Here is a 98,840-nt window from a genome sequence, read left to right as displayed (position 1 = left end):
AAGAGCAAGAGGCGACTCCAGTGATTCCCAGCAAGAAAAACCGTCGAGTACAGCGAAAATGGGACAAAGCAATCTACAAAGAACGGCATTTAGTGGAGTGCTTTTTCAACAAAACCAAGCACTACCGTCGCCTAGCGACTCGCTTTGATAAATTGACATGCACCTTCAAGGCTTTTTTGACGTTGGCCTCGATTATGATCTGGCTTGCTTAGGTTTGAATACACGCAAATATTAGGAAACGGCAGCGGCACATTAGTAACTTATCTGGCTTGCTTAGGTTTGAATACACGCCCTAGTAAAATCAAGCTTTTTAAAATCACAATGTGATTATTTTACTACAGCCACAAGGGTTTCGCAATTTTTTCCCAACCGTAGGCCGCTTCTTTCCAAATGTAAACAAAAACGGCTGTATCCCTTGTGGTTCTAAGAACTTCCCTATCTCATTCTATTTAAGAGGTTGGGAAAAAATATAGACCTTTGGTCTATGTCGAGATCCCTTACCTAAGAGTATAATGTAAAATGCGTCAGAAAAAATTGCCCTTATTGGTTGAATGAAACACTTGGTGTATTTAAATTTATAATTCTAGTTTTAAAACTACTGAAAACTAGACTATAACCATAACATCCGATGTTCCTTTTCTTTTTGTTCGGAAATATTCTTACTAATGGCTGTGAGCTACTTCTTTCTGAATAGCCAATTAGTACTTGAACCCAACACCAAACTTACCAAAAAAGAAGCAAACACCGATTTTAAAATAATAGGCAATATTGATTGATTTGGAATATCCACGATGTTTACTAAAAAGCCTACAAATATAATTATAAAAATGACAATGTAATCTATTTTTCTGAAGTTCTTTATATTAATCATCCTTTCAGAATTTGAGATTTAAAAAGTATATTAGAACCCAAATGACGCAAATGTCAAAAACCTCCTAACCATTTTAAGTGGCTTAGGAGGTTTTTGCTTTTCCAATAATAAATATAAATAGGAATGGAGTTCATGGAAGAATGAAGCTAAACAATTCGGATCAGTGAGTCATCGAAAATACCATTTTTAGCAGGATCTTTTTCCCGCCCTAAAATGCTATTTTGAATGGATTTGTACCTTTTTTTCTGGTGCTTAACTGCATGACTACGTTGGGATTCGAACAGGGCAACACATTTTTTAAAACTCGTATCGTTTTTTAAACTGTGGGCATACTCCATTGCTCTTAGGACGGCATCAATTGCAAGACCAGATTTGCCCTCCTTGAATCTATAAAGGGCGAGCTGATAAAGGAATTCAACGTAATAGTTCAAATTGTGGGGTTCTCTATAGAAACCCCCCAGTTCTCCGACTCTTTCTGCAAAGTCCTTCAAGATAGGATTGATGTCGTAATTATGCATAATTGCCGATTCTAGAATCGTGATCATGCCTGGAATTACCTCTTCAGCCGAATGTTCATGTAAAAACTGAATATATTCCGGTAGCACGCTCTCTTTGCCTTGTAGCAAGTCTAGGGTGTATGTATTCGCTTTGGCTAACATACAGAAGTGCTCAACTATATCCTGTGATTCAAGATCGCCCACATCCTTTACCCAACCAAGTTCAGCGTACTGTTCAACACAGTCTCTTGAGATTTCATACTTACCCAGTTTTTGATACGCTAACCCCTTCATCAGTTGGTTAAACCCTAAATAATATACAAGCGGTCGTTTCATATGTATGGTTCTAGGCTGTCCACCTTCTGTGCGTTGTAACTGCTGCTGGTCATATACATTATGGGCTTGAGTATGCAGTTGGTCTGCAATTTTAATCATTTGTTCCCATTCCTCAAGCGAAAAAGCCATTTTTAGCATTCCGACAATTGAATCAACGTCTGTTATTTCATCAAAGTCAAACTCTTTCACATGCAATTCCTCCTTGGTTACATTTTAATCCAATTTCACATGTGTTCTTCCTAAATATCAATCAAAATTTCCGGATTTTTGTCGATCATTAACGTTTTTAAGTGGATTATAAAAAAAGAGTATAATTGGGGCTGGCGATTATCGTGTAGTGTTCAAAAGGGGATGCTTTTTTAATATATCTCATGTTGTGGTTAAAGTTACTGGCTCGAAAACTGGCGCCAGTGGCAGACATATTTCAATACATCTCATGTTGTGGTCAAAGACAAGTACCCTACGCTGGCTGAACAGGTTGACGCGGATTTCAATACATCTCATGTTGTGGTCAAAGGCGAGGCATTGGGCGCCGCTGTTGTGTGGGATGGTAATTTCAATACATCTCATGTTGTGGTCAAAGTTGTCGTTTGCGTTGTCTTTACCCGTGGCCGTGTCCAATTTGAATACATCTCATGTTGTGGTCAAAGGATACGGGCGGTGGAGGAAAAACAACGCCTACACCGATTTCAATACATCTCATGTTGTGGTCAAAGCTGTTGTATCCTTGCCCCCTAGGTTACTAATAAATTATTTCAATACATCTCATGTTGTGGTCAAAGAAGAATGCCGGGAGAGAGTAAATTACGCGGAACCAAATTTCAATACATCTCATGTTGTGGTCAAAGTGCCACACTGGTTCAGTAGGGAATACAAATATTTCTATTTCAATACATCTCATGTTGTGGTCAAAGTATTCCCTTTTTAATGTTTTAACTATTATGTTATTAATTTCAATACATCTCATGTTGTGGTCAAAGATTGATAGGCGCGCATTAAGCCGATCACACCCTCTATTTCAATACATCTCATGTTGTGGTCAAAGGAAGATTTTGAGCTCGATCTTTCCCGATCCGGATGCATTTCAATACATCTCATGTTGTGGTCAAAGGCTAGTAGTATCAACCTTTTCAGTTTTAACAATGTGCTTATTTTACTACAGCCACAAGGGTTTCGCAATTTTTCCCCAACTGTAAGTCGTTATCCTACAATTGTAGAGAAAAACGTCTAAATCCCTTGTGGCTCTAAGTAATTCCCTGTATCATGTCATTTAGAGGTTGGGAAAAGAGTTCTTCCTTGGCCCCCATCTTCTCAAATTTTAAGCAACTTCAAAGACTACGATTTTTTATTTTAATATTGGAATCCGTCCTTAAAATAGACCTTTAGTCTGTATTGTTATGGATTTCTTGGAGGTATAATAATAAATGTATTTTCTAGGTCAATTTCAATGACATTAACACTTAGTGTATTTAAATTTGCAATTCTTTATTTAATCTAAAAAGTTTGACTAGAACCTTAACATTCGATGTCTTTCTAACCTCCGTTCGAAAACTTGTATATAAGCTTCCTTTTGGAAATACTTATTTCATTGCCTCTCTGATATTTTCATTGCAATTCTTAATTTATTGAGTATACCTGGAAATCCCGTCCAAACCGCTATATAATAAGTTCACGTAACAATACCACTTATGAACTGATCCCCATAACTCAGGAGGTGCCACACACCTATGAACACACACATACTTCTAATTGAAGACGATACATCCATCGCCAAAATGCTGCACAAAGCGCTAACCAAGGAAGGTTACACATTAACCACCGTCTATGACGGCGAAGAAGGGCTTCTTGCCTTTGAACGTAATACCTACGATCTAGTTCTCGTGGATCTGATGATGTCCAAGGTTGATGGTATGGAGGTAATACGCCGAATCCGTTCCAATAGCGCCGTGCCGATCCTGATTATGTCATCCAAGGACAGCGCTGTGGATAAAGCGCTTGGACTGGGCTTCGGGGCAGACGATTATGTGGCCAAACCTTTTTCGACGCTAGAATTGATGGCACGTATACAGTCCGCGATCCGCAGAGCCACTACCTATGCACGCCAGCAACAGCAGGAAGAACAGCCGAAAGCAAAAGTCCTGACCTACGAAAGTCTGCACATTGATTTCGAACATTTTATGGTTCGTAAAGGCGAGGTTCGGGTTCATCTAACAGCCAAAGAATTTGATATTCTGAAGCTATTTGTTACCCATCCGAACCGTGTATTTACCAAAGCGCAATTATACGGGTTTATCTGGAAAGAGGATTATATGGGTGACGAAAACGTGATTAACGTCCATATTCGCCGCTTACGTGAGAAAATCGAAGAAGACCCCTCCCACCCCATTCATATCAAGACCTTATGGGGTGTCGGCTACAAATGGGAGAACGGGTGATATGAACATCGGGAGCTTTTCTGAATGGACAATTTACACAGTACGCTGAGCTTTTGGACCTCTTGGACTATCTGTTCAGAGCCACGTTTATTATTTGGGCCTCTGTCCTGCTGTGCCGCTTTATTGTGGGCGAATTTAAGTCCAAGTCGATTAACATCTTGTTCATGTACCCGATTGACCGCAAAAAGCTGATGGTCGCCAAACCCGGAAATCTTATGTACTTAGCTCCATTGCGCTTGTGCAGATCGGCTTTGCCGTGTTGGGAATGCTCGTAGCATGCAGCCATCCGCCGCATCAAGTATACGGATATTACCTCGTAACATGTAATTTTGCAAAATGCTTTCAAAAAATAAATGAAAACTTTGTTCGAGGTACACATATTTTTCACTGGACTTCATTCTAAAACAGGTATATCCTATAGGAGAAATTAAAAAACGGAATAAGGATCTTCGGGGTAGGGTGTGATTCCCAACCGGCGGTATGGCTCATGGAGCTAAGCCCGCGACTCTGTATCTGGCAACAAGATACGGACTGATTTGGTGAGATGCCAAAGCCGACGGTAAAGTCCGGATGGAAGAAGATCGAAGTATGAACATGCCGCAAAGTGGATGAATGCTGCGTTATTGGTTTTACAGCAACTTCATTTAACTTGCATAAAGCGGCAAGTTTATTTGATCAACCCCCGTCTTGCATGGCCTAACGCCATGGACGGGGGTTTTTGTGCCACCGGTCCTGTATTCGCAAGGAGCTAATTGAGTATGAGTCAATCATCAACTGTACTAACATCCAAAGGTTTTGAGCGTAGCTCCCACATGAAAAGTGGTTTTTGGCTAGTCGCGATTGGAGCAGCCTTGTGGGGCGCGGACCCGCTGTTTCGCATTATTTTGCTCAAATCATTTACTTCAACACAAATTGTGCTGATGGAGCATGTGCTGCTCTTTATCGCCCTTGCCCCAGTGCTGTGGAAGCATCGCGAGGAGCTTAAAGCGGTACGGCTTCGTCAGATTTTGGCTATCTTGTTCGTCTCGTGGGGCGGCTCGGCTCTGGCCAGCGTGATCTTCACGATGGCACTCAGCAACGGTGATCTTAACGCTGTGCTGCTGCTCCAGAAGCTTCAACCGTTGGTCGCTATTATTCTGGCCCGCGTTATATTGAAGGAAATGCTGCCGCGTAATTTTGGAATATTAATGATCGTGGCTTTGTTCGGAACGTATCTTCTTACCTTCGGCTGGTCGCTCCCTTTCGGACATGTTCATGATTTCGTCCACGTCGGCAGTCTGCTTGCACTAGGAGCAGCGATCCTGTGGGGCGGTTCGACAGTGATGGGAAGCTACTTGCTTCGTTCGATGAAATATGAGACTGTGACCTCCCTGCGCTTCATGATGGCTCTCCCTCTGCTGATTGTTCTCACCTCTGTGGAGCATGCACCTTGGAATATGCCTGCTGGCACATGGGCGGGCGCAGCTGTGATTATTAATCTGTTGTTGCAGGCGCTGCTTCCGGGTCTTCTCAGCCTGCTGCTGTATTACAAGGGCTTGAGCACGACCAAAGCGTCTTATGCCACGATGGCAGAATTAAGCTTTCCCATGGTCGGTGTCGTGATTAACTGGATCGCTTTTCAGCAGATTGTTACGGTATCGCAATTGACTGGCTTTATGCTGATCTGGATTACACTCTTTATGATTTCTCGACAGCAAAAAAATGAATAGTACCTGTTCAGCCTAAATAAGCCTTCGTCCGTATACAAATACGGGCAAAGGCTTTTATGATGTCAGGCGGTTCAATGATATCTCAATACCGGGTTCAGATACTCATCTGTCCGGTCAACTGGCGGCGTCTCTCTCCTTCCGGGTCATGCTGCACCGAGATGTCTTGATGAAAAATGGTCGTAGCCCGTGTTTCCCTGTTGTATACCGGCCACTCCCCTTTCGGCAGCACAGGCTTTCCGTCACGTGCAAAAGCAACCCATGCCTGCTGCATATCGTGAGCCAGCGTCCGCATAGGCGGATGAACGTCCAATCCGAGCTTGCCCAGCAGCTCCAGATTATCAAAAACAAACGCAATTTCCGCGCAGTGAACTGCTTTTCCGAATACAGGATGCCCCGGCAGCGTCCAGTCAAAACGGTACATCCACACCGGGGCATGCACCGTTTGTGCAACTGCTAGAGCCAGGGCAGGCCGCCAGAAAAACAGATCCGTTAGCATCTGCGCTTGTCCCTCAATCGTAACAGGAAAAGGTTCCGTCAGCTCACCAACATCTGACATGCCCGTCATCATTTCCAATGCCTGACTCGCCGTCGACTTGTTCATCAGATGGGATTCCTTGCGAATAAAGTAAGCACCCTCATGCAAATTTGTTCCGATCAGAACAGATACCTGCTTTGCTGATCCTTTGGCAATCGCAGATAAAGGTACGTCAGGCAAGGTCACACCGTCCACGACGGGTTGATAGAGCATCGCCAGTCCCGGGCCGATCATTTCGTGCGTCTTAGCCATGGCAAGCATGAGCGCCTCCGTCGGTAGCGTAAACAATCGCTCCGGATGCAGGGGATCCACCCCCAGCTGCTGGAGATACGCAGCCGTGACTTGCTCAGCCTGTGAAGTTGGTAACACCTGCGATGCACCGCTCTGCAAAATAGCACGCCGGAACAGGCCCTCAGCGGCTGGCATGGCCAACAACGCGGCAATGCTCATGGCTCCCGCCGATTCCCCGAACACCGTCACCTCGTTCGGGTTACCTCCAAATGCGGCGATATGGTCCCTGACCCATTCCAGCGCAGCAATCTGATCCAGCAGCCCCGCATTAGAGGTCAGTCCGTCTCCCTGTGGAGTCAGATGCAAAAAGCCCAGCGGCCCGAGCCGATAATTGAGCGTAACGACGACAACATTCCCATTTTCCGCCATCCGTGCCCCGTCACATAATGGAATAATTCCCGATCCTGTTACAAAAGCTCCGCCGTGAATCCACACCATCACTGGACGTCCCTCCGTAGGTGCCTTCGAAGCAGGCGTCCAGACGTTCAGGTACAAGCAGTCCTCCGACTGCTCAGGCGGTTCCATCAGATTCCCGGTCATACTCTCAGCAGATGGCATAGGTTGCGGACAGATCGGCCCAAAGCTCGTCGCATCCCGAACTTCTTCCCAAGGCTTCAAAGGCTGAGGCGCGTGAAAACGCAGTTCTCCCACAGGAGGCTGTGCATATGGAATTCCTTTCCATACATGATATCCATTCACCATTTCACCACGAAGCTGACCCAGGCGGGTATGTACTGTAATACTCTCCATAATGAAGCCTCCTTTAACCTGTATGTTCAATGTTCAATATTCAACACAACGCTATATCAATCATTTCATATCTCTATTATACCCTTTGCGCAGGGCCAAACCAAAAATTGAGCAAAGCCAATCCAAATTCACAAAACCAAACACAAAAAACGCCGGGAACGCTTTTTGCACTCCGGCATTTTTATGAGAACAAAAGATGATAAGCGATTAATCACGAACCTCTTCTTTGGGGATCAGCTTGTATATTTCTTCGCTTTCCATCGAATCAATCAGTCGGTCCAGCCACTTGTAGTAGGCCACAGCCTGCTTCATTTTTAAACGATCCTGCTGGAGAACAGCCTTAAATTCCTCATATTCCCCGCCCTTCTCCAGCAATCTGTCCAGTTCCTCAATGGCCTTGCGCAGCACCAGCAAATTCGTTTCAACCGCTTTTCTCCATTTAATAGCAAAGAAGTCCGTGAACGTTTGATGCCAGTCATACTCGACTTCATACAAGTCCTTGCGCGAGCCTTTGCTCCACACCTTGTTGACCATTTTCAGATCCAACAGCGTTCGGACACCGGTACTCATGCTCGTTTTGCTCATTTCCATTTCACGGCCCATTTCGTCCAGCGTCATCGGTTTATCCGCAAAAAAAAGCAAACCGTACAAATGCCCCGCAGATAGGGTGATTCCATACAAATCCATATTTTTACCTATAGCTTCTATGACACGTTTGCGAATTTTTTGCAGCGAAGCCTGCTGCTCATCACCTAACTGGTACAAGCTCATGCTTGCAACCTCCTAATTTTAGAGCATTTTGCCTAAGATCCTATGAACGACTTTTACCCGTAACCGATTGGCTTTGACGCAACGCATGAAATCTTTCAATTAAAAACGAAATGTTTCAAAAGCAAAGCTTCTGTCTATACAACAGCATGGGTCGCTCAAAATCACAATTCACAAAATTGCTAATAATAGTTAAATTTTAAAATTATGGATATACATAAATCTTTTGCTTATGGTTATATTTCATTGTCTATTTTAAAAAAAAGAGCTATCGGTTGTAAAGTTCCAGATGTTTGAGCATTCTAGAGAACAAAGGAGTATATAGAAGGAAACTTTGTACAGTTTTTTCTGTACGTACTTTATGAACAGTTTTTTTGTTTGAAAAGCAAGCAATGCTTCTGTTACAATTAATTTTGTCATTAACCGTTCAGGATGTTCAAAATCATGATTTTTATACTCGATCCTTAATGCAAACGGGGTTAATACCAAGCAAAGTATAGAAAGAAGAGGTGTATGTATGACGATTTTGGAAGTCAAAAATGTCAGCAAACTCTTTGGTCCTCACGCAGAGCAAGGTGTTCCACTCCTGGAGCAAGGTTGGGGCAAGGAAAGGCTGGCCAAAGAAAAACAAATTACCGTTGGTGTCAACAAGGCCAACATGGAAATTAAGCAAGGTGAAATTTTCGTAATTATGGGCCTTTCGGGCAGTGGCAAGTCCACTTTAGTGCGAATGCTAAATCGCTTGATTGAGCCTACCTCCGGTGAAATTCTGGTCCACGGCAAGGATCTCCGTAAGATGAACAAAGAACAACTCCGTGAAGTTCGCCGTAAAACCATCAGCATGGTTTTTCAAAAATTCGCCCTGTTCCCACATCGGACTGTATTGGAAAATGTAGAATACGGCCTTGAAATTCAAAAGGTAGAGAAAACGAAACGCCAGGAAAAAGCACAGCAAGCGCTGGAACTGGTCGGTCTTAAAAACTGGGGCGATAAAATGCCCGATGAACTGAGTGGCGGTATGCAGCAGCGTGTCGGTTTGGCACGGGCGCTGGCTAATGACCCTGAAGTGCTCTTGATGGATGAAGCATTCAGCGCACTGGACCCTCTCATTCGCCGTGACATGCAGGATGAGCTGCTGGAGCTTCAAGATAAAATGAAGAAAACGATTGTGTTTATCACCCATGATCTAGATGAAGCGCTGCGGATCGGTGACCGGATTGCATTGATGCGGGACGGATCGGTCGTGCAGATCGGTACACCGGAAGAAATTATGATCCAACCGGCTAACTCTTATGTAGCCCGCTTCGTCGAGGATGTAGATCTGTCCAAGGTACTGACGGCTGCTCATGTCATGCTTCGTCCAGAAACGATCACAATGGATCGTGGTCCGCGTGTTGCTCTGGAATTGATGCGGGAACGCGGGATTTCCAATCTGTTCGTCATTGACCGTACCAAGAAACTATTGGGCGTTATCAATGCCGAGGATGCTGTCCATGCACTGCGCAATAATTTGAAGATTGAAGATATTCTTATGACGGACGGACCGCAAGTTGCTGCGGAAACGGTCATTAATGACTTGTTCGAAATTACAAGTTCGTCCAAGGTCCCTCTGGCCGTAGTCGATAACAAACAGAAGTTGCTGGGTGTTATCGTCCGTGGAGCTTTGCTGGGCGCACTTGGCGGAGATGTAACCACCACGAAGGAGGTGAATGCCCTTGATTCCGAAACTGCCAATCGCTGAGTGGATTCAAATCATCGTAGACTGGATGGGTATTCATCTGGCTGGATTGTTTAATGTTATTTCTTCTGTTATTGAAGCTGTTGTAGGCTTTTTCTCTGGGCTGTTCATGCTTCCGCACCCTCTGGTGTTCATTGTGATCATCGGGATTATCGCGTTTATGATCGGTCGGGTTCAGCTTACGCTGTTTACCGTCATCGGCTTCCTGCTGATTGACAATCTGGGCTATTGGAGCGAAACGATGAATACGCTCGGACTGGTAATCACGTCCGCACTCGTATCCATTGTCATCGGGATTCCAATCGGGATCTGGTGTGCATACAGCAAAACGGCGTCACGCATCATTACGCCTTTGCTTGATTTCATGCAGACGATGCCCGCGTTCGTGTACTTGCTCCCTGCGGTTACCTTTTTCAGCCTTGGTGTTGTACCGGGCGTTATCGCATCTGTTATCTTCGCAATCCCGCCAACCATTCGCATGACGAATTTGGGGATTATGCAAGTGTCGAGTGAATTGGTCGAAGCCTCTGACGCATTCGGTTCAACCTCGGCGCAAAAGTTGTTCAAAGTACAGCTTCCTCTGGCTATGCCAACCTTGATGGCTGGTATGAACCAGACGATTATGCTGTCACTGTCTATGGTTGTTATTGCTTCCATGATCGGTGCGGAAGGTATCGGTGCCGTTGTATACCGTGCCGTGACACAGCTGCAAATTGGTAAAGGTTTTGAAGCCGGATTGGCTGTCGTTGTTCTGGCTATCGTGCTTGACCGTTTCACGCAAAACCTGTTCAAACCAGCAAAAAGAGGCAAAAACCGCGTATCCACCAAGCAAAAGGTATGGATTACCTCTGCGGTTACGGCTGTCATTTTGATCGCTGGCGCATCGCAATATTTTGTTGGATCAAATCATTCTGCATCTGGCAAAGGAAACGCTGCTGCCAACCCGGTTGGCGAAGAAGTCGGTTACAAAATTATTGGAATTGATGCCGGGGCAGGGATTATGAAATCAACTGCCAAGGCGTTAAAGGACTACAATTTGTCCGACTGGAAGTTGGTAGAAGGTTCCGGTGCAGCGATGACTGCAACACTGGACAAGGCCATAAAAGCGAAAAAACCGATCATTATTACAGGTTGGACTCCTCACTGGATGTTCAACAAGTATGATCTCAAATATTTGGAAGACCCTAAAAAATCCTATGGTGAGGCCGAGGGTATTCATACGATTGCCCGTAAAGGACTGCAACAGGATGCTCCTGTCGCTTACGAATTCCTGAAACGCTTTAAATGGACTCCGGAGGATATGGGTGAAATGATGGTTGCCATTCAAGGTGGAACCAGTCCTGAGCAAGCTGCCAAGGATTGGGCTGAGAAGCATGCCAATAAGGTGCAGGAATGGACCCAGGGACTGCAACCTGTCCATGGTGACACCTTCAAGCTGAGTTATGTGGCTTGGGATTCTGAAATTGCTAGCACGAATTTGCTGAAATATATTTTAGAAAACAAACTGGGTTACAAAGTAACCGCGTTGCAAGTTGAAGCAGGTCCAATGTGGACGGGTGTTGCCAGCGGTGATGTGGATGCCTCACCAGCTGCATGGCTGCCATTGACTCATGCGGACTACTGGGCTAAATACAAGGATAAGCTTGATGATCTGGGCGCTAATATGACGGGTGTCAAAACGGGCTTGGTCGTTCCAGCTTATATGAATGTCAAATCGATTGCTGATTTACAGGATAACGGAGTCGCTTCGGCTCCAGCTTCTGCCACTACTGGGATTTCGGCAAGGAGGTCAGCTACCGAATTGTCGGTGTCTCCCCCGGCGACGGGTTGATGAAGCTGACCGCAGCCAATATGATATAGCACTTAAAACCAAAAGGCAGATCAGGAATAAAAACCTGATCTGCCTTTTTAATATACATACATATTAGGATTACTCTTAATCTTTTTAGCCTTTAAGCGTAACTCCCTCTTGAGCAGGCACATCGGTATGCTGGTCTGCTGTCTGACGTTGTCTAAAGAATAGCGGATAGATGGCAAAGGACACCAGCAGACTCACACAGCCAATAACGCCCAGCGCAATCGTATCCTTGAAGACGTACGTGATATCCAGCCCTTTGAGGGTGATATTCCGTACAGCATCCAGAAAATACGTCAGTGGCAATATTCCGGCAAGCCCCCGCAAGAAGCCTGGCATCGCATCCAGCGGCCACGTATAGCCTGACAGCATAAAGGAAGGAACGGCAATCAACATGAGGGTTTGGGTCGCATCCACTCTTGTCTTGGAAAAGAGACTGAACAGGAACCCTAAACTGCACAAGGCAAAGTTAAAGGCCAGCGACACCAGAATCAGCGGCAGCACCTGCCCCCTGAACGGAATATCAAAGCATAGGGCGCTAATACTGAATACAGTCAGCACATTGAAAGCTCCCGCCACATAATACGGTGTCAGCTTGGCAATTGCGAGTCGCCAAGGGGTATTTTTCCATGCGGCGAATCTCCCCCAAGTCCCTGCTTCCTTATCCCGCGTACAAGACAAAGCAATACCAAGCAGCAAACACTGCTGGAGAGCCGCAGAAATGACCCCTAGCGGCATGAACAGCTTGTAATCATATACCGGGTTGAACAGCACTCTGGACCGGAACGGGATGGTACTCAGCGTTGAGGCGGCCTGATCGGCGTTCATTCCCTTTTGCTTCATGGAATTGACCGAAACCCCGGCGCTTACGCTGCTAATGACTTGATTTGCGATCCGACTGGCGCTGTTGGAATACATCATGTTACTGCCGTCAATCAGGGTCAGCACGGGCGGATTCTCCCCATGCTTAAGCCGGGTGGTAAAATTGTCGGGAATGACGATGCCGACCTTGGCTTCCCCGGTTTCCACCTGACGAACCACATCCTCCTGATTGGTGGCCTGCCGTGTAACGGCAAACGAATCTGTCGCATCGAACGCCTGAATGATCTGGCGACTAAGCTGCGAATTGTCTCCGTCATACACCGTGACAGGCATCTCGGTAATCCGCTCATGAGAATACAGGAAGCCGAACAAGATAGTATACACAATCGGCGTAATCAGCAGAATAGCCATAAAGCGTCGATCCCGAAAGATGCTCAGCCATTCCTCACGAAACACATCGCGAATACGAAATCTTTCCTGTTGATCCTGCATATTACTGCGCCCCTTTGCCTGTAAGCAGAACCGTGGAGCCTGTCGGAACCGAAGTCGCAAGATCCGGCAAAGCTACTTTAACGCCAAAGGAACGGACATCCTTATCACCGGAGCTTTGGCTCGGTTTTTGAATGGCAAAGTCGGCAGCCGATTCCAATAAAATCACTTTACCCTTCAGCTCCTTACCATCCGACAGCAATTTAATTTGGACGGTATCCCCTGCTTGAAGACCATTCAAAGACGTTTCAGGCACATAGAATTTAGCCCAACGCTGTGTCGAAGTTTCAATGGTATAAACCGGGAAGCCTGCGCCGGCCATTTCGCCCAAGCTGAGCGATTTGGATTTTACAATGCCGTCCTCGGATGCGCGCAGCGTAGTGTAGCTCAAGTAGGTCTGAGCTTCCTGAAGGACAGCTTCCGCCTGGGCTACCTGTGCATTGGCACCTGCAACCGCCGACTGAGCCTGCTCCACCGTGGATTGCGCCGCCTTCACAGCGGATTGCGCCTGTTCTACCGAAGCCTGTGCAGCTTTGACATCCTCCTGCTGCAAAGTAACCTTGCCTGCTCCTGCCTGTGCTTCCTTTACCGCAGCCAATGCCTGACGGTATTGCGCTTCAGCCGCCGTAATTTCTTCCTTGCGGCTTCCCTCGCGTATCATATTCAGCTGTTGAGATGCTGAATTGTACTTGGCTTCCGCCTGTTGATGCTCCAGCGTCGCTTGATCCAATGACGCCTGCGTTGCCGCCCCGGCTTCTTGGAGCTTTTTGGCACGCTCCAGATTTTTAGCGCTCAAATCCAGCGTTTCCTTGGCTGCCTTCACAGTTACTTGCATTTGCTCAAGCTCCTGCGGTCTTGCACCGCTCTTGAGGGCATCCAGCTTGGCTTTAGCCGCAGCCGCAGCCGCTTGTGCCTGTTCAATCTGACTGGAGGAAGCCTGTGCAGTCACCCCGACTGCTGTGGTGCCCTGGCTCTTTTTGGCCTGAGCTGCACTCACGGTAGCCTGTGCCTGCCCCACTCCCGCTTGAGCCTGCAATACGCCAGCCTTCGCTTTGGACACATTACTCTGGGCTGCCAGCAATGCCGCCTGTGCCTGTTTCACCTTGTCTTCCATCTCACGGCTTTCTAGATGGGCTAACACCTGCCCTTTTTTCACCTTGTCGCCCTCATTCACGAGCATCTGATCAATACGTCCCGCTAACTTAAAGCTGGCATTGAGCGTATCCGATTCTACGTAAGCGGTGGGAATGGAAGAGGACTGATCCGCAGATAAGCTGCTGCCTCCCCATGGGAAAGCGGTCAAGGCATAAATCCCTACAGCGATTAAAACAATAAGTACGGCGTAAATCGTATATTTTTTACCTTTCATGTCTCATCACTCCATCTGTCTATTAATGATGCATACCCAGCGCGTTACATACAAATACTTCAATACTTTCGCGAACCTCCTGCAGATTCATCGTTTCGCCCCAAACCATCGACCGCATCGGAGCAAAAATGTAAATACCAAATAAGCAATTTGCCGTCGTTTTTGCATCCAGCTTACTCGAAATTTTCCCGTAAAACTTACCGGAATCGATCTCCGCCTCCATAAAATCAAAATAGTCAGCCAGTACCTGCCTGATATTAAAATGCTGCTCCTGCGAAACCCATCCCTTGCTAACCAGCAAACGGCAGAAATCCGGCTCTCTTCCAATAAACTCAATATGCACTTGAATCAGCTTGAGAATCCTCGATTCTACCTGATCCTTTGGAACCGGAGCCATGGCTTCACGGATATCCTGAACAAAACGCTCCATCCCCATCTTCAGAATGTAAATGTACAATTCTTGCTTGTTTTTAAAATTGTAATACAGGGTTCCTTTGGCTATGCCACATACCTTGGCGATTTCCTCCATATTAGTTTCATTAAAGCCTCGTTCGGAAAAAGCTTTGAGTGCGCCGTTAAAAATAATTTCCTTCGTCTGGTTTTTCATACTTCCTCCTTCTTTTGAACTGACCGTCCAGTACAAAAATTATATGTTTATTATAAGCTCCTTTTTAGGTATCCAGCAATAGAAAATGTACAAAATAAACAATTTTAGACAGTTCGTCTAAACGGACGTTCTAAAAACAGGAGAACGCGGACATACAAAAAAGCAGACCGAACCAGTTGGAGGTCACTTATTGGGTCCGTTATTTTATAAAACCGGCTGAAAATGAGGGTACGCATTACAATTTACCAGCCGCTATCGTTCCTATGCCTACAGAGACGTCATTCTGCCGCTGGTGCTTTACAATCTGCTGGTGGTGACACTGCTGAGCTAACGCTCAATCCATTCAGTCACAAAACAAGGAATGGTATGCGCTCCTTCTTGGCAAGCTAATGTAAGAAAACGTCAGAACGGAGAAGAAGCCTGATGAAATATAACCGATTACTGTCTGCAAGTATCGCTGTTTCCTTGTTCTGTGCCAGCTTGTGCTCCACACCCTATACAAATACTGCACAGGCCGCATCATACGCCTCCCCTGCTCCTACAAAGGGACGAACCTATTATGAAGAACGAGGGGACATTGTATGGGAGGTTCCTACCCATCGCAAGGTGATTGCCCTCACGTTCGACGACGGACCGGATGAAAGCAAAACGCCCGCCATTCTGGATTTGCTCAAGCAATATGACGCCAAGGCGACCTTTTTTGTCGTTGGTAGCCGCGTAGAAAAACTCCCTGACATTGTGAAGCGGGAACGAAGAGAAGGCCATGAGGTAGGCAACCATACCTTCCATCATCCATCCTTTCAGCATATTTCCCGTAACAAAGCTCTTTCCGAGATGGACCAAGGCCAAGCGAGTATCGTTCAAGCTACCGGTTCAGGAACCCATCTTTTTCGTCCGCCCGGTGGTTCATACACCGACACACTCGTGAAGATATCCAAAGAAAAAGGACAGAAAATGATTTTATGGTCCTGGCATCAGGACACCCTGGATTGGCGAAAACCCGGTGTACACCGGATCGTTAACAAGGTGCTTCGCAATGCCCGCAACGGCGACATCGTCCTCATGCACGATTATGTATATAAAAGCACACAAACCGTTGAAGCCTTAAAAATCATTTTGCCTGAGCTGAAAAAAAGAGGCTTTACCTTCGTCACCGTATCCGAATTGCTTGCCAATCGCGAGACACCCGAAGGACTGATTGAGGTCAATAAGTAATAAACCAATCCTTTCCTTTGAGTCATCGGCTACATAAAAACTTCTTCGTAAGGAAATTATATTTGTGAATTACCAACTACCTAAAGGAGGCAATAACATGAAAAAAGCAATATTGACTGTAGCGTCCCTTGCTGTACTTCTGTCAGCAGGATCAATGGTATCTGCGTCTGCACCTGCAACGGAAAAGCACGAGCATAAAATGCACCAGCATAAAATGCACCAGCATAAGGTTCGTGCGAAACATGAACACAAAATGCACGCCAAGAAAAAACATGAGAAAACTCACAAACTACATGCACGTGAAGCTGCTCCTGCCAAAATCATTGGAGGAAAAAGCATTCATGCGAAAAGCCTGAAAGCAAAGGCTAATAAATTACCAAAAACCGGATTTGGTGGCGCAAGCGAGCAAATGAATTAGGGAGGTTAAAAAGAGAGGGGTAGCTTATATAAACCCTCTCTCTTTCTTCATATGAACAATACATGGAGCATTCGTGTCATGGTGCTATTGATTTTACTGGGTAGTACGAGCTGTTCTTCTTCGGCTGAACATCATCGTAACTCCACCCACGCCCCGGCTAAACCTGAAGTTCAACAAATTAAAACGACGAAGCCCTTACAGGTTAAAAATAAACCTTTTCCAGGGATCGTTCCACATAAAATAGATATTCCTGCGGTTCGTATTCATTCGATTATAGAACCGGTAACCTACTTAGAAAATGGGCAAATGGGCGTTCCAGGCAACACGGATCGAGTAGGTTATTTAGCTACCGGTACATTGCCAGGGGCGGCAGGTAATGCAATTATGGACGGTCATGTTGATACATACACCGGCCCAGCTGTTTTTTATCCTCTTAAAAAACTGAAAAAGGGGGATTTCGTGTATGTGACCGGCGATAACGGCTGTAAGATTCAGTATGTTGTCGAGTCCGTAAAATTTTACTTAACCTCCGAAGCACCGATTCAGACGATTTTTGGCCCTACGGAAGAGCATCGTTTGAACTTGATTACCTGCGCAGGACGCTACAGCCGAAGCAAGAAAGAGCATGAGGGAAGACTGGTAGTTTTCACAAAATTAGCGCACATGAATTCAGCCTGTGAGAAACTTACCGTTCAGGAGAAGGACAATTCCAAAAACAATTCAACCACTTTCAAGGAGAATGAATAAATGTGCTTAGGATCGTAAAATTGCAACTGCTGTGCATGATCTTAATATTAATTCCCGCTTACAGCTTCTCTTTATTTCGTGCACAAGCCGAGCCAGCTAAACAGGATAACGTTACCCCCTTTCTTCAAGAACTGTTTGATGACCGTACCCGGTTTTTAATGGATCAGGACAAAACGCATATCGAGGACCATTACTTGTTAAAAGATAAACGAAGCAGCCAGTATGCGTATCTTCATGAACTGAACAGGGCCAAATATATTCATGAATGGGCCAAGCTTCGAAAAATAAAATTCGTGAATGCGGAAAGTTCCATTCGGATAGCCCGTGCCGAAGTGTTGGGTGATACGGCAAAGGTGTCACTTGTCCAGTCCTTGAAACTGAGTTATGAATATATCGATAGCTATCCCGGTCAGCATGATTTTGGAATTGGAACACGTCATGGCATCACACTGAGAAAAAAAGATAGCCGTTGGTACGTGGAACGTGAATGGTATTCAGATCCTCTGGAGGAAAATTCAAAAAAGATTGAAAAGTCCGATGTAAGCTTTATTCCCCATAAAGATCCGGTGCCATCAGAGAAGGTTATCCACAAATACAACAGAAATGGCGCCGTTGAATATGCTAACAAGTATGCAGGAATAACATGGGGAGCAGGAAATCGTCAGCGATATAATCAAAAATACCTGGACTATAACTCCAAAGGCGGCGACTGTACCAACTTCTCCTCCCAAGTTATCGGGGACAAGGAGGAAGGCGGAGGGCTGCCTATGAAATCTGGGTGGCATTACTTGTATGGCAACGGTGGAAGCCAAGCCTGGGTTCAGACGGACGCTTTTAAAAATTTTCTGATACGCTCCGGCTATGGAAGGATTATAGGACAAGGAAGCTTCTCCCATATTGTTCACTCGGTCAATGAACGGCAGCAGCACCTAAATAGACCACAGTTGCTACCCGGTGATTTGATTGCTTACGTATTAAAAGGAGATGTAGACCATTTTTCCGTTGTTGTCGGGTTTGATCAGGGTGGCTACCCTTTAGTCAATTCCCATACGGCAGACCGTTTCAGGGTGCCCTTTGACTTGGGATGGGATAAAAACACCAAGTACTTGTTGATTCACATACAAGATTAAGCATCTTGAACGTAACACTTGTTCATATCCCAGCGGTTGCTGTCATAGGAATACAATGGACAGCTTCTAATGGGGTGAAAAATGATTTGAAATTACCTCTTATATTAAAACAAACCATGGTGAGAGCTAATGCGATGATCGTCGTGAAAGCCATCGGTTTGGTCGGAAAAGTATTTATGACACGGCTTGTTGGAGCTGAAGGAATGGGCCTCTACCAGCTAGCCTACTCCTTCTATAGCTTAATATTGATGATGATTTCCGGGGGATTGCCGACAGCATTGGGTATGTTTACAGCCAAGCATACGGCAAGAGGCTGGCGGTTGTTCAAAATTTTTTCAGTGTTCATGATCCTCACAGGATTGGCCTGCAGTGTCTTAACCTTTTGGTTTTCAACACCGATCGCTAATTTGCTCGGCTATCCGCAGCTCGATTTTGTAATTCGCTGCCTCTCCCCAGCTATACTGGCCGTTCCCTTGTTAAGTCTGCTGCGCGGATATTTGCAAGGGCTTGAAAGGTACACCGCGATTGCCCTTTCGGAAATCGTAGAGCAAACCGCCCGGATTGGTACTTTAATGTTGCTGGTGCCATTATTTATCCAATCCGGCATCGAGTTTGCTGTAGGCGGAGCGGTACTGGGAACTTTTACAGGCGCGTTGTTATCCTTTGCTGTGCTTACTGCTTTTTTTATGTATAACCGTCCCTCTGACATTTTATCCCCCCCATCAAGTCGAGCAGATTTACCTTTAGTGGTACAAGCTTCCTTTGCTATTGCGCTTACTCGCTTGCTCATCCCTGCGTCCGATTTTATGGATGCGATCATCATCCCCCAACGATTACAGGTTGCCGGGGTTTCTTCCAAAGAAGCAGCGGAGATGTTCGGTATTGTCACTGGCATCGCCCTTGTCGTCGCTTATATGCCCACTTTGATTACAGGTGCATTAACACACACCCTCACTATGAAAATAACCGCGGATTGGCAAAAAAAGGAGTATAACTCATTCTACAAAAAAAGCCATACCGCCATTCAGGTAGCATGGGTTTGGGGATTAGCCTCAGGTTTTTTCATTTTTGAATATGCCTCAGAAATCTCCCTATTTGTTTTTGGTATACAAAAGGCCGAAATCCCCATTAAATCGTTGGCTATGTTACCGTTACTCGTCGGATTGCGGGAAATCACAACTAGCGTCTTATGGGCACAAAATCGGAAGAAAACTCCCTTTATCGGCCTTTGTGCAGGTGTACTTGCCAATTTCATTATTCTTTACTCCATAGTTGCCATTCCCGAGTTCGGGTATACCGGCATGTCCCTGGGAATCATAACGCTGGAACTGATCGCAACAGGCTGGAATTTCAAAACTCTGCAACTCCTCCAACGAGCCAAATCCCGTACAGTCATTGTGCTGTTGGTGGACATTTTCGTTTTTGAAGCCATTCTTATCGTGGGTACACTGTGTTCCAAGGCGTTATCTTCATTGGGCTGGCCGGAGACGGTTCATATAATTGTAGAGGTACTGCAATACGGCTTCTGGTGTGCTTTGTATTTGAAAGTGCGATTAAAAGGCATTTTCGAAGAGTAGAAAAGGCTGCTCAAGTACAATCTGGTCATACATCTGTCAAATCATACAGCTATATATAACTGTAATTGCTCTACTACATTTTGATGATGATTGACCGGTTTTTAATTCTCCAGTCAATCGATTAACTATAAAAAGTGATGTTCTAGCAATACCAAAATTTTCACTAATCTTGCAACCAATTCTCCTGGAAATCTTTTATTTCCCTATCCACTAGTGGAAATAAATAAGTTCCGTAATCATATTCATCCTGTTCCTTGATAGCTTCTTTAAAAATGACCATTAGACGACCTCCATCCTTTTTTGTGAAAAAACAAAAAAAAGGAACCCTGTCATTATAGAGTTCCTTTTGAATAATTCATTTGAGAAATTTTGGACAGTCGGAGTCTGCCAAAATTAACGATGTACTTACATTATCAAGTGCAAACATCATTTTGGCCAAACGCTGGACCAACGCGGCTTGGCTAACAGTCAAGCACTGATTTTGAGATTGGCCTATATTTTAATAGAGTTTTTTACTCAATTTTCACTATTATGGGTAGCCCATAATATAGCCTTTTCAATATAATTATTCCAAAATTCAAACGTATGATTCCCTTTTGTTTCTCTATAAGTGACATTCACTTTTTTGGAAACTAAAAAATCATGAAATTTTTGGTTTACATCTAACAAGAAGTCCTCAGTTCCACATGCCATATATATTTCGGGTATTTCCACTTTAGTCTTTATCAATTCAAGGACGAGTGCCTCCGGATCTCGATCACTACCCATAAGCAAATTTAAGTCACCAAAAACTCTTCTATAATATTTATAATCTGTCACTTCATCTTTATAGTCGGTAGGTATTCCCGCTATTCTGTAAGTTATGATTGCGGAGGACAAGGCAATTATACGACTGAAATTACCAGCATACTTTAATCCGTTGCGAATGGCTCCATATCCGCCCATTGATAATCCACCAATAAAGGTATCCTCTCTCTTAGTGGATAAAGGAAACATTTTTCGCGTAAACATCACCAATTCATTTCCAATATATTCACCAAATAATTCACCTTTATCGTTGTCATCCAAATAAAAACTGTTTTCACCTGACGGCATAAACACAGCTATATTATATTTATGAGATAGTTCCCGAATTCTTGAAAAACTAAGCCAATCCAGATAATTACCAGAATACCCATGTAAAAGATAAAGAGATTTAAATGGGCGCTCCTCAGTATTTCCATGCCCAAACATGTCAGTGCGGTCTAGCGGTAAGAGTGCATTAAATGTAACTTCCCTTTTTAAAGCCTTTGAGTAAAAATTAACTTGTGATATGGCCAATTGATTCACTCCTAATGTCTAATTTTTTTAATGAAGTTGAGGTTTATAAATAAAGGAACGGTTCTTTCGCATCAATAAAAGTGACAGGAATGTTTTTGACCAAAGGCTTCAACCATTCTGCCATATATTTCATGCCAGATTCCTCACTACGCTCATGGCCAATCACAATCATTCCCTTATTCATTCCGAGCATTGTTGCATCATTGACATAAGCACACAATGTCCATTCTGTAATTTCACCACAAACCATAACATCCAAGTTGTGATTTCTCATTAACTCCATTGGCATTTGTTCTCTGCCTAAACCTAAGCTTCCTCCACCCACTAGTATCCCGACCTTTGAACATTTCATTTCGGGATTCCCAACAATTTGAATAACATCCATTGATAGTTTCTGTTTAAAAAATACAGCAAGTTCGGCCAAAGTAACTTCATTAATTTTGTATATGAAAGGTTGGTTCTCCTCCTGCAAATTATGTTCCCAGCCAATTTCTTTCAGAAGGCCATCATAAATTCTATCCGTTTTCGCCAAATGCATATAATCATGGAACCGCCAAATTGCAATATTGTTTTCTTCGATTAACTTTTTCTTTGCAATATATAACAGGTCATCCTCGAGCCAATCCGTCTCGTCCCTTCCCGTATAAAAAGTGGGTTCATGTGTAATGATCATATTTGCCCCGTCTTCAATAGCACGCTTAATAACGTCGATCGTTGCCATAAACGTTGTGGCAATTCCTTGGACCTCAGTATTAGGATTCCCGAATATTAACTGATCACCTGTTTTTTCAAGTCTCATATCGCCACATGAGTCTGAGAGAATGGCCTCAATAACTTCTTGTACATTCATTATTATTCCTACTTTCATTAACATGACTGTCTTTTTAATAAATATAAGGGTGATACATTCCTTATTAAAGCTGGAATGTATCACTAATACTATTCATTTGATATATTATTTCTTGGATTTTTTAATAGAAAGTCAGGCTGATTTATGATTATTTTCACCTTGTGCTTCTAAACCAAGATTCTTAGGAAGAATGAACGATGCTAACATCCCTACGAACAATATTAATGCCATAACATACATAGCTCCTGCTTGCGAACCTGAGATTGAAATAAAAATTCCAGCAAGATAAGGACCAGCAAATCCACCAAATGCTGAAGTAAATCCTGTTAGCCCCCTAGCTGCACCTTCAACTTCTTTGGAGAAAATAAGAGTAGGTATTGTATGAAAACTAGGCATAAAAGCCTGTATAAAAAAGGCAGCTACACACATTAAAACGATGTACAAAGCGGCATTTGTACTATTAGAAAAAAGGCCCAAAATAGCTAGAGCAATAGCAAACAACAGTAACGGTATCCCCGTGCTAAGGCGGCGCTGCTTTATTTTCGCTGTTAATTTAGACCATACTGCCAATCCTATAATAGCAGCAACCGATGGAAGTGCGCTTAATAAGCCTACATTACCAATACCTGCATGCGTAACAGACTGAATAGCTGTTGGCATCCAAGTAAAAAATCCTATCTGACCGAATACCGCACAAAAGCCAATGATACTCAAAGCCCAGCTATACTTATTCCTTAATAGATAACCTAAAATAGGCAGAAGCTTATCCCCACTTACATTATTGCCCCCATCTTTCATTAAAGCACTCTGTTCCTTTTGAATGGTTGTAGTAATATATTCTTTTTCTTCTTTGCTTAACCATCTAGCTTGTTCTGGTCTGTCATACATTACAGCAAACCATATTCCTCCAATTATTAAACTAATAACACCTAAAATCATGAACATCATTTGCCAATTAAACATTGCTATCAGAAATCCACCGATTGGTCCAGTAAGTGTTGCTGCAATGCCGGAGGCAGTAAACACAACGGCTATAGCTCGACTTCTTTCACCATCCTTTTCTGGAAACCAATAGGGTAAAAGAGTCATGATGCCTGGTACAATAGCTCCCTCCGCAACACCAAGTAAAAATCTGAGTACTACAAGTTCCCAACCGTTTGTAACAAACCCTTGTAGAATAGTTATTACGCTCCAGCATATCGTTAAAAAGCCAAGAAATTTTTTGAGTTTTCCTTTTTGAGCAATGTGTCCACCGGAGATCTGTAAAATCATACCTCCAATACCCGCGACTCCACCCGCAAGCCCAGCAACGCTTGCAGCAAAACCTAAATCCTTCATCATTCCCCCAGGTAGGGCAATGCTTAGGAGTGAGCTACTTATAAATGAAAAAAAGCACATTAGAAATAATACAGGTAAAAAGTAAAGCCATCTTAACTTTGGTATTTTTTTTGTTTCAGACATTATAAACCCCCCTGTAATTCATACATCCTTAAATTCTTAATGATTTAATTTTATCTTCATCGAAAATAAATAATATTTTTAGTGCCCTTCCAAATTATTAATTGAAAGCGGTTTATAAAACTTTTATAATATTATGGCTGTCTCATAATTTGACAGCCGGTTACCTAAATACTTACAGTTGTATCTTGTATCTTTGATACAATTTCCTCTTAGACTGCATGATTATTAGGTGTGAATATTTATTAATCATTATCTATTTAACTTGTTATACATAATATTGAGTATCTTTACCATCTTGATCAATATAATTGATAACAGGCCTGTTCGTTTTAAAATCGATATAAAGTGTACAACACTTCTTGTCCTTTTGCCAGGAAAGATGAATTTCATCTTTGTTGGATTCTAATACCTTGAACTCCCCATTAAAGGCATCATAATCGTTTCTAAATCGAATAAGCTTTAATAATCTTTTGACTACTTCTTTTTCTAGAGATTTTTCAATCTCCATAAGACTATAGTTGTGACGGTTGATTTCTCTACCTTCTCCTGTTTCTCTAACTCTTTCATAGTCATTTTCCCCTGCTAATAGTCCTACATAATACACCTGAGGTATCCCTGGAGTAAAGAATTGAATCGCTCTCGCTGAAATATAGGCATCATCATCATTATTGAGTACGGAGTAGTATGAGCATCTGATTTGATGGACATCAAATCCATCCTCCGACTTATGCTCGTCTGACAAAATTAGACTTAGGTTTGAACCTCTTTGGAGGCAAACATCTACCAATTTTCTAGCTTCTATTGTATCAATAATATCATCTAAGTCTGGTTTTACTGGTATACCGTCATGGCAGTCCAGCATTGTAAACTGATTATGTGGTCGATTTTTAAGATAATCAATAAGGGCTATACTAGATTTATTGATTAAAGTATCCAAAATTCGATAAGGTAAAATAAAATCGTAGATCCAACATCCATGCTCGGACAGCTTATTTTGGATAGTGTAATGTGAATGAACTTCTGGTAATATTTCGATATCTAATGACTTAGCTAGTTCTAAGACCCAATCAAGGAACTCATAGATTTCAGGTTCTACAAAAAAACAACTTGTTCCCAATTTTTTAATAACATATCCAACCGCATCCAGACGAACAATCTTCACATTATTTTCTCTAAAGTTTAAAAAGAAGTCCGTAATTAGCTGTTTTACCCTTTTTGACTTAACATCTAAATCAATTTGTTCTGAAGGATCCGTCTTTCCAAATGTTGTCCATACCTTTTCTTCCTCACCAGTTTCCGCAATTGTAAAAGTAGAATATGGTAGGGCACGTCGTAGGAACATTTTATTAATGTCATCCTGAACAGGATTTCCATCTTCCCAAACCTTATCTAATGTAATAAACAAATCTGCATATTCAGATTCTCTTCCTTTTTTTAGAAAATCCTGAAAATATTCAGATTGTCTAGATATATGATTAACCATCAAATCTACTAAAACATCAAAGTTTTCGCCAATAGCTTTAATATCCTTCCAAGTCCCAAAGGCCGGTTCAATTTCTAAATAGGATAATGGAGCAAATCCACGGTCTCCTGAAGAGGGAAACGGTGGGAGGATATGCACTCCTCCTTTAAAAATATCCGTAAAATAATTTAGAAGTACTTGATTAAGAGTATTTAAATCACCTCCCAAAGAATCGGGGTAGGTAATTAACTGTACCTGATTTTTCACTGCCATTTGCGACACCTCCTATAATCCATACATATTTTTTATGACTTCAAGCTTTGGTAATGCTACGATTGCACCGGTATATTTTAACTTATAGGCACTTACAGCAAACCCTAACGTAAACGCTTCCCTAAGCGTATAGCCTTTCACAACAGCTGCATAAAATCCGGACCAGAAAGCATCCCCTGCTCCTGTCGTATCAATTACGTCTGTAGCTAATGTATTTAACTTAATGGTTTCTTTTCCATTTGAGACAATTGCCCCGTCTTTACCTAAGGTCATAATGACAAGCTTTGCCCCAAATTTTAAAAACTTCTCAACCTGATTTTCATGAGTGTCTTTCCCGAACAATCTTTCTGCGTCATCCTCTGAAGGTTTAACGATGTCGACCTTTTTGAACATCGATTTTACGTACTCAACACCATCTTCTCCTTTATGCCAAATCATCGGATGATAGTTTGGGTCAAAACATACTAAAGCGTTTTTCTCTCTCGCACGCTCTATAACTTTTTCAATCGTATGACGAACTGGCTTCATAGAGATTGGCCAACAGGAAAAATGAACAATCTTAGAATTATCCACAGCTTCTTCAAGCTCAGGAGTGTAAGCTAAATAATAGTCCGCTCCGCGATAAAAAATTGGAGTTGGCGTAGATTTGCTTTTCGAAACAACAACCATACTGGTAGAATAGTCTACTTGTTGAACACATTTAGTATCAATACCAGCTAATTGTAACTGGTTAGTTAAAAATACGCCCATCCCATCTTTTCCTAAAGCTGAGGCTACGAGAGAATGAATCCCTAATCTACTAACATTAACAGCAATATTAGAAGGAGATCCACCGAAAAATTTCTGATAGGTGTTACATTTAAAATGATCATCATAATCAGTTGATATCATATCGATAAGAATTTCCCCGACTGTTAAGATGTCATTCCTTTTATTTTGAAAATTGATTTTATCATCCAGCTTATACATGTAGTTCCTCCAGATTTATTTAACTTTTATTACTTTTAATCTAGAGCCCACTTATCCAGCGTCCCGCCATTTTAATCCAATTAGAAACTTCAGGTTGGATGGTCCTTTCATTATCTAAAGCCATAGTTTCCTCAGTTCCAAGGGACAACCCATGCACCCCATTCGGGTAAATATGCATTTCCAAACTCACTTTATTCTTCAAAAGTGCATTAGCAAATAAAAAACTATTCTCGACAGGAACAGGCTCGTCTGTATACGTGTGCCACAAGAATGTTGGTGGAGTATCGGAAGAAACATATTTTTCTAATGACACTTGATGTAATTGCTCATTATAGTTATCACCTAACAAAGCTTTAAATGAACCCTCGTGTGCAAACGTACCAGATGTAATAACCGGGTAACTTAGTAAAATCCCGTTAGGTTTTATCATTTCATTTGGGATTTCTAGGGTTTTTGATAAAAAACCACTTTTCCAAAAAACCCCTAAACTAGCTGCCAAGTGGCCACCAGCTGAAAAACCAATCACAATGATTTTATTTTTGTCAACATGCCATTCCTCTGCTTTCTTCCTAGTAAGAGCAACTGCCATAGATAGTTCTAATAATGCTGTTGGATAAGTAGCAGGGCGAACACTGTACCTTAATACACATGAATGAAAACCCATTGCATTCATTTTGATCGCTATAGGTTCCGCCTCCCGATCAGAAGTAAACTCATATCCACCACCTGGACATATAATGACCAGAGGGCGTTTTCGAGTATTATCTATTTCTGGAGAATTATCTAAAATATACGTATATAACTTAGACTTTGAATGTTGTGTACATATATCAATAATTTCATGTATCAAATTCGGCTCCTCCTCTAATTAACCATTTAATGCTCTGCTAAGTGCTTCAATGTACCCGTTTTTTGCATGCTGGCTGATTTCTGCATCTGGGGCGATATGCTCAAAAGCATGAAAACATCCAGGATATAATTGAAATTCTACATCCACTCCTGCTTGAGCTAAACGTGCAACATAATCAATTGTTTCATCGCGGAAAGGATCTAGTTGACCTACACATGTATAGGTCGGTGGTAGTCCTTCCAAATTCTTTGCGCGGGTTGGTGCTGCGTATGGGGAGATTTCACCATGAGCAGAATCCCCTAGATACATTTCCCAAGCCGATATGTTATTTGACCTGAACCAAACCGCATGACTATCGGTAATTTCGTAGCTGGATGGTGTAATATTTCGATCATCAATCATTGGATATAATGGCATTTGAAAACATATAACTGGGCCCTTTCTATCGCGTGTCATTAATGCCAATGCAGCAGTTAATCCTCCACCTGCACTTCCTCCACCGATTGCAACCCTCATTAGATCAACATTCAATTCATTTGTTGCGCTCGTCATCCATACCAATGTAGCATAGCAGTCTTCAATAGCTGCGGGATACGGATGCTCAGGGGCTAATCGGTAATCTGGTGAAACCACAATACAATTGACTGCTTGAACAATACTCTCACAAAGGCTGTCTTCACCATTAGGATGACCTAACACATATCCTCCTCCATGGCTCCAAAGAACAGCAGGTAATTCTTCTTTACTTCTCTGAACTGGTTCATAAATTTTAATCAACATTTCTTGTCCATCGCCACCAGGGATAAAACGTTCAGTAATTCTAACGTGTTCCGAATTCGCATTAGACGGAATGGGAATTTGTCTTGTTTTAGCCAAATCTTTTGGAAGTTGAATAATTGGTACTGTTTTTAAATTTTCTCTTAATTCCGCTTTCACTCTATTTAAAAACTCCATAATATAAACATCCTTTCACTGAAATACCAACAACCATAAAGCGTTTTCATATTTCATAATATATAGATGTAAACCGTTTTGTATGTCAAGCGGTTATCATAAATCTTTCTTTTATCCTGATATCAAGAAAACGTATACTATGAAAATATGATAACCGCTTGACACTCAATATGTCAAGCGGTTATCATACGGGATTTTTTAAAATAAAAGAAAATTAATATTGCTCTTTTAGGTAGGGAATAACAAAAAAAGCCACTGTTAATTTTTAATCTGTAGCTTTTTTAAAAATGTAGTGTATTTACTTAAAAAACTGATTCCTTAATCACAGGAGGAGGAATTTTAGGTTACAAAAACATTTGTCGTTGAAGCACTCTCGACAAGTATGATATCTAGAGGCTTACATAAATGAGAAGAAATTTCCTCATTTTTAATTTTCTTATCCAGAATTATAACTGCCCTTTCCGCCATTTTTGGTATAGACTGTTTTATAGTAGTTAATTGTGGAAGTAAGTTTCTAACTGCTTCTGTTCCATCAAAACCAACTATTTTCAGCTCTTCCGGCACATTTTTCCCTATTGTTAAAGCTTTATTATATATGTTAGCAGCAATAATATCGTCACTTGCAAAAATACCATCCATATCAGGATTTTCATGAAAAACTTGCGAAATGACTTTATGATTTTCTTTAGCATTAAAAGTTTTATTGGTTTCATAGATAATTGACTTAAGACCGTAAGCTTCCATTATATCCTTGTATGCAGAGGTTCGTAAATGTGTAGGAGTATCTAGTCTGCTCGGCCCACTAATATGAATAATCTTTTTACAACCTCTTTTAATCAAATGTTCCGTTGCCAATTTACCACCTAGATAATTGTCAGATGAAACAATTGGCGCTGAATTTGAAATGTATTGATCTACAGCAACAATAGGTAAGTTTGTTAAAACTTGTTCAAAAACCCCCCTATTATGACTTCCAACAATAATTCCATCTACTTGATTTCGTTGGAGCATGTCTAAATACTTTTTTTCTTTATCCATATTATTTAAGCTATTACATAGAAATACTTTATAGCCCAATTCTTCGCATTTAATTTCAATATTATAAATTAACTCAGCAAAAAAGGGATTACTTACTGTAGGAAAAATTAATCCAATAACATTACTTTGTTTTGTAAATAATGACCTAGCCACTTCATTAGGGAAATAATTAATCTTTTCCATTGCATTATGAACACGTTTTCGAGTTTCTTCACTAATATAACCACGGTTATTCAACACTCTAGAAACAGTGGTTGGTGAAACACCGGCATGTTTAGCAACATCTTCTAATTTGGGTTTCGTTTTCATTTTCATACTTTCACCTCTTTATTTAGTAAACAAGACACATACATTGACTAATCTTCTATATTGTTCTCAGGTTTATGTTAACCGATTGACATAAATAAAGTCAAACTTTGTAATCGATACAAAAGGGAATAATTTCAATGTAAAAAGAGACCTACTTGACTCTCTGCGTAAAATAAAAGTACCATCAACGACCCTACGCAGAGGAGAACAAGACACGTCTCATATGTATACGTTATCACAACAACACCTTTGGAACAATCTTTTTGAACAGTGGAAGCTACCGCTTTATTTTACCAAGCCGGTTCTCCATCATATTCAACAAGTTGTGGATGGGATGCTCTCTTCTGGATTTACGGGTACCTTAACCGATATCCATCGTGAATGCTTACTTAATCAAGACTCTAGATCCTTGAGCCATTTCTTGTCTCACGGACGCTGGAATGCACAGTTTCTCCAGCAAATCTTCGTCGTGTAGCCTTACAGCAGATTCAGCGGAAGGCTTAGCTCCGCCGCTTATCGAGTATATCGCTATGAAGGAAAGCTCAATCTCTTAGAAAACGCCGTCGTACTCCTATGCTGGAAAGAAGGTGATGATTTTGACCCCAATTGAGTGAAGGCTTTTCTAAGCACGCACATTTCATTGACGAGCGAGACGATCCTCACCTACTACAGTAAGCGATGGGTCATAGAAACGTACTTTCGAACCGCCAAAGTCCACCTAGCGAGGGATCGCTATCAAGTTTGATCCACTTAAGCGATTGACCGTTATCTGACCCTGCTGTTGTTTGCTTCGATGTGTTGTATTTATAAGGGCCATGGGAGCTTAGGGCATTTAAAAACTGTCCTCGTGAAAGAATCGTATGTGTTATTCACACATGGGCTGATCTCAAATCCCATAAAGCCAATTAATTCCCCAACTTCTTCATCAATCAGTACACTTTTTTGCGTTAATAAAAAAAGGCCTCGCACAAGTTCATTGAACTCGTGAGAAGCCTTTTTTTCTATTGCAATGTTAACATTTGGTTAACAAAATGTGGTCAAACCGGGCTTCTTTTCATAGAAACCCTTGATGCATAAGAGTTTTCTCACCCTTATTACATCATGCCGCCCATTCCACCCATGCCGCCCATATCAGGCATTGCTGCCTTTTCTGGTTCTGGCTTGTCAGCGATAACCGCTTCGGTAGTCAGGAACATAGCTGCTACGGAAGCCGCGTTTTGCAATGCATAACGAGTTACTTTTGCAGGGTCCACGATACCAGCGTCGATCATGTTTACCCAGTCGCCAGTAGCTGCGTTAAAGCCTACGCCAACTTCTTCGCGTTTCAGACGCTCAACGATTACAGAGCCTTCTTCACCAGCGTTAGCAGCAATCGTGCGGATTGGAGCTTCCAGAGCGCGCAATACGATGTTCACGCCTGTTTGCTCGTCGCCTTGCAGTTCAACGGCTGCAACTGCTTTGTATACGTTCAGGAGCGCTACACCACCACCGGATACGATACCTTCTTCAACCGCAGCGCGGGTTGCGTTCAGGGCATCTTCGATGCGCAGTTTGCGTTCTTTCAATTCTGTTTCAGTAGCCGCACCGACTTTGATAACTGCTACGCCGCCGGACAATTTAGCCAGACGCTCTTGCAGTTTCTCTTTGTCGAACTCGGAAGTCGTTTCTTCCAGTTGCGTACGGATTTGGCTAACACGAGCGTCGATGTCGGCTTTGTTTCCAGCGCCGTCAACCACAATCGTATTTTCCTTCGTGATACGCACTTGACGTGCTGTACCCAGTTGATCTACGGAAGCAGTTTTCAGGTCCAGACCCAGTTCTTCCGTAATTACTTGACCGCCTGTCAGGGCAGCGATATCTTGCAGCATTGCTTTGCGACGGTCACCAAAGCCTGGAGCTTTAACAGCCACAGCGTTGAATGTACCACGCAGTTTGTTGACAACGAGCATAGCCAGCGCTTCGCCTTCGATGTCTTCAGCGATCAGCACGAGCGGCTTACCTTGCTGTACGATTTTCTCAAGCAAAGGCAAAATTTCTTGTGTGTTCGTGATTTTTTTGTCTGTGATCAGGATATACGGATTGTCCAGCACAGCTTCCATTTTGTCCGTATCTGTAATCATGTACGGGGAAATGTAGCCACGGTCAAACTGCATACCTTCAACCACTTCCAGCTCAGTTGCAAAACCGCGGGATTCTTCAACCGTGATCACACCGTCTTTACCCACTTTTTCCATAGCTTCAGCGATCAGTTCGCCTACTTCGTCGTCAGCAGCGGAAATACCAGCTACTTGTGCAATGGATTGTTTGCTTTCGATTGGTTTGGAGATCGCTTGCAGTTCAGCAACAGCTGCTTTAACCGCTTTGTCGATCCCTTTACGGATACCGATCGGGCTTGCACCAGCAGTTACGTTTTTCAAACCTTCTGTGATGAGGGCTTGAGCCAAAACAGTAGCGGTTGTCGTACCGTCACCAGCTACATCGTTGGTTTTCGTTGCTACTTCTTTAACCAGTTGAGCGCCCATGTTTTCGAACGCGTCTTCCAATTCGATTTCTTTTGCAATCGTTACACCGTCATTGGTGATGAGCGGGCTACCGAATTTTTTCTCCAATACAACGTTACGGCCTTTCGGTCCGAGTGTTACTTTAACAGCGTTAGCCAATGCATCTACCCCACGAAGCATGGAGCGACGAGCGTCTTCACTAAATTTAATGTCTTTTGCCATTTGCGATAAACCTCCCATGGATTATGAATGATTTGTTCGATTCCTATATTCAGGTCTTGTCCGGATTCCGGTTAACCAATGATCGCGTGGATATCGCTTTCTTTCATAATCAAATATTCTTTACCTTCATATTTGATTTCCGTTCCAGCGTATTTAGAGAAAATTACACGGTCGCCTTCTTTTACTTCCAGAGGAATGCGGGCACCGTCTTTCAATGCGCCTGCGCCAACCGCGATAATTTTGCCTTCTTGCGGCTTTTCCTTAGCAGAGTCAGGAAGTACGATTCCGAAGGAAGTCGTTTGCTCTTGCTCAATTGCTTCCACCAATACGCGTTCACCCAAAGGTTTGATCATGAAAAAATAGCCTCCTTATTAAGATGTTTTAGTCCGTTATACGGTTGTTATGTTGTATGTATTAGCACTCGACACTTGTCAGTGCTAACAACCAACTTTATGATACTCAACTTGAGATTGAATTTCAAGTCCCTAATGTATTTTTTATGGGAATTTTTATAGACAGCCCTTCTCGATTATATCCATCTGTCTTCAAAATAACCGTTTCCTCAAGGCTAATGGTTATTTTGAAGGCAGAAAAATTCGGGTTCTACCTGTTACTGCTCTGGTGCTACACGCAGTCGTGCCTCACGTTCCTCATCTGCACGCAGTTGCCTGCGGTACACCACTGCTGACATGTACACACTCACTTCATACAGCACCAATAACGGGATCGCCACCAGAAAGTCGGATATAAAATCCGGGGGAGTTATGACGACAGCGACAAAAACAAGCAAAAAATAAGAAATTTTCCGCCATTTGCGAAGCCTCATCGGAGTAAGTACCCGAATACCCGTCAGGAACATGATGAGCAGCGGCAGTTCAAACAACAGAGCCACAGGCAGCACAATATTAAACATAAAGGTAAAGTATTGAGCGATACCATACGTTTCATGCAATCCCATGCTTTTGGTGACAGAAGACGTAAATTGAATCGCCATCGGGAAAACAATAAAATAAGCAAAAGCTGCACCGATCACGAACAGCAGCAGCACATAGGGCACATACCGCAAAGTCGCATTCCGTTCTTGCGGCCGCAAGCCAGGGCTAACAAACTCCCACAGCTGATAGCATGCAAACGGTAGCGCAACCGCAATCCCGATCAGCATGGCGATCTTCATGTAGATGCCTATTCCGTCCCAGAAGGAAAATGCATTCAACTGAAAAGCCTGCGCCGAACCAGAGCGAATAAGCCAGTCATAGACGGGTCCTGCGGCGAACAAACCACCGACCAGCGCCAGAACAAATACAATCAGCACATAAATGATTCTACGACGTAGCTCGCCCAGGTGCTCTATTAGCGGCATTTCATGCTCTGATTGGGTCATATCGCTCCTCCTTTCCGGGTCGGACGCAGTTGCGCCTCCTAAAAAATAAAGCCCTTCCCTGGAGGAGAGGCTCTTCTTGAAATTGTAAAAGCATCAAAATAAAACCAACCTAAGACAACCGTTTATCCTCCGGCTGGGGTTGCACTTCTGAAGCCGTCGTCTGGGATGCTTTGACCGTGCTATCCTTGCTGTCTTTGCGTTCAGTCCGTTCGTCTTCAGACAAAATGTCACGTGCTCCGTTTTTAAACTCACGGAATGTACGACCCACAGCGCGACCCAGCTCAGGCAGCTTGTTCGGGCCGAATAGCAGTAGCGCCAGAATGATTAACAAAATATAACCTGGTGCTCCAATATTAGGCATGTGTGGTAACCCTCCTTATGTTGACGGACAAAATTACAAACAAGAACCAGCATCCGGTGCACAGGCGCAAAAACAATCATGGAGACCATGCTTGTCCGTTGTATGTTTCTTGTGTGATTTGCCTGCATACATTCATGTAATTTCTTACGGATATCATACCACACTCAGCATGCTGCCTTCTACCGGAACTGACCTGTCACCATGAGAAGCGCCTCTGGCAACTGATCCATAATAGCCGCCAAATTTTCGTGCACGCCCTTGGGCGTTCCCGGCAAATTCACGATCAGCGTACGCCCCCGTATCCCTACGATTCCACGAAAAAGCATGGCCGCCGGATTTTTCTGCATCACAATCATACGCATCGCTTCCGCCATGCCGGGCACTTCCCGTTCCACGACCCGCCGAGTCGCCTCGGGTGTCACATCACGGATTGCCAGCTCGGTTCCGCCCGTCGTCAGTACCAGGTCTGCATGAAAATAATCGGTCATTTCGATTAAAGCCGCAATAATTTCATCCGGTTCATCGGGAACGATCCGGTACTCCACAATCTCTCCGCCCAGCTCTTCTTCGATGAGTTCCCGGATGACCTGCGCGCTTGTATCCTCCCGCTCTCCCCTCGCCCCTTTATCACTGGCTGTCAGGATCGCCGTTTTCCACACCATAAGATCACCCTTCTCCTATCATGAAAGAATACTTTCTCTTCAGAAAATCAGAAACAGCCACGCTGCATCCTTCGTCACATCACAGTACCCTCTCGGCGACATGTATGTCTATGTCTATGTCAAGGTTCCCGGTGGTCTTCCCTTTGGAAATCCCCATGCTTGCCACCTGTTTTCGATTGCAGCATGGTAGGGCCGATGATCATATCTTTTTGCAGCGCCTTGCACATATCATACACGGTTAACGCTGCGGCTGAAGCCGCTGTCAAAGCTTCCATTTCCACACCTGTCTTACCCTCGGTCTTCACTTCCGCTTCAATATGGAGCACATCATGTCCATTATCGGAAAACGTAATATTCACGCCCGTCAGGGCCAGCGGATGGCACATCGGAATCCAGTCCGACGTTTTTTTCGCGCCTTGAATCCCGGCGACCTGGGCCACAGCAAGAACATCTCCCTTGCCGATTCTACCCTCTTTCACAGCCGTGAGCGTAGCAGGATTCATCGTAATCCGCGACACGGCGACTGCTGTACGAACCGTGGACACTTTGCCCGAAATATCCACCATACGAGCTCGTCCCTGTTCGTTAAAATGAGTAAAGGAATCCACGACTCCCTCACAGCTCCTTTCACATGCCAAACTTCGCTTCATTCATCGTTTGTTTTTTTTGATTTTTCAATATCGCAATGTATGGGACCTTCCGGGGTAAAAAGCACATCCACCCTCAAATCTCCCGGGGTCATAGGTACCTGCTCCTGCAATTGTCCCGGTAGTAACAGCGAAACATAAAGCGGACCTGCATAACCTTTGGCACGCTTCTCCGCTTCTATCTGTACGGTGAAACGATCATAGTAACCTCCGCCGTAGCCGATTCTGCCCCCATGACGGTCAAAGGCCAATCCCGGCACGACAACCCAGTCGATTTCCGACCACATTTCAGGCGTCCATTGATCGGAGGTGGGCGCAGGCTCAGGAATGTCCCAAATTCCAGGCACGATATCGCCGTGCTGACCCATCTGCCTCAGCTCCATGGTCCGGGTTACCGGGTCCACTCTCGGAGCCAGCACACGGTCACCGCGTGACCAGCAATGCTCAATAAAGGGAGTCGTCGAAATCTCGCTGCCAAAAGAAAGATAGCTAAATACCGTCAGCCTATCCCTGTTTTTGTCTATTCTAAGCTGCTCCCATGCCTCAATTGCATGCCGACAGGCCACAGCAGATGCCTCCTGCCGCGCCAGCGGGTCCATAGAGTCCCGCGCCTCCCGTTGCTGCAAGCGCAGCGCGTTCTTCACATTATAGACATCCAAAGAATATCCATCCTCCCGCACAATCGTCGATAATGCTTTAAACCGTTACGATTTGTACAATTGTCAGTAAGTCTTGTACCTTGCAAGTTTTTTTCATTTTTTTTCAGTTCTCGTTTAAGTTTATCATTGTTTATACAAATTGACTACACGCGGCTCAAGGGTTTAGAGGGTGATAGCAGTGCATTAGTGGGTATTTTCATGTAAACTGGAAGGAAGACACCCTGCGGAGGAAGCAGGGAAAACTGTGCATAATGTAATGGAGGAACGATACGCGATGCTATTGCAAGTAACCGGAATTACGAAATCCTATGGAATTGAGCCCGTTCTGGACGGGATTAACCTTCAAATATTGGAACGTGAACGCATTGGACTGGTAGGTGTGAATGGCGCGGGCAAATCGACATTGCTCAAAATCATCGCTGGTGAAATATCATATGACAGTGGACAAATTTTCAAAGCGAAGGAGGCCAGCATTGGTTATTTGGCGCAAAACAGCGGCTTGAACTCCGACCGATCCATCTGGGCAGAAATGATGCTCGTATTTACTCCGCTGATCGAAGCAGAGCGGGAACTACGGCAGATGGAGCAGGAAATCGCCGACCCCGCCAATGCACAGAACGAGAAGCGCTATGCAGATCTTCTGGAAAGATATGCAAGAAGGTCGGACTGGTTCAAGGATCACGGCGGCTATGAAATGGAAACCCGTATTCGCAGCGTGCTTCATGGTATGGGTTTTGGCTCATTTGCACCGGAGACGCCTGTATCCACACTGAGCGGTGGACAGAAAACACGTCTCGCGCTGGCCCGCATCCTGCTGCTTGCCCCGGATGTACTCATGCTGGATGAGCCTACCAACTATCTGGACATTCAAACACTGACCTGGCTGGAAGATTATTTGCGAGGCTATTCCGGATCGCTGCTGGTCGTATCCCATGACCGTTATTTTCTCGATAGACTGGTGACGACTATTATCGAAATCGAGCGTCATCGTTCGACCCGATATACAGGTAACTACAGTCGCTATATGGAGCTGAAAGCTGCCGAGTACGAAACCAATCTCAAACACTATGAGAAGCAGCAAGAGGAAATTGCCCGTCTGGAGGCATTCGTGCAACGCAATATCGTGCGAGCTTCCACGACCAAACGTGCCCAGAGCCGCCGAAAGCAGCTGGATAAAATGGAGCGAATGGATCGGCCAATGGGAGATCTGAAAAAAGCCCATTTTTCGTTTGAAACGGCTTATATGTCGGGGAAGGAAGTGCTGGAAGTGCGTGACCTCTCCGTGGCCTACGAAGGTAAAAAAACGCTATTTCAGCATGCATCCTTTGATTTAAAACGTGGCGATACCGTTGCGCTGATTGGTCCGAACGGAATCGGCAAATCGACGCTGCTCAAATGCCTGACGGGAACGTTAAAGCCTGCTGCCGGGTCGATTCACTGGGGCACGAAAATCAAAATCGGCTTGTATGACCAAGAACAAATGAACCTGAACCAGGCCAATACGGTGCTGGAGGAGCTATGGAGCGAGTACCCCCATATGGAGGAGACACGAATTCGCACAGTACTGGGTAACTTCCTGTTCAGTGGTGACGATGTACTGAAAAAGGTAGCTACTTTAAGCGGCGGTGAAAAAGCTCGCGTCTCTCTCTCCAAGCTGATGCTGCGCGAAGCCAATGTACTAATTCTCGATGAGCCTACCAACCATCTCGACCTGCTCAGTAGAGAAGTGCTAGAGGCTGCCCTAATCGACTATGATGGCACGCTGCTGTTCATCTCCCATGACCGTTATTTCCTTAACAAAATGGCGGAACGTGTCATTGAGCTTCATCCTGAAGGCATAGAACGTTTCCTGGGGAATTATGATGACTATGTAGACAAAAAGCAGGAGCTGGCTGAAATTGCGCAAGAAGCTCTGGAGTCCGGTCAGGCAACGCGCAGCAAAGCATCATCTGTATCCGCAACGGACGAGACAACACCCAAAACAGGGGCAGCAGCCTATGCGGCAGACAAACAAGCCAAGAGTGAGGAACGCAGTCGCCTGCGCAAGCTAGAGACACTGGAAAATCAAATCAAAGAGCTGGAAGAACAAATTACGGGGCTGGAGGAGCAAATGACTCTGCCAGAAATTTATCAGGATTACACGGCCCTTCAGGATATTCAGGCACAGCTTGACGCACGCAAGCAGAAATTGGCAGCAACCTACGCGTCATGGGAGGAACTGTTAGAAGAATAAGGCATTCTTCAAAATTATGGCCTTAAAAATTTCACATTAGCCCTATCCGTCTTTTTATACACAAGGATATCCACATAATGTGTGCATGAAATGTATTGAAAAATGGTCTTTGGGGCCATTTTTTTATTGATAAAAAGCCGTTTTCATATGAAAACCAAATTTACCCACTATTTTATCCACATTATCCACAGATTTTACAAATCCTAAAGATGCAAAATGCCCCCTGTTCTTGCATCCTAAAAAAGCCTTAAGCTGCTTGCCTCAAGCTTAATTACCCACACTTCGGACGTGATATGTGGATAACTTTGTTCACAACTTGACAAATCATATCATTGTTCGAGGAGTATTAAATTTCAGTTTTTTTTGATGAATGCTGAAAAATCGTGCAACATCATGACGAACGACGCGGGAGAATTAGACATTAAAATTCACCTGCTCAAACTCCTGTATTTATACCTATTGAATTTTATATTTATAGATCTGTATAAGTTGAACTTATATTTTCAGTGTTCAGCTTATATAAAACATAAAAAGACACGACCCAAACGAGTCGTGTCCCTATCTACTTTCTTCACTTTCATTCAGCTCACTAGCCCAATGCTTCTCCAATTAAGATTGAATGGACCATTCTTCCAAAGACAGTCCGGGATCAGCCTTCATGTCCAGCGAGGTGAATTCGCCGCGTTTCCACTTAGCGTAAGCTGCGGCACCAATCATGGCCGCATTATCCGTGCAATATTTCATAGATGGTACAAGCAGCTCAATGCCTTCACGTTCACACCGTTCACGAAGTGTCGTCCGCAGTCCACGATTGGCGGCAACACCGCCGCATAACAGCAGTTGTTTCGCGCCGTATTCACGCATGGCACGAATCGCTTTTTCCACCAGCACCTCCACAACCGACTCTTGAAAGCCTCTTGCGATCGCTCCGACATGGACGGTTTCACCGCGCATTTTCGTTTGGTTGATCACATTCAATACCGCAGATTTCAAGCCGCTAAAGCTAAAATCATAGGAATCCGGCTCCAACCATGCACGTGGCAAGGTGATAGATTCCTCCGATCCATGAGCCACACGGTCTACGTGCGGACCGCCGGGATACGGAAAACCAATAGCACGCGCCACCTTGTCATAGGCTTCCCCAACCGCATCATCCCGCGTGCGACCAATCAGGTGAAAATGACCCTCGGACTCCATCCATACCAGCTCTGTGTGCCCTCCTGATACGACCAGAGCGATGCACGGATATACGATTTTGTGCTCCAACTGATTTGCATAAATATGTCCTGCGATATGATGCGTTCCGATCAACGGCTTGCCGAACGCCATGGCGGCGCTCTTGGCGGCAACAATGCCCACCAGCAACGCACCCACCAGTCCCGGTCCTTGCGTCACGGCAACTGCCGAAAGCTCGCGTGGCGTAATTCCCGATGCCTGCACGGCCTCATCCAGCATGTAGGTAATGCTCTCCACATGCTTGCGGGATGCCACCTCCGGCACAACTCCGCCAAAGGCTTTGTGCGTTTCAATCTGACTGGAAATCAGGTTAGAAAGCACCTCCGTGCCATTTTTCACGACGGACACAGCCGTCTCATCGCAACTCGTCTCCACTGCCAATATATAGCAAGGCTCGCCAGAGGCGGCGCCTGTACCTGCTTTTTCCTCTTGCGTCATTGCTTCTGCACCCTTCCTTCCTGTTCACTAAATGCCCCATGTGCGGGAAGATCCGCCCACATGATCACGGCATCCTCGTTATTATCCGAATAATATCCCTTACGGACGCCCGCTGGCTTAAAGCCTTTTTTCTCATACAAGCCCTGAGCGATCCGGTTCGTCACCCGTACCTCCAGCGTCATGCGTTCCATCCCCAGATAAGAGGCCGTCTGCATCAGCTCGTCCAGCAGCTTATCTCCAAGCTTGCGCCCGCGGTAGGCCTCTCGAACGGCAATATTCGTAATATGGGCCTCGTCCATAATCGTCCACATCCCTGCGTAGCCGATGGCCTGTCCGTTCAGCTCCATAATCATATATTTAGCAAAATGATTCATCGTCAATTCATTGCGGAACGCTTCTTCCGTCCACGGTAGCGTGAACGCTTCATGCTCAATCGCCAGCACATCGGGAATATCATCCAGCTGCATCAGTCGAAACTCCAACTTTTCTTCCCGTTGTATGTTCTTTGCCATGTTGTTCACCGCTCTCTTCAGCGCTGACGAAGCAGATTGGCTTCCGCCTCCGCCAACTGGGTATAGTTTGGAACCAGCGTGTGTAACTCGTCATGTTCCTGACGAAGCAGCTTATCCGCCCCCAGGCGGCCAACCCATCTTCCTTCCAGCTCATACGGTACGATACGAAGCTCGCTCCATGCACGCAGGCGCTCAGCTGTTTCTGCGTGAACCGCCGTTTCACCGACCAGCCAAATGACCGCAGGACGCCCTTCGGGCGGCAAAGCCTCCAGCCGTTGCAGCAGGGCCTCGGTCCAAGTGGCCATTAATCGGATCGCATCCGGTTCCAGACGCTGTGGAATCCCGGTATCGCCGTCCACATTCGCTGCGAACAAGCCTGTGTATACCTGTCCGCGTCGTGCATCCAGCACGGGAACGATCCAGTCTGCCGCCTGCTCTCCAGCCGAGTGTTTATTTGCTAATTCACTGCCAGCTTCTTGCTCCTGCGACTCGGTGCCACGGCTCCAACCGCCCCAGGCCAGCGCGTGCAAAGTGGATACGGATGTCACCGGCACGCCCCAGGCCCAAGCAAGTGTTTTCGCCGCGGTCACCGCAATGCGAATACCTGTGTAAGACCCCGGTCCGACACCCACCGCAATGCCGTCCACATCATCTCGCGTCAACTCGTCTTCGCTCAGAAGCCGTTCCAATTCGGAAATCACGTGCACCGAGTGATTGCGTTCGCCGTAGACATTGCTTTCTCCTAGTAACTCTTTTCCGCTCATCAGGGCGGCCGCCATCACGGTCGTCGCTGTATCTAACGCCAAAAACCGCTCACGCGGCTTTACATTCTCATCTGTATGCTCTCTTTGCATGGTTCAAACTCCATTCTCCCGCAAACTGCGGCACCATTGTTCATAAGGCTCGCCGTACCCGGTCAGGTGAATCAAGCGCTCCTCCACGTTCGTTGTTTCTATATACATGTGAAGCCGCTGCTTTGGCAACATATCCGGTATAATACTGCCCCATTCCACCAGACATACTCCTGTCCCGTAAAAATATTCGTCCAGCCCGAGATCTTCGGCCTCATCCTGTGTAATACGATATACATCCATATGATACAAGGGTAATCGACCTTCGTACTCCTTAATGAGCGTAAAGGTTGGGCTGTTTACGATACCTGGGACACCCAGATGACTGGCAAAGGCTTTGGAAAAAGCGGTTTTGCCCGCTCCCAGATCTCCATCCAGCACGATCACCGTTCCGGGAACCGCTTTGGCTGCCAAAAACCCTGCCAAAGTCCCGGTCTGTGCCTCTCCGGCAGAACGGAACGTAAACTGTTCCTGCGAAATTGTCATATATTTTAATCACCTTTCGTCCGAATCGGACCGTTCCAACTTGTCCTTTATTATATAGTTCACCTTATGTCGCCGCAAGGCATGAAGACATGCTATTGTAAGTTAGTGAAACATACAGGGAGGGGATCGAAACGATGGGACAAACCGTTTTACTTATGATTGACGTGCAACAGGCTATGTTTATGTATGATGAGAAGCTGTATCGAGAGCAGGAAGTTATAGAGCATTTGCAGCAGCTTTTGACCAGAGCGAGAGCAGCAGGCACGCCCGTTATTTTTATACAGCATACCAGCGAGACGAACGAGGATTTTCAAGAAAACAGCATAGGGTGGGCCATAGCAGATGTAGTGCGTCCCCTTCCCCATGAGCGGATTGTCCGTAAAACATCCTGGGACAGCTTTTACCAAACTGAATTGGGCGATGTGCTGAAGGAACTGGGGGCTGATCGGCTCATCATTGCCGGGATGCAGACCGAGTTCTGCCTAGACACGACCTGCCGGAACGCCTACAGTCTGGGGTACCAGAATAATGTGCTTGTATCGGATGCGCACAGTACATTTAATAGTAAGGTTCTGAGCGGAGAACAAATCGTTGCCCACCACAATGAGATGCTCGGTAATCGTTTTGTACGTTTGCTTGCAACGGAAGATGTACATTTTTAATATGAATCATTCTGATTTTAAGGCATGTATGATAAAATAATAGAGCGAGTCACCTGCCAAAAGTTTCTCGCTCAGAGGTCGATTGCTTTCAAGCAGTCGGCTTTTTTATATGTGTATAGAAGTCCGATTGTATTGATTGATGAGTTCGTCGAGAAGCATAGATTGCTTGAGCACACATGCATCATCGAATCTATATTTCTTCTGTAGATCGTAGAGTTCTGTCTGTTCTTTTCCAAACGATTACGCAAAACCTCTTGCTTTTTCATCACAAACCCTCCTTTTATGATCTTAGTGTAAGAGGTTATTTCTATTATGAGGATGAATAAATTGAGGAAAAATGTCCGATTTATAGAAAAAAGACCAACTTGAGCTGGTCTTTGATTAAAGTTAACATTTAGCATAAGATTATCAGTCGCTTTAAAGTTGATTTTTTCAGAAGCTTTATTACAAACGGACTTTGTGGAACCAATAATATCACAAATCACTAATTCAATTAAGAGTTAGGAGGAAGACTGCTTACAAATTCGTAAACGCCTACTATACGCTTAGCTGGAAAGTCAGAATTTTGAGATATGGTTATAGAATATCCCTGAGGTTTATTGATTATTGAGTGAATAATATCTTCTGAGACTCCTTTTTTAAGGGGAGCCTTAATATCGACTACTTGGTACTATAACCCTGCTCCCCCCATTGGGGGAGTGGGTCTTCTTCATTATTTTTTATAGATATTTCGAGTAAAGATGAAATTCTGGAAGCTTCGAAGCTCTTAACAGAATACTATAAGCGGTTCGTTCGCTTGCAGGCTTACCAAACGACTTGACTACATTAATTAGATCTTCATAAAGGTAACTTGTACCGGGCAAACGCTCCTCTTTCTCCAGCGCTATTTTGAGTTTTGTATAATGATTTTTTAGAACTTCCAAAAGTTGATTTCCTTGTGCCCCGTTTAAGTGTTCAGACATAATATAATCCCAGAGCACATATGTTTCAGGATCAACCGCAAAATCCCTCATGAGGACATTGTAATATTCGAGTAATTCTACTCGTTCCTCTAGACTTTTGGATGACAATGAAATCCCCTCTTCCCTTTTTCGGCTTATAGTAACACTTCAATTACAACGGAGGCAAATCTTCGTGCCCAAGAGAGGGGAATGCCAACATCGTAAAGAGCTCCTGCAACTTTCGCCTTCAAATCATCCATAAGGACTGTTTCCCATTTCAAAAGTTCATCAATATTCGATCTTATCCCATAGACCGCATCCTCATAAAGACCAGACCACTTTTCCCATTAGGAAGTAATTCAAGGGCATATTTCACGTCATTTATAGCTTGTTTGCTTGTTACCTTATCACGGAATGCCCTTAGTGCTTCTTTAGCGACTTTTGTCTTCCATTGAGGTTCGATCACACGTTGTTCAACTGATTCCGAGTATTGTTCAGGAGAAGATTGATAAGTATCTGTAATAACAGAAGATACTCCATTTGCAGATGCTGAAAAGGGAGCTACGACAGAGAACAAAGTTACACTTGCAAATAAAGCTAAAAACCATTTCTTTTTAGATTGTATCATTTTTACTCCTCCTTTTATGGTCTTTCTTTGGTCTACCACTATAAAAGAGAGAGTCATCCGCCAAAAGTTTCTCTCTCTCTCGAAGTTAATCGCTTTCAACCAGTCTGCTTTTTTGCATGTACATAAAAAGTCCGATTGTATTGATTGATAAGTTCATCGAGAAGCATAGATTGCCTGAGCACACATGCATCATCGAATCCATATTTCTTCTGTAGATCGTAGAGTTTCTGTCTGTTCTTTTCCAAACGATTACGCAAAACCTCTTGCTTTTTCATCACACTCACCCCCTTTCATGTTTTCTAGTTTAAAGTGTTATTTCCATTTCAATGATGGTAAAATTAAGAAAAAACGTCCGATTTATAGAAAAAAAGACCAGCACTTAAGCTGGCCTTGGATTAGAATTAGTATATAACAAGGGTGTGATAGGCTTATATCCCTCCATGGTGATCAAGGGGTTGAAAAAATCCCTCCTTTATTGGGGATTGAATTGGATTAACCAATATCAACAAAAAACTAGCCGCTAAAAGAAGTAGCCCTAATTTTTTTTTCATTTTTGTACACCTCATTAATCAAATTTTGGTAGGTTTCTGTAGTTTCGAAATATGCATCCTTTCTAAAACGTTCAAATAAACCTACACACTTGATTATACATGACTTATTATTCATAATAGAAGATCTTTCCAATCCACTTATTAAAAATTCGAATCCCTTTTGATACATTTCTTTAAGTAAATAGTATTCAGCCAATTCGTTAAGTAAACGAGAGGAACGTTCTGAGGTAGTTTGTTGAGTATAAACACCTTTTTCCATTTCTGTTATATATTTAATCTCCTTATTAAACTTGCAAAGTATATCATCTACATTGAGATCAAATCGGTTAGCTGCTTCAATAATGTTTAATAAAGATAGGAGAGTTTCCTCTTTATTCACTTCAATATATGCTACATAATCCGGAAGTACACTCACATCTCCAGAAAATAACTTGGTTACATAAGTGTTAACCTGTGCCCATTCCTTAAATAAGCCCTTCCAACGCTCAGATTCCTCATCCGTTTCTTTCACCCAACTCAAATCAGTATAGGCATGAATATGTTGAAGAGCCTGCTCATACTCTCCCCATTCTTCACAAACGCTTCCACGAAGTAAATAAGAATAAGCAACATAGACATAAAGCGGTTTGCTTGGTTTCTCCTGCTTATTTCTTTTTTTTCTTATTGGCTTGCATTTTGAGAAATATTGAATTTTAGACTTATGCTCCAGTTTTTGAGCTACTATTTCTACCTTATCCCATCTTCGTAAGGAACGATAGGTGTTTGCTAAGTCCTTTAATGCTTCCAGTTGGTCAATCTCGTCCAAGCGGTCAATGAAAGGCTGAAACTCAATAGCTGCTTGATAATTTAGCTCTTGGTTATCTCCCTGTTTCGCCATAAATAAACGATACTGACATAAAGCCAGTCGTTCCGAATGCTGACTTTTCTCACTTAAAGCCACGCCTTCATAAAGGATAGCGGCTATTGCATATTTGCCGTCTTTGAAAAATTCCTCCGCAAGATCAAACAAATATGAGGAATACATTAATTTGTCCAACAGCAAACCGATTACCTGTCGGATGCATCCCTGCTTGTCCAGCTCTGCACAACGGTACAAGAAAGGTTTAATCCTGCGCCAATTTAGAGCGACTTTCGCCAAATATTCTTCTATATAGCGCTCGTAAAAATACCCTTTAGCATATCCCATCGCTGTCGTAATACGGTCTAATTGTTCAACGGATAGCGCACGATTGCCATTTACCATGGTACTTATCGAGCCTGCATTTAAACCGGTTACCTTACTTAATTGGTTAATGTTTAGATCATTGTGTTTCATGAAATTTAACAGTTCTGTGCGAATCGTGGTTGTATGGTTCACAATAAACAACCCCTTTAACGTTAACGTTTATGTAGTCAGTCAGATACCGACTCATCGGAACATTACATGTTACAATCTAATTATAGAATAAAATGTCACTTTGACACATAGTATACCACCTTTTGGGATATATATGTACACTTTTCAATCCATTGCTTTATCTAAGAATTGGATTTTCTTAGCTTACGCAAAAAAAGATTGACCCTTGGCCAACCTCATCACTGGAGTACTAAATCTAAATTAAAGGTATCAATTATTCAGTACTTTCTTTGGCATTCGGTATGTACTCCATTCGTTATTAGCAACATGTTACCGTTTCAAAATACCATTGAGTAATTCAACTATCCACTAGGAGGCACAATTATATGTTATGACATTTTTACTTAACGAACTGCTGTGGCTAGAGAATCGCGGAGATATCAAATTGAATTTCGTAAGAAACCATAAATAAGCGTGCTTAGATGACCTATAAAGGACTCGCAAAGGGGTCATCATTTTTATTGGAATTCCAAATGTGTTCAATTTGATTAGCAACTTGTTGAGCTTTTTCAAGACCAAAGTGGTCGGAAACAAAGCCTAAGGACATATCAATTCCAGCAGATACACCGGATGAGGTATAGAACTTTCCATCTACTACCCATCTTGCGTACGGAATCCAGTCAACCTCCGTATCGATGGATTTCACCCAATCAAAGGCTAATTTATTGGATGTGGCGCTCCTGTTTTTTAACAAGCCCGTTTTGGCAAGTAGCGCAGAACCTGTACAGACAGTTATACAAAAACAGGAATGTTCCGCAATCTCTCTGATCTGATTTATAAATTTATCGTCATGGATTAAATTTCTTGTCCCCTGTCCGCCTGGGATCATAAATATGTCATCGGGCTTTGCTTGTGCAATGGGTTCTGTAACAATCTTGGTTTTTTGTCGGCTCTCAATAATTCCTCCGTTCATAGAGAAATATTTTAAGTCATACTCTTCTGGTAGGCGACCAAAAATCTCAACGGGTCCGAATACATCCAGTGTTTCAAAATCATCGAACAAGCATATGTTAAAGTCCATACAGCTCACCTTTCCTCAAATATTAATCATACTATACACCCTGTTTCCTGAATTAAACAATATAAAAAGCGCCTTTTCGGGCGCTTATTTAGTGTACTATAAGGCGGTTATGAGCGTAAAATCCAATCTGCCACATGCTCAGCTACCTTTGGATGGTTGAGATGGGCAAAGAAGTTATGGGGATTGGATCGTCCGGTATGACTATCTTTCCAAAACGTCTGAATCAGCGGCTGATCATCAATGCTCTCTATTAAATTACGACTCAGCATCAGGCTAAAATCATCCTCAATCGTTGCGTCATGCGCGATGTAGTCATCTACTGCGTTAATGTTGGTCCAATGTCTGATATTGATGGGATACATACCATCGTCAGGCTCGTTGGAATCATACAAGCTGCGCTTTACGGCTGGCTCGCCTAACGGATTGCCCAGTGTCAACCAATCGTTAACCTTGTGCTCCCATAGATGTTTATATTCGCTCATACGTGAAAATTTCCACAAAACATCGTAAGCCACCATGCATCCCATACTATGGGAAAGAAGCATGACATCGTCTCCGCTACTTAAGGCTTTAGCCAATGGTGCCTGTAGTCTTTCACGAATTTGGGAGCCTACTACACGGCTTGTCAAATAAGCTCCCAGATCAGGGAGCAGCTTCTTGATCGCACGGGTGCTCATACCGAATAAAGACAGGTATGGGCTAAGTATTTTTGCAATCTCATCATAGGAGTGTATGAGCGGTTCATTTGCTATCAGGCGGTTGTATTCCTCTGGAGTCATCTGATCGGTTGGTCGATTGATTAATTGCTCCAAACTCTCGTCGTAATAGTGGTCTGGAACATAGAATTCTCCATTACTATCTTTTTCAAATACATCTCTAATTTGGGAATTGGGCAGCAGTAGCCTGTTGTTAATATCTCCGTAGTAAATAAACGTCAGCGTGATATGCTCTTGCTCCAGCTTTTGTGCCGCTTCCTCATTTACACGCCGTAATCCAGCAATTAGCGCTATTTTGATGAGACGGAGCATTTCCTCGCATTTGGGCTTTTTGTCCCGGCCATGAATAATGACTAAATGTTTGGTTCCCATCTCCTATTTCTCTTCCAAACGATCTACACGAACGGTTTGAGTATTTCCGGGGTTGCTGCCCACCTGTACGGTAGCCATACCATTTGCTTCATCCACATGCTCGATCCAGATCGGTTTACCCTCTAATTGCACGGCAATGTTTTCGGAAGAATTGTAAATCGCTTTTGCTCGTTCCACGTTCATGCTGATCTCCTCCTGATGATTGTTTTAGTCCTCATCTATAATCCGTTCAACGTCCAATGAAGGGATGCTATGAGAAGGCGAAGTTGAAACCACAGCCTCCAAATCCACATGACCCACAGCTACAGGAAAAGGCGGCTGGATTCCATGGGAAAGGGCAAACTCGGGCGGCAATGCATCCTGTTCGCCTCCGGCGGGTCCCCGAAAGGCGATATGGCTTTGACCCACACGATGTCTGATTTGCCGAGGATAGGATTTTCCGGGCATAAATTGTACCTCCTTTTGAATCGGATATGCCTTACTATGCACCAAAAAAGCTGTAACCATGCACATCGAGCAGAAAACGGCCACCTTCATTTATGCCTGATATTTGCTTCATACATTCTTTCGCACGAAGCATACTAAGCGGAAAACAAGTCAAAAAAGCCAAGGTTGAAACCACCTCATTCAACATAATAAGGTTGGGCATACTTGATATCACTTACAAGGAAAGAAGGAGCGGCGTAATGCATACGGTCTGGAAGGGCGCAATCAGCTTTGGATTGGTTCATGTGCCCGTTAAAATGTTTTCGGCTACGGAGGATAAGGATATTTCCATGCGTTATATTCATAAGGAGTGCGGAAGTCCGCTCAGTTATGTACGAAAGTGTCCCGTTTGTGATAAGGAGGTCGAATGGGAGGAGATTGGAAAAGGCTATGAATACGAAAAAGGGAAGTTTGTCCTGTTCGATAAGGAGGAACTGGAGCAAATCAGCGGACAAGCGGATAAAAATATCGTCATTTTGGATTTTGTGGACTTGCAGGAGATTGATCCGATTTATTTTCAAAAAACGTATTATTTGTCCCCGGATCAGGCAGGCTCCAATGCTTACAAGCTACTTATGAATGCGATGAAGGATACCGGAAAAATTGGCATTGCCCAAATCTCGATCCGATCCAAAAGCAGTCTGGCGGCTATTCGTGTGCTGGATGAATGTTTGGCGGTGGAGACGATGTTTTACCCCGATGAAATCCGACCGGTGTCCCAGGTTCCTAATCTGCCGGGACAGGAGGAAGTTAAAGAGAAGGAGCTGACGATGGCAAAAATGCTCATTGAGCAGCTATCTACACCTTTTGATGCAGCAAAATATACGGACCAGTACCGCGAGCGTCTGCTGGACCTCATTCAGCATAAAGTGGCTGGAGAAGAGATCCGAATCGCTCCATCGCAGCCGCAGACCAATGTCGTGGACCTGATGGCTGCACTCCAGGCCAGCATCGAGGCAGTGAAGCCTGTCGTTACCGATCCCGGCCCAGCCGTGAAAAAACGCCCTGCGCGTAAAACAGCAGCCACAACAACACAGCAAGCGGTGGCAGGAGATGCCGTTTCTCCGACTCCGATCAAAAAGAAAAGAAGCACAGCCAAACGCAAGGAAACCTGAGACTGCGGCGGCTCAGGTTTAGAATCACGCCTGTTGATTTACCAATAGCGATCATCCATTCAACATACACTTGGCTATATTGGATCTGTTCCTTGAACCGAATGAGAGGTACTGATTTACAAGGGAGAACGAATGATTTAGCGTGACGTACAACCACTTTAGGACGACATAGATCATGAGCGCGGCAAATAGTTGGTTGAACACGGCATTCTTCGTTCTCCCGAATAAGATAGGTACATTCATTGGAAGTTTCGAATTACGTTCGTTGTAAGGAGTGAGGATTTACCAACGTCACGTTCTCATTAATACGCGTGCCGACATACTGCTTATCTTCAGCGTATTGATCAAATCGTGTAATCTTCCCATAGGCTCGGTCATTGACCAAAATGGAGCTGGTGGTGTAGGAGCTGTTCCTTGAGCTATTTTTGGAGGTACAATCGAAGCCGCTGATGGAGCAATAACGGGCGGTGTTCGTTATAGCATTGGTGTGGCTATTTGGGGTAAAGGTCACTAACTAAAGATGAATCAAAAACCAATACTGGTTTATTTCGGTATTGGTTTTTTGATTTATAATATAGAAAGGCGGGGTGATGAAAATAAATATAGCATCGATTACGGTTTGTGAAGATACCACATCCGATTTTAAACCAATTAGTATAACGAATACTTTTTATCCTGAGCAGAGTGGATCAGTTCAAGTATTAGTCCAGTTAGAGAAGAAAAATAATAAGACTAGATATGCAGTTGGAGCCCTAGATTTAAGAGCACTACTACAATTAAAAGAATTTAACATTTTTCAAAAATGGTTTACTATTATTGAGGTAGAAGATAGTAAACGTCGATTGGATTTTATCTTGAAAAATATGGGTTACGGTCCTAGTGCTCTAAATAACAATTTTGTAAATGTACCTAGAATTAATCTGAAAGGGTGAAGAGGACTAGTGTCCATTTTATTGCCAGTAATCTATATAATAATTGATTTAATCATAGGATATTTGTTTGCAACAGTGTTTATCTGGATTTCCAATAAAGTAAATAAGACGGGGGAAATGAGCAACTCCTTTAAAATGAAAGCAACTATCGCTATCGTTTGGACTATTGTGGGTGTATTGATTAAATTAATTTATAAAAATTAAATGCTCATCGACTTTCAGTAATGTGGGGTTTATTGGATTAGAAAAAAAAGCGACAGTGCCAGCTCTGGCATCGAATGACACATTCGTCTCGATATTGTCGCATTTTTGATTGGAAAGATTCATCTACAGGGCTGTCAGACAATACTTCATCCTCTTTTACAATGCTTGCAATTCCAATGACAGCGATTTTGTAGATTTGAATGTCACTAAGGTCGTACAACTCCACATATTCAGGGCAGCTACCGAAAAGCCTATCGTCTTCTCGTTTAAGTCCTATGATGATGAAGTCATGTAGATCATCTCCTGCTTCTAGAATATTATTTTCGTTTATTCAACATGGGCTAATGATAGAACCGCAGCGTATGCATTAAAGATTAATGTAATTGAGAAGAACATGCTGAATCTGAACCAGCCATTCCACCGGTAGTTTTTGCAGAGGAAATAGACGAGAAAATCGGGCAAAGGAAAGAATAGCATGTTTGGGCCACGTCGTTTGAGCAGCATCAAATAGCCATTTGAGCAAGATGTCGACGGTGTCCAATCGGTAAAATCCTGTACGGGCACGTAGCTGTACGCATGCAGTGGCTTTTGCTGCAATCGCAGCGACGGCGCGGCAAAGCTGGCAACCGCACCGGAATCCAGACCGCCACTCAAGGCCACCCCCACAGCGCGATGCGTGCGTAATCTGGCATTCACCGCCTGTGAAAATACCTCGCGAAAAGCCTCGACGTACTCGCCGCCGGTTTTGAGTCGCAGCGGCTCCACATCATCCAAAGAAGCATATTTATGGATGGTTGACTTTCCCTCCTCCATGGTGAACCAATGGGCCGGCGGAAGCTGGTTTATATGCTTATAAGCGGTAGTCCCAATATCGACGGATTCCTGCATGGCACGGATGGACAGAAATTCCGCCAGCCACGGCTCATGCAGTTCTTTTCGCAGAAAAGACAGAGCCAAAAGAGGGGCTACTACTGTACTAAACGCAAACCCTCGCTCATGTTGGTATGTATACAGCGTGCGGCTTCCTGCCATATCACGAGCGCCATATAATCTGTGCCGCCCGGCATCCCAAATGACAAAGGCAAAATCACCTATTAAATAGAGGGCCGCGTCGAGCGCCCATTTGTCGTATGCCAGCAAAATCAACTCGCTGTCCGTGATTTCTTGCCTCCGTTCCTGTCCCACCCCCAGCCGTTCAAACAGCTCAGAACGATTGTCAATAATCGCATCCGCCGTGATCGCCAAATTCCGTTCCTCGTCATAGAAAGGGAGACACTCATGGACGGATTCCGGTGTCACATGCTGGGCATGACAGCCCAAAAATATGGAACCCTCATACCAGGCGCATACGCGGTCGGCGGGATATTTTCGCAGAGCTTGCATCATTTGACCGCCTTCATCGGTGCATATGGACTCATGCCCAAAGCTGTATATTCCGGCAATCGCACTCACGTTTTCCCCCCTTTTTCTTTTTCCATTCCCGATAACGCTACGGACGCCCAACGGTCCAACTGACGGGCAAAGGGGATACGAGATCGGAGCCGTTGATCTCTGCCTTGGTAGGTTTGGAGCTGTGCGATAAGACGATTCCGCTCCTCATAGCGATGTGCCAGTCTGTTTTCCAGCGTCTGGAGCCGTGTATCATTCACAACTTGTACAAAGTCCTTCTTTAGAGAATCATGAGGTGCAGGTTTCTACCCTATCTTTATTGCGAATTCACTGTTATCCGCATCCTATTTTCCAGCATCCGATAAGCGTTCTTCCACTCAAAGCTGCCTTGTTGGAGAAACTGGCTCTTACGCCGACTTAGCGGCTCCACATCAGCTTCCTCTTTAAACTTTCCCCCGGTGATATGCTCGGACTGCTCCAGCGGATGAGAAGTAGCAAAAAATGTGCGTAACGGAACAAACCGACCGAAATATCCGTCATTTTCATATTAAAATGCGAGCTTTCCAGCTCCTCCAGCAGATGAAAGCGTTCGCCGCGCATCTGATTAACTTTTTTTGAATGAAGCCGCGATAGATAAAGGATTACGGATAAGCCACACCCTGCGGGCTGCCGGGAAAAGGCGGTCTAAAAAAAGCACCGTATAGTAACGCGGGGATTTGTCGATAACTATATTTGCGTTAGTCCCTTTAAGCAGACCGTTATAGATTTCAAGTGTATACGATCGGGAAGCCTGCTCCAATACATGCGAAGGAACCATACCGTTAAAAATTGCCGGAGGATTCCGGTTCCTCCATAGGGACTCGTTTGTGACTGGGGAAGATCATACAGTCTGAGCAGGAACCACATTTCCTGCGTGGTAAACAAACGGGAGTGGTTTTGCAAGATGGCGGTGACTAGCGAGCTTCCACTTCGGTGGGACACTAAGCAGGAAAACCAGCCCCTCGCCTTGTTTATCAATCAAAGAAACTCCTCCTCTACCTCTGCTCAAGACATTTTGATAGATACATTTCGTAATTTATTATAAATTTATGATACATTTTGTATCTTATCAATCCCTTTGACGGATAATTTCTGTACATGACGCTCATGTTAATCCATAAGTACATCTTCCATGTAAATTTCTCAAGCTAGCTTATAAGAGATTAAAAGAAGGAGCGTAGCGCTATGAGACAAGCTGTTAAAGGCATCATTACCATTGAAGGTCTGGAAATTCCTATTACCAACCCGGATAAACCTCTGTGGCCCGAAGCTGGCGTTACCAAGGCGCTGTATCTTCGCAAGCTTGCGGTGCTGGCCCCTTTTCTGCTCAAATATAGCCACAACCGTTTACTGACTGTCATCCGTTGGCCACACGGCATTCACGGGGATTTTTTTTACCAGAAAAATGCCCCGCAGCCCCGTCCGGACTATATCAAGACTTTCCCGCATGACGGCATTGAATATATGGTACTCGGCACACTGCCACAACTGCTATGGCTCGGCAATCAGGCGGCGCTGGAATTTCACCCATCGCTGCACCAAGCCGGAAGCACGCTGCCGTGTGAATGGATGATTGACCTTGATCCGTCCAGAGAAGTCGAACCACGCATTATGGAAGCGGCGTCCATCGTTGGGGGAGTGCTGGCTTCGCTTGGTTTGGAATCCGTACCCAAAACGTCCGGAGCCACAGGTGTGCAAATTATTGTTCCGATCCGCACAGGCATAACCTTCGATGAGCTTCGCAGCATCGGTCTGCTGGTGGGTCAGTTCGTGACCGAAAAGCACCCGCATCTGTTCACACTGGAACGGTTAAAAAAGGATCGGGGAACCGCTATCTATTTTGATTATTTGCAGCATTATCAAGGAAAAACCCTGGCCGCTCCCTATACCCCGCGGGCACGCCCTGGCGCTACGGTATCCACCCCACTGACATGGGACGAGGTACGACAAAATGTATCGCCGCTTGACTATCATTTGCTAAATATTGAGGAACGGCTAAATCAGGTAGGCGACCTGATTGCCAAGGTCCCTCCCCAGCCCATCGAAGATGTTCTAAAGCATATGCGCGCCAAATAAAAAAGGGCGAACTCCACAGCCGTAAAATCGGCCAAGGAATCGTCCCCTTGCGCTAGTGTATTCCTTTTTTCTTGAAGCGTCCGCCCTTCACATCATGAATGTTCCCAATCGCCACAAAGGCATGTGGGTCCCAATCTTCAACGATGTTCTTCAGCTTCGCTTCTTCCAGACGGGTGATGACGACGAAAATGACTTTCCTGCTTTCGCCTGTAAAGCCACCCTCACCTTCCAGATAAGTTACGCCCCGTCCAAGACGGTCCGTCAGGGCATCCCCGATGTCGCGGTATTTTTCACTGATAATCCAGACCGATTTGGACTGGTCCAGACCTTCGATGGTAATATCAATCATTTTCATCGCAATATAATAAGCAATCATGGAATACAAGGCATTCGGCCAACCGAATACAAAGCCTGCGCTGCCCAGAATGAAGATGTTCACGAAAAGTACGATCTCACCGACCGAAAAAGGAGTTTTTTCACTGACGAGAATAGCTACGATCTCTGTTCCATCCAACGAGCCGCCGGACCGGATGACAAGACCTACCCCAACGCCGAGAATGACACCGCCAAAGATTGCGCCGAGCAGCGGTTCGCCAGGGGTCAACGCACTTACATTGTGAAGTAACGCGGTTCCGATGGACATCACGATAATGCCGAATAATGTGGATAAAGCGAAGGTTTTACCGATTTGCTTGTAGCCGATAATCAAAAAAGGAAGGTTCAACAGGGTCAGGAAAATGCCGAGCGGATAGCCAGTAATCTTGGAGGCCATAATGGAAATACCTGTGACCCCACCGTCGATAACGCCGTTAGGAACCAGGAATATTTCGAGGCCTACTGCCATGAGCGCTGCACCGAAAATAATCATGGCCGCACGCTGAAACAGGCGTTTTGCATTATTTCTAGGATTGGCTGGAATTTTGCTGATCTTGGTCAACTCTCCGGTCACATCTGTGATCTCAGACAGATTTTGGACTTCCTTGCCCAACACACTCATATATAAATCCCCCCATTACAGTATGGTATATTGGGTCAAAAAAGGGGCTGCGGTCCGCAGTCCCTTCTCCTTTACCGCGCTTGTGTTATATGAATACTATACCATAAAACCGTGATTTTGCGCAAAAAAGTTAGCAAAAAGCACATAAATCTCAATAAAGCCGGATTATATTGATAAAAACGGCGAAAACCGCCTTTAAAGGAGCGGAGAGAGCATGCGAGTCAGAATTTCAGCTGTTTTCTGTACTCGTGGCCGTCTGCGGAACACCTTTAAATCAATATGCGAGGAGTTGGACAGGTCCTCTTCAAAATCGGCCGACAGGTGTTCCAGCGCTGACCGGGCAAAGAGTACAGCGGTCAACTCAAAATTATAGAAAAAGCTGCGCATGTCCATATTGGCGGTCCCGACCGAGCCGAGCAAATCATCCACAATAACGACTTTGGTGTGAATAAATCCTTTACGGTATTGATAGAACTCCACACCCGCCTCCAACAGCTCTTGTACATAGGACAGAGACGCCAGATGCACCAGCTTTGAATCCGATTTGTATGGAATAATAATCCGCACATCGACACCACTAACCGCCGCCAGCTTAAGTGCCTCATAAATCCCCGGATCGGGAATAAAATACGGCGTGGTAATCCAGATCCGCTTCTTGGCAACCGCCAGCGCACCAAAGCACAGTTCCTGAATTGTATCCCATACCTGATCGGGGCCGCTGCTCAAAATCTGTACTTCCTCATCTCCTTCACAGGTATGAGGCGGAAATAAATTCTCATCCATCAGCCGTTCCCCGGAGGCCAGCTTCCAGTCGCTCAGAAATGCATTTTGCAGAAAATAGACGCTATCTCCTTCAATCTGCAAATGCGTATCCCGCCAAAATCCCACCTTGGGGTATTTGCCGAGGTAATCGTCACCCACATTGATTCCTCCAACAAACCCGATCCGTCCGTCCACCACTACGATTTTACGGTGATTCCGGTAGTTAATCCGGCGATCCAGCGTGGCGAAAAACGGAGGCAGAAAATAATGAAACTCTACACCTGCCTCACTACAGGCACGAATAAAGGAATAGGGCAGATTGTAGCTCCCCACGCCGTCCACAACGAATCGAACCTTCACACCCTCACGCGCCTTGCGAATCATCACTTCCTGAAACTGGGTACCGATGTCGTCCGCCCGAAATATGTAAAACTCCACATGAATATGATGCTGCGCCCGTTCCATCGCTGTCAGCATTGCCTTGAAGGTCTCCTCCCCATTCGTTAGCACACGCGTGCGATTGCAGCCGGTCAACGGATTTTCCGACATGCGGATGAGCTGGTTAAACAGACGCTCCTGGTGCTTGAAATGAGGATTGTGCATTTGTTCCACATTCTCAATCACCTTCGATTGCGACCACAGGCGCTCGCGAAATTCACGAAATAGCTGTGATCCTCCTTTTCGCACCATTTTGCGCTTCTTATAATCCTGTGCAACAAAGTAGTACACGACAAAGCCAATGAGTGGGAAGCAGAACAAAATAGATAGCCAGGCTACCGCTTTGGCCGGCTTGCGAAATTCAAAGAGCAGGATCGTCCCGGTCTGAAAAATAAAAACAATTAAAATCAACAGCAACCACAGCATGTCTCAGCCTCCTTATAGATCTATGTTTTATACCAAGCTCCAAATTTTTTGACATGTTTGCCCCTTAAGCTGAATAGATAGTAACCAAGCACTATAGGATCGATGTCCGGAAAGGAGCGATTATGAAAAAAGGAAGCCTACATCGCCGGATGACCTTGCTCGTCATTCGGGATGCACAGCAACCGCCCAAGCAGCTACAATGCTCTACAGCCGCTGTCATTCTCGTCCCCACCCTTGTGATCGCGTCCATTTCTACACTCGTGATCGGGCTGCAAATCCGTTCTTCCCATATCATTTCCCAAATGGAAACGAATCTTGCTGTCCAGAGTTTGCAGATGGAGGTTACGGTAGCGGACAAGGATGCAGCAATCGGGCGACTACGCCGCGAAGTCATGAAGCTGACGAATCAGGCCACCAGTATTCGCGAACGCCTCCAGCGCGTAACGGAGCTGGAGCAGCAAATGCAACAATTTATCCGTAAACACGGAAAATCCTCTGCCACCAGTAGCAGCAAAGCGTCCATGACCCCACTCTCCTGGGATGCCTCCGGTCATACCGGGGGCGAATTGATTACAGTTCATGAAAATACAGCCATGCTTACTCGTCAAGCCATGGATGATTTTCAGAAAATCGAATCCCTGCTGGACACGGTAGAGCGCACGGTTCCCCGCTCTATTCAGCAGGCAAACGCCGTACAGCAGAACCTTGAGCAGAAGCAAGCTGCACAGTTGCTCCAGACCCGCAGACTGGCGCTTGCCGAACAGGGCAAGCCTTCGGCCTGGCCTGTAGGTTCGCGCCGGATGGCCTCCAGCTTCGGCTATCGCAGCGATCCGTTTACGGGCAAATCGGCTTTCCATTCGGGCGTGGATATTGCTGGACAAACGGGTGATCCCGTCTATGCAGCAGGGGCGGGCACCGTGCTGGAGGCAGCTTCCGGCGGGGCACGGGGCAATTGTATTATCATCCAGCATCCTGACGGGCTCCAGTCCTGGTATATGCACCTGAGCGGTATGCAGGTGACTCCGGGGGATCGAGTCCGTAAAGGACAGACCATCGGCCTGCTGGGAAGTACGGGAAGAAGCACGGGATCTCATCTTCATTTTCAGATCGTCAAGCATAGTCAGCCTGTCGATCCGTTACTCTATGTACAATAAAGGATTGGAGGAAAACAACATGTTCAAGGACTCCAAAAAAAAGCTGTCCACTCCTGCGACCGATACGCTGTTGGCTAACGGCACCAGCTTTGAAGGTACGATTGAGGCTGAGGCCAATATTCGAATTGATGGCCATTTTCAGGGCGATATCCGCAGCACTCGCGCCGTCGTGATCGGGGAATCTGCTGTCGTACGTTCGGATATCGTCGCACGAGACGTCATCCTTGCCGGCAAGGTATTCGGCAGCATCACCACAGAGGGACGACTGACGATCACGCCTACGGGCGAGCTGTACGGCAAGGTAGCCGCCGCCGCGCTGGTCATCTCCGAAGGCGGCGTACTGGAAGGTACGAGTCAGATGATCCGAACGAAAGACGCAAAACCGTCTGCTTCAATTGACGATTCTGATCTTGTATCACAATCCGGTACTCGCAAAGGCAGGGATACCAGTCAAGCAACCTTGCAATCAGAGTCGGGATAATTCCATTTACTCCATCCTATCCTCCATTCATTCCACCATATGACATGTATGATACCAGCTTAACCGAAGAATCGGACAGGGTTGAAAAAGCTTCATTCAACGTATCCGACAGTCGTGACAGCGGATCTTCACCCTCTTTAAATGCAAATCGACAGACCCTATTGATTGATTCTTGCTGAAAATAGGTTGCAATATACCCCGGCACGCAGAATCTGTAGTGGTAATTGTATAGATACAGCGCCAAAAGGACGTGCAAATGGATAGCCATTTAACACGTCCTTTTGGCGCTTCTTTCAGGATATTGTGGAATCCTCATGATGAAAATCAGATCGAATCAGAGGATCGGGTTTAGGTTGAAACATCCCGTTTTACAAAAACCACCCAAGCAATTGCGATAAAAACTACATAATAGGCGGCCAACACGGTGAGCGAAAAGGTCAAACCAGAACTTACCGTACCCGGCGGCATATCGAGATATTTTTTCAGGTCCATATGCGTAAATAGCACGTATTTGGTCCATGCATAGCGATCTGTACTAAACAAACCGATTGAATTATAGATTGTTTTGGTGAACATCATGAACAGAGACAGGCCAATCGCCAAGGCGCTGGAACGAAAAACAGCGGACAGCATAAAAGCAAAGGCGATGGTCACGAATAAAGCAATATAGCTGTACAAGAAATTCAGTGTTACATAAGATATCGAATCACTGAACGGTGGAATCGAACCGACTGGCGTATCTTTGGATAACATCAGCCAAGAGGACAGCGTAACCATCGCAATTAAAATGAACGTTCCGAGCAGACTGAACAGAATGACTGATATATATTTGGACAAAAGAATTTTGCTGCGGGTCCAAGGGCGGATAAGCAGCAGCTTGATGGTTCCCCATGTAAATTCACCCGCCACGGAATCAGCCGCTACAATGACCGTAAACGTCGTATTGAGGAAAAATGTAAACATCACCGTCAACACGATACCATCCCACACGTTGACCTGATCGGAAACAAGGGCAATCAGCATCGGAATCACAGCCGTAATGACCGCCAGCAGCCCTAGCATAATCCACGTCCGTACACGCAAGTAAATTTTAAGATTTTCGTTATGTACCAGCCTGAAGAAGTCAGCCAATGGACCCGCCTCCCGTCACTTCCAAAAATTGATCTTCCAACGTACGGGCCACCGGGCGAATCGCATATACCTTGACTCCGTTTGCAGCCAGAAGACTGTTCATGTCTGCTATTTGCTCCCGCTCCAGATGCAGCAGCAGTTGGTTACCTTCGACGCGTCCTGCTCCGGCAAGCGCATAGGCCTGCTGGATATCATTCACTTCAAAAGCAATTTCCGCCGTCTGGGCCTCTCCACCTGTGCTCTTTAGCTGCTTGATGTCAATCAGCCGACCGTTTTGGATAATGGCGACACGGTCGCACATCAGCTCCATTTCGGACAACAAATGACTCGATACGAATACTGTAATTCCCTCGCTCCGGCTCAACTGCCGCAAATAATCCCGCAGTTCGCGTATTCCCTGCGGGTCCAGACCGTTGGTCGGTTCATCCAGCACGAGCAGCTTCGGTCGATGCAAGATAGCCTGTGCAACCCCGAGTCTCTGCCGCATTCCGAGCGAGTAGGTTTTGACTTTATTGTGAATCCGGTTTCCGAGTCCTACCAGTCGGATCGCCTCATCTATGCGCTCCTTGGTCACCCCCGGCGACATTCTCGCAAAATACTGCAAATTTTGATAGCCTGTCAGAAACTTGTACATTTCCGGGTTCTCGACAATTGCACCGATGTGGGAAACTGCCTTTTCAAAATCGGTTTTGATGCTGTCTCCACAAATATGGATATCGCCCTTGCTGATCGAAATCAGGCCAACCATCATACGGATGGTGGTTGTTTTTCCCGCACCGTTCGGTCCGAGGAAACCAAATACCTGCCCCGCTGGAACCTCCAGCGTCAGATCGTCCACAATCGCTTTTGAGGAAATGATTTTACTCGCACCCTCCATACGTATGACGGGAGGCTGTCCTGTCACTTGCTGCATACTATGAAACTCCTTCCATCCGGAGTGAAGCTCTTTTCTATTTTTCTGTTCATTTCCGGTTTTGGAAGTATTGTACCATATTTAACGCAGACCCAGCCATAACAGCCCACATATCAATGCAAAATACAGCAGCTTGCGACGAACGCAGAAGCCGTTCTTCTTCTGAACAGCACAAATCGCCCCTTCCCTCAGTTGGACATTCTACTGGATTACTCTACAGATGTATGTGGGATATGTAAGCGGTATAAGCACCAGACCCATCATCAATAGTGTAGCAGCCCGCTTATAATGAAGCCATCCGGAAAGGGCAGCAATGGCGGCGTATCCATTAAAATCACATCATAATGCTCCTTCAGCTCAGCCATTAGAGCATTCATTCTGCGGGAACTGAGCATTTCGGACGGATTCGTCGGAGTAGGCCCGGCTGTAATGGCATACAGATGATCGATCCCGGTTTCCTGAACCACATCCTGCCATGGCTGCTGGTTGGCAAGGACCCGCGTCAGACCGGTATGATTACGCAAGCCGAACATGTGATGCAAAGAAGAGCGGCGCAAATCCATGTCCATGACGAGCACCTTTTTCCCCTCTTGCGCATACGTTACAGCCAAATTGCTAATCGTGACCGTCCTGCCTTCACCCGCCTGAGCTGACGCCACCATCATAACCTCAATCGGCTCGTCTATAGAGGAAAACTGGATGTTCGTGCGAAGCATGCGGTACTCCTCCGAAACGGAAGATTGGGCATGCAGGGATGTGACGAGCTGGTTATTGATTAATCGCGGCATATTGTCCTTAACCTACCTGTTTGGGAGTTGTGGTGGATCCGCCGGAACGTTTGTCTTCTTTTTTCATTTTCGTAATCAGGGACAGGATAGGCAGGCCGAGTTCTTTCTTAACCTCCTCTTCATTTTTAAAGGTATCGTCCAGCACTTCCAGCAAAAACGCCAAGCCTATACCCAGCAGCAAGGAGGCGGTAAAAGCAATAAGCATCTGTATAGCAGAATTACTGTTCACGGGAACAGCCGGTTCAGTCAGGCTGGCTTCGCTTAGAATCGTGACATTGTCCATTTTCATGATAGAGGGAATTTGGCGTTTGAATACTTTGGCTACCGCATTTACGGTTTTGACAGCCTTCGTATACGATAAATCGCGGATTGTTAAATCCATGACCTGTGAATCACCTGCAGTGTTTACTCTTAATTTCTGCGTCAGAGCTGACGGAGTGACCTTGAGATCGGGGAAGCTGGCGACCACCTGGTCCATAATTGCCGAGGACATCATAATTTGCTTATAGGCGCTCGTTAAGGCTATATTCGTTTGAACGACACTGTAATCGACGACACCCGCACGATCCGGCCTTGGCGCCTGGTTGATAATAAGCTTTGCTGTCGCTTCATAAACCTGAGGGGTAAAATATACATGTTTCACGCCCATCACAGCACATACCAACAATACGATACCGCCAATCAATCCTATTCTTTTTCGGATCATACGAATGTACTCTTTCAGCTGCACAAGACCAGTCCTCTCTGATTGACTTGTTTTCGATGTGATAACGCTTGTACTGATCCTCTGCATACCGGGGAAAAGAACGATGCATGAGCCTCTAATCTATAGTAAAATGTTATATAATAGCGCATAGAAGATCTAGCCAGCGAATAAGCACAAATGCTTATTCGCTGGCCTGTTAAGGTATATAAACCATGACATACGTGAAAACTACCAAATATAGATACGTTATGTGACTTTTTTTAACTTATACAACTAATTTATGATACGTATTGTATCTTTTCAAGCGTAAATTTGCAACTTTCTTAACCTTGCACTCAGGAGGAATATCAGATGAATTATGGCACCCGTATCGCTGAATTACGGGAATATAAGGAATTAAAACAAGAGGAACTAGCGCAAGCCCTCGGAATTACACGAGCGGCTCTTTCTCATTATGAAAGAAACCGGCGCAAGCCAGATTTTGAGATACTGACCAAGCTTGCAGACATTTTCGGGGTATCCATTGATTACTTGGTAGGTCGCACTAGTCATCCGGCAGCGATTTTGGATTCAGATGTGAGGCAATTTGTGGATCAGTTGGAGTTGTCCGATGAAGATATCCTGCAACGTTTTAATTTGACCATTGACGGACGAACTTTGTCTGAGGAAGAAGCCAAGCGTTTTATCGCGTTTGTCCGCATGGAACGAATGATGGAATAAAGAAGGGTGCGAGCCAGTTCACTCCTGTTTTAAGCAGTGCCGGCAACTGGTATTTTACACGTTCTTATCCTTCCGGCCCTTGGTTCCGCCAGCTTCGCTCTGTAGACATTGCGGCATCGTGATACCGCATTGAAGCAAAATATCCCGGATCTCCAAGTGGACGACAGGTTTGTCTGCTTTCCGTGCGTTGTTTCGTAGAAGAGGGCTGTCCATCCCTGATTCTGTCTCCTTGTTCATTCGGCACTAACCTCACTTTATCATTCTTGGTTACCGGAAAGAGAATCCTTACAAACCATGTATGTATTGTTATGAGCAGAACTATTATATATGAATACATGCCTGCAATGTTGTCGTCTTATGGCGAGAAAATGAAAAGATTTTCGTGTTTTTTTCTAAAATATACGCAATGATCTGCCAAATCAGAACGATTTACAGGTAAAAAAAAGAACCTGTCAGGTTCTTCTTTCTCTTAATAGGTTCTTTGGCACTCTGTTTTCGGTTCCATGTAAGGTATTCTTCGACTTTGACCCTACTCTGTATCTGTCCTGATTAAGTGACCTTGGCCGCCGGGGATACCTGGGTGCCCCCGGTCGCTCGGACTTTGTAGACGTAGTGACTTCCGACTTTCACGGTGTGGTCCGTATACGTGCTTCCCGCTACTTCCGAGGCAATCACCTGATACGCCCCGTCTGTCCCGTCCGCACGCAGCACATCATAGGCGGATACGCCTTTTGCCTGAAGCCAATCAATCTTTACCGCGTCTTCCTGAACAGCGGCGGCCTTCACCTCTGTAGGGGCCGAAGCTACGGCCTGATTTGTACTTTTCAGTTTCAGAATGTATTGCACTGACTCGCCGGGACCCAGCTTTTCTTGAAAATCAAGGGCAGGCGAAGCCTTGAGCCCTGATATGGAACGCTGTGCCTGGCTGTACGTAGAGCCGGCTCCGAAGCGTTCCCCCGTGTACAAACCAGCCTTCGGCATCGTCACCCGTACACGAATCGTCTGTGCTGTGGATTCGAAATTCACCAGATTCACCAGCAATTTGTCCGAGGTGGCGCCACTGCCAGCTAGCGGTTTCAGTTTGGATGTATCCACTGCACGGACATAGACCATCCTATCCTTCGTTTCCTCCGGATTCAGTACCTTATAAGTCAATGGGTTTCCGTGTGTAGCATAAGCCAGACTCAAGCGTCTCATGATGTTTACACGGCTGTCCTGCCCTTGTCCGAACGGATAAATTTCCGTATGCGCCGGATTGTGATTTCGCAGGTCAAAGCCGTTTTTAAACAGCGCGTAGTCCCTATAAAAAGCAGCATGCTGGATAAATATATCGGTAAAGCCGATCTGCGAACGCATAATCCGGTCGAACGCTGCTGCTTGTGGCTGACTGGCCCCGTAATCAGGGTTGTCCCGATGCGTATCGTTCGTACCAAACTCCGTATTCAGCATCTTCTTCTTCAGCCCGTTGCTCGAACCGCCGAAAGTTTTCAGATTTTGAACGAAGCTGCCTCCATCCTCTTCATTATACGATTCGCCGTAGGCGTGCCCGTTAGTCAGGTCGGTGACATCCTCCACCTGTTTACGTTGTGCGGGGTCCCGCTCCCATCCATCCGGATCGCCGCATTTCAGCCTAACTCCGGCTTGGTTTTTACATGCCTTGGTCGAATACTTCGGCCAGTAGGCCCAGCCCGGCGCTACCGTTTTGAGATGCGGCACCAATTGCTTACCTTCCGTATTCAGCCACTTGGCCACGGCCAGATCGACCGCTTTCGAGCGATTAAACAATCCCGGTTCATTATCCACTTCATAATATTGCAGATATGAACCATATTTTTTTGCATAATCACGCAATTTTTGCTTGGCCGTCTCTGGCAGGGAGCCGTCTTTTTGCAGCTTGATATCGCCCGTATATAAATACAAAGCCGACGATTGCATATTATACTGCTTCAACGTTTGGTAGTAATCTCCCACGTCTGTGCATGCCTTGTTCACATTACTGGCACAAGTGACTCTCATGACATTGCCGCTATATGCAATTCCCAGCCATTTTAGAACGTATGGTAAATGTTTAACTGCACCCTGATCATAATAAAATTCTTTATTGTTCACATTCGTCCCGGTCAGTATATATTTACCGTGTATCGGCTCGTTCGCAGGTGAAGCTAACGTCTCCAAGCTCAAGTCATCCCAAGTCCACCACACATTTTCATCTTCAGCAGATGAGCAGTATAAGCAGCGTGCTGCCTTTAGCTTGAGTACGTTAATACCGCTTTGCAATTGCTCTTTGGGTATATACAGCTCGTAGTTGTTTTTGAAATTATATGCACTGCCTGTGCCGGAAACCCCGACAACCTGAATGATACCGGACAACTGATGATTTGAAAATACAGCCATTTGGGGAACGGCTTTGCCCGCATCCAAAATCCGTACACGGAATATAACCCCGTAAGGAGGAACCTGACCCAGCTTGTACTGGAGGGTCAGTTCAGGATTCGTGGACGCATTTAAACCCGGAGAGATATCTCCACTGCTGAGCAATACCGGAGCCGTTGTACTCTCTGCTATGGACATCGCTGACGATGTTTCTTTAGCAGACGACTCGGTAGGGGCCGCAGAAATAATGACTTTGCCCTTACCGACCACACCTTTAAATTCGGCTGAAGAGTCATCCTGCTGACCGAGCTTCCATACCAGACTGGCCGCCGCTACTTTATCCGTCTGAAGTTTTTCACTCTTTGAAGGCGTATGAATAAACCAGGCGATCATCGCCATAGCTGTGGCCCCCAGTAGCCCGGCCAATACTACTATATACCTTTGGGTCAACCATTTTTTCATTATTGTGTTTCACCCTTTCTCCTCGAAATTTTGGGTGGGAAAGGAGTATATATCAGGGAAGAAACAAAGCGTTGCCGGGAATCACCACTTTCGCTTCATGCTGACTTTCCCACATCAGACGTGCCATTGCGTCGCCTTTTTCATCATAATATTCAACTTTCAGATCTACCATTTTGCCTGCTTGCAAGGTAATGCTGCCCTTGCGTTCGGTCCAGCTTTGTTTGAACCAGCTATCAATAATCAGCTTGCCGTCTACCCATACACGAATACCATCATCAGATATCGTGGTAAACGTATAGGTCTCACTATATTGCGGATTGATTTTGCCCGTCCAGCGGACCGAGAACTGGTCAGCCTTCACCTCGGGATCAGGCGAGGCGGCGCGCCAGTTATAGTCCAGCTTACTGTCCGTGCGAACCAAAACGGCGGTGCCGTCTAGATTCATGCTGTTATAATATTCACCCCGCAGTCCGTTTGTGTGGACTATATCCGAAACAGATGGGGGAACGGTCACTACTGGCGGTGCCGGGATAGGATCGCTTTGTCCCTCGTCCGGTAAGGTCGGTACATCTGTCACGGGCTGTTGAAAGGCTGCCAGCCCTTTTTTCACATCATCTCGCGTTAAGCTCCTCGGATCATTCATATAATCCTGAATTTGATCCGTTGTATTATTCTCGGTCAGCATATTGCCCCAAGTCATGGAATACACCCATTTGGGCTGAGCCTGCATTACCTCGGGACTGGGCACCTCACCTTGTTCCCCAATGGCAATCGGCTTATTCTGTGCCAATCCGAGCAGTCCTTCATAATGACTTTGCTTAAAATCATTGTTGTAGATGTCTACAGCCAAGATATCCACTTTGTCATCCCCCGGATATTTCGGGGTATATGGGACAGTGTACGAATTAGGAGCGTTCGGACTCCATACCCACAGGAGATTGTTCAGTTGATGCGTGTTTACAAAACGGTCATACATAATATTCCACAGCTGATTAAAATTATTTTTGTTTCCCCACCAGAACCAGCCACCGTTCATTTCGTGGTAAGGTCTCCATAATACTGGAACGCCCGCATCACGAAGCTGCTTTAACGATACAGCGGCCTTATCCAGATCGGCAATGAGAAGATTATATTGCGTAGTACCTGGCGTCACGTATTTATTGAACTCCTCCTGGCTTACTTTCGCCTGCACATTGGCCCAAGTCAGTGGTTTACCCGGCAGCGGTTCATGATAAGTCATCGTAACTATGCCGCCAGCTTTACTCCAACGTATAGCGCTATCGACGACATTTTTACGTTGTGCTGCCTCCGTAGCGGCGGACTGACCAGAGATGGCTCCCATCTCGTAGCCATGTACACCAGCATATGCATTACTGATTTCTTGGACTCTGTTACTGAATTCATCCGGACTTTCCAAATAATCATGCTGACCGGTGACTGTTTTTTCCCCCGAGATGCTGAGTAAATAGCTGTATAGTTCTCGGGCCTGAGTAGAAGCGTTCGAATTAACAGGTTGTAATATAGCGGCATTCGCCACGAACAGAGATTCACCAAAACCGACGGGCAACAAAGAAAAAAGTATAACAAAAGGGAGTACATGACGTATCAGTCGATATAGAGGAATAAAATTAAATCTCACTTTTGCTCTTCCTTTCGGTAGCCAGGCTGCCATCCTTATAGAAGGCCCTTTAGCTTTGCGTACCTACCTTTCGACAGGGCTGCATTTATCGTTGGAAGGAGTTTGGATTCCTTCTTATCCTAAATATCGACTCTTTTTTGCCAAAATTTAATAGCTCATGTTCATGAATTTACATATTTTCGCGTATTTTCGACAGTTTGTGCTAAAAAACTTCATATAATGGCCTTTTATCACCTTTACGAAATAGTTATGAAATAAACTGGTGACGGGAAATTTCATCCCAATCCATGCAAAAGCGGACAATATCCTCTTCGACCAGCTCAGAACCTGTCTGTACCTCGATCAATTCCACATCCGTCACGGCCAAAATGCTATGCTTCGTCCCTTCTGGAATGCGAACCACATCACCAGCCTTCACCTTATGCAGCTTTTCATTCAAAATAATTTCTGCTTCACCGCTAATAATGGTCCAAATTTCACTCCGTTTGAAATGAAGCTGGTAGCTGATATTTTTCCCTTGCAGCACACGGATTCGCTTGGTCAATACCTCGTTGCCCTCGTCATACTTCACATAATCCACTACCCGATAATGCCCCCAACGGCGCTCTTCGTACATTGGACGCTGATTATGAGCCTTGAGCACTTCCTTGATGCGCGGGCTTTCCGCCTTATTGGTCACAAGGATGCCATCCGGGCTGGCGGCTACGATCAGATCATTCGTTCCGATGATCGCCACGGGAATGTCCAGTTCGTTGATCAGGCTCGTATTGACGCAATCTTTCGTTACCACACCTCTACCCACTTGCTGATGGGACATTTCTTCCGTTAGGGTGTTCCAGGTACCCAAATCCTTCCAAAATCCATCATACGGAAGAACAACGATTTCCTTCTCCTTCTCGACTACCTCGTAGTCAAAGCTGATTTTTTCCAGGGAAGCGTATTGCTTTTGCATTTCTTCATAGTTCAGCGGCAATCCTTGGGATGCCAAGATATCGAGCAAGTAACCCAATTTGAATGCAAAAACCCCGCAGTTCCATAGAGCATCGCGTTCAATCAGACGCTCCGCCTGCTCCCGGTCGGGTTTCTCTTGAAAATGGCTCACTTCACGATAGCCTGTGCTACCTTGGGTGGCATCGTTTTTCGGAATAATATAACCATATTTCTCAGATGGATAGGAAGGGACGACCCCAATTAATGCAAGCTTGCCCCCACTCTCCTGAAGTGTGTGCTCCAACTGGGCGACTGTACCAAAGAAAGCTTCATCCACATAAGGATCTACAGGCAATATAGCAATAATTTCATCAGGCGAAACACCAGCGATGGAATATAGATAGGTTGCTGTCAGCGCAATGGCGGGAAAGGTATCTCTGCGTTCCGGCTCAACGATGATGCGTGTATCCTGCCCAACCTGACTTTGAATCATTTCGACCTGCGCTCTCCCTGTTGCAATGAACGAGGATTCAGACAAGCCGTTATCCCCCAGTTGTCTCCACACCCGTTGCACCATCGATTCCGAAATCCCCTCCGGGCTCTCCAGTACCTTCAAAAATTGTTTGGAACGGGAATCGTTGGATAAAGGCCATAATCTTTTACCGGAACCACCAGACAAAAGTACGAGCTTCATAACTCTCCACTTCCTCTCTAATTTGGGTTAGGTGATCGGATGGGGCAAGGTTGAGTAGCCCGCTACGGGATGGATTTGATCTTACGATCGCTTCGCTTCTCCAGATTCAAATCCATCCCTGCGCTACTCAAATATGCATCATGCCGATCATACCGTGTATTGCAAAAGGCACGACCGGACAATTCAAGTCCGGTCAGCCTGTCAAGACGCTCACGGGCTTGCCTACCGTGCTTGCGGGCTTCAAGTAACGTTCAGCCCTGCCACGCCGAGATTGCCTTCGGCAATCGCAATGGCGTCCTTGCTCAGAAGGAGCAGCATAGCGCAATCACATGACAGCCTTGCTCCACAGGAGCTTCGCGGCTCAGCCGCATGGTAGCCTAATCCGCAGGAGCGGCGCGGTACAGCCGCGAGGCGCTTTGATCGTAAGGAGCGGCTTCAACTGTGCCGCTCCTTACGATACGCCCTTCCTGCTCCCACCCCATAAGGTGGGAGGTTAAAAATCGTGACTCCATGTGGTAAAAGCAGCGGAGCGGGCAGAATTGTTCTGAAGAAGCGTTAGCGTTTGCCTTTATCCCCGGATTTTAACCTTTGAATGTTTTACCCAATCAAGAAAATCCGGGGGTAACAGCAATCGGAAGAACAATCTGCACGCGCAGCGCCTCCAACAGCACCATAGTCACTTTTTAATGTTTCACTTTTAAATCCGTCACTTTTAAGCTTCAACCTTATCTCTGTTCCACCCACTCATCCGCGGACGACCCACGGAATAGTATTCCAGCCCGGAGCCTTGAATCTGCTCCTCTGTAAATACGTTACGACCGTCAATTAGGACTTGCTTGTGCAGAATGGAAGCCAGTTGTACGAGATTGACGTTTTTGAACTCTTCCCAATCGGTCAGCAGGCAGACCGCGTCGCTTCCTTCGGCAGCTTGCTGTGGGGATGAGCACCATACAATACTCGGATGATCCACGCGCTCCTTGAATTTTTCCATTGCAATCGGATCATACAGCTTCACAATAGCACCTGCCTGGATGAGCGTTTCGACGATTTCCAGTGCCGGAGCCTCACGGATATCGTCTGTATTGGGCTTGAAGGCCAAGCCCCAAATGCCAATTGGCACGCCATGCAGCTGACCCAGCGATTCGCGTAGCTTGGATACGATCATGAAACGCTGGTCGGTGTTAACTTCGACCACCGATTTTAACAACTTAAATTCATAGTCTACGTTGCCCGCAATTTGGATGAGCGCATTCGTGTCTTTCGGGAAGCAAGAGCCGCCGTACCCGATCCCAGCTTGCAGGAAAGAGGACCCGATTCGTTTGTCCAACCCCATACCGTCAGCCACACAGGTAACATCCGCGCCTACCTTTTCGCAAATATTGGCGATTTCGTTGATAAAAGAGATTTTGGTCGCCAGAAATGCGTTGGACGCGTATTTGATCATCTCTGCACTGCGGATATCCGTTACATAAATTTTATCCGTGAACACCTGATGCAACGAAACCATCGTTTCACGCAGCCCCGTGTTGTCCAAACCGATAATGATGCGATCTGGATGGAGTGTATCATTGATAGCAGAGCCTTCTCTCAAAAATTCCGGAGCGGATACAATATCGAAGGAAAAACTCGTATGACGTGCCAGCACATCCTTGATCTTTTCGTTCGTTCCGACAGGCACCGTGCTCTTGGTCATAATAATTTTATACCCGTTTATGGCTTTTCCGACCTCAGCAGCCGCCTGCTCAATGTAGGACAGATTCGCTTCGCCGTTAGCCAGAGAAGGCGTACCCACCGCCAAAATAACGATATCCGAGCGGCGAACCGCGTCGGCCAAATCCGAAGTAAACTCCAAACGACCCGCTTCCAGATTTAACGCGATCAATTCCTCAATGCCAGGTTCATAAATAGGAGATTCCGCCCGGTTCAGCATGTCGATTTTATGCTGCTCTAGATCGACACAAATCACCTCATTACCTTTATGTGCAAAACACACGCCCGAGACGAGCCCAACATATCCAGTACCGATTACAGCCAGCTTCATTCCATTCATCCTCCTTTTAGAAAGTTCACATAGGCTTGTTCCACATACTTTTTGAAATGATCCTTAAACGTATCTTCATCAAATTTGCGTGCATGGCTAATGATACCGTCCACATCCCATGCATGCTGCTCGACCTTGGCGACCGCCTCCAGCACATCCTCTACCTGATGTGTGCGGAAAAATACACCATTCACATGAGGAACAATGGTATCCAGCGCTCCCCCGCCCTGATAAGCGATAACAGGCCGTCCTGCTGCGTTCGCCTCCAGAGGCGTGATACCGAAGTCCTCTTCCCCCGGAAAAACGAGCGCACGGCATTCTGCCATTAGCTTGTTGACCTCTTCGTCTTCAAGCCTGCCAAGAAACTCAATGTTCGGGGAAGCCATGCCTTCCAGCCTTTTACGATCCGGTCCTTCACCGACAATGCGCAGCTTGAGACCATTGCGCTTGAATGCCTCAATCGCCAGGTCAACGCGCTTGTAGGACACTAACCGGGATACGATCAGGTAATAATCACCGATGCTTGTAGCGCGTTTGAAACGGGATGTATTAACAGGAGGGAAAATAACATCCGACTCCCGTTGGTAATAGTGCAGAATTCTCTGTTTGACGACCGAAGAGTTGGCGACAAATTGGTTTACGTTGCGAGAAGTTTTGGCATCCCATGTTTTCAACCGATTCATGTAAAGCTTTAGCATACTTTTGAGCAGGTTGGATTTGGACTGCCGGGCCATATATGTATCGTAATCCCAGGCAAACCGCATCGGTGTGTGACAGTAACAAATGTGAAACGTATGTTTCGGTACCTGGATGCTTTTCATAAATGCGCTGCTGGAGCTTAGAACAATGTCGAAATCCCTAAAATCTAAATCACGGATAGCGATGGGGTACAGCGGCAGCACTCCTTTGAAATTGGCCTTCACCCCCGGGATGTTCTGTAGCCAGGTGGCTCTAATATCTGCATCCTTCAAGTTGTTCGACAGGCGGTCGTCGCTGAACACCGTTGTGAAGATTGGAGCCTCCGGATACATATCGTGGAATACCTCTACCACCCTTTCCGCTCCGCCCATCTGGATTAAGTAATCGTGTGCTATCGCTATTTTCATCTTAATCATCCTTTAACGCGAATGTCGGTCAGATTCCTGCCAACAAACCCTTATAGTAATGAACTATATCCTTAACCGTGTTCTCGATAACAAAATGCTTCTTGACCCGTTCCCTCCCTTTATCGCCCATGTGCTGACGTTCCTGTGGATGCTCCAGCATCCAGCGGATGGCTTCTTCCAGCTTGACCGGATCACCCGGTTCAATAAGCAACCCGGTTTCGTTCGGTACGACGGTTTCCTTGGGCCCACCCTCATTCGAAGCAATCACCGGCAGACCTGCGGCCATGCCTTCAATAATGACCTGCCCGAACGGCTCCGGTGTGATGGAGGTGTGAATGAGCAGATCACAACGCTGCATCAAGCCCTGAATGTCATCGACGTGTCCAAGTAAATTGACGTTGTCTAATCCGTATTCGCGCATCGTGGATTCCAGACGGCGTTTGTATTCCTCTTCGCCGAATAGCGCATCTCCAGCCAGCCAAAATTTCACACGCTTATCCGGTAAAAAAGAGCGCGCCGCTTCCAGTAAAATATGCTGCCCCTTCCACTCTGCCAGTCTGCCGACCAATACAACGTTAAACGAGTCATCGTCACGTGAATTTGCAGTCACATCACGAGCCGTAATCGCCTGCGCAAATGCCGAGTAGACGACGAGCGTCTTTTTGTCTGGGGGCAGCTCCAGCGCACTCAGCGTGGACTTGGAATTGGCAATGACGCCGTTGGGCAAAAAGCGGGACATCAGCCGAATGCCTTTGGCTACAATCGGCTTCAGGTACGGCGGGCCGATATGGTCACGGATATGCCAGATCAATGGCACCTTCGCTGACTTCGCGGCTACTGCGCCGTAGAACGCCGACTTGAGCGAGTTCGTGTGAACACACACAACCTTTTCCTCGCGCAGCAAAGGCGCAAGCCTTTTCCCATAGGCCAACAGTCGGTAGGCTGCCGCAGGGGCGCCCAGATTGACGGCATTTCGCCCACGGTTGCGAATGGAATCATCCAGCGGAACGATACGAACATCAATGTCACGTTGCCGAAGGCGATCTGCCAAATCCCCTTCCTCCGCCAAAATGACGAGCGGGTCGATATATTCCCCGATGTTCGTCAGTATGTTATACAACGCGACTTCGCCGCCGCTCCATCTTGCCGTGTGGTCAATATATGCTATTCTCAGCATTTTGCCGCCGCCTTTCTGTCAAGAGCCTGCCGGAACACGTCTTCCACCTGCTCCGCCACATGTGCCCACGTATATTTGCTCAGGACATGGTCCCTGCATTCCCGTGCGTTGGGAAGGGCTTCGCGGTTATTCAGCACACGCAACAGTCCTTCCGCAATGGCTTCGCTGTCCGTTCCCCGGAACAACAGCTCCGGACGGAATCCACTTAAAATTTCCTTGTTGCCGCCTACAGGAGTCGCCATGACCGGCACCCCCGAGGCCATCGCCTCCACCGTAATCAGGCCGAAGCCCTCCAGTGCCTGTGTCGGCACAACGAACATATTCGATGCCTGATGATACAGGGGAAGTTCTTCATCCGATACATATCCAAGCAATCTCACATGATTATGAAGATTGTATTCTGCCACCTTGGAAGCCAGTTCCTCCATCAGAGGTCCCTTCCCGCCAATCAACAGCAGATGATCAGGATGACGCTCGGTTACCCGCCGCCATGCTTCCAGCAGTTGCAGCAGTCCCATTCGGTTAACAAGACGACGGACGGTCAGCACAATCGTCGCATTCTGTGGCAAATTCAGCCGTTCCCGCACCGTCCCTCGATCCTCTGCCGGATGGAACCTCTCTACATTCGCTGCACCGGGAATGATATGGATTTTGCTGAGTGGAACCTTATAATGCTCATGCAAAATATCCCGGAAGGTTTCGCTCAACACTACAAATTTGTCCGCCAGACCATAAGCCTTCATTTCAATGGATTTGGCCAACGTCGTTTTCAGCAGATGCTTGAGACCTTGCCCTTCAATCTTCATTTCCTCTGTCCATGGGCCGTGGAAGGTGGTGACTACCGGAATCCCTCGTTTTTTCGCCTCCAGCGCCGGTCCGACACCATAGGGGGCAAAATGGGAGTACAGCACATCTATCGGCTGCTTGTCGAACAGCGTTGCTGCATATTTTCGCATCAGCTCTCGACGCTTCCAGATGGATTGCTGTTTGCTGCCAATCGAATGAATTCGAATACTGTCAGGCACTTGCGGCTTCTCATCGCTACAGATTAAAGCATCCAGCGTATTTTGTTCCGCCAGTTGCTCACAGATGGATTTGAAGTAGGTGTTTAAACCACCGGGCTGCAAGGACGGCCAACTAAGCCCTGTTGCTGCAATGCGAAATCCGTTATTGTACAACATAGCTGGTTTCTCCTTTCTGCTCGGTCTGTTCGTCTTTCACAATCTCTATTTTTTTCCGCCGCTTCGTCAGCTCATAATGCTTGAAGCAGACCAGAAACTCGTACATCACCCAAAAGACCGCTACTGCAAAACCTGCTAATCCCTTGCGGTATAAGCCTTGGACAAAATACTTTTGCACAAAGCGGGCTGGAGGCCGCAACAACAGCCTAGTAATTCGAAAGGATCTGCCTTTGTTAAATGCCGTCTCCGCTTCGAGGTCTGTGTACTTGTTAAAACGGGTCATATGATCATTGATGCTGCGGAAGCCGTAGTGCCATAACACACCCTCCAGATTGACGATCTGGGAAGAGGCTACATCCGGCATTTCATGAACAAGACTATTTGTAATGCCATAAATACGCCGATTGTACAGACGAACCAAATACTCGCCTTTGTTCATCCATTTGCCCAGAAAATCACCAATTCGAAACACAGAGTATGCTTTGGCCGGATCATGGAGCGTTTCCTTGACCTTCAACAAATCTCCAAGAAGCTCCGCATCTACCACCTCGTCCGTATCAATCAGGAAAATCCAATCAAATTTGGCTTTTTCAACACCAAACATGCGCTGCTTCGCATAACCGGGCCACGGATTGGAAAACACCCGACAGCCCAATGATTCAGCTACCTGAATCGTATTGTCCTTGCTCCCACCGTCAATGACGACGATATCGTCCGCAAAGGGCTTGCAGGATTTAATGGCGGCTGTGATCCGAGTTCCATCATCCTGAGCGATAATAACTACGGATAATCGGTTGTCCTTGGGAACGCTAGACATGTGGTTCATTAGGGGGGGCCTCCTTCTTTATCTAACCGTTAACTGGCTTTTTCCTGATGTAGTGTGACATCGTTGATCGAAGCCATTGAATATCTTGTTTGGAAATAAGCAGTCTCGGAATTTTCATTTTCAGAACGAATTTAACATTACATAAAATGAAAACGAACCGTAGAATCCCCGAAGACAGCATCGCTATCCCTGCACCCGTCAGGCCGTATCTCGGAACGAGTATAGACAGCAATGGTATGACGAGCGCCAATCCGACACCCTGTAGGATGGTAACCAGCTTGGGCTTACCCAGCGCCATGAATTGCTGTGCCAGCACCATGGTTCCTCCGCTAATAGCAACCTCAAGCACCAGTAACCGGAACACCGTAAGCGCTTGTTTAAACTCCTGACCATATAGCAATGTAAATACGAACGGAGCAATCAGCATCAGCATCATGGCAGCCAGAATCGTTGCTGTTGAAGTCACCCGAAATGCCCGGAATGTTATTGCAACCGCGTCCTCCTTGTTTAACCCAGAGGCTTTGGGAAAGAGCACGACGATAATCGAGGTTGAAAATACATTCACCATCCGGGCCAGACTGACCGCTACCGCATATAAGCCGAGATCAGCCGGTCTGAGCAGACCTGCAATTAGGATCTGGTCGATATAATAAGAAACCTGCCCCATGAGATCGTTCCCGTATGAACCCATACCGTAGGTAAAGAGATTTTTGAATTGCGTCCAGCTGTTCTTCACCTTCGGTTTGTACAGCCGAATCATTCGAATCGTAACACCGATATAAATCGGCATCCCCGGCAGCAAATACGCCAGCGCAGAAGTATACGGATTCATATGACCCGTCAGGATCAAGATCGCCAGACCCAGCAGCGTACTCAGCGGTACCAGATACCGGAACAAATTGTACTGCTTGTATTCCGACCGGACCTGAAGCAATGCATTATTGATCTGTGAGATCGCAATAAGCGGACACATCATCATGGAGCATTGCGCGAACAGGATGACCGATGAAGAAAAGGAGCGCAGCCAATAAGGAATCAGGAACACGCCGATGAGTGTCGCCAAGCCCCCGAACATCGTCGCCAGTAGCAAGGCGAGGCCGTACAGCTTGCCCGTTTCCTCCGGGTTCCTTTTCGCATTGTAAATCAACGCGGACGGGACACCGAAGCTCATGCAGAAGGCGAGAAATTGGGACCAGTTCACCATCGCGGTCTGTTCCCCGCGTCCGGTAGGACCCAGGAATCGGGCCGTCAGCACGCCAGTCAGCATGTTCACGACGAGAATCAGCATGCTGAATATCATCGTTTTGACTGCTGCCGAGCTGCTATCCTTGCTTTTGGCAAAGTGAACCACCGTGGACCATAGTGTCCGGACAGGTGCGGATAATGTTTGTAAGTTTTGCACAGCCTTTACCTTCTTTCCGCGATGACATCTTTTGCCCACAGTCCTATTCCGATCATCATCCAGATCAGATAGCCGCGCATACCGGGAAAACCGTTATCCGATATGAGACTGGCTACAGCTCCGGCCCACGTAGCCAGCGCCAGTCTGATATAAGGCTGACTGGAATCTCGCTCGGCAATGCGGACGAGAAGGCGCTTGATGATAACGATCAGACCACCGAAGAAAAAGAATGCTCCGCAAATACCGAAGGTGAGGAAAATAGCAATATAGCCATTATCCATAATTCCAAGTTCACCGAGATCGCCGCCATTATCAAGTTTGGTTCCGATTCCTACGCTCCCGATCCCCTGCCCCACCGGGTTACCGACAATGGCGGGAATCATCGTATGCAGCAAATCCAAGCGTTCGTTGTACGAATGGTCCTGTTGAATATCCGTCAACGTTTGCATGCGGGCCACCAGACCTTCTGCTCCCGGTAGCTTCGGAACAATGATGTAGAGAAGGAGACCAACGACAGCAAGTTGAAACAAGGTTTTCCACTTGCCCTTAGAGGATGAAGTGAGAATATAAGCCAGCAGCATAACGAATGCAATGAGCCAGGCCGAACGTACCAGCGTGATCAAAAGACAAACAACCGTCAGCAGGACTCCAATCCATCCCAATGTGCCGCGCCACCGTTTTTCCATCAGCATGGGTACAAGCGCCATTGCGAGGAAAATAGCACAGGGACCAGGCGAGTTCATCGAAGAGAAAACTCTGATTTGAAGCGGCTCTGGTAAACCAATAGAATTCATCTCTACGTTATTCATCCAAAACGCATCCCAAGGAGGCACCGTCAAATACTGAATAATGCCGTAAATCGCCACGAGAACGGCAATGTTGGCAAATGAATACAGCAGACGATCCAGCTGTTTCGCTTTCATGGGCTTAATCGCAAGATAAGGCAGAAGTAGCAAAGGAATCACATAGTTGGCTAAATCATAGGCAAAAACGATACCATTTTTGAACAAGCCGACCGCACTTCCATAGGCCAGTTCAATACCAAAAAACACAAGAATCCGGGTCAATGGCTTTTCCGCCTGATGAATGCCGCGCAGCACGGGAATAATCAACATACTGCTTACCAGCAAGGGTGCCAAGCTTAGCAAGGACACCGAGTGATACGTTCCCTCCAGCCAGTCCGCAATGCGCCGGATTTCCGGTCCTACTGCCCATACCGTGAGTGTGTACGGAATCAGCATCCGCGATTGAATGATCGCCAGCAAAAAGGCCGGAAAAACGAGCGCCAGCAATGTGGCTCCTTGCTGGCTCATGGTGGGATTCATCTTGGCGCTGACAAATCCGATGGCGAGTGGCAGCATACAAGCCAGCACTCCCATACCGATTCCACGCCGATTTCCTAACCAAACGGAAACCTGCTGATCTGCCAGCCGACTCATATTTCTCACTCCTGACCTCCCTTCATCCGGTCCCGCTTGAACATTTCCTTAAACAGCAGAACGAGAAACTCGGAATCCTCAATCAAGTATCTTTTCCACAAACGTTTAGGCTCCTGAAACAACCGCCAAAACCATTCAAATCCCGTCTTCTGCATCAGCTCCGGTGCACGTTTTACATTTCCCGACAGAAAATCAAACGTAGCTCCCACTCCTATCGAAATCGGAGCGCGATATGTCTCGTAATATCTGTAAATCCATTTTTCCTGTTTAGGTGCGCCTACGCCGACGAAAACGATGTCCGGGCGGGCCTCTTGCAGCAATTGGACAATGTGTCTGTTCTCTTCCTCATTTTCCTCAAAGCCATAGGAGGGAGAGTAACAGCCCACTACTTTCATGTTCGGGTACGATTCCTGAAGATTGAGCATCGCCTTCTCGGGAATACCGTCCGCCGCACCCAGAAAAAACAACCGATAGCCTCGATCCTCAAAAGCCTCCCCCAGCCGGGTGAACAAATCGGAACCTGACACCTTTTGCTTGAGGGGCTTTTTCAGCAACTTGGACGCCCAAATAATAGGCATTCCATCGGCCACTACAGCTCCCGCATCGGAATATACCTTGCGGAATTCATCATCCTTGCGAAGCTTGATCACATGATCGACATTACAGGTCAAAATGTAGGAATGACGCTGATGCTCAATAGAAGTATCTATAAATTCGAGTAGATCGTTAAAATCATAATTATCAAAGTTGACATCGAACATGTTCACTCTGCTCATCGTATCACTTCTCTTTGCGAAAATCGGTTTGCGTAGATGTCTGGTATAAAGCGTTCAAATACCAGCAAAATGGAATAATCATTTGAACTGTCGACAATGTGTTATCTGAAAACGAATAAATCAGAAAGCCCGCAATCAAGCTTGCAAAATAAGGTTTGATCGACTTGGCAAGCGACCGGTAAATGAGAACGAACACGACCAGCAATGAAAGCATCAATAATCCGCAGCCGATATATCCCGTGTCAAAATAAAAGCGTATATACTCGTTATGCGGTACGACAAAGCCTTTGAATAACGTCCCGTCGTTCGCAACCGTCACCGCGCCAAGACCCCTGCCTGACCACGGATAATCCTGTACTCTGTTCAAGAAATATTCCCATGCCTCCGAGCGTCCCGACAGGTCAATTCCTGTATCGGTCTCCCGCTCGAAGGAGCGTTTTTTCAAATTGTTCCATTGCAGGGCCACTGCCCCCAGAGCAATCAAAAACGATCCGGCCAGCGGCAGCAAATAATTGACTTTTCCCTTGAGATACTGCCGGGCGATATCGAACAGATACACAGCAAACATGAGCAACAGTGCCAGAATCGGCCCGCGTGTGCCGGTGGCAATCAGAATCAAAAAGTTCAGCGCCAGCACCGTATAATAAAAGGCAGCTTGCTGCGGCTTGCGTTTGATCTCAATCAGCGAGACGGCAATCCCGAGAAAGGAGAGCATCGCCAGATGCGGCGGAATGTTCGCTCCCTGTACTCTCACCGCTCCCGTAAATTCTACATCAGTAAACGAATGCAGCCCTGCGACCTGTAAACCGAGTCCAACGACCACACTGATGATCGGCAGCAGGCTGATCAGCCGGATATGCTTTTCGGCCACATCCTTTTTCCATTGGATCAGTAGAAAAAAGAAGGGCAACGATAGTCCGACGAAAGCTTTTACTGCAATCGAGGTCGTCAGCGTAGGCAGCCATGCTGAAAATCCAAATGTAATTCCCAGCATGATCACCAATGCCCAGATCGGATAGCTAAACTTGAGGCGTATGCCGTAAACGAGCATACACGGTACCAGCAAGGCCAAAATGCCCAATTTGTACAATGACAAAATCTCGATGCCGAATACGCCACCCTGATACAGGAAATCCACTGATACCGCCGTGCTCAGCAGAACTGCGTAGCTGATGCGCTCCGGATGATGGATAGAAACGGCCAGCAGAAGCAGTAAGCATACCGCCGCAATGCTGGCCACCGGCTGATAAGTAGCCGCAATTCCTACAGCAAGAGCGCCCAGAAGAAAAATGAAAACATGCTGTATTGTGTTTATTCTCGAAGTCCAGTGATAATTGCTCATGTTTAATCTTTCACCCCGCAGCTGACTCGCTTTTCCGGTTGCGCAGCGTATCCAGGGTTCCCCGTATACTTTCAAATCTGCACCGATTCAACAGCTTCCTGCCCTCAGTACGTGCCAGCAGGGAGTCCATCGTGTTGTATAACCATTTGGCTGCTGTCTTCGCCACCAACATCACGTTGCCGCGCAGACCTACGGCCTGAACAGCGTGAGACATGCCCTGACAGTAGTAACGTTTCATAATCCATTCCTTTGTTAACCGTGCAGCCGGAACAAAATGCTTCACAGCCATGTGAGGATGATATATGATTGTTCCGCCATTTTTACGAATTTGCTCGAATACCCACGATTCTTCACCGGATAAGAGGATGTCTCCCTTTCTTCCCAAATGAAGCGGGAACATCACGGCAGCAAAAGCCGTTTTGCGCATGGCCATATTCGCTCCGAACGGATTCAGTCCCGCCGGATATTCGCGGATGGCTTTTCCCAAGTCAATAATCGTGTAAGGCAGCTCAAGCGGCCCTGTCAACCAGCCCGGTCGTTCCGTTTCAAATAAAGGGTCTATCTTCCCACCCATGGCCGTCAGCTCGGGATTGCTCCCAAAGGTCGACATAATCGTTTGCAGCCATGTAACACACGGGATCGCATCATCATCCAGAAAAGCAATGACTTCTGCCCTCGATAACGTAATGCCTGCATTACGAGCGGCTGATAATCCTTGCTCGCGCTCATAATGATATCGGAGATGAATATCCTGACCGTATACGGCACTAAATCCTTTGATCTTCGCTGACGTATGATCCGTGGAGCAATTATCGACCACAATGATCTCAGCTAGCGCAAGGTCGTTCAGCTCCAGTAGGGACATTAGCGTTGCTTCCAGCAGATCCGCCCGGTTATAGGTGCAAATAACGACGGACACTGCGGGACACCGCTTGAATGCATCCATCAGTAAGCATCCTTGGAGAACAGCATTTTAATGCCTGTTTTCATAATAATTTTCAGATCGAGCCACGTATTGCGAACATGAATATACTTCAAATCCATTTGCACCATTTCTTCAAAGCCTACGCTGTTACGTGCGCTCACCTGCCAATAGCCGGTACATCCCGGTGTTACAATCAGGCGTTGCTTGTCATAATCAGAATATTGTTCAACCTCGCTCGGCAATGGCGGACGCGGGCCCACTAACGTCATGTCCCCGATCAGCACATTCCACAGCTGCGGAATTTCATCAATACTCGTCTTGCGCAAAAAACTGCCAATCTTCGTAATCCGCGGATCGTTCTTAATTTTAAACATGGCGCCACTCACTTCATTCAGCTCCATCAAATCCTTCTTCAGCTCCTCGGCATTGGACACCATCGAACGGAATTTATACATATTGAATAGCTTCTCGTTCTTGCCCACCCGAATTTGCTTAAAAAACACACTTCCCTTCGGATCTTCGAGCTTGATCAAAATACCCACCCCTATAAAAAGCGGCAGTAATACGATTAAACCCACGAAAGACAGCAACATGTCGAGGAATCGCTTGGTTGCCAAGTAAGACGTTTTATCCTGAATTTGTGTATTTCCGTATGGCATGTAAAACGTTTTACCTGACATGACAGCCTCGCCGTCCTCCGGTAAATTTTCCATGCTCATGCTCACGTACCCCCTCTCAACCTGCCGTGGTTGCTTTCTCGGTCTTTTTCAGCCACTCGTTCATAGCCTCTATAACCGGATACTTCAAATCATCGCTAGCGAGTGCAAATTCAAGTGTGGTCAAAATATAACCAAGACGCTCGCCCACGTCATAACGTGTTCCTTCAAAGTCGTAGGCGTACACGCGCTCGCTTTGATTCAGCTTTTGGATGGCATCGGTCAACTGAATTTCGCCGCCTGCCCCTTTTTCCTGAAGATCGAGATATTTGAAAATTTTTGGTGAGAATACATAACGTCCCATAATAGCCAGATCAGAAGGCGCTGTGCCCGGGGCCGGTTTTTCTATAAAATTGTTTACCCGGTACAGGCGTCCGTTCTGTTGATCCGGTTCAATGATACCGTAGCGGTTCGTAAACTCCTGCGGTACCCGCTGCACACCGATAACGGAATTTTGAGTTTCCTGATACTGATCCATCAGTTGACGCAGGCAAGGCTTCTGACCTGTTACGATATCATCACCAAGCAGTACACCAAATGGCTCGTCCCCGATAAAGCGTCTTGCGCACCATACCGCATGTCCCAGACCTTTAGGCTCTTTCTGGCGAATGTAGTGAATTTCTACTCCCGAAGAGCGCTGTACCTCTTCCAAAAGCTTCAGCTTGCCGTCCTCCAGCAGTTTCGATTCCAGCTCAAATGCGTTGTCAAAGTGATCCTCAATAGCACGCTTGCCTTTGCCTGTTACGATAATAATGTCCTCAATACCGGAAGCAATCGCTTCTTCCACGATATATTGAATCGTAGGCTTATTGATAATCGGAAGCATTTCCTTAGGCATTGCTTTGGTCGCAGGAAGGAAGCGCGTACCCAACCCCGCTGCTGGAATAATGGCCTTTTTCACTCTTTTCGTCATCGCACTCGTTCTCCTTGCTTCATTGAATTTTGGTGTTGCTTACTTCACCTGATTCATCACAATTCCAACCAGTGTCGCACCGGCCTGATCCATGAGCTGCTTTGTTTTACGTAAATCTTCCCGTTTGGTCCGGGCGTGTCTGGCGACGAGAATCACACCATCCGTCAAGCTTGCGACCAGGCGGGCATCCGTATAGTTCAGCGCCGGAGCCGAGTCGAGCAGTATGATGTCATATTCGCGTTTTAGCTCTTCCAGCAGCTCCGCCATGCGTTCACTGCCGAGCAGATCAGCTGCGTTGTACAAGGTGTCTCCGCCGGGAATAACAGACAGCTCCGGCACGCCATACTTGACGATGGACTTGGAAGAAGCTCCACCCCGCAAATAAGCCGATAAACCTCCGGTATTCTCCAATCCAAATATCTCGTGTAACGCTGGTGTATGGAGATTGCAATCCACCAGAGCCACCTTCCTGCCTTCTTGTGCAAAGGAAACGCCGATGTTGGCGAGCAGCGTTGTTTTGCCCGCTCCGCTCTCTGGCGAGGTCAGCAGCAGAGCCGTCCCGCGGTCCGTCTGCCCGACGACCTGCTGCCGGATGTATGTACGGAGGGATCGGAATGATTCCGAGACATACGATGAAGGATTGCTTTCTGTAATCAACATGTCATTCAATCGAAGCATATTTACGCTCCCCTACCCGTTCTTTGGAATTTCCGGCTGCGCCGTTGGTGTCTTTCTTGCGAATGACCGGGATGGATGCAATCACCGGAATACCGATGTCCGCACCTGCCTCTTTTTCCGTGCGCAGCGTACCGTTGATGCTTTCCAGAAACACAATCGTGCCCAGTGCAATCATCAGCGATACGAGAAAGCTAATCGCAATATTCATGAGCGGATTTCCATTGGTCGGGTCAGGATTGGCCCGCGGGTCCGCCTCATTCAAGATTTTCACATTATTCAATTCCATCAGCCCCGGAACCGTCTGCACGAATTTCTGGGTTACTGCGTTGACAACAGCGGCGGCCTGTGGATAGCTCCCTGCCTCAAACGTCAAGTCGATGACCTGACTTTTATCCGAGGTTTTGACCTGCAGCTTTTCTGCCAGCTTTTGCTGCGTCAAGCCGAATTCGGGATGAGCCGTTACGACAGCCTCCATAATTTTGGGTGAAGTGAGAATTTGCTTGTAGCTTTCCACCAAATTAAGGCTTGTGTTGACGTCGTTCAGATTGTTGCTCCCCTGCTTACTGGAAATATGATTAACCAGCAGCTGACTTGAGGCGGAATAGACCGGCTTCACGACATTGTCGCTCACAAAGTAAGTCGTTACGCATGAGAGAGTGACAAAAATCACAATCAGCCACAATCTTTTTTTAATCAGGACCAGATAATCCAAGATGGTTTTCTCCACAAAAATCCTCCCTCCATACAATTTCTCTTCTTATTTAAATTATGATCTAATTGTACCAAGCTGCTGTGGGAATGACATGGAACCGGACGGCACTTTCTCCATCACTACAGGGGGAGGGGATTGTATACTTTTGGCTACGGCATGGTATACTTTTGTACCAGTCTTTGTCGATTATGGGAAAATAAATTGAAAAAAGCCTCAAAACCACCGAAGCTGGTGATTTTGAGGCTTCTTCTGCTACTCACTATATAAACTGAACTGGAAAGTTACATTGGTGCTACTGCCAGTCGGACGATGCTTTCCATCGCCACCGCCTTCAGCGCATCAAACGCTAGATGTTCGTTAGTTCGTACTTCGCCAGACCAATCGCATTGGCATACAACGCTGCCTGCGTCCGATCCGCCAGCCGCAGCTTAGCCAAAATCTGACTGACATGCTTTTTGACTGTAAATTCGCTGATGAATAACCGAGATGCAATCTCACGGTTGCAGACCCCCTGTCCCAACTCGACCAATACTTCCTTTTCCTTCGGTGTCAGGTCATCTGTCAGATTGCCCGCATCCTCCCGCAGCTTGTTTTCCAAAATAGCAGGATCATAATATTTGCGTCCTTTGTTGACAAGATGAATCGCATAAATTAGTTCCTCAGGCAAAGCCTCCTTGAGTACATAACCGTCCACAGAAGCTTCCTCTGCTTTCAGGAAGTCTTCCCGTGTGGCCGAGGATGTCAGCAAAATAAATTTGCTTCTGAAACCTCGTCCTCGTGCTATTTTGATAATATCCAGGCCCGATTCGTCGGCAAGTTTCAAATCCAGCAGCACCAGATCCGGGTCGGTTTCCTCGATTACCGCAAGTGCTTCCTGTTGATTCTGGGCCTCTCCCGCAAACTGAACATTGGGCTGCATGGATATAACCGCAGCGAGTCCTTTTCGTACTAAAGGATGATCATCGACAATAACAATTTTCATGATTCGGCCTCCTGTCTACAGTTCAGGATTTGCATAATCCCTTTGTATCCGATTGTTACCGCAGATTTTGTATTACAGGATGTTCACACATTTTTATTCATAAGCATTTACTGGAATGGATAATCGAATCTGTGTTCCCTCTCCGATTCGACTTGAAATATCAAATTCCCCCCCCATTGAATGAGCTAAATATTCCATATTCATCATGCCCAGGCCACTGCCTGCACTGACCGCCTCACCTCCTGTTACTATTCTCGCCGTCTCGAACCCTACTCCGTCGTCATGAATAGACAATCTAATCACTTGGGGCGTCAATTTCAACTTCACCTCAATCCGTTTGGCCACACCATGCCGGATTGAGTTACCTGCGGCTTCGGAAATGATACGAAACAAAGCCTTTTGGTACAAGTACGGCAGTGAAAAATGATCCCCATGAATATCAAAGTCTATCTGTACATGATTCAGCTTGGACAGTGTATGCAGATGGCTTTTCACTGTTCCAAGCCATGTTGGCCCCCCGCTCTTTTTCGAGCTTAGGCTATGAATTGCCCCTTTCAGCTCCCTGACTGCCTGGTTGGCGGATTGCTGAATCAGTTCAATTTGTTCCTCCACCTGCTCCTTGGACTGATCATGCCATGTCTGCCGAAGTGAATGCGCCGCGTATACAATGCCAAAAAGACTTTGTGATACACTATCATGCATTTCATTCGCAATCCGGTTCTGCTCGTTCGTCACAATTAACTGATTTTCGATTCGCTCCAGCTCGTAGCGCTCCAAAAACACAGCACTCAGCTCAGCCAGAAATATCAGTTGTTGCACGAGCCAGCGTCTTCCCGTCAGACTGTGATCCGGCTCCAACTTAAGGCCAATAGTCGCTACAAAACGAGTCGTCATCGGTACCATGATCATGAGAAAATCGCCCCATTCCGGCAAATGCCTGAAAAACGGCTCCCGCTCTTCCCTAAATTCCTCACGGTAATTCTCCAGCTCCTCGAATAGCTGCTCCTCTTCCACCACCGTCCAACCCGTTTGACTGCTCTCCGGCGCATCCTCCTCCTGACTGTCCAGCCAGAAAAATGCGCGGCCCTGCTTCGTCAGCTTAACCGTGTAGTCCGAGATGACCTGTCCCAGATTTAATGCCTCGTTGTGGCTAGTCGTCTCTATGATGTGGTAAATCGACTTAATATGCTCCATCGTCTCATTAGCTTGCTCCTTCGCCATCTTCAACTCATTCTTCATGACGCCGATCACCTGCATGGCCATCATGGTCACAATCAGTACTAAAAACAAATTGGTGTTCTGCAATACGAGATCCCACAAAAAATATTGACCTGATGTAAAAAGGGTATAACAAAATGTGAGTACCAGTCCGATATAAGAAAGAAGGAGCGTCCAACTATACCTCATAGAAAGGTGAGCACAGGCCACCAACATAGGGGTAATTACATACCATTTGAACGGACTGTCCATCCATCCCGTCGGGAGCAGCAACAAAATGATCCCTGCGGTTTCCAGAGCAATGCTGCATTTCAATACCATCTCATGATGTCTGTATTTGTGGTAAATCCACGTAAATAATGTAACAGATAGAAATAGAAAAATAATGAGTAATAACTTCTGCCACACATTTAATCTGGATGATTCGAACAGAAAAACAAGCGACGTTAAAGATAGTGATACATAGCGGTACAAAAAAATCATTTTATCTTCTGCTGACTTCTTCAACTTCATCCTGTCACCCTATTCTGTGTTTTGAAGTGACGATGGGTAAATTAAGTTTGTTTGTGTACTCTAAAAAATCATAACCAATCCAAAAAAAAATAACAAGGCATAAACTTAACTTAAACGGTTACATTCCAAAAAATTTGGTACTTTTTATAACACATTTACCGTTTCAGATAAATATTTTGGAGTTAATGTCAGAAATCATAACGTTTGTCAATGATATAAATCATATTTTCAGAGAATTAAAAAAGGACTTAACTGGTACCACTGTGATCATAACAGCGGTATTCAGCAAGTCCTTTTTTAGTGAATTTGGGGCGGAGTTACATTAGCCCCCGGCACGCGCTAATTCACGCATATTGGCTTCAAATGCAGCCAGCAGAGCCTCATCTCCGCTCAAACCGGTTGCCTCTTCTTTTTGTATCTGTTCAATCATACGCTTGTAATCCTTCGGAATCACCCGTACAAACTGCTGAATCGCAGTCTGCCAGTCATCCAAAATGCGTTGTCCTGCTTCACTGCCCGTGTACGTGACATGGCGCTGAATCAAACCGCGCAGGTCCGCTGCTTCCGCAGGGTCTTCCACGCCTTCCAGCAACACCATTTCCAGGTTACAACGGCTCAGGAACGTTCCCTGAGGGTCATAGACATATGCAATGCCTCCAGACATCCCGGCTCCAAAATTCCGTCCAGTCTCGCCCAGTACAGCTACACGTCCACCTGTCATATACTCACAGCCATGATCGCCGACACCCTCGACAACAATACGTGCGCCGGAGTTCCGAACGGCAAAGCGTTCCCCTGCAATTCCGCTAATATAAGCTTCCCCACTGGTCGCTCCATACAAAGCCGTATTTCCGATAATAATGTTCTCTTCCGCCTTAAAGGTTGCTTTGTGAGATTTCTTCACAATAACCTTACCACCGGATAGCCCTTTACCCACATAGTCATTGCTGTCGCCTTCAACGCTCAGCGTGATGCCTTTAGGAATAAATGCCCCAAAGCTCTGACCTGCTGATCCGATGAAGTTAAAGCGAATCGTATCCTCAGGCAGACCCGCCGCTCCGTACTTGCGGGTGACCTCGCTGCCCAGAATCGTACCCGCGGCCCGATTCACGTTCGTTATAGGCAAGGTAGCCTCTACAGCTATTCCGTTCTCCAGCGCCCCAGCAGCCATCGGTACGAGCTTCTGCATATCGAGCGTTTCTTCCAGACCGTGGTTTTGACGTTGTACGCGGTAACGTACACTACCGTCTTCCAGCTCAGGAACATGCAGCAGCAAGCTCAGATCGACGCCTTTCTTCTTCCAGTGCGAGTCGGCGTTCACGGTATCCAGACAATCCGTACGTCCGATCATTTCCTGAATCGTGCGGAAGCCCAGCTCCGCCATAATTTCGCGGACATCTTCTGCGATGAAACGCATAAAATTCACCACATAGGCAGGATCGCCCATATAATTTTTGCGCAGCTCCGGATTCTGTGTAGCCACACCAACCGGACAGGTATCCATTTGGCAAACCCGCATCATAATACAGCCCAACGCCACAAGCGGCGCTGTAGAGAAGCCGTATTCTTCTGCACCCAGCAGAGCAGCGACCACCAAATCGCGGCCGGACAGCATCTTGCCGTCTGTCTCCAGCACCACGCGGTCACGCAGATTATTCAGCATCAGCGTCTGATGCGTCTCGGCCAGGCCCAGCTCCCAAGGCATACCCGCATGGCGGATAGAGCCTTGCGGAGAAGCGCCTGTACCGCCATCATAGCCACTGACCAGAATAATGTCAGCGCGACCTTTAGCCACCCCTGTAGCAATCGTACCTACGCCTACCTCCGACACCAGCTTCACGTTAATATCAGCACGCGGATTGGCGTTTTTGAGATCGTAGATCAGCTCTGCCAAATCCTCAATAGAATAAATATCGTGATGCGGCGGTGGCGAAATCAAGCCTACACCTGGTGTAGAACCGCGCACCTCAGCAACCCAAGGATACACCTTGCGTCCTGGTAGCTGTCCACCTTCACCCGGCTTCGCGCCTTGCGCCATTTTAATCTGAATTTCATCGGCGTTCACCAAATAATTCGACGTTACACCGAATCGGCCTGATGCCACCTGCTTGATCGAACTGCGACGAGAATCACCATTGGCATCCGGAATGAAACGTGCAGGGTTTTCCCCACCTTCACCGGTGTTGCTCTTGCCGCCGATACGGTTCATCGCAATCGCCATATCTTCATGCGCTTCCTGACTGATCGAGCCGAAGGACATAGCTCCCGTCTTAAAACGACGCATAATCGATGCAGCAGATTCCACTTCATCCAGTGGCACAGGTTCACCCGAAGGCTTCAACTGAAGCATGGAGCGGATCGTCAAATGCTGCTGCGTTTCACCCTGCACCAGCTTGGCGTATTTCTTATACAGCTTGTAGTCTCCCGAGCGAACCGACTGCTGGAGCAAATGTATCGTTTGCGGATTAAACAAATGCTCTTCCCCATCGTTACGCCATTGATATTCGCCACCTGAATCCAGCACTTTGTCGTTGCCGTCCTTGTCAGTAAAAGCCCGGTTATGGTGGGCTAGCGCTTCCGTAGTCACTTCCTCCAGACCGATACCGCCAATGCGGGACGGTGTCCAGGTGAAGTAATGATCAATGAAGTCCTGTTTGAGACCTACAGCCTCAAAAATTTGTGCTCCACGGTACGACTGAATCGTGGAAATACCCATTTTGGATAATATTTTAACGACACCCTTGGTAGCTGCTTTAATATAATTTTTAATTGCTTTATCATGCGAGACACCGCGCAGCAAGCCTTGCTGAATCATGACATCCAGCGTTTCGAAGGCCAGATACGGATTAACCGCACTCACGCCGTAACCAAGCAGCACCGCATAATGATGAATATCTCTCGGCTCTCCGGACTCCAGCAAAATACTTACACGTGTGCGCGTACCCTGCTTGATCAGGTGGTGATGCAGGCCGGAGACGGCCAGCAACGCCGGAATGGCTGCATTCTCTGCATCCACTCCACGGTCGGACAGAATAAGGATGTTATGTCCCTTGTCAATGACACGGTCAGCTGCCTCAAACAGCCCTTCCAGCGCCTTACGCAGTCCTTCCGCGCCTTCCTTCGCTTCAAAGAAGATCGGAATCGTCATCGACTTGAAGCCTGGACGGTGAACGTGACGAATTTTAGCAAATTCCTCATTCGACAACACCGGTGAATCCAGACGAATCTGACGACAGCTTTCCGGCTCTGGATGCAGCAAATTGCGCTCAGGTCCAATCGTAGTTGCCGTGGACGTTACAATCTCTTCACGAATGGCATCAATCGGCGGATTCGTGACTTGCGCAAACATCTGTTTAAAATAGTTGTACAAACGTTGCGGACGGTCAGACAGCACCGCCAATGGAGCATCATATCCCATCGAGCCAATCGGTTCTGCACCCGTGAGCGCCATCGGCTCCAGAATCTTGCGCAGTTCTTCAAACGTATACCCAAAAGCCAGCTGAAGCTGGTTCACATTCTCATACTTCGGCTCTGGCTGCTCCAGCGCTTCCGGCAGTTCATCCAGATTGACCAGATGCTCATCCAGCCATTCCTGATAAGGTTCCTCGGAAGCGATACGCTCCTTCAACTCTTCGTCAGAAATGATGCGGCCCTCTCGGGTATCGACCAGCAGCATCCGTCCCGGACGGAGGCGATCCTTGTACAATATATTTTCAGGAGCAATATCCAGTACACCCGCTTCTGAAGACAATGCGATCAGGTCATCCTTGGTCACATAGTAACGTGCAGGACGCAGGCCGTTGCGGTCCAGAACCGCCCCGATCTGCACACCATCCGTGAACGCCATCGCAGCCGGTCCGTCCCATGGCTCCATCATCGTGCTGTGATACTCATAAAATGCCCGCTTTTTCGGGTCCATCGTTTCGTGTTTGTTCCAAGGCTCCGGCACCATCATCATAGCTACATGAGGCAGGGAACGTCCACTCAGATACAGAAATTCCAGCGTATTATCAAACATGGCTGTATCGGAACCATCCGGGTTAATGACCGGTTTTACCTTATTGATATCTTCGCCAAACGCTTCACTTTCAAACTGGGTCTGACGTGCATGCATCCAGTTCACGTTGCCGCGCATCGTGTTAATTTCACCGTTGTGAATCATAAAGCGATAAGGATGCGCACGATCCCAGCTTGGGAACGTGTTCGTACTGAAACGGGAATGGATCAGCGCGATTGCCGATGTCACCCGCTCATCCTGCAAATCCAGATAAAATTTGCCTACCTGCTCGGTTGTGAGCATACCTTTGTATACAACCTTACGGCATGACAAACTCGGGATATAGAACGACTCACGGTTCTGGTCCTCTTCATTATAGCGAATGGCAAGCTCCGCCCGTTTGCGAATAACATACAGTTTCCGTTCAAAGTCCAGCTCTTCTTTCAAATCACTGCTACGGCCGATGAACACCTGACGTACGCCCGGCTTGGCTGCTTTCGCCGATTTGCCCAGCATTTCGTCATAAGTCGGAACATCACGGAATCCCAGACAGTTCTGGCCCTCATCTACGATAATATTAATCAGCTTCTGCTCATGAACTTCACGAACCTTCGGATCATTGGATACAAAAAGCATACCCACGCCGTAATGTCCGGCCTTTGGCAGCTTGAAGCCCAGTCGCTCCGCTTCCTCTTGGAAAAACAGATGCGGTACCTGAATCATAATCCCCGCTCCGTCACCGGAATTCGGTTCACTTCCCTGACCGCCGCGATGCTCCATATTTACGAGCATGGTCAAAGCCTGACTTACGATATCGTGCGATGGTTTTCCCTTGATGTGGGCAACAAAGCCCATGCCGCAGGCGTCTTTTTCGAATTGGGGATCATATAATCCCTGTTTGGGTGGTAAACCTGTCTGTCTCATGGAACGCAACCTTTCTGTGTATAAAGTCATGCTGGCCTGAAATACAGGTGGCCGAATAGAAGACAGTGGCAACAAGAGGTAGGCTCAAAGAACAACTACGAGGATTGGGGAACAAAACATGTACGTACTCAAGGCGGTACGGTCCGCCGAATGCGAATACTTTTCAATAATTATGCAATAGCTTGACTTGAAAAATACGTCGGATCTACTGATAAATCTAATTAGTTTTATTATTTTATCATTGACCTATCAGTGTTAGCAATTCAAAGTTTTTATGATTGTGATAATAAATCTTTTACATCAAGCTTCAATACGGAAATGCAAAGACATACTATTTTATGTATAAATATTTATTTTTTAAAAAAACAGCCTTTCCCATTCCCGAAGGAACAGAAAAGGCTGACAAAGGATATCTGTTGAACATTCTGACTCTCCGACGTATCCCTGCACTTCGGCAATACGGGTTAAAAATCGAGGCTTTCGCCGGGATTCAGGGCTTTCCCCTCAATCCCTTCTTTGTGCAGACGGTCACAGAAGGCGTTCCCGTCCTGTTCAATGCCTGGGAATGTATTGTAATGCACTGGTATCACGCGACTTGCCCGGAGCCATTTGGCTGCCAGCAGCGCATCGTCCGGCCCCATAGTATAGCCGTCACCAATCGGTAATACCGCAGCGTCTATCGAGTTGGTCTCTCCAATGAGACGCATATCGCCAAACAGAGCAGTATCGCCAGCATGAAAAAACGTTTTGCCGCCTAGGGTCAATAAAATGCCCGCAGGCTCACCCATATATATCGTTTGTCCATCCACCGTTAAAGAGGAACTGTGGAACGCAAGCGTGAACTTTACATGGAAGCCGTCAAATTGGTGACCACCTCCAAGGTTCATACTGTGAACCTTGGCTCCCTGAGATGAACAATAGTCAGCCAATTCCGCCACCGCGATCACAGGGCAATCGTTGCGCTTGGCAATTTCAACAGCATCCCCAAAATGATCGGCATGACCATGCGTCAACAGCACTGCATCCACCTGAATATCCTCAGCTTTCACTGCCGCTTTAGGATTTCCAGTCAAAAAAGGATCAATGATAATCCGTTTGCCCTCTTCCTCTACCAGCACCGCTGAATGTCCGTAATATGTGATTTTCATATCATCTGCCACCTCCATTGTCACTTTCATAACTTAGGTTAATCTCATAACTCAGGTTCATTTCCTTTACCCATTATACCTCTTTTTGCATAGAAGTTTCACCTGTACACGAAAAAATACGTTCACCAAGCTGAACCCTGCTGTTTAGAAAGGGCTGTTATTTGTAGAAAACTGCCTTTATTTATAAAAGGTATGATGGCCGATTGTTTTCACCTTGGTACGCGAATGATGAACCGTGAGATCCTGAGCCAATGTCAGCGACAGGAAAAAACAGGTGTTATCAGGCACGGCTTTATGGCCGTTCAACGCAGCCGTAACCGCACGAATGCTGTCCTGGTTAGGCTGAACACGACGAAGACGCCCGTTCGCGACCGGACTAAATTGCGCTTTTTGATAAATTACTGCCTGAATCGTATCGGGAAATGGGGCTGACCGCAGCCGGTTTAAGACAACGTTGGCAACTGCCACTTTGCCTTCGTACGGTTCGCCTTCTGCTTCTGCCATGACTATTTTTTGTAGCAGGAACAGTTCTTTAGCGGAGACAGGATAGCTCCAGGTAGACAACGCCTTGTCATCCTGAGAGAGCATTTGTGTCTTCGTAAAGTAGATGGTTGTAGGAGGGGGAAGAATTGCAGACTTGCTATGCTGGACTTCAGGATTTTTCACGCCGGTTGCAACATTGCTCCAGGCTTGTCCCGCCTGCTTCATCTGGGAAGCGGGTAACGGAGTCGGCATGATTTGTTTCCAGTTCGACTGCCCCTGAGCCGTGGCAAAGATGGGACTTGTCCTGTTTGACCCGTGATGGGTCCCGATCCTGTCCCCTTGTGAAGAAGCCGAAGAATTCCCTGACCAGCTCAGAGATTGCATAGGTGCATTTTTATGATTTTTTTGTGTTTGTTGAACCTCAGCGTAGAGGCCTACCCCCAATATACAAACAAGCAGCACACTCAGAAGAGGTGCAAACCAACGGTGTTCTTTAATGATTTCCATAATGTTCCTCCCGTTAATTTTAGGCACATTCCTCAGATATGTGACCCAAAATGCGCCTTTTGAATAACGCTGAAACACTATATCACTAAAATCGCTGATAAATCAAGGGTTTATAGTTAATAATGGGATTTTTTGAATTATTTTATACATCGGTTTTTGGCCCACTCGGGTCGCGTACAAAACAAATTCTTCCACTTCCCACGGTTCGCCTATCCGGTCATCGGACTGAAAAATAGACGACGGAACAGGCTCCTGTCCTGTATACGAACGTGCTACTGTGATATGGGACCGGTAAGGCCGTTCCTCGGGCTTAAAACCAAGCAGTTCCGTAGCCTGAACTATGGATTGGTGGAGCTGGTTCAAACAATCCTTCTGCCCCGTAACTCCCCTCCAAAGCACACGCGGAAATCCATCTCGTCCAAAAGTCCCCGGTTCACCAATACCGAGAGTGAACGGGGTATGTGCAGCGGCCGCCTGAAATAAAGCCTGTTCCAATTCCGGTATATCCTTGGTCGCCATATCCCCCAGAAACTGAAGTGTCACGTGGTAATCCCTGAAATCGGTCCATTTGCGAAAAGAAAGCTCGTTCACATCCTGTTCCACCCAACGGCGTAACTCCTTCTTATGCTCGCTCGGGAGAGCAATCGCGGTAAAAAGTCTTTGGGTTTGTGCTGTTTGCGGTACTACCGGCGGTAATCCGTTCATCGTCATCGTCTTCCTTTCATCCCTAATCAGAGCGACAGTCATTCGTTGTTATCTATAGTGACACGGCAAGCTCGTTTCTATCCCTATTTATGCAATTCTTCCCGCCAATCTGCTATCCTTGAAAGGATGATTCATAGAATATATTGGAAGCTCCGAAAAATCAAAAGCCGAGGAGGTAATGAATCATGGGAAACATCGTAAGTTTACACCAGCTTACCGCAGAGCAAAAAAAGCAAATTCGTGCAGCAGCCCCGGGCTATGGGCTGATCATTGGCAAAGCCCAAGAGCTGGAGCCTGAACAAATCCGACAGGCCGAGATCATTTTAGGCTGGTCCAGGCATATTGCCGAAGCAGCTTTGCGCCCAGACAGCAAGCTGAAATGGATACAGACCTGGTCGGCGGGTATTGATAAGCTGCCACTTGCAGAGCTGGAAAAGCGTCATATTTTACTCACCAATTCAAGTGGCGTTCATGCCGTTCCGATTACGGAGCAAATCTTTGGGATGCTGCTGTCGCATACACGTTATTTACAGCAAGCAGCTCTCTTGCAGCGTCAGAAAACATGGCAGCCACCGGAAGGCGAGTTGACGGAATTACGTGGCAAAACACTGCTGATTATGGGCGTGGGCAAAATCGGCAGTGAAACGGCGCGGATCGCAGAAGCCTTCGGCATACGAGTGATCGGAGTCCGGCGTTCCGGCAAGGATGCCCCTCATGTGAAGCACATGTATACAAATGAGCAATTACATGAAGCGTTGGGAGAGGCGGATATCGTGGTAAATATTCTGCCATTCACCGAGGAAACCCGTCACTTCTTTGACGAAAAGGCATTTGCAGCCATGCGAAAGGGAGCTTTCTTCATTAACGTAGGTCGTGGCGGCACTGTCCATACGGATGCACTTGTGCGTTCTCTGGAGCAAAAGCATATTGCCTTTGCCGGACTGGATGTATTCGAGGAAGAACCGCTACCCGCGTCACATCCACTGTGGAGTCTGGAGAATGTCCTGATCACGCCGCATATTGCAGGCGACACGGACCACTACGCTGAACGGGCGGTAGATATTTTCCTCACCAATTTGAAAGCCTATGCAGCCGATCAGGAGCTGCCGCTGAATTGGGTCAACTATAAAACTCAGTATTAACAAACCAACTATTCACAGATCCATATTTCCCGGCTCATACTTGTCTTGTGTATGCGGCATTGCTCCGTGAGGGTCCAGCCTGACTCGGACAGCAATGCTGCCATCGGCTCCGTGCTTACAACTACCGCTCGTGCGGCCAAGCGTCTCAGGCTGCGAAGCATCTGCTTTTGTTCATCGGCAGGGAGTACGGAGCACAGATTATAGGGCATATCCAATATGGCTGCATCATAGGTTCCCTCTAGCAGATTCATATCTCCCAGTTTCACCCGATCCTCTTCATATCCAAAATGACGCAAATTCACGCGTGCCCCGCGTACCGCCAGCGGATTAATGTCACAACCGCGAACATCTTTTCCCATGCTCAGTGCTTCAATCATTACATTGCCCATGCCACAGCACGGGTCCAGCAACTTCAATCGGCCTGCATCTACATGATTTGCTGCTATATCATGCACTGCCAAATTCACAAGCGCTTTGGCTACCAGCACGGGTAGTCCGGTGGAATAGTTTTGCGGCTTATGACGGCGCTCCAGCCACGATCTGTCGCTGTACACACATTTGCCTAGCAGCCACCTCTCTCCTACCCGTACGACACCCAGCGTGTCATCCGGTTCCTTCATTTGCGCCTGCCCCCGAATACGTGCGCCAATGCGTCTTTCTATACCGCGTCGCTCGTCATAGTCGGCCACATTGTCGCCTTCCTTGAGGCACAGGACCTTGAAGGTCTTCCCTTCTTCAAGATGAATTGCGGAAGCTGCTTCGCATAGCTCATCCAACGTACCCGCATCTGCGGTCACATCCAGTCGAAGATGGATGAACGGGCTGGTGCCCGGCTCCAACTGCCGATAGGACAGCAGCATGGAATCATGCGCAGGCGGCTGGCCGAACAAGCTTTTCAACTCCAAAAGACACAGCTCTCGCTCGGTTTCATGACACGCATAGATATATATGTATTTTTGAATATTTATAGCAGAACTATTGATTTCATGTCTGTTCATGTCAGATCTCTTTTCATTTGGAATCATTGCTAAAATTTACAGCCTCCGCTATAAAACAGTAGGACTGAAGCCGCTGCTCATAATCGGGAATGGGGGAGCCCAGGTGGCTGTTCAGACATCGGGCGAGCAAACATGGACACCTGCCCATATTCGTATGTGCCTTCCAGCAAAGCCAGCACCACTTCCGGACTGGAGGAAGCCAGCCCCTCCAGATCATGATGCTCCGAAGTCCAGTAGCGCGTATAGATATTCCCCGCTTCTTTTCCATACTTAAAAACCAGTTTCTTCTACTATATAGGGTTAAATGAAATGTTAGTCCAGATCGTAAATGGAACCCACCTTCAAACCATACAGCTCATTATAGATTTTCTCGGCAAAAGCATCGGTCATCCCTGCAATATAATCAATGACCATATGCTCCCATGTCCAAATCGGTTTCGTCTTGCCCTGATCACGTTCAAAGCGTTGGAGCCAATCACTCGGAATAATGGACTTGGATGTCTCTGGATCGAGAAAAGCCAGCCACAGGCGTCTGAGCATCCATTCACTCCGTTTTTGCAGCCGCTGCACGCGCAGATCACGGATCATCGTGACCCAGGCAAAGCTTTTCAGCACACTCACGGTGCGAAGCATATCGAGATCTTCGCCTCCATCCCGTACAAAAGTAACCTTTTTCCAATTACTCGCATCAATTACACCCAAGCTGCTGACAAATAAACTGACCCAGTACGCTTTCACCTCACGCCGGGTGCGGGAATAATCGTGTTCACACATCGGCATCTTTCCATTCCAGACCTTCAAAAATTCGCTAAGCACAGCCGCCACCTTCTGTTCGATCTGAGCCAACTGCCAGCCTTGCCAGAAGCTATCCTCCAACGTGGTGATTTTTTCTGTAATGAGGCGGATCAGATATGGATCATACAAAAAATGCTCGTGCACCTCAATTTTCCCTGCCTTAATTCCGTCCTCCAGATCATGCGCGGAATACGCAATATCGTCGCACAGGTCCATAAGCTGGGCCTCCAGCGTCTTTTGACCATCAGGAATTTTCCAATCCTCACGGATGGAACGAATGTATTCCCACTCATGCAGGTACATCCCTTTTTTGTTCAAAATCCCCGGATACGGGTACTTGTTGATCCCCAGTAACACAGCGTCCGACAAATTGAGACCATCTACGTTCTCACGCTTCTCCAAAAACATAATCAGGCGGAAATTGTGTGCGTTCCCCTCAAAATGCTCATAGATCCGTCGCTCACGTGCATAAGCCTCCAGCCCCTGCTTGGAATCAGCCGTGAAGCCTCCGGCGGCTGCTATCTTTTCCACCTTCGTCTCGATTAACTGATCCAATATGCCGTCCAGTACCTCTTCGCCCTTGTGCCCGAACGGTGGATGACCAAAATCATGCGCAATGGATGCACATTCCACCACCTCGGGGTCAATAATTAGCCCGGCGTTATCCGCCTGCCCCAGCTCCACCTCGGGATGCCGCCGCAGCAAGCTGCGTGCCGCTTCGCGTGCAATCTGCGCTACCTCCAAAGAATGCGTCAGCCGTGTGCGGTAATAATCGCCCGTGCCTGCGCCAAAAACCTGGGATTTGCCTTGTAGCCGACGAAAGGTCGGTGAATGGATTAATCGGGAATAATCCCGTTCATATGCGGCCCGTGAAGCGTCGCTTCGTGTCTGTTCCGGAAACTGCCGATGCTCTCTCTTGTTTTGCCATGTCATAAAGCCCACTCCCAACGTACTCAATTGGAGTGATTATACATTTTTTTCACGTCTCAGGAAAGCTCACACGACTTGCATCGAGAAGATTGTATGTACGGTTGAATGAATCGAAGTTCGTTACACGAAAAATATCATATGAAAAAGGTATTCCTCCAGCCATTAGGATTCAGGCCGGGGAATAGGCGGAATGATGCTGTACAAGCGGGGTGGTGGCGATAGGAAGCACTATCCGACAGCATTTTCCCCCACTCCGGCTGAGGGGGTTGGGCGCCCAAACCGAGAAAT

At 46.2% G+C, this 98,840-nt stretch carries 86 protein-coding genes, 6 pseudogenes, 1 CRISPR repeat array and 2 riboswitches (1 of these 95 cut by a window edge); of the genes and pseudogenes, 22 read left to right on the top strand and 70 right to left on the bottom strand.

Going from position 1 to position 98,840, the window contains the following annotated elements:
- A pseudogene (locus tag ACWGOO_RS08620) lies at nucleotides 1–212 on the top strand (IS5-like element ISSoc13 family transposase); the annotation flags it as partial.
- An 805-nt stretch (nucleotides 213–1,017) separates the two neighbouring features.
- On the opposite strand, the gene ACWGOO_RS08615 reads toward ACWGOO_RS08620, so the two are convergent.
- The gene (locus ACWGOO_RS08615) at nucleotides 1,018–1,893 is read right to left on the bottom strand and encodes a DNA-binding protein (protein ID WP_452482477.1); all 876 of its coding nucleotides are present in this window, start codon (nucleotides 1,891–1,893) and stop codon (nucleotides 1,018–1,020) included.
- Nucleotides 1,894–2,060: 167 nt separating this feature from the next.
- Nucleotides 2,061–2,815: a CRISPR direct-repeat array (repeat unit 30 nt; unit sequence ATTTCAATACATCTCATGTTGTGGTCAAAG).
- 616 nt (nucleotides 2,816–3,431) lie between these two features.
- Between ACWGOO_RS08615 and ACWGOO_RS08610 the strand changes: the two genes are divergently transcribed.
- From ACWGOO_RS08610 to ACWGOO_RS08600, 3 genes and pseudogenes are all read left to right on the top strand, one after another.
- On the top strand, nucleotides 3,432–4,139 hold the full coding sequence (locus tag ACWGOO_RS08610; protein WP_452482475.1) for a response regulator transcription factor: 708 nt from the start codon (nucleotides 3,432–3,434) through the stop codon (nucleotides 4,137–4,139).
- A gap of 29 nt (nucleotides 4,140–4,168) precedes the next feature.
- Nucleotides 4,169–4,342, top strand: a pseudogene (locus ACWGOO_RS08605) (ABC transporter permease); the annotation flags it as partial.
- A gap of 238 nt (nucleotides 4,343–4,580) precedes the next feature.
- Nucleotides 4,581–4,725, top strand: a riboswitch (FMN riboswitch).
- 172 nt (nucleotides 4,726–4,897) lie between these two features.
- Nucleotides 4,898–5,848, top strand: a complete 951-nt coding sequence (locus ACWGOO_RS08600; RefSeq protein ID WP_452482473.1) for a DMT family transporter — start codon at nucleotides 4,898–4,900, stop codon at nucleotides 5,846–5,848.
- A 94-nt stretch (nucleotides 5,849–5,942) separates the two neighbouring features.
- Here ACWGOO_RS08600 and ACWGOO_RS08595 read toward each other — a convergent pair whose 3' ends face one another.
- Nucleotides 5,943–7,424, bottom strand: coding sequence for a carboxylesterase/lipase family protein (locus ACWGOO_RS08595; protein WP_452482471.1), 1,482 nt, complete (start codon nucleotides 7,422–7,424; stop codon nucleotides 5,943–5,945).
- Between the two features lie 207 nt (nucleotides 7,425–7,631).
- Nucleotides 7,632–8,195 carry a GbsR/MarR family transcriptional regulator gene (locus ACWGOO_RS08590; RefSeq protein WP_452482469.1) on the bottom strand — a complete coding sequence of 188 codons (564 nt, stop codon included), beginning with the start codon at nucleotides 8,193–8,195 and terminating at the stop codon, nucleotides 7,632–7,634.
- 514 nt (nucleotides 8,196–8,709) lie between these two features.
- Between ACWGOO_RS08590 and ACWGOO_RS08585 the strand changes: the two genes are divergently transcribed.
- Nucleotides 8,710–9,933 (top strand): quaternary amine ABC transporter ATP-binding protein, encoded by a 1,224-nt coding sequence (locus ACWGOO_RS08585; protein ID WP_452482467.1) that lies wholly within the window; start codon nucleotides 8,710–8,712, stop codon nucleotides 9,931–9,933.
- A pseudogene (locus ACWGOO_RS08580) lies at nucleotides 9,908–11,790 on the top strand (glycine betaine ABC transporter substrate-binding protein). Before ACWGOO_RS08585 ends, ACWGOO_RS08580 begins: the two are co-directional and overlap by 26 nt.
- Before the next feature lie 85 nt (nucleotides 11,791–11,875).
- On the opposite strand, the gene ACWGOO_RS08575 reads toward ACWGOO_RS08580, so the two are convergent.
- Genes ACWGOO_RS08575 through ACWGOO_RS08565 form a run of 3 tightly spaced genes read right to left on the bottom strand, consistent with a single transcriptional unit; the run spans nucleotide 11,876 to nucleotide 15,072 of the window.
- On the bottom strand, nucleotides 11,876–13,099 hold the full coding sequence (locus ACWGOO_RS08575) for an ABC transporter permease (protein WP_452482465.1): 1,224 nt from the start codon (nucleotides 13,097–13,099) through the stop codon (nucleotides 11,876–11,878).
- Nucleotide 13,100: 1 nt separating this feature from the next.
- Nucleotides 13,101–14,465, bottom strand: a complete 1,365-nt coding sequence (locus ACWGOO_RS08570; protein ID WP_452482463.1) for an HlyD family secretion protein — start codon at nucleotides 14,463–14,465, stop codon at nucleotides 13,101–13,103.
- Nucleotides 14,466–14,487: 22 nt separating this feature from the next.
- Nucleotides 14,488–15,072 carry a TetR/AcrR family transcriptional regulator gene (locus ACWGOO_RS08565; protein ID WP_354451118.1) on the bottom strand — a complete coding sequence of 195 codons (585 nt, stop codon included), beginning with the start codon at nucleotides 15,070–15,072 and terminating at the stop codon, nucleotides 14,488–14,490.
- Nucleotides 15,073–15,495: 423 nt separating this feature from the next.
- Here ACWGOO_RS08565 and ACWGOO_RS08560 point away from each other — a divergent pair, with 423 nt between their 5' ends.
- From ACWGOO_RS08560 to ACWGOO_RS08540, 5 genes are all read left to right on the top strand, one after another.
- Nucleotides 15,496–16,287: a polysaccharide deacetylase family protein gene (locus tag ACWGOO_RS08560; protein WP_452482460.1), complete on the top strand. Its 792-nt coding sequence runs from the start codon at nucleotides 15,496–15,498 to the stop codon at nucleotides 16,285–16,287.
- A 97-nt stretch (nucleotides 16,288–16,384) separates the two neighbouring features.
- A complete protein-coding gene (locus ACWGOO_RS08555; protein WP_452482458.1) occupies nucleotides 16,385–16,705 on the top strand; it encodes a hypothetical protein in 321 nt (106 codons plus the stop codon).
- 51 nt (nucleotides 16,706–16,756) lie between these two features.
- Nucleotides 16,757–17,452 (top strand): class F sortase, encoded by a 696-nt coding sequence (locus tag ACWGOO_RS08550; protein ID WP_452482457.1) that lies wholly within the window; start codon nucleotides 16,757–16,759, stop codon nucleotides 17,450–17,452.
- A gap of 2 nt (nucleotides 17,453–17,454) precedes the next feature.
- Nucleotides 17,455–18,582, top strand: coding sequence for an amidase domain-containing protein (locus ACWGOO_RS08545; protein WP_452482455.1), 1,128 nt, complete (start codon nucleotides 17,455–17,457; stop codon nucleotides 18,580–18,582).
- 116 nt (nucleotides 18,583–18,698) lie between these two features.
- Entirely contained in the window at nucleotides 18,699–20,159 is a 1,461-nt protein-coding gene (locus tag ACWGOO_RS08540; RefSeq protein ID WP_452482453.1) for an oligosaccharide flippase family protein, read from the top strand.
- Between the two features lie 516 nt (nucleotides 20,160–20,675).
- On the opposite strand, the gene ACWGOO_RS08535 is transcribed toward ACWGOO_RS08540, so the two are convergent.
- The 8 genes from ACWGOO_RS08535 to ACWGOO_RS08500 form a co-directional block, all read right to left on the bottom strand.
- The gene (locus ACWGOO_RS08535; protein WP_452482451.1) at nucleotides 20,676–21,479 is read right to left on the bottom strand and encodes an alpha/beta hydrolase; all 804 of its coding nucleotides are present in this window, start codon (nucleotides 21,477–21,479) and stop codon (nucleotides 20,676–20,678) included.
- Nucleotides 21,480–21,522: 43 nt separating this feature from the next.
- Nucleotides 21,523–22,329, bottom strand: coding sequence for a Nif3-like dinuclear metal center hexameric protein (locus tag ACWGOO_RS08530; RefSeq protein ID WP_452482449.1), 807 nt, complete (start codon nucleotides 22,327–22,329; stop codon nucleotides 21,523–21,525).
- 132 nt (nucleotides 22,330–22,461) lie between these two features.
- Nucleotides 22,462–23,790, bottom strand: a complete 1,329-nt coding sequence (locus ACWGOO_RS08525; protein ID WP_452482447.1) for an MFS transporter — start codon at nucleotides 23,788–23,790, stop codon at nucleotides 22,462–22,464.
- Nucleotides 23,791–24,055: 265 nt separating this feature from the next.
- Nucleotides 24,056–25,525: a sucrose phosphorylase gene (gene gtfA, locus ACWGOO_RS08520; protein ID WP_452482445.1), complete on the bottom strand. Its 1,470-nt coding sequence runs from the start codon at nucleotides 25,523–25,525 to the stop codon at nucleotides 24,056–24,058.
- A gap of 12 nt (nucleotides 25,526–25,537) precedes the next feature.
- The gene (locus tag ACWGOO_RS08515; RefSeq protein ID WP_452482443.1) at nucleotides 25,538–26,494 is read right to left on the bottom strand and encodes a carbohydrate kinase family protein; all 957 of its coding nucleotides are present in this window, start codon (nucleotides 26,492–26,494) and stop codon (nucleotides 25,538–25,540) included.
- Nucleotides 26,495–26,534: 40 nt separating this feature from the next.
- Complete coding sequence (locus ACWGOO_RS08510) at nucleotides 26,535–27,344, bottom strand: alpha/beta hydrolase (protein ID WP_452482441.1); 810 nt, start codon at nucleotides 27,342–27,344, stop codon at nucleotides 26,535–26,537.
- Between the two features lie 18 nt (nucleotides 27,345–27,362).
- A complete protein-coding gene (locus tag ACWGOO_RS08505) occupies nucleotides 27,363–28,298 on the bottom strand; it encodes an alpha/beta hydrolase (RefSeq protein ID WP_452482439.1) in 936 nt (311 codons plus the stop codon).
- Between the two features lie 339 nt (nucleotides 28,299–28,637).
- Nucleotides 28,638–29,645: a LacI family DNA-binding transcriptional regulator gene (locus ACWGOO_RS08500; protein ID WP_452482507.1), complete on the bottom strand. Its 1,008-nt coding sequence runs from the start codon at nucleotides 29,643–29,645 to the stop codon at nucleotides 28,638–28,640.
- 610 nt (nucleotides 29,646–30,255) lie between these two features.
- Between ACWGOO_RS08500 and ACWGOO_RS08495 the strand changes: the two genes are divergently transcribed.
- A complete protein-coding gene (locus tag ACWGOO_RS08495) occupies nucleotides 30,256–30,390 on the top strand; it encodes a transposase (RefSeq protein WP_452482437.1) in 135 nt (44 codons plus the stop codon).
- Nucleotides 30,391–30,739: 349 nt separating this feature from the next.
- Here the strand turns inward: ACWGOO_RS08495 and groL are convergent, their stop codons facing one another.
- The 7 genes from groL to ACWGOO_RS08460 all read right to left on the bottom strand — a co-directional run bounded on the left by groL (nucleotide 30,740) and on the right by ACWGOO_RS08460 (nucleotide 36,078).
- Entirely contained in the window at nucleotides 30,740–32,368 is a 1,629-nt protein-coding gene (gene groL / locus ACWGOO_RS08490) for a chaperonin GroEL (protein WP_013309215.1), read from the bottom strand.
- Nucleotides 32,369–32,439: 71 nt separating this feature from the next.
- Nucleotides 32,440–32,721 (bottom strand): co-chaperone GroES, encoded by a 282-nt coding sequence (gene groES, locus ACWGOO_RS08485; protein WP_025685233.1) that lies wholly within the window; start codon nucleotides 32,719–32,721, stop codon nucleotides 32,440–32,442.
- Between the two features lie 257 nt (nucleotides 32,722–32,978).
- Nucleotides 32,979–33,749, bottom strand: a complete 771-nt coding sequence (gene tatC, locus ACWGOO_RS08480; RefSeq protein ID WP_452482434.1) for a twin-arginine translocase subunit TatC — start codon at nucleotides 33,747–33,749, stop codon at nucleotides 32,979–32,981.
- 109 nt (nucleotides 33,750–33,858) lie between these two features.
- Nucleotides 33,859–34,110: a twin-arginine translocase TatA/TatE family subunit gene (locus ACWGOO_RS08475; protein ID WP_452482432.1), complete on the bottom strand. Its 252-nt coding sequence runs from the start codon at nucleotides 34,108–34,110 to the stop codon at nucleotides 33,859–33,861.
- A gap of 179 nt (nucleotides 34,111–34,289) precedes the next feature.
- A complete protein-coding gene (locus ACWGOO_RS08470; RefSeq protein ID WP_013309212.1) occupies nucleotides 34,290–34,772 on the bottom strand; it encodes a MogA/MoaB family molybdenum cofactor biosynthesis protein in 483 nt (160 codons plus the stop codon).
- Between the two features lie 119 nt (nucleotides 34,773–34,891).
- A complete protein-coding gene (gene moaC / locus ACWGOO_RS08465; protein WP_354451157.1) occupies nucleotides 34,892–35,380 on the bottom strand; it encodes a cyclic pyranopterin monophosphate synthase MoaC in 489 nt (162 codons plus the stop codon).
- Nucleotides 35,381–35,418: 38 nt separating this feature from the next.
- A complete protein-coding gene (locus tag ACWGOO_RS08460; RefSeq protein ID WP_452482428.1) occupies nucleotides 35,419–36,078 on the bottom strand; it encodes a 5-formyltetrahydrofolate cyclo-ligase in 660 nt (219 codons plus the stop codon).
- 274 nt (nucleotides 36,079–36,352) lie between these two features.
- Here ACWGOO_RS08460 and ACWGOO_RS08455 point away from each other — a divergent pair, with 274 nt between their 5' ends.
- On the top strand, nucleotides 36,353–38,311 hold the full coding sequence (locus ACWGOO_RS08455) for an ABC-F family ATP-binding cassette domain-containing protein (protein ID WP_452482505.1): 1,959 nt from the start codon (nucleotides 36,353–36,355) through the stop codon (nucleotides 38,309–38,311).
- 609 nt (nucleotides 38,312–38,920) lie between these two features.
- On the opposite strand, the gene tsaD is transcribed toward ACWGOO_RS08455, so the two are convergent.
- From tsaD to tsaE, 4 genes are read right to left on the bottom strand one after another with little or no spacing between them, the layout of a single operon-like run.
- Nucleotides 38,921–39,985 (bottom strand): tRNA (adenosine(37)-N6)-threonylcarbamoyltransferase complex transferase subunit TsaD, encoded by a 1,065-nt coding sequence (tsaD, locus tag ACWGOO_RS08450; protein WP_452482426.1) that lies wholly within the window; start codon nucleotides 39,983–39,985, stop codon nucleotides 38,921–38,923.
- The gene (gene rimI, locus ACWGOO_RS08445) at nucleotides 39,982–40,497 is read right to left on the bottom strand and encodes a ribosomal protein S18-alanine N-acetyltransferase (protein WP_452482424.1); all 516 of its coding nucleotides are present in this window, start codon (nucleotides 40,495–40,497) and stop codon (nucleotides 39,982–39,984) included. Before rimI ends, tsaD begins: the two co-directional genes overlap by 4 nt.
- A gap of 17 nt (nucleotides 40,498–40,514) precedes the next feature.
- Nucleotides 40,515–41,351, bottom strand: a complete 837-nt coding sequence (gene tsaB / locus ACWGOO_RS08440; protein ID WP_452482422.1) for a tRNA (adenosine(37)-N6)-threonylcarbamoyltransferase complex dimerization subunit type 1 TsaB — start codon at nucleotides 41,349–41,351, stop codon at nucleotides 40,515–40,517.
- A gap of 3 nt (nucleotides 41,352–41,354) precedes the next feature.
- Nucleotides 41,355–41,834 (bottom strand): tRNA (adenosine(37)-N6)-threonylcarbamoyltransferase complex ATPase subunit type 1 TsaE, encoded by a 480-nt coding sequence (gene tsaE, locus ACWGOO_RS08435; protein ID WP_452482420.1) that lies wholly within the window; start codon nucleotides 41,832–41,834, stop codon nucleotides 41,355–41,357.
- 134 nt (nucleotides 41,835–41,968) lie between these two features.
- Here tsaE and ACWGOO_RS08430 point away from each other — a divergent pair, with 134 nt between their 5' ends.
- The gene (locus ACWGOO_RS08430) at nucleotides 41,969–42,496 is read left to right on the top strand and encodes a cysteine hydrolase family protein (protein WP_452482418.1); all 528 of its coding nucleotides are present in this window, start codon (nucleotides 41,969–41,971) and stop codon (nucleotides 42,494–42,496) included.
- A gap of 105 nt (nucleotides 42,497–42,601) precedes the next feature.
- Here ACWGOO_RS08430 and ACWGOO_RS08425 read toward each other — a convergent pair.
- From ACWGOO_RS08425 to ACWGOO_RS08385, 9 genes and pseudogenes are all read right to left on the bottom strand, one after another.
- Nucleotides 42,602–42,673, bottom strand: a pseudogene (locus ACWGOO_RS08425) (hypothetical protein); the annotation flags it as partial.
- A gap of 542 nt (nucleotides 42,674–43,215) precedes the next feature.
- Nucleotides 43,216–43,566: a hypothetical protein gene (locus ACWGOO_RS08420; RefSeq protein WP_014280308.1), complete on the bottom strand. Its 351-nt coding sequence runs from the start codon at nucleotides 43,564–43,566 to the stop codon at nucleotides 43,216–43,218.
- A 172-nt stretch (nucleotides 43,567–43,738) separates the two neighbouring features.
- The gene (locus tag ACWGOO_RS08415; RefSeq protein ID WP_452482416.1) at nucleotides 43,739–44,065 is read right to left on the bottom strand and encodes a hypothetical protein; all 327 of its coding nucleotides are present in this window, start codon (nucleotides 44,063–44,065) and stop codon (nucleotides 43,739–43,741) included.
- A gap of 95 nt (nucleotides 44,066–44,160) precedes the next feature.
- Nucleotides 44,161–44,340, bottom strand: a complete 180-nt coding sequence (locus ACWGOO_RS08410) for an aspartyl-phosphate phosphatase Spo0E family protein (RefSeq protein ID WP_452482415.1) — start codon at nucleotides 44,338–44,340, stop codon at nucleotides 44,161–44,163.
- Nucleotides 44,341–44,578: 238 nt separating this feature from the next.
- Entirely contained in the window at nucleotides 44,579–45,973 is a 1,395-nt protein-coding gene (locus ACWGOO_RS08405; RefSeq protein ID WP_452482413.1) for a helix-turn-helix domain-containing protein, read from the bottom strand.
- Between the two features lie 466 nt (nucleotides 45,974–46,439).
- Nucleotides 46,440–47,033 carry a DJ-1/PfpI family protein gene (locus ACWGOO_RS08400; RefSeq protein ID WP_452482412.1) on the bottom strand — a complete coding sequence of 198 codons (594 nt, stop codon included), beginning with the start codon at nucleotides 47,031–47,033 and terminating at the stop codon, nucleotides 46,440–46,442.
- Nucleotides 47,034–47,140: 107 nt separating this feature from the next.
- On the bottom strand, nucleotides 47,141–48,121 hold the full coding sequence (locus ACWGOO_RS08395) for a hypothetical protein (protein WP_452482411.1): 981 nt from the start codon (nucleotides 48,119–48,121) through the stop codon (nucleotides 47,141–47,143).
- 3 nt (nucleotides 48,122–48,124) lie between these two features.
- The gene (locus ACWGOO_RS08390; RefSeq protein ID WP_354451171.1) at nucleotides 48,125–48,304 is read right to left on the bottom strand and encodes an H-type small acid-soluble spore protein; all 180 of its coding nucleotides are present in this window, start codon (nucleotides 48,302–48,304) and stop codon (nucleotides 48,125–48,127) included.
- Between the two features lie 24 nt (nucleotides 48,305–48,328).
- Nucleotides 48,329–48,568, bottom strand: a complete 240-nt coding sequence (locus tag ACWGOO_RS08385) for a hypothetical protein (RefSeq protein WP_014280296.1) — start codon at nucleotides 48,566–48,568, stop codon at nucleotides 48,329–48,331.
- Between the two features lie 239 nt (nucleotides 48,569–48,807).
- Between ACWGOO_RS08385 and ku the strand changes: the two genes are divergently transcribed.
- Together ku and ACWGOO_RS08375 are read left to right on the top strand one after the other, a co-directional pair.
- Entirely contained in the window at nucleotides 48,808–49,722 is a 915-nt protein-coding gene (gene ku, locus ACWGOO_RS08380) for a non-homologous end joining protein Ku (RefSeq protein WP_452482410.1), read from the top strand.
- A gap of 590 nt (nucleotides 49,723–50,312) precedes the next feature.
- Nucleotides 50,313–50,654: a hypothetical protein gene (locus ACWGOO_RS08375; RefSeq protein WP_452482409.1), complete on the top strand. Its 342-nt coding sequence runs from the start codon at nucleotides 50,313–50,315 to the stop codon at nucleotides 50,652–50,654.
- A gap of 717 nt (nucleotides 50,655–51,371) precedes the next feature.
- On the opposite strand, the pseudogene ACWGOO_RS08370 reads toward ACWGOO_RS08375, so the two are convergent.
- From ACWGOO_RS08370 to ACWGOO_RS08360, 3 genes and pseudogenes are all read right to left on the bottom strand, one after another.
- Nucleotides 51,372–52,310, bottom strand: a pseudogene (locus ACWGOO_RS08370) (asparagine synthase-related protein); the annotation flags it as partial.
- The gene (locus ACWGOO_RS08365) at nucleotides 52,307–52,507 is read right to left on the bottom strand and encodes a hypothetical protein (RefSeq protein ID WP_452482408.1); all 201 of its coding nucleotides are present in this window, start codon (nucleotides 52,505–52,507) and stop codon (nucleotides 52,307–52,309) included. The gene ACWGOO_RS08365 and the pseudogene ACWGOO_RS08370, both read right to left, overlap by 4 nt.
- A gap of 157 nt (nucleotides 52,508–52,664) precedes the next feature.
- Nucleotides 52,665–52,847 (bottom strand): hypothetical protein, encoded by a 183-nt coding sequence (locus ACWGOO_RS08360; RefSeq protein WP_452482407.1) that lies wholly within the window; start codon nucleotides 52,845–52,847, stop codon nucleotides 52,665–52,667.
- 624 nt (nucleotides 52,848–53,471) lie between these two features.
- Between ACWGOO_RS08360 and ligD the strand changes: the two genes are divergently transcribed.
- Nucleotides 53,472–54,362, top strand: coding sequence for a non-homologous end-joining DNA ligase (gene ligD, locus ACWGOO_RS08355; protein ID WP_452482405.1), 891 nt, complete (start codon nucleotides 53,472–53,474; stop codon nucleotides 54,360–54,362).
- 52 nt (nucleotides 54,363–54,414) lie between these two features.
- Here ligD and ACWGOO_RS08350 read toward each other — a convergent pair whose 3' ends face one another.
- Nucleotides 54,415–55,359, bottom strand: a complete 945-nt coding sequence (locus ACWGOO_RS08350) for a YitT family protein (protein ID WP_452482404.1) — start codon at nucleotides 55,357–55,359, stop codon at nucleotides 54,415–54,417.
- 195 nt (nucleotides 55,360–55,554) lie between these two features.
- Complete coding sequence (gene cls / locus ACWGOO_RS08345; protein WP_452482403.1) at nucleotides 55,555–56,985, bottom strand: cardiolipin synthase; 1,431 nt, start codon at nucleotides 56,983–56,985, stop codon at nucleotides 55,555–55,557.
- Between the two features lie 122 nt (nucleotides 56,986–57,107).
- Between cls and ACWGOO_RS08340 the strand changes: the two genes are divergently transcribed.
- Together ACWGOO_RS08340 and ACWGOO_RS08335 are read left to right on the top strand one after the other, a co-directional pair.
- Nucleotides 57,108–58,139 carry a M23 family metallopeptidase gene (locus ACWGOO_RS08340; protein ID WP_452482401.1) on the top strand — a complete coding sequence of 344 codons (1,032 nt, stop codon included), beginning with the start codon at nucleotides 57,108–57,110 and terminating at the stop codon, nucleotides 58,137–58,139.
- A 19-nt stretch (nucleotides 58,140–58,158) separates the two neighbouring features.
- Nucleotides 58,159–58,620: a bactofilin family protein gene (locus ACWGOO_RS08335; protein ID WP_452482399.1), complete on the top strand. Its 462-nt coding sequence runs from the start codon at nucleotides 58,159–58,161 to the stop codon at nucleotides 58,618–58,620.
- A gap of 348 nt (nucleotides 58,621–58,968) precedes the next feature.
- Here the strand turns inward: ACWGOO_RS08335 and ACWGOO_RS08330 are convergent, their stop codons facing one another.
- The 4 genes from ACWGOO_RS08330 to ACWGOO_RS08315 all read right to left on the bottom strand — a co-directional run bounded on the left by ACWGOO_RS08330 (nucleotide 58,969) and on the right by ACWGOO_RS08315 (nucleotide 62,182).
- Nucleotides 58,969–59,751, bottom strand: a complete 783-nt coding sequence (locus tag ACWGOO_RS08330) for an ABC transporter permease (RefSeq protein WP_452482397.1) — start codon at nucleotides 59,749–59,751, stop codon at nucleotides 58,969–58,971.
- On the bottom strand, nucleotides 59,744–60,664 hold the full coding sequence (locus ACWGOO_RS08325; protein ID WP_452482395.1) for an ABC transporter ATP-binding protein: 921 nt from the start codon (nucleotides 60,662–60,664) through the stop codon (nucleotides 59,744–59,746). Before ACWGOO_RS08325 ends, ACWGOO_RS08330 begins: the two co-directional genes overlap by 8 nt.
- A 263-nt stretch (nucleotides 60,665–60,927) precedes the next feature.
- A complete protein-coding gene (locus ACWGOO_RS08320; RefSeq protein ID WP_452482393.1) occupies nucleotides 60,928–61,452 on the bottom strand; it encodes a CpsD/CapB family tyrosine-protein kinase in 525 nt (174 codons plus the stop codon).
- 7 nt (nucleotides 61,453–61,459) lie between these two features.
- Complete coding sequence (locus ACWGOO_RS08315) at nucleotides 61,460–62,182, bottom strand: YveK family protein (RefSeq protein WP_452482391.1); 723 nt, start codon at nucleotides 62,180–62,182, stop codon at nucleotides 61,460–61,462.
- 327 nt (nucleotides 62,183–62,509) lie between these two features.
- On the opposite strand from ACWGOO_RS08315, the gene ACWGOO_RS08310 reads away from it, so the two are divergent.
- Entirely contained in the window at nucleotides 62,510–62,878 is a 369-nt protein-coding gene (locus ACWGOO_RS08310; RefSeq protein ID WP_452482389.1) for a helix-turn-helix domain-containing protein, read from the top strand.
- A gap of 54 nt (nucleotides 62,879–62,932) precedes the next feature.
- Here the strand turns inward: ACWGOO_RS08310 and ACWGOO_RS08305 are convergent, their stop codons facing one another.
- From ACWGOO_RS08305 to ACWGOO_RS08290, 4 genes are all read right to left on the bottom strand, one after another.
- Nucleotides 62,933–63,115 (bottom strand): hypothetical protein, encoded by a 183-nt coding sequence (locus ACWGOO_RS08305; protein WP_452482387.1) that lies wholly within the window; start codon nucleotides 63,113–63,115, stop codon nucleotides 62,933–62,935.
- Nucleotides 63,116–63,427: 312 nt separating this feature from the next.
- Nucleotides 63,428–65,716 carry a hypothetical protein gene (locus ACWGOO_RS08300; RefSeq protein ID WP_452482503.1) on the bottom strand — a complete coding sequence of 763 codons (2,289 nt, stop codon included), beginning with the start codon at nucleotides 65,714–65,716 and terminating at the stop codon, nucleotides 63,428–63,430.
- A gap of 49 nt (nucleotides 65,717–65,765) precedes the next feature.
- Nucleotides 65,766–67,352, bottom strand: coding sequence for a glycosyl hydrolase (locus ACWGOO_RS08295; RefSeq protein ID WP_452482385.1), 1,587 nt, complete (start codon nucleotides 67,350–67,352; stop codon nucleotides 65,766–65,768).
- 13 nt (nucleotides 67,353–67,365) lie between these two features.
- Nucleotides 67,366–67,446, bottom strand: a riboswitch (cyclic di-GMP riboswitch).
- Between the two features lie 153 nt (nucleotides 67,447–67,599).
- On the bottom strand, nucleotides 67,600–68,976 hold the full coding sequence (locus tag ACWGOO_RS08290; protein WP_452482383.1) for a sugar phosphate nucleotidyltransferase: 1,377 nt from the start codon (nucleotides 68,974–68,976) through the stop codon (nucleotides 67,600–67,602).
- 50 nt (nucleotides 68,977–69,026) lie between these two features.
- On the opposite strand from ACWGOO_RS08290, the gene ACWGOO_RS08285 reads away from it, so the two are divergent.
- Nucleotides 69,027–69,224: a hypothetical protein gene (locus ACWGOO_RS08285; RefSeq protein WP_452482381.1), complete on the top strand. Its 198-nt coding sequence runs from the start codon at nucleotides 69,027–69,029 to the stop codon at nucleotides 69,222–69,224.
- A 464-nt stretch (nucleotides 69,225–69,688) separates the two neighbouring features.
- On the opposite strand, the gene ACWGOO_RS08280 is transcribed toward ACWGOO_RS08285, so the two are convergent.
- The 20 genes from ACWGOO_RS08280 to thpR all read right to left on the bottom strand — a co-directional run bounded on the left by ACWGOO_RS08280 (nucleotide 69,689) and on the right by thpR (nucleotide 94,687).
- The gene (locus tag ACWGOO_RS08280) at nucleotides 69,689–71,017 is read right to left on the bottom strand and encodes a UDP-glucose dehydrogenase family protein (protein WP_452482379.1); all 1,329 of its coding nucleotides are present in this window, start codon (nucleotides 71,015–71,017) and stop codon (nucleotides 69,689–69,691) included.
- A 5-nt stretch (nucleotides 71,018–71,022) separates the two neighbouring features.
- The gene (locus ACWGOO_RS08275; RefSeq protein ID WP_452482377.1) at nucleotides 71,023–72,123 is read right to left on the bottom strand and encodes a glycosyltransferase; all 1,101 of its coding nucleotides are present in this window, start codon (nucleotides 72,121–72,123) and stop codon (nucleotides 71,023–71,025) included.
- Between the two features lie 28 nt (nucleotides 72,124–72,151).
- Nucleotides 72,152–73,300 (bottom strand): glycosyltransferase family 4 protein, encoded by a 1,149-nt coding sequence (locus tag ACWGOO_RS08270; RefSeq protein WP_452482375.1) that lies wholly within the window; start codon nucleotides 73,298–73,300, stop codon nucleotides 72,152–72,154.
- On the bottom strand, nucleotides 73,294–74,481 hold the full coding sequence (locus ACWGOO_RS08265) for a glycosyltransferase family 4 protein (RefSeq protein WP_452482373.1): 1,188 nt from the start codon (nucleotides 74,479–74,481) through the stop codon (nucleotides 73,294–73,296). The genes ACWGOO_RS08270 and ACWGOO_RS08265 overlap by 7 nt, the downstream gene beginning before the upstream one ends.
- On the bottom strand, nucleotides 74,468–75,307 hold the full coding sequence (locus ACWGOO_RS08260) for a glycosyltransferase family 2 protein (RefSeq protein WP_452482371.1): 840 nt from the start codon (nucleotides 75,305–75,307) through the stop codon (nucleotides 74,468–74,470). The genes ACWGOO_RS08265 and ACWGOO_RS08260 overlap by 14 nt, the downstream gene beginning before the upstream one ends.
- Before the next feature lie 22 nt (nucleotides 75,308–75,329).
- A complete protein-coding gene (locus ACWGOO_RS08255) occupies nucleotides 75,330–76,709 on the bottom strand; it encodes a lipopolysaccharide biosynthesis protein (RefSeq protein ID WP_452482369.1) in 1,380 nt (459 codons plus the stop codon).
- A 5-nt stretch (nucleotides 76,710–76,714) separates the two neighbouring features.
- The gene (locus ACWGOO_RS08250; RefSeq protein ID WP_452482367.1) at nucleotides 76,715–78,148 is read right to left on the bottom strand and encodes an O-antigen ligase family protein; all 1,434 of its coding nucleotides are present in this window, start codon (nucleotides 78,146–78,148) and stop codon (nucleotides 76,715–76,717) included.
- Nucleotides 78,149–78,153: 5 nt separating this feature from the next.
- Nucleotides 78,154–78,924: a WecB/TagA/CpsF family glycosyltransferase gene (locus ACWGOO_RS08245; protein WP_452482365.1), complete on the bottom strand. Its 771-nt coding sequence runs from the start codon at nucleotides 78,922–78,924 to the stop codon at nucleotides 78,154–78,156.
- A 4-nt stretch (nucleotides 78,925–78,928) separates the two neighbouring features.
- Nucleotides 78,929–80,266, bottom strand: coding sequence for an O-antigen ligase family protein (locus ACWGOO_RS08240; RefSeq protein WP_452482363.1), 1,338 nt, complete (start codon nucleotides 80,264–80,266; stop codon nucleotides 78,929–78,931).
- Between the two features lie 10 nt (nucleotides 80,267–80,276).
- Nucleotides 80,277–81,212, bottom strand: a complete 936-nt coding sequence (locus ACWGOO_RS08235) for a glycosyltransferase (RefSeq protein WP_452482361.1) — start codon at nucleotides 81,210–81,212, stop codon at nucleotides 80,277–80,279.
- On the bottom strand, nucleotides 81,212–81,910 hold the full coding sequence (locus ACWGOO_RS08230) for a sugar transferase (protein WP_452482359.1): 699 nt from the start codon (nucleotides 81,908–81,910) through the stop codon (nucleotides 81,212–81,214). The genes ACWGOO_RS08235 and ACWGOO_RS08230 overlap by 1 nt, the downstream gene beginning before the upstream one ends.
- A gap of 16 nt (nucleotides 81,911–81,926) precedes the next feature.
- Nucleotides 81,927–82,820 carry a UTP--glucose-1-phosphate uridylyltransferase GalU gene (gene galU, locus ACWGOO_RS08225; protein ID WP_452482357.1) on the bottom strand — a complete coding sequence of 298 codons (894 nt, stop codon included), beginning with the start codon at nucleotides 82,818–82,820 and terminating at the stop codon, nucleotides 81,927–81,929.
- 39 nt (nucleotides 82,821–82,859) lie between these two features.
- Nucleotides 82,860–83,498 (bottom strand): CpsD/CapB family tyrosine-protein kinase, encoded by a 639-nt coding sequence (locus ACWGOO_RS08220; protein WP_452482355.1) that lies wholly within the window; start codon nucleotides 83,496–83,498, stop codon nucleotides 82,860–82,862.
- Nucleotides 83,482–84,225: a YveK family protein gene (locus ACWGOO_RS08215; protein WP_452482353.1), complete on the bottom strand. Its 744-nt coding sequence runs from the start codon at nucleotides 84,223–84,225 to the stop codon at nucleotides 83,482–83,484. Before ACWGOO_RS08215 ends, ACWGOO_RS08220 begins: the two co-directional genes overlap by 17 nt.
- 331 nt (nucleotides 84,226–84,556) lie before the next feature.
- Complete coding sequence (locus ACWGOO_RS08210) at nucleotides 84,557–85,192, bottom strand: response regulator (protein WP_452482351.1); 636 nt, start codon at nucleotides 85,190–85,192, stop codon at nucleotides 84,557–84,559.
- Between the two features lie 93 nt (nucleotides 85,193–85,285).
- Nucleotides 85,286–86,923 (bottom strand): sensor histidine kinase, encoded by a 1,638-nt coding sequence (locus ACWGOO_RS08205; protein WP_452482349.1) that lies wholly within the window; start codon nucleotides 86,921–86,923, stop codon nucleotides 85,286–85,288.
- 322 nt (nucleotides 86,924–87,245) lie between these two features.
- Entirely contained in the window at nucleotides 87,246–91,844 is a 4,599-nt protein-coding gene (gene gltB, locus ACWGOO_RS08200; protein WP_452482347.1) for a glutamate synthase large subunit, read from the bottom strand.
- A gap of 464 nt (nucleotides 91,845–92,308) precedes the next feature.
- Entirely contained in the window at nucleotides 92,309–92,992 is a 684-nt protein-coding gene (locus ACWGOO_RS08195; protein ID WP_452482345.1) for a metal-dependent hydrolase, read from the bottom strand.
- 177 nt (nucleotides 92,993–93,169) lie between these two features.
- Nucleotides 93,170–93,982, bottom strand: coding sequence for a cell wall hydrolase (locus ACWGOO_RS08190; RefSeq protein WP_452482343.1), 813 nt, complete (start codon nucleotides 93,980–93,982; stop codon nucleotides 93,170–93,172).
- Between the two features lie 102 nt (nucleotides 93,983–94,084).
- Nucleotides 94,085–94,687 (bottom strand): RNA 2',3'-cyclic phosphodiesterase, encoded by a 603-nt coding sequence (thpR, locus tag ACWGOO_RS08185; RefSeq protein ID WP_452482340.1) that lies wholly within the window; start codon nucleotides 94,685–94,687, stop codon nucleotides 94,085–94,087.
- A 185-nt stretch (nucleotides 94,688–94,872) separates the two neighbouring features.
- On the opposite strand from thpR, the gene ACWGOO_RS08180 reads away from it, so the two are divergent.
- Nucleotides 94,873–95,829 carry a D-2-hydroxyacid dehydrogenase gene (locus ACWGOO_RS08180; protein ID WP_452482338.1) on the top strand — a complete coding sequence of 319 codons (957 nt, stop codon included), beginning with the start codon at nucleotides 94,873–94,875 and terminating at the stop codon, nucleotides 95,827–95,829.
- Between the two features lie 8 nt (nucleotides 95,830–95,837).
- Here the strand turns inward: ACWGOO_RS08180 and ACWGOO_RS08175 are convergent, their stop codons facing one another.
- The 3 genes and pseudogenes from ACWGOO_RS08175 to ACWGOO_RS08165 form a co-directional block, all read right to left on the bottom strand.
- Nucleotides 95,838–96,827 carry a methyltransferase domain-containing protein gene (locus tag ACWGOO_RS08175; protein WP_452482336.1) on the bottom strand — a complete coding sequence of 330 codons (990 nt, stop codon included), beginning with the start codon at nucleotides 96,825–96,827 and terminating at the stop codon, nucleotides 95,838–95,840.
- A gap of 312 nt (nucleotides 96,828–97,139) precedes the next feature.
- The gene (locus ACWGOO_RS08170; RefSeq protein ID WP_452482334.1) at nucleotides 97,140–98,555 is read right to left on the bottom strand and encodes a deoxyguanosinetriphosphate triphosphohydrolase family protein; all 1,416 of its coding nucleotides are present in this window, start codon (nucleotides 98,553–98,555) and stop codon (nucleotides 97,140–97,142) included.
- A gap of 164 nt (nucleotides 98,556–98,719) precedes the next feature.
- Nucleotides 98,720–98,840 (bottom strand): annotated as a pseudogene (locus ACWGOO_RS08165) (ABC transporter permease); its annotated part runs 337 nt beyond the window's last position; the annotation flags it as partial.

The organism is Paenibacillus sp. NPDC055715 (assembly GCF_053617595.1).
The sequence above is the reverse complement of the archived record's forward strand: the minus strand, read 5'-3'. Positions and strand labels throughout refer to the sequence as shown.

What these genes read in the sequence shown, in the direction of transcription:
- ACWGOO_RS08610 (WP_452482475.1), top strand. Translation starts at nt 3,432, where the DNA reads ATGAACACACACATACTTCTAATTGAAGACGATACATCCATCGCCAAA.
- ACWGOO_RS08600 (WP_452482473.1), top strand. Translation starts at nt 4,898, where the DNA reads ATGAGTCAATCATCAACTGTACTAACATCCAAAGGTTTTGAGCGTAGC.
- ACWGOO_RS08595 (WP_452482471.1), bottom strand. Translation starts at nt 7,424, where the DNA reads ATGGAGAGTATTACAGTACATACCCGCCTGGGTCAGCTTCGTGGTGAA.
- ACWGOO_RS08590 (WP_452482469.1), bottom strand. Translation starts at nt 8,195, where the DNA reads ATGAGCTTGTACCAGTTAGGTGATGAGCAGCAGGCTTCGCTGCAAAAA.
- ACWGOO_RS08585 (WP_452482467.1), top strand. Translation starts at nt 8,710, where the DNA reads ATGACGATTTTGGAAGTCAAAAATGTCAGCAAACTCTTTGGTCCTCAC.
- ACWGOO_RS08575 (WP_452482465.1), bottom strand. Translation starts at nt 13,099, where the DNA reads ATGCAGGATCAACAGGAAAGATTTCGTATTCGCGATGTGTTTCGTGAG.
- ACWGOO_RS08570 (WP_452482463.1), bottom strand. Translation starts at nt 14,465, where the DNA reads ATGAAAGGTAAAAAATATACGATTTACGCCGTACTTATTGTTTTAATC.
- ACWGOO_RS08565 (WP_354451118.1), bottom strand. Translation starts at nt 15,072, where the DNA reads ATGAAAAACCAGACGAAGGAAATTATTTTTAACGGCGCACTCAAAGCT.
- ACWGOO_RS08560 (WP_452482460.1), top strand. Translation starts at nt 15,496, where the DNA reads ATGAAATATAACCGATTACTGTCTGCAAGTATCGCTGTTTCCTTGTTC.
- ACWGOO_RS08555 (WP_452482458.1), top strand. Translation starts at nt 16,385, where the DNA reads ATGAAAAAAGCAATATTGACTGTAGCGTCCCTTGCTGTACTTCTGTCA.
- ACWGOO_RS08550 (WP_452482457.1), top strand. Translation starts at nt 16,757, where the DNA reads ATGAACAATACATGGAGCATTCGTGTCATGGTGCTATTGATTTTACTG.
- ACWGOO_RS08540 (WP_452482453.1), top strand. Translation starts at nt 18,699, where the DNA reads ATGGTGAGAGCTAATGCGATGATCGTCGTGAAAGCCATCGGTTTGGTC.
- ACWGOO_RS08530 (WP_452482449.1), bottom strand. Translation starts at nt 22,329, where the DNA reads ATGAATGTACAAGAAGTTATTGAGGCCATTCTCTCAGACTCATGTGGC.
- ACWGOO_RS08525 (WP_452482447.1), bottom strand. Translation starts at nt 23,790, where the DNA reads ATGTCTGAAACAAAAAAAATACCAAAGTTAAGATGGCTTTACTTTTTA.
- gtfA (WP_452482445.1), bottom strand. Translation starts at nt 25,525, where the DNA reads ATGGCAGTGAAAAATCAGGTACAGTTAATTACCTACCCCGATTCTTTG.
- ACWGOO_RS08515 (WP_452482443.1), bottom strand. Translation starts at nt 26,494, where the DNA reads ATGTATAAGCTGGATGATAAAATCAATTTTCAAAATAAAAGGAATGAC.
- ACWGOO_RS08505 (WP_452482439.1), bottom strand. Translation starts at nt 28,298, where the DNA reads ATGGAGTTTTTAAATAGAGTGAAAGCGGAATTAAGAGAAAATTTAAAA.
- ACWGOO_RS08500 (WP_452482507.1), bottom strand. Translation starts at nt 29,645, where the DNA reads ATGAAAACGAAACCCAAATTAGAAGATGTTGCTAAACATGCCGGTGTT.
- groL (WP_013309215.1), bottom strand. Translation starts at nt 32,368, where the DNA reads ATGGCAAAAGACATTAAATTTAGTGAAGACGCTCGTCGCTCCATGCTT.
- groES (WP_025685233.1), bottom strand. Translation starts at nt 32,721, where the DNA reads ATGATCAAACCTTTGGGTGAACGCGTATTGGTGGAAGCAATTGAGCAA.
- tatC (WP_452482434.1), bottom strand. Translation starts at nt 33,749, where the DNA reads ATGACCCAATCAGAGCATGAAATGCCGCTAATAGAGCACCTGGGCGAG.
- ACWGOO_RS08475 (WP_452482432.1), bottom strand. Translation starts at nt 34,110, where the DNA reads ATGCCTAATATTGGAGCACCAGGTTATATTTTGTTAATCATTCTGGCG.
- ACWGOO_RS08470 (WP_013309212.1), bottom strand. Translation starts at nt 34,772, where the DNA reads ATGGTGTGGAAAACGGCGATCCTGACAGCCAGTGATAAAGGGGCGAGG.
- ACWGOO_RS08455 (WP_452482505.1), top strand. Translation starts at nt 36,353, where the DNA reads ATGCTATTGCAAGTAACCGGAATTACGAAATCCTATGGAATTGAGCCC.
- tsaD (WP_452482426.1), bottom strand. Translation starts at nt 39,985, where the DNA reads ATGACGCAAGAGGAAAAAGCAGGTACAGGCGCCGCCTCTGGCGAGCCT.
- rimI (WP_452482424.1), bottom strand. Translation starts at nt 40,497, where the DNA reads ATGGCAAAGAACATACAACGGGAAGAAAAGTTGGAGTTTCGACTGATG.
- tsaB (WP_452482422.1), bottom strand. Translation starts at nt 41,351, where the DNA reads ATGCAAAGAGAGCATACAGATGAGAATGTAAAGCCGCGTGAGCGGTTT.
- tsaE (WP_452482420.1), bottom strand. Translation starts at nt 41,834, where the DNA reads ATGACAATTTCGCAGGAACAGTTTACGTTCCGTTCTGCCGGAGAGGCA.
- ACWGOO_RS08430 (WP_452482418.1), top strand. Translation starts at nt 41,969, where the DNA reads ATGGGACAAACCGTTTTACTTATGATTGACGTGCAACAGGCTATGTTT.
- ACWGOO_RS08415 (WP_452482416.1), bottom strand. Translation starts at nt 44,065, where the DNA reads ATGATACAATCTAAAAAGAAATGGTTTTTAGCTTTATTTGCAAGTGTA.
- ACWGOO_RS08410 (WP_452482415.1), bottom strand. Translation starts at nt 44,340, where the DNA reads ATGAAAAAGCAAGAGGTTTTGCGTAATCGTTTGGAAAAGAACAGACAG.
- ACWGOO_RS08400 (WP_452482412.1), bottom strand. Translation starts at nt 47,033, where the DNA reads ATGGACTTTAACATATGCTTGTTCGATGATTTTGAAACACTGGATGTA.
- ACWGOO_RS08395 (WP_452482411.1), bottom strand. Translation starts at nt 48,121, where the DNA reads ATGGGAACCAAACATTTAGTCATTATTCATGGCCGGGACAAAAAGCCC.
- ACWGOO_RS08390 (WP_354451171.1), bottom strand. Translation starts at nt 48,304, where the DNA reads ATGAACGTGGAACGAGCAAAAGCGATTTACAATTCTTCCGAAAACATT.
- ACWGOO_RS08385 (WP_014280296.1), bottom strand. Translation starts at nt 48,568, where the DNA reads ATGCCCGGAAAATCCTATCCTCGGCAAATCAGACATCGTGTGGGTCAA.
- ku (WP_452482410.1), top strand. Translation starts at nt 48,808, where the DNA reads ATGCATACGGTCTGGAAGGGCGCAATCAGCTTTGGATTGGTTCATGTG.
- ACWGOO_RS08375 (WP_452482409.1), top strand. Translation starts at nt 50,313, where the DNA reads ATGAAAATAAATATAGCATCGATTACGGTTTGTGAAGATACCACATCC.
- ACWGOO_RS08360 (WP_452482407.1), bottom strand. Translation starts at nt 52,847, where the DNA reads ATGCGCGGCGAACGCTTTCATCTGCTGGAGGAGCTGGAAAGCTCGCAT.
- ligD (WP_452482405.1), top strand. Translation starts at nt 53,472, where the DNA reads ATGAGACAAGCTGTTAAAGGCATCATTACCATTGAAGGTCTGGAAATT.
- ACWGOO_RS08350 (WP_452482404.1), bottom strand. Translation starts at nt 55,359, where the DNA reads ATGAGTGTGTTGGGCAAGGAAGTCCAAAATCTGTCTGAGATCACAGAT.
- cls (WP_452482403.1), bottom strand. Translation starts at nt 56,985, where the DNA reads ATGCTGTGGTTGCTGTTGATTTTAATTGTTTTTATTTTTCAGACCGGG.
- ACWGOO_RS08340 (WP_452482401.1), top strand. Translation starts at nt 57,108, where the DNA reads ATGAAAAAAGGAAGCCTACATCGCCGGATGACCTTGCTCGTCATTCGG.
- ACWGOO_RS08335 (WP_452482399.1), top strand. Translation starts at nt 58,159, where the DNA reads ATGTTCAAGGACTCCAAAAAAAAGCTGTCCACTCCTGCGACCGATACG.
- ACWGOO_RS08325 (WP_452482395.1), bottom strand. Translation starts at nt 60,664, where the DNA reads ATGCAGCAAGTGACAGGACAGCCTCCCGTCATACGTATGGAGGGTGCG.
- ACWGOO_RS08320 (WP_452482393.1), bottom strand. Translation starts at nt 61,452, where the DNA reads ATGCCGCGATTAATCAATAACCAGCTCGTCACATCCCTGCATGCCCAA.
- ACWGOO_RS08310 (WP_452482389.1), top strand. Translation starts at nt 62,510, where the DNA reads ATGAATTATGGCACCCGTATCGCTGAATTACGGGAATATAAGGAATTA.
- ACWGOO_RS08305 (WP_452482387.1), bottom strand. Translation starts at nt 63,115, where the DNA reads ATGAACAAGGAGACAGAATCAGGGATGGACAGCCCTCTTCTACGAAAC.
- ACWGOO_RS08290 (WP_452482383.1), bottom strand. Translation starts at nt 68,976, where the DNA reads ATGAAGCTCGTACTTTTGTCTGGTGGTTCCGGTAAAAGATTATGGCCT.
- ACWGOO_RS08280 (WP_452482379.1), bottom strand. Translation starts at nt 71,017, where the DNA reads ATGAAGCTGGCTGTAATCGGTACTGGATATGTTGGGCTCGTCTCGGGC.
- ACWGOO_RS08275 (WP_452482377.1), bottom strand. Translation starts at nt 72,123, where the DNA reads ATGAAAATAGCGATAGCACACGATTACTTAATCCAGATGGGCGGAGCG.
- ACWGOO_RS08270 (WP_452482375.1), bottom strand. Translation starts at nt 73,300, where the DNA reads ATGCTGAGAATAGCATATATTGACCACACGGCAAGATGGAGCGGCGGC.
- ACWGOO_RS08265 (WP_452482373.1), bottom strand. Translation starts at nt 74,481, where the DNA reads ATGTTGTACAATAACGGATTTCGCATTGCAGCAACAGGGCTTAGTTGG.
- ACWGOO_RS08260 (WP_452482371.1), bottom strand. Translation starts at nt 75,307, where the DNA reads ATGAACCACATGTCTAGCGTTCCCAAGGACAACCGATTATCCGTAGTT.
- ACWGOO_RS08250 (WP_452482367.1), bottom strand. Translation starts at nt 78,148, where the DNA reads ATGAGTCGGCTGGCAGATCAGCAGGTTTCCGTTTGGTTAGGAAATCGG.
- ACWGOO_RS08245 (WP_452482365.1), bottom strand. Translation starts at nt 78,924, where the DNA reads ATGAGCAGAGTGAACATGTTCGATGTCAACTTTGATAATTATGATTTT.
- ACWGOO_RS08240 (WP_452482363.1), bottom strand. Translation starts at nt 80,266, where the DNA reads ATGAGCAATTATCACTGGACTTCGAGAATAAACACAATACAGCATGTT.
- ACWGOO_RS08235 (WP_452482361.1), bottom strand. Translation starts at nt 81,212, where the DNA reads ATGGATGCATTCAAGCGGTGTCCCGCAGTGTCCGTCGTTATTTGCACC.
- ACWGOO_RS08230 (WP_452482359.1), bottom strand. Translation starts at nt 81,910, where the DNA reads ATGAGCATGGAAAATTTACCGGAGGACGGCGAGGCTGTCATGTCAGGT.
- galU (WP_452482357.1), bottom strand. Translation starts at nt 82,820, where the DNA reads ATGACGAAAAGAGTGAAAAAGGCCATTATTCCAGCAGCGGGGTTGGGT.
- ACWGOO_RS08220 (WP_452482355.1), bottom strand. Translation starts at nt 83,498, where the DNA reads ATGCTTCGATTGAATGACATGTTGATTACAGAAAGCAATCCTTCATCG.
- ACWGOO_RS08210 (WP_452482351.1), bottom strand. Translation starts at nt 85,192, where the DNA reads ATGAAAATTGTTATTGTCGATGATCATCCTTTAGTACGAAAAGGACTC.
- ACWGOO_RS08205 (WP_452482349.1), bottom strand. Translation starts at nt 86,923, where the DNA reads ATGAAGTTGAAGAAGTCAGCAGAAGATAAAATGATTTTTTTGTACCGC.
- gltB (WP_452482347.1), bottom strand. Translation starts at nt 91,844, where the DNA reads ATGAGACAGACAGGTTTACCACCCAAACAGGGATTATATGATCCCCAA.
- ACWGOO_RS08195 (WP_452482345.1), bottom strand. Translation starts at nt 92,992, where the DNA reads ATGAAAATCACATATTACGGACATTCAGCGGTGCTGGTAGAGGAAGAG.
- ACWGOO_RS08190 (WP_452482343.1), bottom strand. Translation starts at nt 93,982, where the DNA reads ATGGAAATCATTAAAGAACACCGTTGGTTTGCACCTCTTCTGAGTGTG.
- thpR (WP_452482340.1), bottom strand. Translation starts at nt 94,687, where the DNA reads ATGAACGGATTACCGCCGGTAGTACCGCAAACAGCACAAACCCAAAGA.
- ACWGOO_RS08180 (WP_452482338.1), top strand. Translation starts at nt 94,873, where the DNA reads ATGGGAAACATCGTAAGTTTACACCAGCTTACCGCAGAGCAAAAAAAG.
- ACWGOO_RS08175 (WP_452482336.1), bottom strand. Translation starts at nt 96,827, where the DNA reads ATGAACAGACATGAAATCAATAGTTCTGCTATAAATATTCAAAAATAC.
- ACWGOO_RS08170 (WP_452482334.1), bottom strand. Translation starts at nt 98,555, where the DNA reads ATGACATGGCAAAACAAGAGAGAGCATCGGCAGTTTCCGGAACAGACA.